We start from the raw sequence: 112,526 nt of genomic DNA on the forward strand, positions 1-112,526 counted from the left end.
TGCCCATGAGCCAGTGCCGGATCTCGATGCGGATGTTGAAGCGCTCGGGCGTTTCGTTGTGGTGCCAGAGAAAGGTCTTGCCGGGCGTGAAGACGCCGGGCAGCGGAATGCGCCAGCCGAACACCTCCCAGAAATAGCCGTCGCTCTGGAAATGCAGGCTGCCGTTCTCCACGCTCAGCACCAGCTTCATGCCGAGGCCCATGCCCACGTACTCCAGCACCTCGCCGCGCGCGCTCTCGCGCATGAAGCTGGTGAACTGGATCGGCTTGCGGCCGTGCAGGCGGTAGATGCGCTGCTTGTAGATGGCCGGGTCGTCGGGCTTGGCATAGACCTGGATCTCGACCGGGAAGTGGCTGTCGCTGTAAGGAATCAGCGCGCCCTGGATCAGCGGCTGCGTCAGGTGCCCCAGCAGCTTGCCGAAGCGCGAGCAGCGCAGCTCGCTCAACGCCCCCAGGTAATGCAGCGCCTTGCCCGGCGAAGGGTTCTTGTCGAAGCGCCGGCGGATGTCCGGGTGCAGGCCCTGCCAGGCGCTTCCGAGGATCTTCTTGAAGAGCTCGCCTTCGGAGGGAGGAGGCGCCAGCGGAACGCGCGCGACGGATGAATCGACCATCCGTCGATTCTGCCTCGGCAACCCCACGCCGGGCTCGTGGCGGCGGGCCATGGGACAATCCTGCGCTTCCCGCGTCTTCCTCCCTTTCCCATGCCTCCTTGGCACGGGCCCGTCCGGCCCTCAAGCACCATGCGCGCCTTCACGCTTTCCGATTTCGATTTCGACCTGCCACCCGAACTGGTGGCGCAACACCCGGCCTCCGAACGCACCTCCTCTCGTCTCCTCGACGGCACGGGAGACGCACCGGCCGACCGCATCTTCAAGGACCTGCCCTCGCTGCTGCGCGAGGGCGACCTCTTGGTCTTCAACGACACGCGCGTGGTCAAGGCCCGCCTCTTCGGCGAGAAGCCGACCGGCGGCAAGCTCGAGCTGCTGGTCGAGCGCGTGCTGCAGGGCCAGGAGGTGGTGGCGCACATGAAGGTCAGCAAGAAGCCGCCGTTGGGCACCACGCTGGAGATGGTCGGTGGCTTTCGCGCCACGCTGCTGGGCCGCTGGCCCGAGGAAGACGGCGCGCTGTTCCGCTTCGCCTTCGAGAGCGACACGGGCGAGAACCCCTACATGCTGATGGAGCGCTGCGGCCACGTGCCGCTGCCGCCCTACATCACCCACACCGACTCGGCCGACGACGAAAGCCGCTACCAGACCGTGTTCGCACGCGTGCCCGGCGCGGTGGCCGCGCCGACCGCGGCATTGCATTTCGACGAAGGCCTGCTGGCTGTACTCGAAGCGCGCGGCGTGCAGCGCGCCAACGTCACGCTGCATGTGGGCGCCGGCACCTTCCAGCCGGTGAAGACCGAGAACATCGCCGAGCACACGATGCACGCCGAGCGCTACGAAGTGCCCGAGGCCACGCAGCGCGCCATTGCCGAGTGCAAGGCGCGCGGCGGCCGTGTCGTTGCCGTGGGCACGACCACCGTGCGCACGCTCGAATCGTGGGCCAGGAGCGGCGAGGCCACGGGCGACACGCGCATCTTCATCACGCCGGGCTTCGCCTTCGCGCACGTCGATGTGCTGGTCACCAACTTCCATTTGCCCAAGAGCACGCTGATGATGCTGGTCTCGGCCTTCGCGGGCTACGAGCGGGTGATGGCGCTGTATGCCCACGCCATCGCGAACCACTACCGCTTCTTCAGCTATGGCGACGCCATGCTGCTGGCACGACAAAAAGATTGAAGACGACCACCATGCTGAACTTCGAACTCCTCAAGACCGACCCCGACAGCCACGCGCGCCGCGCCACGCTCACGCTCAACCACGGCAAGGTGCAGACGCCGATCTTCATGCCTGTGGGCACCTACGGCACCGTCAAGGGCGTGATGCCGCGCAGCCTGGAAGAGATGGGCGCGCAGATCATCCTGGGCAACACCTTCCACCTGTGGATGCGCCCGGGTCTCGACGTGATGCAGAGCTTCGGCGGGCTGCACCAGTTCGAGAAGTGGAGCAAGCCCATCCTCACCGACTCGGGCGGCTTCCAGGTGTGGTCGCTGGGCGCGATGCGCAAGATCAGCGAGGAGGGCGTGAAGTTCGCCTCGCCGGTCAATGGCGACAAGCTGTTCCTCACGCCCGAGGTCTCGATGCAGATCCAGACCACGCTGAACAGCGACATCGTGATGCAGTTCGACGAGTGCACGCCCTACGACACCAAGGGCCACATCACGACCGAGGCCGAGGCGCGCACCTCGATGGAGCTGAGCCTGCGCTGGGCCAAGCGCTGCCAGGCCGAGTTCGCTCGACTCGAGAACCCGAACGCCCTCTTCGGCATCGTGCAGGGCGGCATGTTCGAGAACCTGCGCGAGGAATCGCTGGCCGCGCTGGTCGACATGGACTTCCCCGGCTACGCCATCGGCGGCGTGAGCGTGGGCGAGCCCAAGGAAGAGATGCTGCACATCATGGGCCACACGCCGCACCGGCTGCCGGCCCACAAGCCGCGCTACCTGATGGGCGTGGGCACGCCCGAGGACCTGGTGCAGGGCGTGGCCGACGGCGTGGACATGTTCGACTGCGTGATGCCCACGCGCAATGCGCGCAACGGCACGATGTTCACCCGCTTCGGCGACCTGAAGATGCGCAACGCCCGCCACAAGAGCGACCCGCAGCCGGTGGACCCCAGCTGCACCTGCCATGCCTGCGCCGGGACCTCGGGCGTGTCGTGGAACGATGGCGGACGCGAAGGCTTCAGCCGCGCCTACCTGCACCACCTGGACCGCTGCGGCGAAATGCTCGGGCCGATGCTGTGCACCATCCACAGCCTGCACTACTACCTGAACCTGATGACCGAGATTCGTGCGGCGCTCGACGCGGGCACGTTCACGGAATTCCGCGCGCGGTTCAAGGCCGAGCGGGCGCGCGGCGTCTAGCCGGTCGCCTGTCCGCGCCTTACTTGGCGGCGCCCGGCGGCTTGATCGCGAGCGGCGTGGTGTACGGCTCGATGCGCAGCAGCTCGTTCTTGAACACCACGATCTGACGCAGCGGCGCCTGCACCAGCGCGCCGCCCTCACCGTGCTGCGAGGCGTATTGCCAGAGCGTGAGCTGCCCCTTCTCGGCCAGCATCGCGGCCAGGCGCTGCACGGGCGGCGTCGCGCCGGCGCCGAGCTGGGCCGACTCGATGCCGACGACGACGTCGTCGCGCGGCGAGACCACCTTGAACAGCAGCACCGGCGCCGCCGAGGCCTGCGCACGGACCTGCCGCGCCACGATGAAGGCGGGGAGAAGCGCGAAGCTGACGAGGGCTCGGCGGTGGAAGGAGTTCATGGCGGCAAGACTATCCACGCCGGGCCTTCCTGCCCACAGGCCGGAAGCCATACGCCAGGCGGAAGCCCGCGTTTCCCCCATGGCGGCTGCATCCGGTACGCTCGTGGCCTGTTTCCATCTTCATCGCCGTCGTCTTCATTCCCATGACCACAGCCACCCCAACCTCCCCCTACACCGCCCGCTATCCGTCGCTGGCCGGGCGCACCGTCTTCATCTCGGGCGGCGCCAGCGGCATCGGCGAATCGCTGGTGCGGGCTTTCCACGCACAGGGCGCGAAAGTCGGCTTCTGCGACCTCGACACGGCTGCCGGCACGGCGCTCGCCGCCGAGCTGCAGGGCGAGACGCCTGCGCTGTTCAGCGTCTGCGATGTGACCGACACGGCCGCGCTGGCCGCGACCATCGCTGGTGTGCGCGCCCGTTTCGGACCCATCGGCGTGCTGTTGAACAACGCGGCCAACGACCGGCGCCACGAGATGGCCGACGTGACCAGCGAAGACTTCGACCGCTTGGTGGCCGTCAACATCAAGCACCAGTTTTTCGCCGCACAGGCCGTGGCCGACGACATGCGCGCGCTGGGCGGCGGATCGATCGTCAACTTCGGCTCGATCAGCTGGCTCATGAAGGGCCGCGGCTACCCGGTCTACCAGGCCTGCAAGGCGGGCGTGATCGGCCTCACGCGCTCGCTGGCGCGCGACCTGGGCAAGCAGAACATCCGGGTCAACACGATCATGCCGGGCTGGGTGATGACCGAGCGGCAGATCAAGCTGTGGGTGAAGCCCGAATCCGCCGCGGAGATCGATGCGGCCCAATGCCTGCCGGGGCGCGTGATGGCCGAGGACATCGCGGCGATGGCGCTGTTCCTGGCGGCCGACGATTCGCGCATGTGCACCGCGCAGGACTACGTGGTGGATGCGGGCTGGACCTGAAGCCTTCGCCTTCCTTTCTCCTCTTCTTTGAGGCAGGAAGCAAAAAGCCCGGCATGGCCGGGCTTTTTTGTTGGCGTGGTCCGGGGACCGGATCAGTCGCGCAGTTCGGCTGGCAGCGTGCCGCCATTGGCTGCGATGCGGGTCATCACCTGCTTGTGCAGGCCGATGTTCCATTCGGCCGAACCCGGCTCGCCGTCGCTGTAGAGAATTTCGCTGGCCAGTTCCTTGCGCGCGGCGAGGCTGCTGTCCAGGCCCAGCAACTTGAGCAGGTCGACGATCGAGGTGCGCCAGTTCAGGGCGGCGGCACCAGGCATCGCGTCCAGGATGGCCGGCACGTCGCCCAGCGGGATCGAAGGCGGCGGTGCCGCAACGGCCGGTGCGCCCGGTGCAGCCGCCGGCGGTGCGGCGACGACTTCAGCGGCGTTGGCCGACGGAAAAATCTTGGAAAAAATCTTGCCGAAAAAGCTCATGGTAGGAGGTCCTCGTCGTGTGTGGTGGAGGCCGGGCGCCGCATGAAAGTGAACGCCGGCTGCGTGCGAAATGCAGCGCAGGCCAAGGTTCTAACACTTTGCGGCGACAGCTTCGTCAAAGTTGGCCACGCAGCGTGCGGAATACCCGCTTGCGGTGGAAAGATGCAGTGCCTCCGCGCCCCCTCAGGCTGGCGCTGTGGCGCCACCGGGCCCCGCATGCGCCGAGGTGCCGCAGGCGTGGCAGAACTTCGAAAACGCGCTCTTGCGCGCCTCGCACACGCCGCAGTGATCGAAGAGACCGATGCCGCAGTGCGGGCAGAAATCGATCTCGTCGTTCTTCAGGTCGACCGGCCGCTCGCACCCGGGGCACACGCCCTTGCCGAGCCGCGCGAGCGCGACGTCGTAGCTCAACTCTTCGCGGCGCACTTGGTCGGGCTGCTGCTCGGCGAGCTTCTGGCGCGCAAGGTAGGCGTTGAGCGCAACGATCGCGTAGCGCCCCACCAGCACCGTGAGCACGATCCCCACCACGTAGCGCACATAGCCCCCATAGCTCGGCAGGTACGGCACCAGCTCCACGAAGAACGCGAACAGCGCGAAGAAGATGAAGCCCCAGACAAAAGGCCAGTACGTGCTCTTGCGCTTCTTCGCGAACAGCCAGCCGGCCACGACCAGCAGCGGCAGCGTGAGCGCCAGGCGGTAGGCGAACACGCGCAGCTCGATGCGGCGGTACTCGGCATCGAGCTTCACCTGCGCATCGCGCTCCAGTTCCACGAGCGTCGTGCGGGCGCGCTGCTCGGCCTGGCGCGCATCGAGCATGATCTTCTGCTGTGCGTTGACCTGGCGCTGCACGGCGTCTTCCTTCTGCTTGAACGCGTCGAGCGCCTTGGTGCGCGCGATGAGCTCGGGGTCCTGGTCGGGTTGCGCGGTGGCGCGGCGGGTGGCGATCCAGTTGCCGAAGATCTCGCGCGCATTGGCGCTGGCCTGCTGCGCGGCGTTGAGCTGCAGGCGGATCTGGTCGAGGTCGCGCGCGGCCTGCAGCTCCGTGGCTTCGGAAGCCTTGATGGTGTCGCGCAGCGGCTCGGCCGCGCGCAGGTCGATGAAATCGTCGATCCCGCGCACGCGCTCGACCTGCGGCAGGTCGCCGACGACCGTGCTGCCCAGGCCGATCAGGAAGCTCGCGAACACCAGCGCCACGAGCCAGAGGCCGCGGCGGAACCACTTTTCGGAGAGGCGCAATGACTTGCTCATTTCGTTCTTTCTTAAGGAAGATTTTCGTTACTGCAGCTTGAACGCCACCGGCGCCGCACCCAACCCCGCGCGCGGCATCCACGCGAAGACCGAGTCGACCGTCACCGTCTCGATGCGGTCCGAGAACCGCTTCTCGTTCGGATGGTCGTCGAAGGCGATGTTGGCCGAGCTCACGCGGCCACCGAGGCGCGTGAGCGGGCCCACCTTGAGTGCGGTCGGCTCGTAGCCCTTGAACTGCATCCACGCCTGCGCCTGCGCGCGGCTGTTGATGGTGGCGGGCTCCATGGCGGCGGCCAGCGTCTCGACGGCCCACTGGTTCGACTGCTGGTACTTCTGACCCCAGGCATAGCTCACGATGCTGTAGGGCGCCACGTTGAGCCGCACGATGCGCGAAGGCGACTCGTTGAGTGCGGCCAGCAACTGCGTCTGCACCTGCGGTGTGGGCACGATCCAGGCGGCTTCGTAGCGCCACAGGTCGTCGAGGAAGAACTCACCCAGCCCCTGCCGGTAGACCGCGGCCACCGCGGTGCCGCACTGGTTGAGCTTGTGCACCACGCGCCACGGGCCCTCATCGGTCTTGTAGGCGATGCCCAGGTGCGAGTAGCGCAGGCCGTATTTGCTCAGGTCCTGCCCCGCACGCGCCAGCAGCACGACACGGGCGCCGCTCGCATCGAGTTGTTGCGAGGTGCGCTCGGCCAGTTGCATGCCCTTGAGGATGAGCTCCGGGCTCGGCCTGACCTGCTCGCAGGAGCGGCCGGCCTGCGCCTGCAGTGCCGCGAACGCAAGCAGGCACACCGCAAGCGCGCGCTTCATGACAGCCTCTCGTTGTGCAACAGCGCACGGCCGATGGCGTTCGGCACGAAGGCCAGCACCTCGCCCGCGGCGGAGAGCACAACGCCGCTGCCGATCACGCTGACCACCACGGCCGTGCCGACCGACGCGGCGGCGCCGTTGGCGGCGCGCCCCATCACCTTGACGCTGGCTCGTGCGCCATCCGACGCGCGTTCCAGCACATAGACGGTGCCGTCGGCCGAAGCCTCGACGGCCACCACGGCGAGCGTCGAGCCGCCCACCGACAGCGCCGCGGGCACCGCGACCACCGCCGTGGCGGAAGCCCCGACGACGGACGCCGCGCCGATGACCGAGGCGACGGGCAGCATCGAGAGCGCAACCGAAGCATCGCTCTGCGCCTGTGCATGAAGCGGAACCGCGACACCGGCGAACGCGGTGCAGACGGCGAGAGCAAGCGTGGCAATCGACTTTTTCATGACGTTCTTTCGTTGGTTGACGGTAGATGGAGAAACGGCGCTCATTCGGCCGAGGCGGAAGCAGCGGCTTCCTGGCGAGCGGCACGGCGGCCTTGCAGGCGGGCATCGATCAGGTCGGCTTCATGGCGGTCGCGCAGCGTCTTGGCCAGCGTGAAGACCGAGCTGATGAGAAACAGCCAGCTCACGCCCAGGAAGGCCTTGTACGCATCGTTGATCTCCATGCGCACGAGGCCCCAGCCGGTCAGGCCCATCGCGGTGAAGAAGCTGCCCCAGACCACGAGGCGCCACATCGGCACGTCGCGGCTGGCGGCGCCTTCGGCCTGTTGGCTGTCGCGAATGAACTTGGCCAGCATGAAGGCGGTGCTCAGGCAGAACACATAGCCCATCACCATGAACGCCCGGTCCAGCGTCTCGCCCGGCAGCCAGCTCAAGCCGGTGGCGCAGAGGAAGACGGCGACTGCGAACGACGCCCAGACCTGGAACTGCCAGGCCCGCGTGTCACGCTGGATCGAAACGGTGGTGGATGAGAAGGGTTGCATGAGTGCCTCGCGGCGTTGTGAAGGTGGGCGAATGATGGTTCGCCACCGCACCGCGGGACTCGAATGCTTCGACCAGTTGCGGTTTGAGCCGCCACCGGTATCTCAAGGGGATACTTTTCAGGCCGCCAGCAAGCCGCTCACGCGCCGTTGCAGCGCCTCGGGCTGCACCTCGACCGGCGGCACCGGCAGGCCGACGTTGAGGCCCACGCGGCTGTAGAAACCGCGGCGGAAGGGCTTGGCCATGGCCACCTGCTCGCCGCCGCGCAACTCGATGCGGCTGAAGTACGAGCCCCAGAGGTTGGTCAGCGCCATCGGGATCACCGGCGGCTCGATGCCTTCGGCGCGCGCGCTCTCGACGATCTTCATCACCCCGCCCTTGAAGGGCTGCAGCGTGCCGTCGCGCGTGATCGCTCCCTCGGGGAAGATCGCGAGCAGATCGCCCCCGCGCAGCACGGCGAGCGCCTTGGCAAAGGCCGCTTCGTAGGCCGCCGGATCTTCCTTCTGTGGCGCGATCGGGATCGCCTTGGCCAGCTTGAACAGCCAGCCGAGCACCGGCACCTTGAAGATGCGGTGGTCCATGATGAAGCGAATGGGCCGCGGGCTCGCCGCCATTAGCAGCACCGCATCGATGAAGCTCACGTGGTTGCACACCAGCACGGCCGCGCCCTCGGTGGGAATGTGCTCGTCGCCCCTGATGTCGAAGCGGTAGACAAAACGCGACAGCACCCAGGCCACGAAGCGCAGCAGGTACTCGGGCACCAGCATGAAGATGTAGAACGCCACCACCGCGTTGGCGATGCCGGTGAAGAGAAAGATCTGCGGAATCGTGAAGCCCGCGCCCAGCAGCGCGCCCGCAATGACCGAGCTGCCGATCATGAAGAGCGCATTGAGGATGTTGTTCGCCGCGATGATCCGTGCCCGGTGCGTGGGCTGGCTGCGCAGCTGGATCAGCGCGTACATCGGCACGCTGTAGAGCCCCGCGAAGAGCGAGAGCAGCGCCAGGTCGGCCATTACGCGCCAGTGCGCGGCCTGGTGCACGAAGGCGCCGAGGCCCATCTCGGCCACCTTCGGCAGCGCGCGCGAGGCGAAGTACAGGTCGATCGCGAACACGCTCATGCCGATCGCGCCCAGCGGCACGAGTCCGATTTCCACCTGCCGGCGGCTCAGCGTCTCACACAGGAGCGAACCGACGCCGATGCCGATGGAGAACACCACCAGCAGCAGCGAAGCCACCTGCTCGTCGCCGTGCAGCACTTCCTTGGCGAAGCTCGGAAACTGGCTGAGGAACACCGCGCCGAAGAACCACATCCACGAAATGCCCAGCAGCGAGCGGAACACCACCACGTTGCCGTGCGCGAGCTTGAGGTTGCGCCAGGTCTCGCTGAAGGGGTTCCAGTTGATGACCAGCCCCGGGTCGGTGGCTGGCGCCTGCGGAATGGCCTGCGCCACGCCCCGGCCGGCGAGCGCGAGCAGCACGCAGGCCACGGCCACGCTCGTGTGACCGATCTGCGGCACCGCCACCAGGAGGCCACCCGCCACCTGGCCCAGCAGGATGGCGACGAAGGTGCCCATCTCGACCATGCCATTGCCGCCGGTGAGCTCGCGCGAATCGAGCACCTGCGGCAGGTAGGCAAACTTGACCGGCCCGAACAGCGTGGAGTGCAACCCCATGAGGAACACGCAGCCCAGGAGCACCACCGCATTCGCCGTGACGAAACCCCAGGCCGCGATCAGCATGATCGCGATCTCCAGGTTCTTGACGAAGCGGATCATCTTCGTCTTGTCGAACTTGTCGGTGAGCTGCCCGGCCGTGGCCGAGAACAGCAGAAAGGGCAGGATGAACAGCGCCCCGATCGCCAGGCCTGCCATGGCCGGCGGCATCCAGCTCAACTGCAGCTGGTAGGTCACCATGACGGTGAAGGCGAACTTGAAGAGGTTGTCGTTCGCCGCGCCCGCGAACTGCGTCCAGAAGAAAGGCGCGAAGCGCCGCTGCTTGAGCAAGGCGAACTGGTTGGCGTGGGCGTTCGCTTCGTGAGGCGCCATGGGGGCGGCAGCAGCGGCGGGGGTTGTCATTCGAAGAATTCTCCTCAGGCCGTCAGGGCGGCTGCGTCGGGATTGTGCCGCAGCAGGTTCGCTTGCCAGCCCTTCTCCAGCGACCTGAGCGCCATCAGAACCGGCAGGCCCGCTAGCGCCGCCGTCAGGTGCTTGAGCGTGTGGCCGGAGACCAGATGCTGCGTCGCCTCGTAGATCTGCCGGTCGCCCATCTCGAAGACCTTGGCCAGTGCGTAGAAGAAGATCACCCAGCCCAGCTTGAGCCCCAGGGCGCCGCGCATCGGCCGGGCCATCGCCAGCACGAGCACCAGCGCCATGCCGCCGAACTGCACCAGCGCCCAGGGCATGACGTTGCCGGTTTCCTGCGACACCTCGGCCGCCAGCAGGCCCGCTGTCAGGATGAACCAGGCGGCCGGCCAGCCGGCGCGCTGGCTCACCCGTTCGCACACCGCGATGCCGATCAGCCCCGCGAACGCCACCGCCATGCCGGCGCGGTCCGCCGCGAGCCGGGGGGCGTCGGGCATCAGGTGATAGAAGGCCGAGCCGGCGGCGGTGGCGATCAGGCCGGCGAAGAAGAGCCAGGCGCAGTCCAGCGTGTTGTCCGGCGGATCGCTGGCGGGCGGCGCGAGCGGGAATTCGGCCAGCGCCTCCTGGTGCGAGCGGTCGATCCGGTTGAGGCGGTACAGCCCGAGGAAGCCGATGGCCACGAACGGCAGGTTGCTCAGCACGTCCATCGCGTTCGGCAGCCCGTGCCAGGCGCGGTTGTCCGCGAAGACCGAGGCGAACGCCACGTCGGCAGCCGGCAGCGCGGGGCCGAAGAAGGCGAGCAGCGTGAGCAGCGCGAAGGTGAAGAACAGGGCGCGTTCGCGGCGGCTGAAGGCGGGCAAGAGCATGGCGGTCCTCGGTGGATGGGTAACGAGCCGCGGAATTTAGTTGCCAGCCTCTCTGGAGGCATCGAGAATCGATACGAGGCACTATTTCACACCCAACGGTATCCTTTTCTAATACCCACCTCGCGCCCTGAACCCCTCATGAGCACCACCGTCGACCTCGTACTCGCCCTCAAGAACGAACTCAAGAACGCCCGCATGACCTACGCCGACCTGGCCCGGTCGCTCGACATGGCCGAATCCAGCGTCAAGCGGATGCTGGCCAAGAGCGACATGCCGCTGTCGCGCGTCGATGCCATCTGCCGGGCCCTGAAGATCGATTTCGCCGAACTGGCCCGGCGCGTGGCCGACGCCCAGCCGCTCCTGAAGGAACTCACGCACGAGCAGGAAAAGGCGGTGGTCAAGGACAAGAAGCTGCTCCTGGTGGCCATCAGCGTGCTGAGCCAGTGGACGCTGGAGCAGATCGTGGCGGCCTACCGCATCAGCGAGGCCGAGTGCATCGGCTGCCTCGCGCAGCTGGACCGCATCGGGATCATCGAGCTGCGTCCGCTCAACAGGTACCGCCTGAAGCTCGCCAAGACCTTCCGCTGGCGGCCGCACGGCCCGGTGATGGAGTTCTTCCGCGAGAACGTGGTGCTCGACTACTACCGCGGCGGCTTCGACGGCCCGGCCGAGGGCCTGCTGCTGGTGCACGGCTCGATCAGCCGCTCGCTGGCGCCGGCCTTCCTGGAGCGCCTGCAGCGCGTGGCGCAGGACTTTGCGCAGCAGCACCAGACCGACCAGAAGCTGTCGGCCAAGGACCGCGAGGGCTACACGCTGCTCTTGGGCATGCGCAATTGGGAGTTCGAGCTCTTCACCCGCCTGCGCCGCGCCTGAAGGTTCAGGGCTTGGCCGCTTCGAGGGCGTCGCGGGTCGCGCGGGCCGCGTTCTTGGCCGCATCCGCGAAGTCTTCGCCCGACGAGGCGTAAATGATCGCCCGCGACGAATTCACGATGATCGGCGCATCGGCCTTCCAGCCGGCGCGCACCGTGGCGACCGCATCGCCACCCTGGGCGCCGACGCCCGGGATCAGCAGCGGCACCGTCGGCGCGAGTTCGCGCACCCGCTCGATTTCCGCCGGGTAGGTCGCGCCCACCACCAGGCCGAGCTGGCCGTTGAGGTTCCACGGCCCTTGCGCCAGCTTCGCGACGTGCTCATAGAGGAAGGGCTGGCCCTCGATGTCCGCCAGCCGCTGGCCCTGCAGGTCGGCGCCCCCCGGGTTGCTGGTGCGGCACAACAGGAAGGCACCCTTGCCTTCGTGCTTGAGGTACGGCGCCACCGAGTCGAAGCCCATGAAGGGCGAGAGCGTCACCGCGTCGGCGCCGTAGCGCTCGAAGGCCTCGATGGCGTACTGCTCGGCGGTCGAGCCGATGTCGCCGCGCTTGGCATCCAGGATCACGGGCACGTGGGGCGCGTTGCGGCGCATGTGCTCCATGAGTTTCTCGAGCTGGGCTTCGGCGCGGTGCGCGGCGAAGTAGGCGATCTGCGGCTTGAAGGCGATGACCAGGTCGGCCGTCGCGTCGACGATGCGCGCGCAGAAGTCATAGATGCTGGCGGCATCGCCCTTGTATCCCCCGGGGAACCTGGCCGGCTCGGGATCGAGCCCCACGCAGAGCATCGAACCGTTTTTTTGCTGTGCGGCGGCCAGCTTGTCGAGAAAAGTCATGGGGGTCGATTTTAGGGACCCCATTCAGGCAGACCTAATTCGACGGCGTTTGCTGGTCGGCCGCGAGGCACAAATCGGCCCAGGCGCGCGCCTTGTCGGCAGGATTCCGCAGCAGGTACGCCGGGTGATAGGTCGCCACCACCGGCACGCCGTTGACCGGTGCCAGCGGCACCGCGCGGCCGCGCAGCTTGCCGAGCGGATCGCCGCTCTGCATCAGGCTTTGCGCGGCCAGCGGGCCCATCGCCAGCACGACGCTCGGCGCGAGCGCGGCGGCATGTTCCCCGAAGGCTTCGTCCATCTGGCGCGGGCTGCCGGGCTGGCCGGCCGCCACGCCGCGGTGCGTGCGCATCAGGTGCACGGGCGTCCTGCCGTCGTGCAGCTTCAGGGCGCGCAGCATGTTGTCGAGCAGCCGGCCGGCATCGCCGGAGAAAGGCTCGCCGTGGCGGCCGTCGGCCTCGGGGGGCATGTCGGCCACGACGAGCCAGCCGCCTTGCGGGGATTCCGGGGCTTCGGCGGCATCGGCGTAGAGGCGGCAGGGCGCTTCGACCAGCACGGCGGCGCCTTGCGTTGCGGGCGTCGTGGCAGGCCGGGCAACCGGGGCGGGAGCCACGGGCCTCGCAACGGGCGCGGGCGCTTGGGCGGCGACCGGCGCTTCTGCCACGTACCGCTCGGCGACCGGTTCCGGCGCTGCCGCAACCGCCTCCTCGACGACCGGCGCAGCCTCGATCACTTCAGGCATCGGCCACCAGACCTTCACCCCCATCTCGTCGAGCATCGCGCGCTGGCGCGCATCGAGCTTCAATGTCTGCACCGCATTCATTACTTCAGGGCTCCCCAGGCGGAGCCTGTTTCGTTCAAACGCAAACTCATCACGACCGCGTCTTCACGCTTGCCTTCGAACGCCGGGTAATAGCCCTTGCGCACGCCGACGCTGCGAAAACCCTGGCGCGCGTAGATCTCCAGCGCGCGCCGGTTGCTCTCGCGCACCTCGAGCCAGAGCCACTGCGCGCCCTCGGCGCGCGACCAGCCGGTGAGCGCCTCCAGCATCAGCGGCGCCCAGCCCTGTCGCTGGAAGGCCGGTGCCACGGTGATGTTGAGCAGGTGCACCTCGTCGACGCCCTTCATGGCGACGAAATAGCCGATGAGCGTCTCGCCCAGGCTGGTGACCGGCGAGGTCACGCCCTCGGCCAAGCCGGGCGCCAGCAGGCACTGGCAGTGATAGCCGACGGCCACCGAATCGGTGAAGTTCGCGCGCGTCCAGGGGTGGGTGTAGGCCGTCTGCTCGACCGCGCAGACAGCCTCGATCCGCTCGATGGTAAGCGGCTCGAGGCGGGCTTCGACGGGCTGGAGGACAGCGCTCATGCGGTGGTCGGTGGCGTAACGGCGGCAGCAGCAGCCGCCTTGATGGCAGCGCGCTCCTCGGTGGTTTGCGCCACTTTATCGCGAACATAGAGCGGCCAGGCCTGTGGCGCGGGAACGATCCGCCCGGCCGCGAGCAGCGCCGGAGCCAGTCGCAGCATCGCGGTGGCGGTGGGCAGCACCTCGTGGCGGGCGACGGCCGGCGCGAGGCGCGGGCCGTAGGCGGCGAAAGCATTGCCGGCGAGCGACCAGCCGACGGGCACTTCGAGCGCCTCGGGCGAGAGCAGCAGCGGCTCGTCGTCGCCACCGAGCGGGCCGGCAGCATCGAAGTCGTAGCGGGCGGCGTAGAGCTGGTCCATGCGCGCATCGAGCACGGCGACCACCTGACGGGCGCCGAAGGCGTGGCGTGCTTCCTCCGCGACGGCCAGCAGCGTGTCGACCGGCAGCAGCGGCACGTTGGCGCCGAAGGCCAGGCCCTGCGCCACCGAGCAGGCGGTGCGCAGACCCGTGAACGACCCCGGTCCGCGGCCGAAGACGATGGCATCGAGATCGGCCAGCGCCAGCCCGGCGTCGGCCAGCAATTGCTGGATCAGCGGCAGCAGCGTGGTCGAGGCCTGTGCGCCGCCTGCGCCGCTGTGTGCGAGCAGCTGCTCGCCGTTCTGCACGGCCACCGACAGGTGCTCGGTGCTGGTGTCGAAGGCGAGGAGGCGGGACGCAGTGGGCATCCCCCGATTATCGAGGGCGCCTCGAGGCCATGCCGGCGCGGGGATGTATCAGCCGGCACCCGGATCGTCGCTGCGCAGGATGGCGAGTCCGGCCTTGCGCAGCGGCGCCAGCGCCTTGGCGGGCGCGTCCGGCGATACCAGCAGGCTCGTTGCCGCGGTGACGGGGTTGATCACCCAGGCCGATGCCACGCCGAGCTTTTCGGACGAGGCGAGCACGACTGTCTCGGCCGAAGCGGCCATCAGCGCGCGCTTGATCTCGGCTTCCTCGATGTCGCCGGTGGTCAGCCCCGCCTCGGCGTGCACGCCGGCGACGCCCATGAAATAGGTGTCGGCGTGGACCCGTGCAATCGCGCCCATGGCCGCGGCGCCCACCGCCACCAGCGAATGCTTGAAGAGCCGCCCGCCGATCAGCACCACCTCCAGCTGCGTGTGCGAAACCAGCTCGATCGCCACCGAGGGGCTGTGCGTCACCACCGTCGCCTGCAGGTTCTTCGGCAGGTGGCGCGCGAGTTGCACGGCCGTGGTACCGCCGTCGATGAAGACCACCTGCCCGGGTTTCACCAGGCGCGCGGCGGCGCGACCGATGGCCACCTTCTCGTCGGGCGCGAGCTGCTGGCGGCTCGCGAAATCGGTGTCGGCCGGCGCAATGGGCAGCGCGCCGCCGTGCACGCGCTGCAACAGACCTTCGGCCGCCAGCTCGCGCAGGTCGCGGCGGATGGTGTCTTCGGAGAGCGCGAGTTCTTCGCTGAGCGACTTGGCGACGACGTTGCCGTCGCGCAGCAGGACCGAGAGGATGTGTTGCTTGCGCTGGCGGGTGAGCATCGGCCAATGGTAGCGGGCTTGCACGTTTTCTGCACGAATTTTCTTGTTATTGCACGAATCTACATCTATGCTCGCCGCCCATGACCCTCCAAGACCGCGTCCGGGTGCACGAAGTCACCCTCCTTTCCGACAACTGGTACACGCTCAAGACCACCCGCTTCGAGTGGCGGCGCAACGACGGCCAGTGGCAACGCATGGACCGCGAGACCTACGACCGCGGCAATGGCGCGACGCTCCTGCCCTACAACCTCGCGCAGCGCACGGTGCTCTTGACGCGTCAGTTCCGCTACCCGGCTTTCGTCAACGGCCACGACGACCTGCTCATCGAAGCGGCCGCAGGCCTGCTGGACAACGCGGCGCCCGAAGAGCGCATCCGAGCCGAGGTCGAGGAAGAACTCGGCTACCGGCTCGGCACGGTGCAGAAGATCTTCGAGAGCTTCATGAGCCCCGGTTCGGTGACCGAGAAGCTGCACTTCTTCATCGCACCCTACGAGCCGGCAATGCGCATCAGCAGCGGCGGCGGGCTGGCCGAGGAGGGCGAGGACATCGAGGTGCTTGAACTCGGCATCGACGAGGCGCTCGCGATGGTGGCCGACAGCCGCATCGCCGATGCCAAGACGGTGATGCTGCTGTATCACGCGAAGCTGCACGTCTTCGCCACGGTGTAGCGCCCGGGATAATGGCCGGATGCCTTTCGCCACCCGCCTGATTCCGCCCCTCCTCGTCTCCCTCGCTACGCTGGCCTCGGCCGGCGCCTTCGCCCAGCAGGCCCTTCCCACCGGCGTCGAAGCCGCCCTGGCGCGCGCCAAGGTGTCGCGCGAGACGGTGACGATGCTGGTGGTCGATGCGGACGGCACCCGCCCGCCGCGCCTGGCCTGGCGCTCGCAGGTGCCGGTGAACCCGGCGTCGATGATGAAGCTGGTCACCACCTACGCGGCGCTCGACCTGCTCGGCCCCGCCTACAGCTGGAACACGCCGGTGTACGTCGAGGGCACGGTGAACAACGGCGTGCTCGACGGCAACCTCTACATCAAGGGCCAGGGCGATCCGAAGCTGGTGCTCGAGCGCGTGTGGCTGATGCTGCGCCACGTGCAGGGCCTGGGCATCACCACGGTGAGCGGCGACATCGTGATCGACCGCAGCGCCTTCGAGAACACGGCCGAGAACGACCCGAGCGCCTTCGACGGCGAGCCGCTGCGGCCCTACAACGCGTCGCCCGACGCGCTCTTGATCAACTTCAAGTCGGTCAACATGACCTTCGCGCCCGACCGCGCCGGGCAGATCGCGCGCGTGAGCTACGAGCCGCCGCTCGCGAGCGTGGCGATGCCGGCCACCGTGCCGCTCGTGCCCGGCGAATGCGGCGACTGGCGCACTGCGCTCAAGACCGATTTCAGCGACGTCAATCGCATCCGCTTCAACGGCGGCTTCCCGGCCGCCTGCGGCGAGAAGAGCTGGGCCGTGGCGTACGGCGATCCGCGCACCTACGGCATGCGCGCGCTCGGCGGCATGTGGGCCGAGATGGGCGGGCGCGTCGGCGGCCAGATGCGCGAAGGCCGCGTGCCTGCGGGCCTCAAGCCGGCCTTCGAGTTCGGCTCGCCGCCGCTGGCCGAGGTGATCCGCGACATCAACAAGTACAGCAACAACGTGATGGCGCAGCAGGTGTTCCTCACCATCGGCCTCACGCAGAAGAACCGCGGCACCTTCGAGGCCTCTCGCAGCGCGCTGGGCCAGTGGTGGCGCGACCGCATCGGCACCGGCGAGGCACCGCCGGTGTTCGAGAACGGCTCGGGCCTGTCGCGCGACGAGCGCATCAGCGCCGCTGCGCTCGGCAAGATGCTGCAGGTGGCGTGGCGCTCGCCGGTGATGCCGGAGCTGATGTCCTCGCTGCCCGCCTCGGGCGTGGACGGCACGCTGAAGAAGCGGGCGCTGCGCTCGGGCGGTGCCGCGCACCTGAAGACCGGCACGCTGCGCGATGCCTCGGGCGTGGCCGGCTATGTGCACGGCGCGAGCGGGCGGCGCTATGTGCTGGTGGCCATCGCGAACGGCGAGAACGCGGGCGCCACGCGCGCCGCGTTCGACGCGCTGGTGGACTGGGCTGCGCAGGACAACTGACGGCATCCGCGGCCGCCCGTCATCGGCCGTGTACTGAAATCTTCTGCCCGGCAATGCCCGCTTGCGCACGGCCATGGCGCCGAACAGAATCGGACGGTCGTTCTATTCCAAACAGATCCATAAGGATCATCCAGCGCAGGAGACATGCCTTGACGAAGCCGCACCCCCCCTCTTCCAACCCGATGCGCAAGACAGCCGTCCTGACGGCCCTCACCGGCGCAACCCTGTTGCTGCTCGCCGCCTGTGGCGGCGGTGGTGACGGCGGCGGGGGTATCGGCGTGATCATTCCTCCCCCACCCGCGCCCGACAACGGCCGGGGCTCGGTGGTCACCAGCCCGCCGGAGCAGACGGCCAAGCTGTCGGCCGATCAGTTCAAGGCCAGCCTGCAGGCCAGCGACCAGGGCAAGGCGCTGCTGCAGGTGGCGGGCACGCCCAAGTGCGGCGTCGACCTGCGCTACCTCGAATACCGCACCGTCGGCGCGAAGAACGAAGCCACCAACGCCACCGCCGCGATCATGGTGCCCACCGGCGCCGACACGGCCTGCAGCGGCCAGCGGCCGGTGGTGCTCTATGCCCACGGCACCAACCCCGCCAAGAGCTACAACCTTGCCAAGTGGACCGACACCACACAGCCGGCTGCCGGCGAGGGCCTGATGGTCGCCGCGATGTTCGCGGCGCAGGGCTACATCGTGGTCGCGCCCAACTACGCGGGCTACGACAAGTCGACGCTGCCCTACCACCCGTACCTCAACGGCGACCAGCAGGGCAAGGACATGGTCGATGCGCTCACCGCGGCGCGCAAGACCTTCTCGGACATCGGCGCGAACGCCGCCGGCTCGCTGTTCATCACCGGCTACTCGCAGGGCGGCTACGTGGCGATGGCGGCGCACCGTGAGATGCAGGCCACGGGCAAGGCCGTGACGGCATCGGCGCCGCTGTCGGCGCCCTCGGCCATCAGCCTCTTGACCGACTACACCTACCAGGGCTGGCCGGCGCTGGGCGCGACGCTGTTCGTGCCGCTCCTGTCGACCAGCTGGCAGCAACAGTTCGGCAATGTCTACAACGCCACCAGCGATGTGTACGAAGCGCAGTACGCCACCGGCATCGACACCCTGCTGCCGAGCGCGACGCCGGGCACGCTGTTCTCCAGCGGCAAGCTGCCGCAGCTGGCGCTGTTCCCGGCGAACGCCACGCCGGGGCCGGTGAGCCCCGAGCTGTCGATCTTCTACGGCGCCAACAACCTCATCAAGCAGAGCTTCCTCACGCAGGCGGCCGGCGACATCCAGGCCACGCCCTGCCCCGGCAATGCGCTGCCGGCCACCCCGGCGTCGCTGGGCTCGGCCTCGCCGCTGGATTGCAGGCCGGCCACGGGCTTCCGCAAGGCGGCGCTGGCCAACGACCTGCGCAACTGGGTGCCGACCCGGCCGGTGCTGATGTGCGGCGGCGCCAACGACCCGACGGTGAACTTCGTCAGCACCCGCGCCACATCGGGCTATTTCCGCGCCAAGGGCGTGCCGGCCGCCTCGCTGGCGGTGGTGGACCTGGAAGATTCCGCAGCGATCGACGCCTACTCGGCCGCCCGTGCCGGCTTCGCGCAGGCCAAGGACCTCTTGGCGCAGAGCACGCCGGGCAGCGCAGCCGACAAGGCGCAGGCCGTACTGCTCGCCTACCACGGCACGCTGGCGCCACCGTTCTGCCTGGCATCGGCGCGCGGCTTCTTCCAGGGCGTGCTGGCTGCAGGGGGCTGATCAGGCGGCCGAGGCTCGTTGGAGCCGGTCGCGCACGCCTTCCCACTCGGGCGTGTCGGGCGGCGTCTCGACCCAGATCAGCTTGACGCCCTGTGCGTCGAACTCGCGCAGCACCGCGAAAAGCTGGTGCGCGCTGGCCGCCGCGTCGTCGGGCATGCGCCGTTGCAGCACGCGCTGCGAACGGCAGCGCAGGCTGGTACGCGACCAGACGGCGATGTGCGCGGCATTGGCGCCGAGCACGTCGAGTCCCGTCTGCAGCGCCTTGGCGTCCATCAGCCGCACCTTGGCGTTCGGCGCGTAATGCGCCTCGAGCGTGCCCGAGGCGCGCGGGTCGGGGGTTTCGAGCACATCGCGATCGCTGAGCTTTTCGCCGCAGGCCGCCTCGATCTGCGCGCGCGTGATGAGGCCGGGGCGCAGCAGCACGGGCGCGCCGCGGCTGCAGTCGACGATGGTCGACTCGATGCCGACTTCGCAGGCGCCGCCGTCGACGACCGGCACCGCATCGCCGAACTCCTCGTACACATGCTGGGCAGTGGTCGGGCTCACGCGGCCGAAGCGGTTGGCGCTTGGGCCCGCGACGCCCGGCACGCCTTGCTCGGCGCAGGCTTCGAGCAGCGCCTGGGCCACGGGGTGCGAGGGGCAGCGCAGGCCGATGGTGTCCTGCCCGCCCGCCGCGGCAGCGCCCACGCCGGGCTGGCGCGTGACGATCAGCGTGAGCGGGCCGGGCCAGAAGGCCTGCACCAGCTTTTGCGCAAAGAGCGGCAGCGGCTGGGCAAAGCGCGAGAGCGCCTCGGTGCCCTTCATGCCGGCCGCGATATGAACGATCAACGGATGGTCGGCGGGTCGCCCCTTGGCCTTGAAGATCCCGGCCACGGCCATGTCGCTGCTCGCGTCGGCGCCCAGGCCGTAGACGGTCTCGGTCGGGAACGCGACCAGCCCGCCCGCGCGCAGCACGCGCACGGCCTCGGCGATGGCCTCGGGGGATTGGCCGTCGAGGATCATGCGAGGCCGGTCACTTCCACCGGCGGCAGTCCCAGCAGCAGCGCGGCCTGCGAGGCGTTGGCGCGCACGCTCTCCAGCGTGGCGCCGGTGAGGGTCAGGTGGCCCATCTTGCGGCCGGGCCGCGGCTCGATCTTTCCGTAGAGGTGCAGGTGCACGCCCGGCAGCGCGAGCACGTCGCTCCAGCGCGGCGAGACCGGCTTTTCATCGCCCGAGGTGAACCACAGGTCGCCCAGCAGGTTCAGCATGATCGCGGGGCTGTGCTGGCGCGGTGCAGCCAGCGGCAGCCCGGCGAGCGTGCGCACCTGCAGCTCGAACTGCGACACGTCGCAGGCTTCCATCGTGTAGTGGCCGCTGTTGTGCGGTCGCGGGGCCATTTCGTTGACCACCAGCGAGCCGTCGGCCAGCGCGAAGAACTCGACGCACAGCACGCCCACGTAGCCCAGGCCGTTCGCGATGCTTTTCGCGGAATTGACCGCGCCCTGCGCCACCGTCTTGGGCATGTTCAGCGCATGCACCTCGGTGACGGCGAGGATGCCGTCGCGGTGCAGGTTGCGCTGGGGCGGAAAGTGCACGACCTGCCCGTCGCGGCCGCGCGCGAGGATCACCGAGCATTCGAATTCGAGCGGCAGCAACTTCTCGAGCACGCAGGGCACGCAGCCGGTGGCCTGCCAGGCCTCGACCAGCTCGGCGCGCGTCTTCACGCGCTGCTGGCCCTTGCCGTCGTAGCCCAGGCGGGCCGTCTTCAGGATGCCGGGCAGGAGGCGGTCTTCGACGGCGGCGAGCTGGGCTGCCGTCTCGATGGCCGCGTAGGGTGCACAGGGCACGCCGCAGCGGGTGAAGTGGGCCTTCTCGGCGATGCGGTCCTGCGCGATGGCGATGGCCGAGGCATTGGGCGACACCGGTCGCGCCACTGCCAGGTGCTCCAGCGAGGGCGCGGGCACGTTCTCGAACTCGGTCGTCACCGCGTCGGCCAGGCCGGCCAGGCGGGCGAGGCCGTCGACATCGGCGTAGTCGGTGTGGATGTGGTGGTGGCTCACCCGGCCGGCGGGGCTGTCGGCGTCGGGGTCGAGCACCGCGGTGAAGTAACCCATGCGCTGGGCGGCATGCGCGAACATGCGGCCGAGCTGGCCGCCCCCGAGCACGCCGAGCGTGGCGCCCGGGAGGATGGGCAGGTCACCGTTCTTGGTCACAGGGCACCTCCGCCTTGCGGCGAGAAAGGAGAAACCGCGGGGGCCTCGCCGGCGGGCGCCGGCGGCAGCGTCATGGCTTCGGCGGCGGCCGTCTGGGCCGTGCGGAAGGCGTCCAGCTTCGCGCGCAATGCCGGGTTGTTCACCGCCAGCATCGCCACCGCAAACAGCGCCGCGTTGGCCGCACCGGCATTGCCGATCGCAAAGGTGGCGACGGGCACGCCCTTGGGCATCTGCACGATGCTGTAGAGGGAATCGACGCCCTGCAGGTGGCGGCTGGCCACCGGCACGCCGAGCACCGGCACCGTGGTTTTCGAGGCCAACATGCCCGGCAGGTGGGCCGCGCCGCCCGCTCCCGCGATGATCGCGGTGAGCCCGCGCCCGGCGGCGCTTTCGGCGTACGCGAACAGTGCATCGGGCATCCGGTGGGCCGAGACCACCTTTGCTTCGTGCCCGATTCCGAATTGCTGGAGAATCTCGACCGCGTTGCGCATCGTCTCCCAATCGGAGCTCGAGCCCATCACTACACCGACCTGAATGGTTTCGTTCATGGTTTCAATTTTACGTTTCACCCCCAGTTGGTTCCGATGATCGACATCACTCTCGAAAATTTCCAGGCCGAACTGATCGAAGGCTCTGTCGCCACGCCGGTGCTGCTGGACATCTGGGCCGAATGGTGCGGCCCCTGCAAACAGCTCGGTCCGGTGCTCGAAAAGCTCGAGGTCGAGTACGCCGGCCGCTTCACGCTGGCCAAGCTGGACGCCGACAAGGTGCCGCAGATTTCGTCGCAACTCTCCGAAATGTTCGGCGTGCGCAGCATCCCGTTCTGCGTGATGTTCAAGGATGGCCAGCCGGTCGACGGCTTCGTCGGCGCCATTCCGGCCGAAAAGATCCGCGAATTCCTCGACAAGCACGTGCCGGGCGCCGACGAGGCCGAAGCCGCCTCGGAAGAAGCCGCCGCGCAGGAGGCGTTGGCTGAGGGCGATACCGAGGGCGCGCTCGAAAAACTGCAGCACGCCGTGGCCACCGACCCGGCCAACGACGACGCCCGCTTCGACTACATCAAGCTCTTGCTGCAGGAAGGCCGCGCCGACGACGCCAAGGTCGCCTTCGCCCCCGTGATCGCCAAGACCGGGCTGGTGCGCCGTTTCGACTCGCTGCAGCGCTGGATGGATGCCATCGATTTCGCAGCGCCCGTCACCGGCACCGCCCCTGCGATCGCCGAGTTCGACGCGAAGATCGCCACCAACAAGCGCGACTTCGACGCCCGTTTCGGCCGCGCCCGCCTCCTGATGGCCGCGCAGCGCTGGACCGACGCGATGGACGAGCTGCTCGACATCCTGATGCGCGACAAGACTTGGAGCGAAGACCTCGCCCGCAAGACCTACATCGCGATCCTCGACGTGATCGAGCCGCCGAAGGTGAAGGTGGCCGACGGGCAGATTCCGCCGGACGATCCGGTCGTGGCCACGTACCGCCGCCGGCTCAGCAGTGTGGTGCTGAGCTGAAAGCAGAAAAATGCGCAACTTGATGCGCATTGAATTCAAAAAGCGACCCAAGGGTCGCTTTTTTATTGCCTATTCATCCCTAGATAGATAGCATTGCTACTCAATTTAAAGAAAAAGCGCACGCCAATGCTCCAACTCACCGAAGAACTCGAAAAAGCCCGCAAGGCCGGCGGCCTGAGCCAGGAAGCGCTGGCCACCCAGGCGGGCCTCTCGCGCATGACGGTGCAGCGCATCGAAAGCGGCCAGATCGATCCGCGGCTCTCGACGCTGCTCGAAATGGCGCGCGTGCTGGGGCTCGAACTGATGCCCGTGCCCGCCACCCTGCGCCCGCAACTCGAAGATTTCGTGCGCTCGGGCGGCCGCCTACTCGGCCAGCCGGCGGGCGTGGGCGCGCCGCCGTCCATTGCGCAGAGCCTGGCTGACGAAAGCCGGTGAGCACCCGCGCCGCCTTCAACACCGGCATCCGCTACCTGCGGATGCATCTGCATGCGCCGGACGGCGGGCGGCGCGCCATCGGCTATCTCTCGCAGTACGGCGACATCCTGCGCGTGTCGTTCGACGAGGCGTACATCGCCGATCCCGGCCGGCCGACGCTTTCCCTCGCGTACCGCGGCGCAGACGAGGCCGCGACGCGCGCGATCCTGGCCTCGGCCCGCGACACCCGCGTCTCGCGCAGCGACGGCCACTGGCCGAGCTACTTCCAGAACCTGCTGCCCGAAGGCCACAACCGCGAGCGCCTCGCACAGCAGCGCGGCTGCGCCGCCGACGACGAATTCGAATTGCTGGCAGCCGCCGGCCACGACCTGATGGGCGCGCTCGAGGTCGAGCCGGTGCCGCCGGCCGAAGGCATTCCCGACACCGTGCGGCACTGGCACACCGCGCTCGGCCTGGACGTGCTGGAGCCCGGCTTCGTCGAGATGCCGGTGGAAGACGCCGCCGCCATCCCCGGCGTGGTGACCAAGTTTTCAGCAGTGCAGGACGGACGGCGCTACGTGGTGCGACGCCACGGGGCGGCGGGCTCCTTCATCCTCAAACTGCCGAGCACGCGGCATCCGGACCTGGTCGACAACGAATTCACCGGCTATCGCCTCTGCGGCGCGCTCGGCCTCGATTGCGCCGAAGCCAGCGTGATCGGCCGCGCCGACGCCGACCTGCCCGAGCAGGTGCGCTTTGAACAGATCCTGGCCGTGCGCCGCTTCGACCGCACCCCCGAAGGCGGGCGCATCCACATGGAAGAGTTCGCGCAGGTGCTGCAGTACGAGCCCCGGCAGAAATACGGCCGCGGACTCGCAGTCGACTGGCCCGCAATGCTGCGCGTGCTCGACCGCCTGTCGCCCAACCCGGTGGCCGACGTGCGCGAATGCGTGCGGCGCATCGTCGCCTTCATCCTGCTGGGCAACAGCGACGCGCACCTGAAGAACTGGGCGCTGCGCTACCCCGACGGCGTGGCGCCGGTGCTCGCGCCGCTCTATGACCCGGTGTGCGTGGCCGCCTTCTTCGAGGACGTGCCGGCCGGCGACTACGGCGTGAACCGGGCGATCGACGCCAAGCTGCGCACCTTCGACTGGCCAGCACTCGACGCCCTGCTGCGCTCGGCGGGCCTGCTGCGCCCGGCGCGGCTCATGGCCATCGCCCGCGACACGGTGCGCCAGGCGCAGGCCGAATGGCCCGCACTGCTTGCCCAAGACGGCACGCCCGCCAGCGTGCGGCGCTGCGTCGAGGCCCGATTGGCGGGCGGCGTGGCGCTGGCGACATTGGCGAGCTAAGCCACGTCGCATACGATGGCGCCCGAATCAACTTGTTGCAGATGCAAAAGGAAAGACTGGCCATGCGTTCCTTCGCCCGCCACATTGCGCTCCCCGTTCTTGCAACGGCCGCGCTGCTGACCACCTTGACCGGCTGCGGAAGCGGCATCAGCCTGGACGAACCCATCGAAGGCCCGGTGTGGCGCCTCGCACAACTCGGCGACGAACCCATTGCGCCGGGCGGCGAGGCACAGATCCAGTTCGACCGCAGCAGCGGGCGCGTCAGCGGTTCGGGCGGATGCAACCGCGTGTCGGGCACTTTCACGCGCAGCGGCATCACGCTGAAGATCGGGCAACTGGCTTCCACGCGCATGGCCTGCGCCGACCCGGTGCGCGGCGCCAACGAGGCGCAGTTCCTCTCGGCGCTGCAGAGCACGACGAGCTACAGCCTCGCGCCGGGGCGGCTGGCGCTGCTGGACGCCGGTGGGCGGACGGTGGCGACGTTGAGGTCAGGGAACCGCTGAAGGCGGCCGCCGCCGGGCCGCCCCAAGGCGGGCCGCGCCTCCCCCTCGGGGGGTGGCGAATCACACGCAGCGAAGCGAAGTGAAAAGCCGGGGGGCTCTACAAATCAGCCCGTGAGGCGCTCCAGCGCCTCGCGGTACTTGGCCGCAGTCTTCTCGATCACTTCCGCCGGCAGGCGCGGCGCCGGCGGCGTCTTGTCCCAGGGCTTGCCGTTGATCTTCGTGGCCTCGAGCCAGTCGCGCACGAACTGCTTGTCGTAGCTCGGCGGATTGGTGCCGGCGGCCAGCGCGGCCTCGTAGCCTTCGACGGGCCAGTAGCGCGAGCTGTCGGGCGTGAGCACTTCGTCCATCAGCACCAGCGTGCCGGCTTCGTCCAGGCCGAACTCGAACTTGGTGTCGGCAATGATCATTCCCTTGGTGAGGGCGATCTGCGCGGCGGTTTCGTAGATCGCGATGCTGGTCTCGCGGATCTGCTGCGCCAGCTTGGGGCCGACGATCTCGACCACGCGCTCGTAGCTGATGTTCTCGTCATGCTCGCCGGCCGCGGCCTTGGCGGCGGGCGTGAAGATCGGGCGCGGCAGCTTGCTCGCGTTGGTCAGGCCCTCGGGCAGCGGCACGCCGCAGACCGAACGCGATTCCTGGTATTCCTTCCATCCGCTGCCAGCCAGGTAGCCGCGCACCACGGCCTCGACCGGGATCGGCTTCAGGCGCTTGACCAGCATCGAGCGTTGCGTGACCTGCGGCACCTCTTCGGCGGTGACCACGCTCTCGGGCGCGTCGCCGGTCAGGTGGTTGGGACAGAGCTGGCCGAGCCGCTCGAACCACCACAGCGCCATCTGCGTGAGGATCTCGCCCTTGCCGGGAATCGGCTCGCCCATGATCACGTCGAAGGCGCTCAACCGGTCGCTCGCGACCATCAGGATGCGGTCTTCGCCGACGGCGTAGTTGTCGCGCACCTTGCCGCGCGCAAGCAGGGGCAGGCTCTGGATGGAGGAGGTGTGGACGGTGGTCATGGGGAACAGGGAGGTGCTGTGGGGGAAAACGGGTGACGGGAAAGCGGATTGTGCGCGCAGAAAAAAGCCACCGCGAACGGTGGCCTTCGAATCGCGGGGAAGTTTTTAGACGACTTCCTGGGCCAGTTCGCCCTTGGCGTACTTGGCGGCCACGACCTGCAGCGTGTCGCCCTTGATCTTGGCGCCCTGGCCTTCGCAGCCGAACTCGATGTAGCGCTGCTTGCAGATCAGCTTGGCGGCTTCGCGCGCGGGCTTGAGCCATTCGCGGGCGTCGAACTTCTCGGGGTTCTCGGCCAGGAACTTGCGCACCGCGCCTGTCATGGCCAGGCGGATGTCGGTGTCGATGTTGATCTTGCGCACGCCGTGCTTGATGGCTTCCTGGATTTCCTTGACGGGCACGCCGTAGGTTTCCTTCATGTTGCCGCCGTACTGGCGAATGATCGCCAGCAGTTCCTGCGGCACGCTCGAGGAGCCGTGCATCACCAGGTGGGTGTTGGGAATGCGGCGGTGGATTTCCTTGATGCGGTCGATCGCCAGGATGTCGCCGGTGGGCTCGCGGGTGAACTTGTAGGCGCCGTGGCTGGTGCCGATGGCGATGGCCAGCGCGTCGATCTGGGTGCGCTTGACGAAGTCGGCGGCCTGCTCAGGGTCGGTGAGCAATTGCTCGCGCGTCATGGTGTCGTCGGTGCCGTGGCCGTCTTCCTTGTCGCCCTTCATGGTCTCGAGCGAACCGAGGCAGCCGAGCTCGCCTTCGACGGTCACGCCCAGGCGGTGGGCCATGTCGGACACCTTCTTGGTGACGTCCACGTTGTAGTCGTAGCTGGCGATGGTCTTGCCATCGGCTTCGAGCGAGCCGTCCATCATGACCGAGCTGAAGCCCAGGTCGATGGCGCCCTTGCAGACGTCGGGGTTCTGGCCGTGATCCTGGTGCATGACCAGCGGGATGTTCGGGTACTGCTCGATCGCCGCCTGGATCAGGTGCTTGATGAAGGCTTCGCCGGCGTATTTGCGGGCGCCTGCGCTGGCTTGCAGGATGACGGGGGCGCCGGTTTCCTTGGCGGCCTCCATCACGGCCTGGACCTGTTCGAGATTGTTGACGTTGAAGGCCGGAATGCCGTAGCCATTGGCTGCGGCGTGGTCCAGCAGTTCGCGCATCGAGACGAGTGCCATGGGGAAATACCTCGCGGGAATTAGGGGAAAAAGAAGGCTGAAAGACGAGAAAAACTGCCCTAATTCTACCGAGCCCCCTTGTGGGACAGGACTGACGCCAACCCGAGGAAGTCCATGACCGGCGGCAGCACCGGGCCGCCCAGCCACTGCACCGGCTTGCCGAACGCGCCGATCAACGTGATGTGGCTGAGGTTGTCGAACAGCTGCACCTGCACCGGAACCCCGGCGGCGCGCAACGCCGCGGCCATCTGGCCGGTGTTGCGGTCGGGGTAGACGAGGTTGTCCTTGGCCGCCGCCATGAGCAGCGCGCGGGGCGACGCGGCGCTCGCATGCGCGAGCGGCTGCGAGTCGCGCGGCGTGTTTGGCCAGTTGAAGGCGGCCTGTGCCTGCGGGTCGCCGATGGGCAGGAAGTCGTAGGGGCCGGCCAGGCCGATCCAGCCGGCGAGCTGCTTCGGGCTGGCACCGAGTTCGCCGAGCCAGCGATCGTCCAGCGCCACCATCGCGGCGTTGTAGCCGCCCGAGCTGTGGCCCATCACGTAGACCTGTTTCGGGTCGGCGCCGAGCTGCGCGGCGTTGTCTAGCGCCCATTTGACGGCCAGCGCGCTGTCGCGCACGAAGACCGGGTAGGTGAAGGCTGGCGAGAGGCCGTAGTCGGGAATCACGACCACCGCGCCGCGGGCGGCCAGCGCCTCGCCGACGAACTTGTAGCTCGCGCGGTCGCCGCTCGTCCACGTGCCGCCGAAGAAGAACACCACCAGCGGGCGCGCGCCACTGGCCGGCCGGGTGGCGGGCAGCGGCTGGTAAACGTCGAGCTGTTGCCGCAGTGCGGCGCCATAGGCGATGCCACCCTGGAATTGGTAGGTGTCTCCCGGCACCAGCCCATTGAGCACCTTGATCGGCGAGCAGGCCGACAACACCGCTGCTGCGGCGACGGTGAAGGCGGTGGTGATGGCGCTGCGGCGCCGGCGAAGTGACGCGAAAGTGGGGAAGCTCATCGCCACAGTACGCACGCGAGCCGGCAGCGGTTTCGTCAGATCGGAAGCTGCGTGGTCGACAGCACCTGCTTCAAGACCATGAAGGTCCGGATCTGCCGGACGCCGGGCAGGTACAGCAACTGCTCTGCGTGCAGGCGGTTGAAGCTGTCGTTGTCCCGGGTCCGCACGAGCATGAAATAGTCGAATTCGCCCGAGACCACGTGGCATTCGAGGCAGCCCGAGACCTTCTGCGCGGCCTTCTCGAAATCGGAAAACGAGTCGGGTGTGGAGCGGTCGAGCACCACGCCGATCATCACCAGCATGCCGACCTCCAGCGCGTCCGGATCGAGCAGCGCCACGATGCCCTTGATGAAGCCCGCTTCCTTCAGGCGTTCGACGCGACGCAGGCAGGCCGGCGCGCTGAGATTGACCTTGGCGGCCAGCGCGACGTTCGACACGGAGGCGTCGCGCTGCAGTGCGCGCAGGATGGCGCGGTCGGTGCGATCCAGCTCCATCGTGGAACGCAACTTTGTTGTGCTCATTAGAATTTCCTTGAACTGAAGATTATCTTTTTCCGAATCTTGCCTTCTTTTTTTCATCAATTGTCTTGAACTTCACAAGCACGTTGCGTGCCGTTCTTTCTACGATTGCTAGCTTCAACCCACCTCGGAGCCGCGTCGATGAATCTGAAGAAATTTCCCCGCCACGCCTTGACCTTCGGCCCCACGCCGATCCATCCGCTCAAGCGCCTGAGCGCGCACCTGGGCGGCAAGGTCGAGCTCTATGCCAAGCGCGAGGACTGCAACAGCGGCTTGGCCTTCGGCGGCAACAAGACCCGCAAGCTCGAATACCTGATCCCCGAGGCGCTCGAAGGCGGCTACGACACGCTGGTGTCCATCGGCGGCATCCAGTCGAACCAGACGCGCCAGGTCGCGGCGGTGGCGGCGCACCTGGGCCTCAAGTGCGTGCTGGTGCAGGAGAACTGGGTGAACTATTCCGACGCGGTGTACGACCGGGTCGGCAACATCGAGATGTCGCGCATCATGGGCGCCGACGTGCGCCTCGACGCCGCGGGCTTCGACATCGGCATCCGCAAGAGCTGGGAAGACGCGATGGAAAGCGTGCGCCAGGCCGGCGGCAAGCCTTTTCCGATTCCGGCGGGTTGCTCCGAGCATCCGAGGGGCGGCCTGGGCTTCGTGGCCTTCGCCGAAGAAGTGCGCCAGCAGGAAGCCGAACTCGGCTTCAAATTCGACTACGTCGTGGTCTGCGCCGTGACCGGCAGCACGCAGGCCGGCATGGTGGTCGGCTTCGCAGCCGACGGCCGCGCCGACCGCGTGATCGGCATCGACGCCTCGGCCAAGCCGCAGCAGACCTTCGACCAGATTCTACGCATCGCGAAGAACACGGCCGAGCTGGTCGAGCTGGGCCGCGACATCACAGAGAAAGACGTGGTGCTGGACCGCCGCTTCGGCGGGCCGGAATACGGGCTGCCGAACGAAGGCACGCTGGAGGCAATTCGCCTCTGCGCGCGCTTCGAAGGCATGCTGACCGACCCCGTGTACGAGGGCAAGTCGATGCACGGGATGATCGAGAAGGTGCGGCTCGGTGAATTCCCGGCCGGATCGAAGGTGCTGTACGCGCACCTGGGCGGTGTGCCCGCCCTGAACGCCTACAGCTTCCTCTTCAGGAACGGCTGATCAGCTCGCGCGGCAGATCTTCAGCATGTTGGTGCCGCCAGGGGCACCCATCGGCTCGCCGCAGGTGATCGCGTAGACGTCGCCGCTCTGCACGATGCCGCGCTTCTTCAGGTGGTTCTCGGCCTGCTGCAGCGCGGTGTCGCGGTCGCTTTCCGAATCCATCAAGAGCGGGCGCACGTTGCGGTACAGCGCGAGCTTGCGCTGCGTGGCAAGGCGCGAGGTCAACGCGTACATCGGGATGTGCGCGCGGTGGCGGCTCATCCACAGGATGGTGGAGCCCGATTCGGTCAGCGCCACGATGGCCTTCGCACCCAGGTGGTGGGCGGTGAAGAGGGCGCCCATGGCGATCGACTGGTCGATGCGGCTGTAGGCCTTGCCGCTGAAATCGGCGTCGAGCGTCTTGTCTTCCGCGGCTTCGGCGGCTTCGCAGATGCGGCTCATCTCCTGCACGGTCTCGAGCGGGTAGCGGCCCGAGGCGGTTTCGGCAGAAAGCATCACGGCATCGGTGCCGTCGAGCACGGCGTTGGCCACGTCGCTCACTTCGGCACGGGTGGGCACGGGATTGGTGATCATCGACTCCATCATCTGCGTCGCGGTGATCACCACCTTGTCCATGTCGCGCGCCATGCGGATCATCTTTTTCTGCAGCGCGGGCACGGCGGCATTGCCGACTTCAACGGCCAGGTCGCCGCGGGCGACCATGATGCCGTCGCTGGCGCGCAGGATCTCTTCGAGCTTCGGAATGGCTTCGGCGCGCTCGATCTTGGCGATCATGCCGGGCTTGTGGCCGTACTCGGCCGCCGCCACGTTGCACAGCTGGCGGGCCATTTCCATGTCGGTGGCGTTCTTCGGAAAGCTCACGGCCACGTAGTCGGCCTGGAAGCTCATCGCGGTCTTGATGTCTTCCATGTCCTTGGCGGTCAGCGCGGGGGCGGTGAGGCCGCCGCCCTGCTTGTTGATGCCCTTGTTGTTCGAGAGCTCGCCGCCCAGCTTGACGGTGGTGTAGACCGCTTCGCCCTTGACGCCGTCGACCGTCAGCACGATCAGGCCGTCGTTCAGGAGCAGCTTGTCGCCGGGCTTCACGTCGCGCGGCAGGTCCTTGTAGTCCAGGCCCACGGCGTCGATGTCGCCGGGCTCGGTGCGCGAGGCGTCGAGCACGAACTTGGCACCCGCTTCAAGCAGCACCTTGCCCTGCGCGAACCGGCCGACGCGGATCTTCGGACCCTGCAGGTCGGCCATGATGGCCACTTCGCGGCCCGCCTTGCGGGCGGCTTCGCGCACCATGGTGGCGCGGTCGATGTGGTCCTGCGCGGTGCCGTGGCTGAAGTTCAGGCGCACCACGCTGACCTTGGCCAGGATCATCTTTTCCAGCAGTTCGGGGGTGCTGGACGCCGGGCCGAGGGTGGCGACGATCTTGGTGGCGTGGCGGGGGATGCGATCCGTGCTCATGAAATGTGTCTCCGTTTTGTATTCGCTACTGTATACACTTTGTGTGTCTGACGGAAGTCATCCTCACGAGATTCCCCGCCGCCGAGGTCAACCGGCCGCGCGCTTGCTCAGGATTTCGAAGGCCGGCAGGGTCTTGCCCTCCAGCACTTCGAGGAAGGCGCCGCCGCCGGTCGAGATGTAGCCGACCTGCTTTTCGATGCCGTACTTGGCGATGGCCGCGAGCGTGTCTCCGCCGCCGGCGATCGAGAACGCGCTGCTCTCGGCGATCGCCTGCGCGATGGCTTTGGTGCCGCCGGCGAACGCATCAAACTCGAACACGCCGACCGGACCGTTCCAGACGATGGTGCCGGCTTCGCGCAGTTGCGCCGCAAGAATCGCGGCGGTCTTGGGGCCGATGTCCAGGATCAGGTCGTCGTCGGCCACGTCGTTCGCGTCCTTGACGGTGGCGGGCGCATCGGCCGCGAAGGTCTTGGCCGTGACCACGTCCACGGGAATCGGCACGTCGGCGCCGCGCGTGCGCATGGCGTCGATCACCGCCTTGGCCTGGTCGACCAGGTCGGCCTCGGCCAGCGACTTGCCGATCGAAAGGCCCGCGGCCAGCATGAAGGTGTTGGCGATGCCGCCGCCCACGATCAGCTGATCGACGTTGGCCGACAGGCTCTTGAGGATGGTGAGCTTGGTGCTGACCTTGGAGCCCGCCACGATGGCCACCAGCGGCCGCTTGGGCTGGGCCAGCGCCTTGGTGATGGCGTCGATTTCGGCCGCAAGCAGCGGGCCGGCCGCGGCAATCTTCGCGAATTGCGCGATGCCGTAGGTGGTGGCCTCGGCGCGGTGGGCGGTGCCGAAGGCGTCGTTCACGTAGATGTCGGTGAGCGCTGCGAGCTTGCGGGCGAGCGCCTCGTCGTTCTTCTTCTCGCCCTTGTTGACGCGGCAGTTCTCCAGCAGGACGACCTGGCCGGGCTTGACGTCAACGCCGTCGACCCAGTTGGCGACCAACGGTACATCGCGGCCGAGCAGTTCGCCCAGGCGCTTGGCCACGGGGGCGAGCGAGTCTTCGGGTTTGAACTCACCCTCGGTCGGGCGACCCAGGTGCGAAGTGACCATCACGGCCGCGCCGGCGTCGAGCGCCAGCTGGATGCAGGGCACCGAGGCGCGGATGCGCGTGTCTTCGGTGATGTTGCCTTGGTCGTCCTGCGGCACGTTGAGATCGGCGCGGATGAAGACGCGCTGGCCGGCGGCCTTGCCCTGCGCGCAGAGGTCGGTGAATCGAATGACGTTCATGGGTCTCTGGAGATAGTGGAAAACAGGTCGTCTTGCATTGTAGGTATCGCCCCACGGCCGCTCTATGCGCCTCTTGCAGCGCTCCGATGCTTTTCAACCCTTCGGCTGCGCCTTGGCGAAACGCTCCAGGATCTCGACGAAGCTCGCCGCGGCCGGCGAGAGCGCGCGCCGCGCCGCGCTGTAGACGCACACCTCGCGATGGAAGTCGGGCGACTCGAGCCGCACCATCTGCAGCCCGTGGGCGCGCACCAGCGGCGCGGAATAGGTCGGGCACACGGTGAGCCCCAGCCCCGCGGCCACCATGCCGAGCGCGGTGGTCATGTACGACACCTCCTGGGTGCCGGGGCGCAGCATGAGTTCGCGATCCGCCGGGACCAACTCGGGCAGCACGCGCTGGCGGAAGTCGCGCGTGGGCGCGATGAAGGTGTACGGGCCGAGCTCGTGCCAGCGCACCTTGCGGCGCCTGGCGAAAGCGTGGTCGGGCGGGCAGATCAGCCAATGGCGGTCGCGCAGCAGCGTGCGGCGCTCGATGGCGCCATCGACCGCCACGTCTTGCCCCACGGCGAGTTCGACATCACCGGCCATCACGCCGGCCAGCAGGTGCTCGGGCAGCGTGTCGGCCAGGCGCACGTCGACATCGGGGTACGCCTCGCGATAGAGCGCGATCACGCGCGGCATCAACGTGCAGGCCATGAGTTGCGGCGCCGCAAGACGTAGCAAGCCTTTCTTCTTGTCACGCAGATCGGTCACGCCGGCCACTGCGGTCGTCAGGTCGCCGAGCAGGCGATGCACCGAGGGCAGGAACTCGCGCCCCGCCTCCGAGAGCTGCACGCGCCGCGTGTGGCGGTCGAGCAATTGCACGCCCATCTCGCGTTCGAGCTCGCGCACCAGCACGCTGAGCGCCGACTGCGTGAGATGCAGTTGCCGCGCCGCGGCGGTGAAGCTGCCGACCTCGGCGACGGCGGCGAAGGCGCGCAATTGGCGCAGCGTCAGATTCATACGGCTATTTCATCAATCGATGAATTAATTTCGATTGCATCATAAGACGCGGCATCGCCCAATCACGGCTCACAGGAACCCAGCCATGCCGACGACGACTGCCCCACCCATCCGCGGACTGCACCACTTCGCCTGGCGCTGCCGCGACAGCGAGGAAACCCGCCGCTTCTACGAAGACCTGCTGGGCCTGCCGCTCGCGCACATCATCCAGAGCGACCATGTGCCGAGCACCGGCGAGTACTGCCCCTACGTGCACATCTTTTTCCAGATGCGCGACGGCTCGTACATCGCCTTCTTCGACCTGGGCGACGACACCGCCGCGCTGCCCTCACCCAACACGCCTGCGTGGGTGAACCACATCGCGCTGCGCGTCGATTCGGTGGACGACCTGCTGGCCGCCAAGGCGCGGCTCGAAGGCGCGGGCGTCGAGGTGCTGGGGGTGACCGACCACCACATCATCGAATCGATCTACTTCTTCGATCCGAACGGCATTCGCCTGGAGCTGACGACACCGACCGTGCCGCAAGCGGAGATGGATGCGCATGCGCGGCACGCGCGTGCGGACCTCGACGCGTGGACTTTGCACAAGGCCGCGCTCCGTGCAGCAAAGGGCGCGTCGCATGTCTGAGCTGCAGCTCGCCGTCATCGACGTGAAGCCCGGCGCTGCGATGGAAAGCCAGTCGGGACTGCAGCTGCTGCGCCCGCGCATCTACGGCGCCTTCCGTGCGCCGACAGGCCCGAAGAAGATCGCGGCCATCGTGATGCACCCGACCAGCAACTTCATGGGCCACTACCTGATCGGCCCGCTGGCCGAGCGCGGCATCTGCTGCATGGGGCTGAACTCGCGCTTCGTGGGCAACGACACGGTGCTGCTGATGGAGCGCGCGATTCAAGACCTGGGCGCCGGCGTGCAGTACCTGCGCGCGGCCGGCTACGAGAAGGTGTTCCTCGTCGGCAACTCCGGCGGCGCGGCGCTCGCGGCCTTCTACCAGGCGCAGGCCGAGCAACTTACCGCCACGCACCTGCCCGACGGTGACCCGACGCACCTGCACCCGAGCGACCTGCCGCCGGTGGACGGCATCGCGCTGTGCGCCGCCCACCTGGGCCGCACGCGGCTGATGCGCGACTGGATCGACCCTTCGGTCATGGACGAGCACGACCCGCTCTCGGTAGACCCCGACCTCGACATGTACGACCCGCGCCATCGCGTGCCCTACGACGCCGAATTCCTCGCGCGCTTCAACGCGGCGCAGAAGGCGCGGCTGGATCGCATCGAGCAGTGGTGCATCGACCGCCTCGCGCTGCTGCGCAACACGCCGGGCGCACCGCGCGACCAGACCTTCATCGTCTACCGCACGCACGCCGATCCGCGCTGCGTCGATTTGTCGCTCGACGCAAACGACCGCCTCCCCGGCAGCGTGTGGGGCGACGCGCGCCAGGTGAACTACTCGGCGAACGCGATGGGCCGCACAACGTCGCTGACCGCGTTCCTCTCGCAATGGTCGTCGCGCTCGCAGGCGGACGGTCCAGCCAACCTCGCGCGCACCACGGTGCCCAAGCTGCTGCTGACCTACACGGGCGATCAGTCGACTTTCCCGAGCACGCGCAATGCGTGGATGGCCGCAGGCGGCGCGCGCATCCGCAACGTCGACATCGTGGGCGGCAACCACTACCTCGCGGGGCAGCCCGAGTTGATTCCGAAAGCGGCAGACGCCATCGCCGAATTCGCCCACGCGCTGTAGCGCGCTGTGGAAAGCACTGCGTTACCAGCCCAGCCGGAGGTGCAGCGGCAGATACACCGCCATGCCCGCCAGCATCGTGCCAAGCACGCCGCGCCGCCAGAAGTAGTAGGCGCCGCCGACCACGGCCGCGTAAAGGCGCGCATCGTGCAGCGTGGTGATCAGGTGGCCCTGCGTCATCACGATCTCGGGCGCGATCACGCCGGCCAGCGCGGCGGCCGGCGCGTAGTGCAGCGCGCGGTGCGCCCAGTCGGGCAGGCCCCAGGGCCGGTCGAGAATGAAGAAGAAGCAGCGCGTGAGCACCGTGACCAGGGCCAGGCCGGCGATGACGCCCAGCGTCCAGAGATCGGTGCCCCTCACTTGTCGTCCTCCGCATCGGGGTCGAGTCCGAACTGCTTCTCGAGCCAGAAGCACAGCAGCACCGCGGCGCCGATGGCCACGACGATGTTGAGCTTGAGCGGCAGCGCATAGGCCGCGACCGCGGTGGCGCCGGCGATCAGCGCGGCCAGGATGCGCAACGGCGTCGTCGCCATCGAGCAGACGATCGCCACCAGGCTCAGCACGCCGGCAAAGCCCAGGCCCCAGGTCTGCGGAATGAGGTTGGCGAGCGCGATGCCCAGGAGGCTCATGCCCATCCACGAGCACCAGGTCACGAAGTAGTTGCCGGTGAGGTAGGCCTCCTGCGATTGCTGCTCGGCAACGGTCACGGGCGGTGCCGGGTACTGGCGGGTGAAGAGCGCATAGCTCAGGTCCGCCGTCAGGTACCCATGCGTCATGCGGCGCCAGCGCGGCATGTGCATGAGGTAGGGCCGCAAATGCAGGCTGAAGACCACGAAGCGCAGGTTGACGCAGAAGCCGGTCGCCAGGATCACCCACGCCGGCGCGCCCGCGAACAGCAGCGGAATGGCCGCGAGCTGCGAACTGCCGGCATAGACGAACAAGGTCATGGCCACCGCCTCGACCACGCTCATGTTCGACTTGACCATGGCCACGCCGGTCATCAGGCCCCAGGCGCCGATGCCCAGCGCGGCCGATGACATGTCGCGGATGCCCTGCCGGAATTCGGGGCGCTGGCGGATGGCTGCCGAAAGAAACATCAGCCGAACACCTGCCCGGGCTTCAGGTCGAAGCCGCGCAGGAAATCGGCCACGGACAGGCGCTTGCCGCCCGGACGCTGGAGCTCGGTGAGCATCACGCCAGTGTCTCCGGCGGCCACCGCGACGCCGGTGTCGCTGACGGCCAGGATCGTGCCGGGCGCGGCCGGCGCGCCAGCGGGCACCGCATGCGCGGTCCAGAGCTTGATGGTCTCGCCGTCGAGCGGACTGTTGGCGCCGGGGAACGGATCGAAGGCCCGGATGCGCCGCACGATGGCGTCGGCGGGCTGGGTCCAGTCGATCTGCGCCTCGTGCTTCTCGACCTTGTTGGCATAGGTGACGCCTTCGGCCGGCTGCGGCGTGCGATGGAGGGTGCCGATGTTCGCCAGGGCCTCGACGATCATCCGGCCGCCCAGTTCGGCCAGCCGGTCGTGCAGGCGGGCGGTGTTGTCGGTGCCGATGTCCACGGCTTCGCGCAGCAGCATGTCGCCGGTGTCCAGGCCCGCGTCCATCTGCATGATGGTGATGCCGGTTTCTGCATCACCGGCCTCGATGGCGCGGTGGATCGGCGCGGCGCCGCGCCAGCGGGGCAGGAGGCTCGCGTGGATGTTCAGGCAGCCGTGCTTCGGCAGGTCGAGCACCCACTGCGGCAGGATGAGTCCGTAGGCGGCGACCACCATCACATCGGGCTGGGCCTGTTCGAGCGCATCGCGACCGGTGGTGGCTTCGTCCGGGTACTTGCCATCGAGGCGGAGGCTGCGCGGCTGCGCGACCGGCCAGCTGTTGGCAACCGCGAACTGCTTGACGGGGGAAGCCTGCAGCTTCATGCCGCGGCCGGCGGGCCGGTCGGGCTGGCTCAGCACCAGCACGATGTCATGGCCGGCGGCGGCAATGGCCTCCAGGGCGACGCGCGCGAACTCGGGCGTGCCCGCAAAAGCGACCTTGAGCCGGCTCAATCCCGGATCCGTTCGTATTCGAGGTCATCCCCCGTGTGATAGCGACGGACCACGCCGGTGGGGTCTATATAGATATAGAGCATGCGGCGCTCATTCACGGCCTTGTAGCGCCAGGTCCAGACGACGCCGTCGAAGGAACTGACGCGGTCGATCTGGTAAGGCCGGCCATAGAAGGCCATGACGTCGTTCTGCCGCCACTCGTTGACCTTGATGTCGTAGCCGAAGCGCGCCTCGCTGAGCACCTGGGTTGCCGAGACGACCTTGCCCGACGCGTCCACGTCGATGTCGGTGACCTCGAAGCCGGCCGGCATGCGCGAATACTGGAGGCGCTCGCCGCCGTTGTTGAGCGGGTAGCGGCCGGTGGGCGCGCCCAGGCGCTGCAGGGTTTCGGCGACGGTGGTGCCGGGCTGGATGCGGGTGGGATCGTTGGCGCAGCCGGCGACCGCTGCGAGAACCGCCAATGCCGCGAGGGAGCCAAGGCCGCGCAAGGTCATGAGATTCATCAGGCCCGTTCGCGCATTTCTTCACGCTGCTGCTTGAGCAGCTTGCTCTTGATGCGGTTGCGCTTGAGAGGGGAAAGGTATTCGACGAACACCTTGCCCAGCAGGTGGTCGAGTTCGTGCTGGATGCACACGGCCAGGAGGCCGTCGGCCTCGATGGTGCGCATCTCGCCGTTCTCGTCGAGCGCCTGGACCTTGACCGAGGTGGAACGCATCACGCCGTCGTAGATGCCCGGCACCGAGAGGCAGCCCTCTTCATTGAGCACCTTCTCGTCGCTCGCCCAGGTGATTTCGGGGTTGATCAGCACGATCGGCTTGTTGCGCTCTTCGGACACATCGATGACGACGAGCCGCTCGTGCACATCGACCTGGGTGGCGGCCAGGCCGATGCCTTCGGCGTCGTACATGGTCTCCAGCATGTCGGCAACCAGGGCCTTGATGCGTGCATCGACGCCCTGCACCGGCTTGGCCACCGTGTGCAGGCGCTTGTCCGGGTAACTCAGAATGATTCGTTTGGCCATGAAATCGGGAGGAAGTTGTGGCTATTTTCGCCAATTCCGCGACGCAAGGCCGCCTCCGGACCCGAAAACGTTGCCCTCTCAAGGGCTTCGGGCGCAGAATTCGTAGCAAATTGTGAGATTCGTATGCGCAACGATACGTCGTGCGCTCACCCATCCAGACATGAAAAAGCTCAGATCCACCGAACGCCAGCGCCCCAATTTCCTCGCCACGCTGACCGCCCTGGCGGTAATCGGCAGTTGCGGCGCCACCACGGCCTGGGCTCAAAACTACCCCGTCACGCCGCAGCAGCGCGCCACGGCCCAGCAGACCGCCCAGGCGGGCGTTCCGCTGAGCGAGTTGTCGCCCAAGGCGCCCGACGAGTACACGGTCAAGCCCGGCGACACGCTCTGGGCCATTTCCCGCCTCTACCTGCTGCGCCCCTGGCGCTGGCCGGAGCTGTGGGGCATGAACATCAACGAGATCGCCAACCCCCACCGTATCTACCCCGGCCAGGTTCTCTATCTGGACAAGTCCGGCGGCCGGGCGCGCCTGACCACCCGCCGCGGCGGTGTGAGCGGCGACGGCGGCACCATCAAGCTGTCACCCCGCACCCGTTTCGATTCGCTGGCCGGCATGGCATTGCCCACGCTCAACCCCAGCCTGATCGAGCCCTTCCTCAGCGAACCGATCGTGGTGGACGCCAACACGCTCGAAAGCGCGCCGCGCATCGTTGCCGGCAACGACAGCCGCGTGCTGCTGTCGCGCGGTGACCGGGCCTACGCCCGCGGCAACCCCGAGTCGCCGCTGGTCGAAGTGCCGGGCCCGGTCCAGAACTTCCGCATCTTCCGCAACGCCACGCCGCTCAAGGACCCGGGCACGGGGGAAATCCTCGGCTACGAGGCGCAGTACCTGGGCAAGGCCCAGCTGCAGCGCGGCGAATCGACCACCATCGAGACGGTCGAGGACAAGGACATCATCACGGTCGTTCCCGCCAGCATCGACATCGTGGCGTCGCGCGAGGAAATGCGCGCCGGCGACCGCCTGCTGCCCGAACCGCCGCGGCAGCTGCTGAGCTACGCACCCCGCGCGCCCTCGACCCAGGTCGACGGCCGGATCATCTCGGTCTACGGCAACGCGGTGCAGTTCGCGGCGCAGAACCAGGTGGTCGCCATCAACAAGGGCACGCGCGACGGCATCGACAGCGGCCATGTGCTGGCCATTTTGAAGAACGGCGAAACCATCCTCGACCGCACCGGCGCGCGCAAGGAAACCATCAAGCTGCCGAACGAGCGCATCGGCCTCCTGATGGTGTTCCGCACTTTCGAAAAGGTGTCCTACGCGCTGGTGCTCGAGATCAACGACACCCCGAAGGCGGGCGACTACCTCGTCAACCCCTGATCGGCTTTTCGGCGCCCACGTCCTCGCCAGTACCCGTTTGGAACGCGCAGAACTCGCAGGCTGGCTGCGGCTTTCACTGACGCCGGGCATCGGCGACGGCGCCGCGCGCAAGCTGCTCGCGGCCTTCGGCCTGCCCGAAGGGGTTTTCGCGCAGGGCGATGCCGCGTTGCGGCAGGTCGTCAGCACCGCGCAGGCCGAGGCGCTTCAACAGGCGCCCCACGGCCTGCAGGCAGCGATCGACCAGACCTGGCAGTGGCTGCAAACGGCCGAGGGCAATGGCGTCACCCGCCGCCTCGTCACGCTCGGCGATGCCGGCTACCCGGCGTCGCTGCTCGAAATGGCCGACCCGCCGCTGATGCTCTACGTGCTCGGCGCCGCGGACTTCGACCTGACACAGTTGCAGAACAGCATCGCCGTCGTCGGCAGCCGCAATCCGACGCCGCAAGGCGCCACCAACGCGCGCAGCTTTGCCCGGGCGTTGGGCGACGCGGGTCTGCCCGTGATCTCGGGCCTCGCACTGGGCGTCGACGGCGCAGCGCACCAGGGCGCGCTCGATGCCGCCGGCGATGCGCTACGGCTCGCCACGGTGGCCGTGGTCGGCACCGGCCTGGACCGCGTGTACCCCGCGCGCCACCGCGACCTCGCGCACCGCATCACCCTGCAGGGGCTGATCGTGAGCGAGCTTCCGCTCGGCACACCGCCCCTCACGCAGAATTTTCCGAAACGCAACCGGCTCATCGCGGGGCTGGCACGCGGCACGCTGGTCGTCGAGGCGGCATTGGCGTCGGGTTCGCTGATCACCGCGCGGCTCACCTCGGAGCAGGGCAAGGAGGTGTTCGCCATTCCGGGCTCGATCCACTCGCCGCAATCGCGCGGCTGCCATGCGCTGATCCGCCAGGGCGCCAAGCTGGTCGAATCGGTGGCCGACATCCTCGAAGAGCTGCCGCCGCTGCGCACGAACGGCGCAGCAAACGCGACACCCTCGAGAGGCCATGCAGCCAACGACACATCCGCCTCCGAGGACCCGCTGCTCGACGCACTCGGCTTCGAGCCCGTGAGCCTCGATGCCCTCAGCGCACGCACCGGCTGGAGCGCAGCGGCGCTGCAGGCCAGGATGCTCGAGCTCGAGTTGGACGGGCACATTTCACGCCTGCCTGGCGGCCTGTTCCAACGAATGGCATCCACCTAGCCTGCCTTGCACATTCGTGGGCTATATTGGGCTCATGTTCGAAGTGCTTGTTTTTGTCTACGAAAACTATTGGCGCGGCGATGCCTGCCCCGAACCCGAACAACTGGGCCGCAAGCTCAGTGCCCACGGTTTCGAGGCAGACGAGATCCGCGATGCCCTTCACTGGCTCGACGGCCTGAGCCTCGCAACGCAGGGCATGCAGCTGGAGCTCGATGCCGACGACGAGGCCACCGCCACTGTCACCTTCCGCGGCACGCCCGAAGCCTCGTTGCCCCAATCGGACGACGCCATGCGCGTCTACTCCCAGGCCGAGCAGGAGCACCTGGGTGCCGAATGCCTCGGCTTCATCCGCTTTCTCGAATCGTCGAACGTCCTGCCGTGTGGATTGCGCGAAATCGTGATCGAACGCGCGATGGCGGCCCCGGGCGATCCGGTGGCGCTCGACGAGCTCAAGATCATCGTGCTGATGGTCCACTGGAGCACCGGCATCGAGCCCGATGCATTGGTGCTCGACGAGCTCTGCGAAAGCCGCGAAGGCCGTATTGCGCACTGAGCCTGCCGCGTCAGCAGGCTAGTTCAGCAACCGCTCCGGATTCGCATCGAGCTTCGCCAACGCCTCGCGCGTGGCGCGCACCGTGAGCGTCTCTTCCTCGGCCGGCACCAGGAGGCCCGCCTGCAGATACGTCGCCAATCGCCCCGCCTGGATCAGGAAGCTGCGGCCGTCCGCCGTAGCGAACAGGTGCAGTTGCTTGCGATCGCTGCGCCAGACAAACTGCACCTGGCTCACGCGGTCGTTGTGATCCAGCATGAACCAGTTGCCCACCTGCAGCTCGTGCGCCCAGGCCAGCATGTCCTCGGGCACCTGCACGCCCGCGGCATCGGGCACCACCTCGATCGAGGCAGCATCCACGCCGAGCAGCAGTTCGATGCTGTGGGCATCGAGCGGCAGGTCGGCGGTGCCGCCGATGTCGCTCACGAAATCTTCCAGGTGCGCGAGGCGCTCGGCCATGGCTTCGATCTTGGCCTGCGGAATCGCCTCGGTCTTCGAGAGGAACGCATCGGACAGCGTGGCGCCGATGGTCTTGATGTGCGCCTCCTGCGGCTCGTCGACGATGCCCAGGAGCGCCATGCCCTGGCGCAGGCGCTGCAGCAGCTGCGGCAGGTCCTGGATGACGCGGGCGCGGTCGGTGCGGTTGGGCTTGGCGCTCGCGGCCCAGACCAGCTCGGAGGCCACGCGCTTCAACATCACCGTCTGCTCGCCCTGTGCGCCATAGCGCAGCGCGGCGATCGCCAGCACCTCGGCCCAGACCTTGAACAGGAACTCGCGGATCTCGTCGCGCACCGGCATGTCGTTGAGCATCTTGCGCAACTCGATGGTGTACTGGATCGCCATCGTTTCCTTCTGCTCGACCTGCTGCGCCACGCTCATCACGCGCTGCGTGGTGTCGCTCTGCGTGAGATAGCGGTTAAGAAAGGCGACGAACTCGTCGAACACCAGCTTGAACACGCGCTGGCCGGTCTCGGGGTATTGCTCGATCACCTGCACCACGCGACGGATCTCGCCTTCGAGCGCGCTGCCGGTGATGGCGGCCGCGTCGAAGCCCATCACGCAGGAGCCCATGCGGTCGATCAGCATGCGCGCGGGGTGCTGCAGCGTGCCGAAGAACTCGGGCTCGGCGATGGCCACGCGCAGCACCGGCATCTGCAGCCGCGCGAACCACACGCGCGCCGAGAAGGGAATCCGCTCTTCCGCAAGGATGGCCTGGAACATGAGCGCGACGATCTCGACCGTGGCCTTGTCGGCCGTGGTGGGCGCGCGCTTCTTGAGTTCGGTGCTGCGCCGGCGCAGATCGACCGCCGTCTGCTGGATGACCGTGGCCTGCTCGCCCGATGCGTCCATGTACTGCGTGGCCGCCATGCGATAGGCCACCTCGGCTTCGGCGATGGCGCCGGCAAAGGTCCTGGAGAACTGCCGCGGGGCGGTGTTGCCGCCGCTGCCTGCGGGGCCGGTCGTGCGGCCTGCCGGCGTGGTGGCAGGCGCAGCGGTGGTCGAGTTCTGCGCGCCGACGTTGGTGTCGCCGCCGATCCGCGCCGTGACGAATCGCTTGAGACTCAACAGCGCGGTCTGGGCGCGCTGCCGCGCGATCGTCAACGGCGAGCCGCCGATCGTCGACGAGGCGGTGGGCATCGGCACGGAGGCCTGCGGTTGCGACTGCTGCGGCTGTTGTTGCGAATACTGCTGCGCCTGTGCGCCGTAGGCGGGACGCAGCGGCTGGCCGCCGCCCTCCGTCATCGGCGCGGTCGCCGACGCGGGCGCGCCCGCAAAGGAGGTGTTGAAGCCGGCACTGTTGCCGGCACCCGCGGCATTGCCGGTGCGCCGCACGAAGCTCTTGAGGTCGATCTCCTGCATCACGCCGTTGGCGATCAGGTAGGCATTGGCGCTCTCGTAGGCCTTGACGATCACATCGATCAGTTGCTGCTGCACCGTGTCCTGCACCCGGGCCCAGAGCTCACGGCTCAAGCCCGCGGCGAGCCACTGTTCCACCAGCAGCCTGGCCAGCGTCTCGGGCTTGAGCACGTCCTTCGAATCGAGTTCGTTCGTTCCTTCGAGGTGCTGGATGCGCAGGCGCAGGTCGCTCAGCTCGAAGCTCGCCTTGTCGTGGATCACCTGCGCGAGGCGCGAGGCGAGGATGTTGGTCTCGACCACTTCGTCGCCGATCAGCTCGAGCCGCAGCGCCGTGGGAAAGGTCGTCAGTCCGCCGGTCGGCGCAGCGGCACCAAGGGCCTTGCGCCAGCTCGTCTGCGAGAGCGTGACCCATTGCGTGGCCTGGCCCTGGAACGCCACGAAATCGTCGCGGTGCTCCTGCATGGCGCGGGCGTTGCTCACTTCCGAAGCCAGCTGCGTCAGCCGGTCACGGATCGCGCGGGCCAACGGAACGATGGCCCCTTCCGTGGCCAATACGAAACGCTCACGCGTCTCGCGTGCGAGCTGCAGGGAAGAGGCGGACCGCGCAATGCTCATTGAAGGATCGGGAAGGCCAGGGGGAACTGTTCGTCAGCAACAACCGCGAGCTTGCATCGGGAAGCGCCACCGCACAAGTGTGGACAGTGCCCGGCGTTGCATGCGAACAGCGGTGCGGCCCTGCCGCCCGCTTTGTTGAACCCTGAAGTATCCGTCAGACGACGGCGCCGGCGTTCGGATCGTCCTCGGCGTCGCCTTCGCGCTTGGTCGGCGGGCCACCGCCCTTGATCAGGTCTTCGCGCTTCACGCCCAGCCACATCGCGATGGCCGCTGCCACGAAACACGAGGAGTAGATGCCGAAGCAGATGCCGATGGTCAGCGCCAGGGCGAAGTAGTGCAGCGTCGGGCCGCCGAAGAAGAACATCGACAGCACCACCAGCTGCGTGGAGCCGTGGGTGATGATCGTGCGGCTGATGGTCGAGGTGATCGCGCTGTCGATGACTTCGGCCGTTGTCATCTTGCGGTAGCGGCGGAAGTTCTCGCGCACCCGGTCGAAGATCACGACCGATTCATTCACCGAGTAGCCCAGCACCGCCAGCACCGCCGCAAGCACCGCCAGCGAGAACTCCCACTGGAAGAAGGCGAAGAAGCCCAGGATGATCACCACGTCATGCAGGTTGGCCAGCACGGTAGCCAGCGCAAACTTCCATTCGAAGCGAAACGCCAGGTAGATCATGATGCCCACGACCACCATGGCGAGCGCCTTCAGGCCGTTGCTGGTGAGCTCGTCGCCCACCTGCGGGCCGACGAACTCGTTGCTGCGCAGTTCCACCGTCGGCTCGATGGCCTTCAGGGCGCCCATCACCTGGTCGCTCTGCTGGGTCGAGGTCATGCCCTTGGCCACCGGCAGGCGGATCTGCACCGCGGTGCCGAAGCTCTGCACCTGCACCTCCTGGTAGCCCAGCTTGGCGACGACTTCGCGCACCTTGCCGACGTCGGCCGATTGCTTGTAGGCCACTTCCATCACCGTGCCGCCGGTGAACTCCACCGACAGGTGCAGCCCGCGGTGGAACAGGAAGAACACGGCCAGCGCGAAGGTGACGAAGGAAACGATGTTCAGCACCAGCGCGTGGCGCATGAACGGAATGGTCTTGTGAATCCGGAAGAATTCCATGGCGGTCTCTTATTTGGTTTCGGCCATGACCGCGGCATCGGTGCCATCGGTCTTTGGACGCCAGACCGTGCCGATCGACACGCTCTTGAGCTTCTTCTTCTGTCCGTACCAGAAGTTCACCAGACCGCGCGAGAAGAACACGGCCGAGAACATCGAGGTGACGATGCCGATGCAGTGCACCACCGCGAAGCCGCGCACCGGACCCGAGCCGAAGGCCAGCAGTGCGATGCCCGCGATCAGCGTGGTCACGTTGGAGTCAAGAATGGTGCCCCAGGCGCGCTCGTAGCCCGCATGGATCGCCGCCTGCGGCGACGCCCCGTTGCGCAACTCTTCGCGCACGCGCTCGTTGATCAGCACGTTGGAGTCGATGGCTACGCCGATGGCCAGCGCCATGGCGGCAATGCCGGGCAGCGTGAGCGTGGCCTGCAGGATCGAGAGAATCGCCACCAGCAGCATCAGGTTGACCGCCAGCGCGATCGACGAGAACACGCCGAACAGCGCGTAGTAGAGGCACATGAACACCATGATCGCGGCGAAGCCGTACATCACGCTGTCGAAGCCCTTCTTGATGTTCTCGGCGCCCTGCGTCGGGCCGATGGTGCGTTCCTGGATGATTTCCATCGGCGCGGCCAGCGAGCCGGCGCGCAGCAGCAGCGCGAGGTCGTTGGCTTCGGCCACGGTCATCGAGCCCGACACCTGGAAGCGGTTGCCCAGTTCGCCGTTGATCGACGGGGCGGTGAGCACTTCGCCCTTGCCCTTCTCGAAGATCAGCATGGCCATGCGCTTCTTGTAGTTCTCGATGCTGACCTGCCGCATGATGCTGCCGCCCTTCGAGTCCATGGTCAGGTCGACCTTGGGCTGGTTGGTCTGCTGTTCGAATCCGGGCTGCGCATCGGTGAGGTTCTCGCCGGTGACCAGCACCTGCTTCTTCACGATCACGGCGCGGCCGGAGCGGTCGAGGAACTTCTCGGAGCCGAACGGCACCGGCCCCGTGCCCTGTTCGGCGGCGCGGCCTTCGGCGCTTTCGTCCACCAGGCGCATCTCGAGCGTGGCGGTGCGGCCGATGATGGTCTTGGCCTGGGCCGGGTCCTGCATGCCGGGCAGCTGCACGACGATGCGGTCGATACCCTGCTGCTGGATCACCGGTTCGGCCACGCCGAGTTCGTTGATCCGGTTGTGCAGCGTGGTCACGTTCTGCTTGAGCGCCGCGTCCTGGAAGCGGCGCGCGGCTTCGGGCTTGATGCTCGCCACTATGCGCGACTCGGTGCCCTGCTGGCTCTCGACGGTGCTCAGGTCGGGCATCTGGTCCTGGATGAGGCGCCGGGCGATGTCGAGGCTGGCGGCATCGCGCAGCGTGATCTCGACGGTCTGGCCGTTGCGGTTCACCGCACTGCCGCGCACCTTCTTGTCGCGCAGCGCCGAGCGGATGTCGCCGGCGAAGGACTCGGCCTTCTTGTCCAGCACGCCGCGCATGTCCACCTGCAGCAGGAAGTCGACCCCGCCGCGCAGATCGAGCCCCAGATACATCGGGAAGGCATGCAGCGCCGTCAGCCAATGCGGCGAGCGCGACACGAGGTTCAGCGCCACCACATAGGAGGCTTCGTCTGCGTTCGGCACCAGGGCCTGCTGCAGCGCGTCGCGCGCCTTGATCTGGTCGTCGGTGGTGACGAAGCGCGCCCGCACGGCGGTCGGCTCGAGCGTCAGCAGGTCGGGCGCGAGGCCCGCCGCCTTGAGCACGCCTTCGACCCGGGCCTGCGTCGACGCATCGATCTTGACGGTGGACTTGGCCGCCGACACCTGCACCGCAGGCGACTCGCCGAAGAAATTGGGCAGGGCGTAAATGAGCCCCACGAGCAGCACGATCACGATGATCGTGTACTTCCAGACCGGGTAACGGTTCATGAGAAAGCGCTTTTCAAGAAACGGGACACGGCGTGAATTGGGGCCCTGCGCCGCAAAGCGCAAGGATCAGCTCACGCCTTTATTTGACGGCGCCCTTGGGCAGGACCTGCACCACGGCGCTGCGCTGGATCTTGATCTCGATGCCGTTGGCGATCTCGAGGCCGAGGTATTGGTCGCCCAGCGAGGTGATCTTGCCGAGCACGCCGCCGGCCGTTGCGACTTCGTCACCCTTGGCCAGGGCTTCGATCATGGCGCGGGCTTCCTTCTGGCGCTTCATTTGCGGGCGGATCATGACGAAATACAGCACCACGAACATCAGCACCAGGGGCAGCATGCTGCCGAGCGAGGACAACATGTCGCCGCCGCCGGCGGCTGCGGGCGCGGTCTGGGCGAAAGCAGAGGAAATGAACAAGAGAGTCTCCAGCAGAGGGAAGAGAAGAAAACGAGAGGAGCGCGGGCCGGGCCTGCCATTCCATCTCTGAGCGGTCACGGGAAAAACCGGCCGCAAATCAAAGCTCGGCGGGGCTTGGCCACCGCACAGCACCGGGCATTGTATTCGGGGCACGGCGCCGTTTTACCGGCTTATCCGGCGCGCTGGGGAGGGCTTTCCGGGTATCCGGCCCGGCCGTTCTTTGCTACGTTTTGAATAGCAAAGAGCGCCCGGCGGGCGCTCTTCGACGGCTGGAACGGCTTGAAAAATCAGGCCGCCGCGCGCTGCCCCTTCGGGTTGCGCCACTTGGCCATCAGCTCGCTCCAGCGGGTGCGGGCCGCCACGAGGTTGCGATCCTTCACATGCCCGTAGCCGCGGATCTGCTCGGGCAGGCTCGCGATCTCCAGCGCCAGCGCGTGGTTGTCGGCGCGCAGGGCGGCGATCACCTCGTCGATGCTCGCGCGGTACTCGGCGATCAGCGCGCGTTCGGTCCTGCGTTCTTCAGTGCGGCCGAAGATGTCGAGCGCCGTGCCGCGCAGGCCCTTGAGCTTTGCGAGGAAGCGGAAGCCCGTGAGCATCCAGGGGCCGAACTTCTGCTTCTGCAGCTGGCCCTTGGCGTTCTTCTTGGCAACGATCGGCGGGGCGAGGTGGTAGTTGAGCTTGTAGTCGCCTTCGAACATGCCTTCGACACGGTCGAGGAACGAACGGTCCGTGTGCAGGCGCGCCACTTCGTATTCGTCCTTGTACGCCATCAGCTTGAACAGGTAGCGCGCCACCGTTTCGGTGAGCGCCGTCTTGCCGACCAGCGACGATTCCGACTGCTGCACCTTGGCGACGAACTGCTTGTATTCCTCGGCGTAGGCAGCGTTCTGGTAGCCGGTCAGGAACTCGGCGCGGCGTGCCACCAGGCTCTCGACGGTCTCGCGCTTCTTGAACTCGATGACCTGGCCCGGGCGCACGCGCTTTTGCAACTCCTCGGGGCGAACCGCGGCCTGGCGGCCCCATTCGAACGCGGTCTTGTTGTTCTCGATGGCCACGGCGTTGAGCTCGATGGCGCGCATCAGCGACTCGTGCGCCAGCGGAATCCAACCCTTCTGCCAAGCGTAGCCCAGGATCATCGGATTGACGTAGATGCTGTCGCCCATCAGCGTGGTCGCGGCCGCATCGGCGTCGAAGGTGCCGATGCCGTCGATGCCCACGGCGCGCGCGATCTCGGCGGCACAGGCATCTTCGGGGTTCTGCCAGTTGGCGTTGCGCACGAAGGCGGCCGTCGGCGAGCTGTGGCTGTTGAGCGCCACGTGCGTGCGCCCTTCGCGCATGCGCGCCATGGTCTCGCCGTTGACCGTGACCAGCGGATCGCAGGCCAGGATCAGGTCGGCCGCCGCGGTGCCCACGCGCGTGGTGCGAATGTCGTCCTGCGTGTCGCCGATGAGCACGTGGCTCCAGGTGGCACCGCCCTTTTGCGCCAGGCCCGCCGCGTCCTGCGTGACGATGCCCTTGGCCTCGATGTGCGCGGCCATGCCGAGCAACTGGCCGATGGTGATGACGCCGGTGCCGCCGACGCCCGCCACCACCACGCCCCAGACCTTGCCGCCCGCCAGCGACGGAATCGCGGGCTCGGGCAAGAGGCCGAACTCGGCCGGCGTGGCGCCCTTGTTCTTGCTCTTCTTCTTGAGCTGGCCGCCCTCGACGGTCACGAAGCTCGGGCAGAAGCCCTTCAGGCAGCTCATGTCCTTGTTGCAGCTGCTCTGGTTGATGGTGCGCTTGCGGCCGAACTCGGTTTCCAGCGGCTCCACGGAGAGGCAGTTGCTCTGCACGCTGCAGTCGCCGCAGCCTTCGCAGACCAGCTCGTTGATGACCACGCGCTTGGCCGGATCGACGGCCGTGCCCCGCTTGCGGCGGCGGCGCTTCTCGGTCGCGCAGGTCTGGTCATAGATGATGGCCGTGGTGCCGGCCATCGCGCGGAACTCGCGCTGGATCTCGTCGAGCAGGTCGCGGTGCTTCACCTGCACGTGGTCGCCCGGAATCGAGACGCCCTCGTACTTCTCGGGCTCGTCGGTGACGATCACGACCTTCTTCGCACCCTCGGCATGCAGGCTCTCTGCAATCTGCAACACCGAATGGCCTTCGGGCCGTTCGCCGACCTGCTGGCCGCCGGTCATCGCGACCGCGTCGTTGTAGAGGATCTTGTAGGTGATGTTCACGCCGGCCGCGATGCTCTGGCGAATCGCGAGCAGGCCGCTGTGGAAATACGTGCCGTCGCCCAGGTTCGCGAAGATGTGCTGGTCGGTCGTGAAGGGCTGCTGGCCTACCCACGGCACGCCCTCGCCGCCCATCTGCGTGAAGCCGATGGTGGAGCGGTCCATCCAGGTCGCCATGAAGTGGCAGCCGATGCCGCCCATCGCGCGCGAACCTTCGGGCACCACGGTGCTGGTGTTGTGCGGGCAGCCCGAGCAGAACCACGGCTGGCGCGTGGCGTCGGCCACGCTGGTGGAGGCCTGCTGCACCACCATCGAACGCTCCTTGGCTTCGAGGATGGCGAGTTGCGCGTCGATGCGTGCGGTCATGTCGGCGCCGGCCGCGGCCAGCAGGCCGGTCTTCTTGAGGCGCAGCGCGATCGCCTTGGCGATCATCGCGGGGTTCAGGTCGGCGTTGGCGCGCAGCAGCGTGTGCGAGGTCGGATTCGGCACCGACCATTCACCGCCGGAGTAGCCCTCGGCCGCATGCACCTCGCCCTCGTCGAACTTGCCGACCACGTTGGGCCGCACGTCCGAGCGCCAGTTGTAGAGCTCTTCCTTGAGCTGGTATTCGATGACCTGGCGCTTTTCTTCGACCACCAGGATTTCCTGCAGGCCGGTGGCGAATTCGCGCGTGAGCTGTGCCTCCAGCGGCCACACCACGCCCACCTTGTGCAGGCGGATGCCGAGCTGGCGGCAGGCCGCGTCATCGAGCCCCAGGTCGAGCAGCGCCTGGCGCGTGTCGTTGAAGGCCTTGCCGCTGGCCATGATGCCGAAGCGATCGTTCGGGCCTTGAATCACGTTGTGGTTCAGGCGGTTGGCGCGGATGTAGGCGAGCGCGGCATACCACTTGTAGTGCATGAGCCGGGCTTCCTGCTCCAGCGCATGGTCGGGCCAGCGGATGTGCAGGCCGCCGGGCGGCATCTCGAAGTCCGTGGGGATGACGATCTCGACGCGCTCCGGATCGATCATCGCCGTGGCGCTCGACTCGACGATCTCCTGGATCGTCTTCATGCCCGACCACACGCCCGAGAAGCGGCTCAGCGCAAAGGCGTGGATGCCCAGGTCCAGGATTTCCTGCACGCTGGTCGGAAAGAACACCGGCGTGCCGCAGGCCTTGAAGATGTGATCGCTCTGGTGCGCGGCGGTGGAGCTCTTGGAGATGTGGTCGTCGCCGGCCACCGCGATCACGCCGCCGAATTCGGTGGTGCCCGCCATGTTGGCGTGCTTGAAGACATCGGAGCAGCGGTCCACGCCCGGGCCCTTGCCGTACCAGATGCCGAAGACGCCGTCGAACTTGTTGGTGCCAGCGGGCGAAAAGCCCAGTTGCTGCGTGCCCCACAACGCGGTGGCCGCGAGTTCTTCGTTCACGCCCGGCTGGAAGACGATGTTCTGTTCCTTCAGGAACTTGCTGGCCTTCCACAGCGCCTGGTCGTAGCCGCCGAGCGGGGAGCCGCGGTAGCCGCTGATGAAGCCGGCGGTGTTCTTGCCGGCCTGCTTGTCGCGCAGTTGCTGAAGCATGGGCAGCTTCACGAGGGCCTGGACGCCGCTCATGAAGGCGCGCCCATAGTCGAGGGAGTATTTGTCGTCGAGCGTGACGGTTTCTAGCGCGCGGCGAATGTGCTCGGGCAGCGGGGCGTTCATGTTGTCTGTCTCCGTATTGGCAGGGCCTTGTGGGCCTGGCTGGATTGGCTGTGGGTCTGTGCCCGGTAGGGCGCGAGCCCATGATCACGCAAAGTGTATGCCGGGGTCCGCGACAGGTGTTTGCGTTCTTTGCCCCGAAAAACGCGCTTCCAGAAAGAATCTTGCTTAACATCGACATCCATGGAAAGCATTGACAAGTTCGACCTCGCAATCCTGCAAGAACTGCAGGCCGACGGCCGCCTCACGAACGCCGAGCTTGCGCAGCGCGTCGGGCTCTCGGCGGCGCCCTGCTGGCGGCGGGTGCGGGCGCTGGAGGAGGCGGGTTTCATCAAGGGCTACCGCGCCGAGATCGACCGCCACAAGATCGGGCTGGGCGTGCTCGCTTTCGTGCGCGTGGACACCGAGCGCGTCACCAACGAAGCCACGCGCAAGCTGGAAGACGCGATCCGCAAGATGCCCGAGGTGGTGGCCTGCCACTACATCAGCGGCACCGGCACCTTCGAGCTGCAGGTGGTGGCGCAGGACCTGAACGGTTTTTCGACCTTCGCGCGGCAGCACCTGATGAACCTGCCGAACGTGAAGGACCTGCACACGAGCTTCTCGCTGGGCGAGGTGAAGGCGAGCAGCGCGTTGCCGCTGGGGCACCTGGCGAAGTAGCGGCGCAGCCTCGGTCCAGCCCATGACTTTTGCCCGCTCCGCGCGGGTTTTGTGCGAGCCCTGCATGCAGGGGTGACCATTGTTGGCATTGCGAAATCGGTGAGCCGACAAGACTGTGGAGACCCGGCCGGGACAGGCCCGGCCTTCCACTTTCTTCTTCATGGTTCGCATGATCCTCAGCCCACTCTTTCTGCCTGCGCGGTCCTCGCAATCCGAAGCGGCCTGGCTCGACGCCGCGATGGCGCAGCCGACCTCCCGGCTCTCGAGCACCAATGCCCCCGAGGGCTCGTTTCCCCTCAGCCTCCGGCTGGCCTGGCACAACGGCATCCACATCCAGGCGCCGCAGGCGGCGGGCGCGTACCTGCCGGTGCGCGCCATCGCCGACGGGACCGTCGTCTTCGTGCATCCGCCGACTGCGCCCAACAACGACATCAACCATGCGCTGAACTACAACCCTTTCCACGGCGGGACGCCCAGCGCGGCCTGGACCAGCGATGGCTTCGTCGTCATGGAGCACAAGGGCGAGATTGGGGCGGCGGGCGCGATGGCCACCGAGTTCGCCTACTACAGCGCCTGCATGCACCTGGGCAGCCTTGCCAACCACGCAAGGGCGCGGCGACCGCTGAAGGCCGGGGACTTCGTCTACCGCAAGGAAGCACTGGGCACGCCGGGACAGATCTACGGTCACGACGGGCAGATTCATTTCGAGATCTGCTGCGACGAGGCGAACCTCGAGAAACTCACCACCCGCAAGCGGGACTGGGCCGATCCGCTGGCGCCCCAGCCACCGACGGCCAACGGTCGTACCGACGCCCTTTTCGGAAGCCTTTACATCTACCTGCCTGCGGGCACGCCGACGCGCGCGAGCCAGCCGACCAGCCACCTGCGTTCGGCAACCCACACGGGCGGCGCAGCGAGCGCCGCCACGGACCATTTCCTGCCCGACACCTTGCACGCCACGCAGTGGGTGCAGATCACTTATGAGCACGGCAGCGCGATCCTGAGCAGCTGCGACAGGCTGGGCGCGCCGATTGGCCAGCCGCGCAACGACAGCCGCTACGACTACATCTCCACCGCAGCCCGCCCCGGCGCTTCGCAGAGCTTCGAATACGACCTGTCCGCCGTTGCCAATGACCGACACGGCTCCCTGGACGCCGCCACCCAGGCCACGAGCAGCCCGAGCGGCTGGTACGAGCTCCTGCGCTTCGGCCGCAACCTGGGACCCGACGCGCTACCCGCCAACGCGGCCCACTGGCGAAAGGTCGCCACCCCGGAGGGTGTGCTCTGGGTCGATCTCAATGCGCCCGGCACCTTCAAGTTCAGCGATGCCGATTTCCTTGCGATCGCGGGCTGGAACTGCTTCGACGACGACCCGACCCAGACCGACCAGCGTTGCGATTCGCTGCGCATGAAGACGCTGATCCGCGATCCGGACAGAACCAACGAGCGGCGCATGGAGCGGGCGCAACTGGCGCGGCGATTGGGAGAACCCGAGGTGCGCCACAAGCTGCGCCGTGCGATCTGCAAGTTTCCGAGCGAGTGGGACCAGAAGGATGTCGAGAAACGGTACGGCTGGCTGGAGACGGAGGATTTCAAGTCAACGGACGATGACGCGACGGGGGCGCAGAAGTGGGAGCGGTTTGTGACGCACGCGAAGGCGGTCACGTTTCTGGAATTACCGGAGGCTTTTCTGAAGGCTGATTGGCGGTTTCATCCGAGGGAATTCGTGGGGTATCTGAGGAAATGTGGGTGGTTGAGTCGCGAGGAGATGAGGCAAATTTATGAGCGCCCATCTGACGAGCCCCCAGTATTTCCCGCGATAGAAAAATATCAATTGGCTTTCAATCGAATGACACAAAAATATCTTCTGAATACTCAAAAAAGGCTACCCCATATTCTTGGCCAAGGTGCAACCGAATCGAATTTTCTACGAACGATGCAAGAGACGGCCATGATTGGCATCGCCGTCAACGGCGAAGTGCATGGAAATTCTGGCATCGACCGTCAGTCGGCAGTTGACGAAAGCCGATTTGGACATTGGTGGGGCTTGAATCCAAATGAACGAGTCGATTGGTACGGGTCGAAAAAATACAATAGCAAAGGTGGGTTGATTTCTAGCTCCTATAACTGGCGGATGGGAAATCTCGGAGATCCGGACGCGCAAAAATTTCGCGGAAGAGGATTCAAACAATTGACGGGCAGAGACAACTATGTTCAGTATTGGGTCTATCGAGGATGGCTGGCCACTTCCAGTTTTGACAAACATTGGTGGAGCGACCCACAGTACATGGCTAAAAATGCCAGGGGGATGCGCAAAACTCCGGGAATTGTCGATAACCCTGAAATCGTTGGCGCCCAGCCCTATAACTGTATGGATGCTGGAGGCTGGTACATGGTTTTTCAGCGTTCCGCTGTTATTCGAGAAATCGACAGCGATTTGGATCATCTGGCTATCAGCATTCACGATCAGTCTCAGGAGACCCGGACATCCAAGGCGGTTACGCGTGCCATCAATGGGGGTGAAATAGGCTGGAACAAGCGTTTGGAAAACACCAGGACTGCCAAGAAAATTCTTCTCGACGACTGAAAGCCAAGATGATTAAAAAAATCGCTCTCGCCATCCTGCTTTTCCCGGCACTCTCAATATGCTTTTCACAAGAAATTTCGGCATTAAAGACCAGCAATCAAACCTTGATTCTCAAAAAAAGAGGCGAGTCGCTGAACTGCACAAGCAAAACATCGTTCGAAAGCTTCCGGTACTCAGGCGATCATCGCTTTTTGCTTTTTGATTATTTTGATGAACAGCTAAAAGCGCCCTTTTTTCTGGGATTCGTTAAGCTATCGGATGCGTATGATCGATGCAGCAAGAATGCCAAAATAAAAATCACGCGTGAGCCAGCAGGCAACAACATCCTGGACATCAGTGAAGCAGGGAACATTTATCTGACTTATCAAGAAGATATGTACGGCATCGGCGGTAGTGCATTGCACCCTCGAACATACGTCGCAGTCAAAAGCTTGAACACGTCAAAGGAAATACTCTTCCCTTTCAGTGTCAAAAAACGAGATTCCGAGCGATTGATAATGAAAAAATTGGAGCTTATCGGCGGCCCAAATATTATTGACATAACGAAAATCCCGGATAAGGTCCACATAATTTCCAAGGATGGAAAATACATCGTGCCCCTTGGAGCTTCATGCAGCGTGGAAAATTTCCACATGGGTATTTGGAACGTTGAAACGAGAAAGGAAATTTCGGCAAAAGAAATCGACGATCTGATCCGAAAAGGCGTTCGGTGCAAGGACATGTTCGGCTGACCTCTCTTCGCGGTATGCGAGCATCCCCTCCCCAACACAAGAAGAGGGAGCCGCATGAATCTCGACCCCAGCCGCCGCGCACTGGGCCATCTGCAACAAGTCCGCCTGCTCACCGACGCCGAACACGCGGCCGCCACCAACGATCCGGAGTTGCCCAACGCCCTGTTTCGCACACCGGCCGAAGCCCTCGCCTGGGTCATCGCTCGCGAGCTCATTCCGCAAGCGCAACTTGCCGACCTCCCCGCCCGCGCCGCCGCGGGCCAGGAGAACGAAGCCCAGGCCATCGTTTCCGGAGCCACCGACCTCATCAGCGGCGAACTCCCCCTGCCGCCCTGGGCGCAGCTCCACATCCGCCTGCTGGACCGCCGCGTGCACGACGGCGTCAGCGCCAACGCGCTCGACCAGTTGCTGGCCCTGCAGTTGATCGACGCGACGCAGCACGCGCACAGCCTCTCGATGCTCCCCACCCACGAGGAAGCCTGGGCCGCACCCGACTCGCTGCCCGCCACGCTCGCCTGGACGGTGCTCCGGTCGGGCGCGCTGAGTGAGGACGAATTGAAGGCGCTCGCCGGCCGCACGGCGCATGAGGACATCGTCGCGGACGCGATTGCCCGCGTGTCCGGCGCGCGGACGGAGATGCGAACGACGAAGACCACGACGACGTTCTCCGTCGATTCGATGGACTTCACCACCTCGTCGTCTTCGTCGACGTCTTCCTTGCCGTCCATGCCGTTCCCGGTGCCACCGTCTTCCGGCTCACAGACGCGGACGTTCACCTGGACATCGTCCTCGGCTTCAGGGCCGGCCCCGAGCGGCTGGAAGAAAAAGATAGTCGGCGTCGTCGTGGTCGCGCTGATTGCGCTCTACCTCCTCTTCGGTCGCTGAAGCGGAAAGAAGCCGGATCAGCGCCGCTCGCCGCGGCTCGCCTCGCGCGTCGCGCGGAACTCCGACCCTTGTCCCCATTCGGGCCAACGCTTGCTGTTCGCCAGCGTCTCGCCCACGCGATAAAGCAGCGGCAGATCGTGCGCCATGCCGGTGAAGGACCAGTCGGCGCGCCATTCGTCGGCGGGCTGGTGGTAGCGCTCGGCGGTGTAGGCCTTGGCGGACGCTTCGCCGGCGGCGAGGCCGCCCTCCACCCAATCGTTGCCTGAAGCGAACGACAGTGCCGGCACGCCGCGCTTGGCGAACGAGAAGTGATCGGAGCGGAAGAAATAGCCGGCCTCGGGATGCGGGTCCGGCGCGTAGGCGAGGCCGAAGCCCTTGGCCTGCTCGACCAGCAGGTCCTGCAGCTGTGACACGGCACTGCCCGAGGTGCTGAAGTTGCGCGCCGGGCCTTCGGGGCTCAACGCGTCCATGTTGATCACGGCCACGGTCTTCGCCAGCGGATACAGCGGCTTGGCGCCATAGAACTCGGAGCCCAGCAGGCCGCGCTCCTCGGCGGTCACGGCCAGGAAGACGACGGAACGCTCGGGCTTCTTCGGCGCGCTGGCGAAGGCACGGCCCATCTCGATGAGCGCAGCAAGGCCGGTGCCGTTGTCCACCGCGCCGTTGTAGATCCTGTCGCCCTTGGCATCGGGCGCGCCCACGCCCAGGTGGTCCCAGTGGGCGCTGTAGATCACCGTCTCGCCGGGGCGCCGGCGCCCCTCGACGCGGCCGACCACGTTCTTCGAAACGATCACCTGCCGGTCGATCGCGTACTCGGCCGTGAGGCTCGCGTCCTTCAGCACCTGGGGCTGGAACTCGCGCGTCTGCGCGAGCTTCTTCTGCGCCTCGAAGTCCAGGCCCGCGCGGCGCAGCAGCTCGACCGCCACGTCGCGCTGGATCCAGGCTTCCAGCTTCGGATGCACGGCTGCGGGCTGGTCGCGCTCGATATCGAGCATGGTCGCGGTGTTGGAGTTCTTCACCGTGGCCCAGCCGTAGGCGGCGGGCGCGGTCTCGTGCACGATCAGCACGCCCAGGGCGCCGCGGCGCGCGGCCTCCTCGAACTTGTAGGTCCAGCGGCCGTAATAGGTCATGGCCTTGCCGCCGAAGTCGCCGCTGCCGGTTTCGAAATCGGGGTCGTTCACCAGCACGACGGCGATCTTGCCCTTGAGGTCCACGCCCTTGTAGTCGTCCCAGCGCCGCTCGGGCGCGCTCACGCCGTAGCCCACGAAGACCAGCGGCGCCTGCTGGATGGAGACCGCGGTCGAGCCGTCGAGCGCGGCGCGCACCGCGATCTGCTCGCCCTGCACCAACGCATCGCGCTGCGTACCCACCTGGAGCGCGAACTGCGGCGTGCCGCGGAATTCGGTCTTCACCAGCGGCACCGACTGCGTCCAGCCGCGCTTGCCGCCTTCGAGGTCGCCGCCGGGCACGAGGCCCGCGGCCTTGAACTGGGCGACGAGGTAGTCGACCGTCTTGGCCTCCGCCGGCGTGGCGGGTGCACGGCCTTCGAAGTCGTCGCCCGAGATGGTCTTCACGATCTGCGACAGGCGCTGCGGATCGAAGCGCGGCGCCGGGTCGGCGGCCAGCGCACCTGTGGCGCTCCATGCAAGGCCAACGCCGCAAACAAGACGAGAAAGGGCACGCCGCTGGATCATGCAAGGCTCCTGAATGGGGATGCTCCGGATGCTAGTCAGCCAGCGGCCGTCACCGACGTATGCCCCCGGCCTCTCCCGGAGAACCTTAGTTGGCCTGCACAGCCAGACAAGCGAACCAAAGGGGCATCCGATAGCGCCAGCCTAAAATCCTCGCCCACCACCTGCCGCCTTCCGCGGATCGAAGAGGACCCTCGAATGAACCCCATCCGCCGCGCCCTGACCCTGGGCCTCGCAGCCGCCACGCTCGCCTTCGGCGCCCAGGCCCAGAACCGCGAACTCACCGTCGCCTCCAGCGCCACCTACGCCCCCTTCGCCTTCGAGAACAAGGACAAGCAGATCGTCGGCTTCGACATCGACATCATCAACGCCATCGCCAAGCAGCAGGGCCTGAAGATCAAGGTCGTCAACACGCCGTTCACCGGCATCTTCGGCGCGCTGAACAACGGCGACGTCGACCTGGTGATCTCGGGCGTGACCATCAACGACAAGCGCAAGCAGAGCTACGACTTCACGCCGCCCTACTTCGCGGCCCGCCAGCTGATCGCGCTCCCGAAGAACAGCACGGTCGCTTCGCTGAAAGACCTGGCCGGCAAGAAGATCGCGGTGGTGAGCGCCTCCACCGCCGACGACATCGCCTCGCGCGAGTTCGGCAAGACCAGCCCCAACATCCGCCGCTTCGAGAGCACGCCGCTCATCATTTCCGAGCTGGCCGGCGGCGGCGTGGATGCGGCCATGGGCGACAACGGCGTCATTGCCTACCGCGTGGCGCAGCATGCCGACCTGAAGACGCTGGACGACAAATCGTTTCCCGAAGAGGGCTTCGGCATCGTGGTGAAGAAGGGCGACAAGGCGCTGCTGGACAAGCTCAGCGCGGGCTTGGCGGCCATTCGCGCGGACGGCAGCTACGTCACGATCTACAAGAAGTGGTTCAACAAGGACCCGAACGTGCGCTGAGCCGCACGGCACCTGTGACCCGATCACGGCCGCCCTCGAAGCGGCCGTTTGTTTTTTCAGAGTGATGACGCGAAGGCGATGAATATGGAACAACCGATCCTGCTGTTTGGATGGTTCCGCTGGGACATCCTGGTCGAATACAAGGACCTGTTCTGGCAAGGCGCGTGGATGACGCTGCGCATGACGGTGGTGTGCGTGCTGCTGGGTTCGAGCTGGGGCCTGTGCCTCGCGCTCGCGCGCCTGGCGCAGCCGCGCCAGGCGCCGTGGACCTGGGTCGCGCGCTTCTTCTTGCGCTGGCCGGCCACGGTGTACGTGAGCTTCTTCCGGGGCACGCCGCTGTTCGTGCAGATCCTCTTGATCCACTTCGCGGTGATGCCGGTGTTCATCCATCCGACGAGTGGCATCCTGATCGACGGCGAACTCGCGCGCACCTTGAAGCAGGAGCACGGTGCGCTCATCTCGGGCGTGGTGGCGCTCACGCTCAACTCGGCGGCGTACATCTCGGAGGTGTTCCGCGCGGGCATCCAGTCGATCTCGCGCGGGCAGTTCGATGCGGGGCGCTCGATCGGTTTCTCGCCCGCGCAGGTGATGCGCTACGTGGTGCTGCCGCAGGCCTTCCGCCGCATGCTGCCGCCGCTGGGCAACAACGCGATCGCGCTCTTGAAAGATACGTCGCTGGTCTCCGCCATCGGCCTCGCGGAGCTGGCCTATGCGGCGCGCACCGTGGCCGGCGCGTATGCACGCTACTGGGAGCCGTACCTCGCGATCTCGGTCATCTACTGGGTGATGACGCTGGTGCTGACCACGATGCTGCGCAGGCTCGAACACCGCCTCGCACGCAGCGATCGCGGTTGAAGCAAAAAAACCGCGCGCCACAATAGCGCCACATGCCACCCATAACGACCGAAGAGACACCCCTTCCGCCCACGCGGCCGCAACCCTCGAAGTTCGCGGCCCTCGAGCCCCTGAAGCTCCCCGTGTTCCGCATGCTGTGGAGCACCTGGCTCATCGCCAACATCTGCATGTGGATGAACGATGTGGCCGCGGCGTGGATGATGACCTCGCTGACCACCTCGCCGATCTGGGTCGCGCTGGTGCAGTCGGCCTCCACGCTGCCCGTCTTCCTGCTGGGCCTTCCGAGCGGCGCACTGGCCGACATCCTCGACCGCCGGCGCTGGCTGGTGGCCACGCAGTTCTGGCTGGCCGGCACGGCCATCGTGCTGTGCGCGGCGCTGGCGCTCGATGTGATGACCGCGCCGCTGCTGCTCGCGCTCACCTTCGCCAACGGCATCGGCCTCGCGCTGCGCTGGCCAGTGTTCTCGGCCATCGTGCCCGAGCTGGTGCCGCGCCCGCAGCTGCCGGCGGCGCTGGGCCTGAACGGCATCGCGATGAACGCCTCGCGCATCATCGGCCCGCTCACGGCCGGCATGCTGATCGCGAGCGCGGGGACCATCTGGGTGTTCGCGCTCAACGCGGTGCTGTCGGTGGCCTCGGGCTTCGTGGTGCTGCGCTGGCGGCGCGAGCACACGCCCAATCCGCTGGGCCGCGAGAAGCTCATCAGCGCGATGCGCGTGGGCGTGCAGTTCGTGCGGCAGTCGCAGCGCATGCGTGCGGTGCTCACGCGCATCTCGATCTTCTTCTTTCACTCGACGGCGCTGCTCGCATTGCTGCCGCTGCTCGCGCGCAACCTGAAAGGTGGCGATGCGGGCACCTTCACGCTGCTGCTGGCCGCGATGGGCATGGGCGCGATCATCGCGGTGCTGTTCCTGCCGCGGCTGCGCCAGGCGCTCGGGCGCGACCAGCTGGTGCTGCGCGGCACGCTGCTGCAGTCGGGCGCCACGGCGGTGATGGCCTTCGCGCCCAACGCGTGGGTGGCGGTGCCGGCGATGTTCTTCGGCGGCATGGCGTGGATCACGGTGGCCAATTCGCTCTCGGTGTCGGCGCAGCTCGCGCTGCCCGACTGGGTCCGGGCGCGCGGCATGTCGATGTACCAGATGGCCATCATGGGCGCGAGCGCGATCGGCGCGGCCATCTGGGGCCAGGTGGCAACCATGACGGCACTGAACCTGAGCCTCGCGGTGGCCGCCGTGAGCGGCACGCTGCTGATGCTTCTGGCCCTGCGCTTCGTGACCGACGTGACCGGCGAGGACGACACCAGCCCTGCCGAAGCCGGCTGGGCCGCCGGCCCGCCGGCCGAGGCACCGCAGGAAGAAGGCCGCGTGGTGATCACGGTCGAATACCTGATCGAGCCGGCGCGCGCCGCGGCCTTCCACATCGTCATGCAACAGACGCGCCGCGCGCGCCTGAGCCAGGGCGCCATCGGCTGGGAGCTGCTGCACGACATTGCGCAGCCCAGCCGCTACGTGGAGCAGATCGTCGACGAGTCGTGGACCGACCACCTGCGCCGATTCAACCGCGCGACGGCCAGCGACATGGCGCTGCGGGAGCGGCGGCTGGCGTTTCACATCGGCGAGACGCAGCCGGTGGTCACGCGGTACATCGTGCGGCGCTGAGGGCGCCTGGATTCATCCAGGTCGTCTGATTTGCCGCTCGGGCAGACCGATTGCCTCAGATGTGCGGGTAAGTGCTGAGCCACTTTTTTTGACCGATCGGATGATTTAGGCCATCATCGCGCCGTCTCGTCACGAGGTATGCCCCGATGAATCCGCCCAAACTGCGCAGCCGCTTCTGGTCCGACCTGACCAGCGAAGAGTTCTCCCGCCTCGACCGCGAACGGCTCATCGCCGTGCTGCCGGTGGGCGCCACCGAGCAGCACGGCCCGCATCTGCCGATGTCGACCGACACCGCCACCATCGACGGCATGGTGCGCGCCACGCTCCCGCACCTGCCCGACGATCTGCCGGTGCTCTTTCTCCCCACCGTGCCCTACGGCAAGAGCAACGAGCATTCGCGCTACCCGGGCACGCTCACCGTGTCGGCCAACACGCTGATCTCGCTGTGGAAGGACATCGGCGCCTGCGTCGCCAAGGCCGGCGTGCGCAAGCTGGTGCTCTACAACAGCCATGGCGGCCAGATGAGCGTGATGGACATCGTGGCACGCGACCTGCGCGAGGAGCACGACATGATGGTCGTCGCCGCCAACTGGTACACGCTGGGCCTGCCCGAGGGCCTGTTCACCGCGCACGAGGGCAAGCACGGCATCCACGCGGGCGATCTCGAAAGCTCGGTGATGCTGCACCTCACGCCCGACTACGTGCGCCGCGACCAGTTCCAGAACTTCAGCTCGATGACCGAGCAACTGGCCGCCGAGAACAAGTTCCTCTCGATCACGCCCAGCGGCAAGCTCGGCTGGCAGATGCACGACATCAACCCCTCGGGCGCGGCCGGCGATGCCACGCGCGCCACGGCCGAGAAAGGCGCGGCGGTGCTCGACCATGTGGGCCGGCGCTTCGTCGAATTGCTGCATGAGGTGGACCGCTTTCCCCTGTCTCGCCTCGCCAACGAACCCGCCTGGCGCTAGGCTCGCGCACACCATGGAAAGCACCACGCCATCCACCCCGCCGCTGGTCAGCCTGCGCCACGTCAGCAAGCGTTTCGCCAACGGCACGCTCGCGCTGCAAGGCATGACGCTCGACATTGGCGAGCATGACTTCATCAGCTTCCTTGGCCCCTCGGGCTGCGGCAAGAGCACGGCGCTCCGACTCATCGCGGGCCTCACCCGGCTCAGTTCGGGCGAGATGCACTGGTCCGGCGCCAACACCGGCAAGACACAGAGCGACCGCGACCTGGGCTTCGTGTTCCAGGAACCCACGCTCATGCCCTGGGCCAAGGTGTTCGACAACGTGTGGCTGCCGCTCAAGCTGGCCGGCCAGAGCCGCGATGCGGCCGCGCCAGTCGTGCAGCAGGTGCTGGAGATGGTCGGCCTCTCGCGCTTTGCCGACGTGTACCCGCGCGAACTCTCGGGCGGCATGAAGATGCGGGTGTCGATCGCGCGTGCGCTGGTCACGCACCCGCGCCTCCTGCTGATGGACGAGCCCTTCGCCGCGCTGGATGAAATGACGCGCATCAAGCTCAACAACGACCTGCTCGCGATCTGGCGCGAGCACCGCTTCTCGGTGGTGTTCGTCACGCACAGCGTGTACGAATCGGTGTATCTGTCGAACCGCATCGTGGTGATGGCCGCGCGCCCGGGCCGCGTGATCGACGAGATCCGCATCGACGAGCCCTATCCGCGCGGCGAAGAGTTCCGCACATCGAGCCGCTACAACGCGCACTGCACCGCAGTGTCGCAATCCCTGCACGGAGCCCTGCATGGCGTCGACATCGATCACTGAACCCGTGGCCCTCGCGGAGGTGGACACGGCACCGTCCGAAGCCTCGCTGCGCGCACACGAAGACAGGCTGCGCCGACGCGAATCGCTGCTGCGCATCGTCGTGCCCGCGGCCATCGTCGTGCTGCTGCTGCTCATCTGGGAATGGACGGTGCGCGCCAACAACATTCCGCACTACATCCTGCCCGCGCCCTCGCTGATCCTGAAGACGCTGTTCGACAACTGGGACACGCTCTCCAGTGCGCTGTGGTTCACGGTGAAGCTCACGCTGCTCGCACTGCTGGCGGCCATCGTCGGCGGCGTGCTGCTGGCGATCGCGTTCGCGCTCTTCAAGTGGGTGGAGATCGGCCTGTTCCCGATCGCGGTGATCCTGCAGGTGACGCCGATCATCGCGATCGCGCCGCTGATCCTGATCTACGTGTCGAGCACCACCGCGGCGCTCTTGCTGTGCGCGTGGATCGTGGCGTTCTTCCCGATCCTGTCGAACACCGTCATCGGCCTCAAGAGCGCCGACAGCAACCTGCGCGACCTGTTCCAGCTCTACAAGGCCTCGCCCTGGCAGACCTTCCGCTACCTGCTCGCGCCGAGTGCGCTGCCGTACTTCATGGCGGGGCTGAAGATCGCTGGCGGGCTGAGCCTGATCGGCGCGGTGGTGGCGGAGTTCACCGCGGGCACGGCGGGCAAGGAAACGGGGTTGGCCTCGCGCATCCTCGAATCAAGCTTCCGTACCGAGATCCCGATGATGTTCGCGGCGCTGTTGCTGGTGTCGTTGCTGGGCATCGTGATCTTCATCGTGTTCGCCGCGTTGTCGCGCATGGTGCTCGGCCACTGGCACGAGAGCGAGATGCGTCGTGAAAGGTAATTGGCTCGCCCCCAGGCTGCGCGCACTTCGTGTCGCTTCTCCAACCCCCTACCGGGGGCAACACCTGCGGCCCGGCAAAGCCGGTTCCGCGGTGTTCGCTCGAAAAGAGTTCCTCTGGACAGAGCCCCGATGAATTCCGAACGCCCTTTCCCCACAGGCATCGACTGGGACGCCGTGCGCGAAGACCTGCGCGGGCTCAACCTCGTTACCGCGCCGAGCCAACGCAAGCAGCTTTCCAAAGACTTCTACTGGTACAGCCCCATCCTCACCGAGCAGCTCGCCGGCTGCGTGGCCGACCTCGTGGTGAAGGTCAGCACCGAGGACGACGTGCGGCAGGCGGCAGCGGTCGCGGCGAAGTGGAAGCTGCCGCTCACCGTGCGCGCAGGCGGCACCGGCAACTACGGCCAGTGCGTGCCGCTCGAAGGCGGCATCGTGCTCGACGTGACGCAGATGTGCCGCGTGCTCGACATCCAGGACGGCCGCATGCGCGTGGAAGCCGGCGCGCGCATGCACGACATCGACCTCGCCGCGCGCGAGACCGGGCAGGCACTGCGCATGTGGCCCTCGACCTGGCATGTGGCCAGCATCGGCGGCTTCATCGCGGGCGGCTTCGGCGGTATCGGGTCGTTTCGCCACGGCATCCTGCGCGACCCCGGCAACCTGCTGCGCGCGCGCGTGATGACGGTGGAGCGCGAGCCGCGCGTCATCGAATTGCAGGGTGACGAGATACAGCAGGTGCACCACGCGTACGGCACCAACGGTGTGATCCTCGACGTCGAGGTCGCCCTGAGTCCGACCGTCGAATGGGTGCACTGCACGGTGCTCTTCGAGACGTACCGTGGCGCGCTCGACTTCGGCATCGCTGCGCAGGCGCCGACGCTCGACATCTTTTTGCTGTCCACGGTCGAGGCTCGCTTCTCGCCCTACTACACGGCGATGCGCGACCGCTTTCCGATCGACCGGCATGCGGTGTTCACCATGGTCTCGCCCGAGTCGATGGCCGAGTTCCGCGCGCTGGCCGATGCGCAGGGCGGCACGATCTCCGTCGCAGGCACCGAGGCCGAGCTACTCGCCGACGGCCTGCCGCCGGCCTACGAGTGCGCGTTCAACCACACGACGCTACAGGCGCTCAAAGCCGACCGTGGCTGGACCTATCTGCAGGTCGCCTATGCGCAGCCCTTCGATCCTTCGGTGGTCGAGCGCCACCTGCAGATCTTTGGCGACGACGTGCTCCAACACCAGGACTTCGCGCGCGCCAACGGCGAGTGCGGCACCTTCGGCATCCTGCTCGTGCGCTGGAAGGGCGAGGCGCACCAGTACGAGGTGATCCGCGAGATCGAGTCGCAGGGCGGATGCCAGATTTTCAACCCGCATGTCTTCACCATCGAAGACGGCGGCATGAAGACCATCGACACGCAGCAGATCGAGTTCAAGAAGCGCAGCGACCCGATGGGTTTGATGAACCCCGGAAAAACACGCGGCTGGCACCCCGACATGGCCGTCGAGCGCTGAAAAGATTTAGTCTCCGCATCCCGTACTTTCCAAAACCTCCACAGGAGTCCGTCCCCATGCGCATCCCCGCTTTCCGCACCCGCCCGCTGGCCCTCGCCCTGGCATTGACCGCCGCCGCCTTCGCCGCGCAGGCGCAGGAAAAAGTGGTGTTCGCCACCAACTGGAAGGCGCAGGCCGGCCACGGCGGCTTCTACCAGGCGCTGGTGGACGGCACCTACAAGAAGTACGGCCTCGATGTGGACATCCAGCAGGGCGGCCCGATGGTCAACAACCGGCCGATGCTGCCGGCCGGCAAGGTCGATTTCCTCATGACCGGCAACCTGCTGCAGTCCTTCGACAACGTGAAGAACGGCGTGCCCACCGTGGTGGTCGCGGCCTTCTTCCAGAAGGACCCGCAGGCCATGTTTGCGCACCCGGGCCAGGGCTTCGACACCTTCAAGGACATGACCAAGGCGCCCGTGGCCTTCATCGGCAAGGACGGTCAGTTCAGCTTCTGGCAGTGGATGAAGTCCGAGCACGGCTTCAAGGATTCGCAGCTCAAGCCCTACACCTTCAACGTCGGTCCGTTCCTGGCGGACAAGAAGTCCATCCAGCAGGGCTATGCGATTTCGGAGCCCCTGTCGATCAAGGCGCAGGCCGGCTTCGATCCGGTGGTGCAGCTCCTGGCCGACAACGGTTTCTCGACCTACTCGACCACCATCGAGACGCGTGCCGACCTCATCAAGACAAAGCCCGAGACGGTGCGCAAGTTCGTCGAGGCCTCGATCATCGGCTGGAACAACTACCTCTATGGCGACAACAAGGCCGCCAACGAGATGATCGCCAAGATCAACCCCGACTCGCCCGTGGCCGCCTCGCAAGGCTCCATCGAACTGATGAAGAAGATGGGCATCGTGGACAGCGGCGAATCGCTCACCAAGGGCATCGGCGCGATGGACGAGGCCCGCGTGAAGGACTTCTACGACAAGATGGTCAAGGCCGGTCTCTACAAGACGGGCGAGGTCGATCTCTCGAAGGTCGTGACCACGCAGTTCGTGAACAAGGGTGTCGGTGTCGACGTTCGCAAGAAGCTCACCGGCAAGTAATCCGCAGCTAAAGTTTTTCCCGTGGGTCGCGCGGGGCTTGCGCCGGGGTCAGATGCCGGCGCCTGGGTTGCCATAAGGCACCGCGCGGCCTTGATCCCTTGGGCTCTGACCCCGTCTCGCCGACAGGCGAACCGGCCCTCCACATGAAAACGCTCGTCGTCCACTGCCATCCGAACCCTGACAGCTTCAACCACGCGCTCTACCGCACCGCGCTCGAAGCGCTCGAACACCGGCATACCGTCCGGGCCATCGACCTCTACGCCGAGGGCTTCGATCCGACGCTCACCCGCGAAGAGCGCATCGCCTACATCGACAACCCCGACCTCATCCGCGAACGTGTGAAACCACATGTCGAAGCGCTGCTGTGGGCCGAGCACCTGGTGTTCGTGTTCCCCATCTGGTTCTACGGGCCGCCGTCCATGCTCAAGGGCTGGCTGGAGCGGGTCTGGCTCCCGGGCGTGGCCTTCCTGCCGGCCGAGCGCAAGGGCCAGCTCACGAAGTCGGGCATGCGCCACATCCGGCGGCTCACGGTGGTGACCACGGGCGGCTCGCCGCGCTGGTTCCTGAAAGTGATCGGCGACCCCTGCCGGCGACTTTTCACGCGGGGGCTCCGCGCGCTGTTCGCATGGCGCTGCAAGGTGACGTGGCTGCAGCTGCACGACATGAACGCCGTCACCGAGCGCGACCGCACGCATTTCATCGAGCGCGTTTCGCGCAAGCTGCAGAACATCTAGAGAGCCGAGAGAGAAAGACAACCACCATGAGCCTCGAACGCACGCTGACCGTCCGCGTCGAACGCATCTCGCGCGAGACGCCGGAGATTCTGGCCTTCGAGCTGGCGCATCCGTGGGGGCGCGCACTGCCGGGGTACGAGGCCGGGGCGCACATCGATGTGCACATGCCGGGCGGGTTCTCGCGGCAGTACTCGCTCGCACGGGCTCCGTCGAACGCGCCGTCTTATGTGATCGGCGTGAAGCGCGAGCTTGCGAGCCGTGGCGGATCGGCCTCGATGCACGAGCGCGTGCGCGAGGGCGACCTGATCGCGATCAGCACGCCGCGCAACACCTTTCCGCTGCGCGAAGAAGCCAGGCATCACCTGTTGATGGCCGGCGGCATCGGCATGACGCCGCTGCTCGCGATGGCGCAGGCGCTCGCGGCGCGCGGTGCGTCGTTCACGCTGTGCGTGTTCGCGCGCAGCGAAGAGCACCTGGCATTTGCCGATGCGCTGCGAGACCCTGCGCTCGCACCCCATCTGCGGCTTCACCTCGACCAGGGCGATGCATCGCAACGCATCGACCTGCAAGCGCTGCTGGCCGAGCGCGCGCCGGACACGCACCTCTACGTCTGCGGCCCCGGCGGCTTCATGAAGGCGGTGCGCGATGCGGCTGCACATTGGCCCGAAGACGCGCTGCACACCGAGTACTTCGCCGCGCCGACCGATGCCAACACCACCACCGGCCTGCCCTTCACGCTGAAGCTCGCGCAGCGCGGCATCACGGTGCCGGTCGCGGCCGACCAGACGGCTGTCGATGCGCTGCATGAAGTGGGCATCGACATTCCCGTGTCGTGCCAGCAGGGCCTGTGCGGCACCTGCGTGGTCGACGGCGACGGCGAAGGCGCGGAGCACCGCGACTTCTGCCTCACGGGCACCGAGCGGCGCAGCAAGGTGGCGCTGTGCTGCTCGCGCGCCAAGGGCCTCGAACTGGTGCTGCAGCTGTGAGCATGGAAGAGAAAGAAATCGAGAGCGAAAGCGAAGCCCCGGCCACGCGCGGCCGGTCGCGCAAGTACACGCAGGTGCTCGGCGTCATCTACCAGGCAGCCATCGAGGTGTTTGCGAGCGAGGGCCTGGCCGGCGCAACGACGCAGGCCATCGCCGACAAGGCCGGGCTCTCGAAGGCGCAGCTGCACTACTACATCGACAGCAAGGAAGCGCTCTACCGGCTGGTGCTGCAGGACATCCTGAACGACTGGATCGTGGTGTTCGGCTTCAGCGACGAGGCCTTCGGCCCGCGCAAGGTGCTCAGCGACCTGATCCATCGCAAGATGGTGTTCTCGTTCCAGCACCCGCTGCGCTCGCGCATCTTCACCGCCGAGATGATGCGCGGCGCGCCGGTGCTCAACACGATGATGGACACGAGCAAGGCGCGCACCGACCAGGCCGCCGCCGTGATCCAGAACTGGATGAACCAGGGCCTGATGGACAAGGCCGACCCGATGCTGGTGCTGTTCCACATCTGGGCGGTGACGCAGTTTTATGCGGACCATGCGACGCAGGCCGCGTACTTCCGCAACACCGCGCAGGACGGCGACGACAAGGACCGGCGCTACCTGATCGAGCAGGTGACGGATTTCCTGCTCAAGGGCGCAGGCGTCAAGTAAGTCCCGCTACGGCTTCTTCGCGAAACACCGCGGGACCGGCTTTGCCGGACCGCAGGTGTTGCCCCCGGTAGGGGGAAGGAGAAGCGACACGAAGTGCGCGAAGCCTGGGGGCGAGCTTATTTCGGCAGGTACATCGTCGCTTCCACCTCGACCAGCACCTCATCGCCCGGCAGGAAGCGCGACACCTCGACCACCGTGCTCACCGGCGGCTCGCCCGGATAGAAGAGCCCGCGCACGCGGTTGTAGAACGCGTAGTGCGGCAGGTGGCGGAAGTACTGCACCAGCTTGACCACATCGTCCATCGTGCCGCCATGCTCGGCCGCGATCTGGCGGATGCGCTCCAGCACGAACCAGCTCTGCGCGACGATGGCCGCCTCGAACACATCGACCGACATCTGGCCCGTGGCGTAGCCCACGCCCTGCAATGCGGTGCGGGCTTCCTCGGGGATGTCGTCATAACCCGCGACGGCGCGGCGCTTGGCCGGATCGACCGCGACCACGCCGCTCATGAAGACGAAATCGCCGACGCGTTTGGCGGCGGCGTAGTTGGCCATTGGCTTGCCCATGCTCATTGTGTTTTCTCCAGAATTCGACCGCTGCGGATCACCGTGCGCTGCCGCCCGCTCGGGCCGATGAACTCATGCTCGTCGGTCGCCGCGAGCAGCACCAGGTCCGCGGGGCAGCCCGGTGCGATGCGACCGTCCCACGCGAGGCCGAGCGCCTTCGCGGGGCTGACGGTGATCGCATCGAGCCAATCGCTCGCGGGCGCGAGGTGCGCCATCTGCACGCCGAGGCCGAAGGTCTCCACGAGGTCGTAACTGCCGTAAGGATAGAAGGCGTCCTGCACATTGTCCGTGGCCAGGCTCGCACGCAAGCCCCGTGCCGCCGCCTCGTGGATGCGCGTGATGCCGCGCGGCACGGGCGTACGGTCCCACGCGCCTTGCAGGTAGAGGTTGGTGGTCGGCAACGCGACGATGTGGATTCCGGCACCGGCGCAGAGCGCGAGCGTTTCGTTGGCGACGGCGTCGTCCTGCATCGAGAGCGAGCAGCAGTGGCCGCAGACGACGCCCTGCTTGAAATCGCGCGCACGCACCAACTGGGCGATGCTGCGCAGGCCCGTGGCTTCGGCATCGAGCCCTTCGTCGACATGGAAGTCGAGGCCGAGGCCGTGCTGCTGCGCGAGATCGAACACCCGGCCCAGCTTGTGGACGATGCCTTCGTTGCGGTAGACGAATGCACCGAGCACGCCGCCCGCACGCTTCACTTCAGCGGCGATGCGTTCGCCGGCTGCGAGGTCCGAGAACACGTCGAGCGGGGTAAGCGAGACGAACTGCAGTTCGATGCGGCCGCGCCATTCCTCACGCAGTGCTTCGAACACGGCCAGCGCAGCCGGCGCCTCGGGCTGCACCCAGTCGATGTGCGTGCGCAGCGCGCGCGTACCCGATTGCCATGCGTCGTGCAGCGCGCGCTCCATGCGCGGGCGCAGTGTTTCGGCGGTCCAGCCGGCGCGGTGCTTCTCCATGCGCTCGATGGCCGCGAAGAGGTTGCCCTCTGCCGCGCCCACTTCCTGCACCGTGTAGTTCTTGTCGATGTGCGCGTGCGCTTCGACCAACGCGCTCAGCAGCGTGCCGCGCGCCGGCGTCTGCGAGGCGCTGGGCACGATGGCCGCGACCTTGTCGCCATCGAGCGTGACGTCGAAGACCTGCGCGTCGGCCGCCGCGAAGCCACGCAGCGGTGCCGGAATGCGCAGGGCCTCCAGCTTCATGCGCGTTGCTGCAGTGCGCGCAGCCAGCCCAGGCCCGCGGAAGTGCCGCCGGGCTCCGAGCCGCGCTTCGGTCGATACTCGCAACCGACCCAGCCTTGCCAGCCGCTCTGCTTCGAGACCTCGTCGATCACATCGAACAGGTAGGCGTAGTTCTGCTCACCGATATCTGGCTCGTGGCGCTCGGGCACGCCGGCGATCTGCAGATGGCCGACGCGGCCGGTGGGCAGGTACTTGCGGATCTTCATCGCCACGTCGCCTTCGACGATCTGGCAGTGGTACAGGTCCATCTGCACCTTGAGGTTCGGTGCGCCGACGGTCTCGACGATCTCGTGTGCATCGTCCTGCCGATTCAGGAAGAAGCCGGGGATGTCGCGCGTGTTGATCGGCTCGATCAGCACGTCCCGGCCGGCCTTCGCGGCCTCTTCTGCCGCAAAGCGCAGGTTGTCGAGGTACACGGGCCGCACGGCATCGCGCTGCAGGTCTTGCGGCACGAGGCCGGCCATGACGTGGATGCGCGGGCAGTCGAGCGCCACGGCGTAGTCGATGGCTTTCGCGATGCCTTCGCGGAACTCGGCGTCGCGGCCTGGCAGGCACGCGAGGCCGCGCTCGCCGCCGTCCCAGTTGCCGGGCGGGCCGTTGAAGAGCACCTGCTGCAGGCCGTTGTGCTTCAGGCGCGCGACGATGTCTTCTTTCGAGAAGGCATAGGGAAAGAGGTACTCGACGGCCTTGAAGCCGTCTTTGGCGGCGGCGTCAAAGCGGTCGAGGAAGTCGAGCTCCGGATAGAGCATCGAGAGGTTGGCTGCGAATTGGGGCATGGGTTGTTTCTACTACCAGCGCGCACCGAAGGTGGTGCGCAGTTCATCGATCTGATCGGCATCCAGCGGCGCGGGCCTTGTGGCGCCGGTGAGCATCTGGAGCCTGGCGGTTTCTTCCAGTTCCTCGAGCACCGCCATCGCGGCGGCCGGCGTCTCGTGCCACACGTTGGGGCCGAGGCGTTCGAGCATCACGGCGCGAAGGGGCGTGCCCGCGGTGCCGAAGCGTTCGATGGCTTGCGCCACCTTCTCCACCGCTTCCGGCGCGCCGGGGCGGTGGTACGGAATGAGCGGCACATGGCCGACTTTCATCACGAAGTAGGGCGTGAGTGCAGGGAGCAGTTCGTCGCCCGGCGCATTCAGCGTGAGCGCCACGCAATGCGTGCTGTGCGTGTGGATCACACAGGCTATCTGCGCATCGAACTTGCGCGCGGCGGCGTAGATGCGCGTGTGCAGCGCGATGGTCTTGCTGGCGCGGTCGCCGCCGGTCTGCTTGCCATCCGCATCGAGCCGTGCGAGCCGCGCCGGATCGAGAAAGCCAAGGCACGCATCGGTCGGCGTGATGAGGAAGCCATCGTCCAGCCGCACACTGATGTTGCCCGCCGTCGCATGCACATAGCCGCGCTCGAACAGGCTGCGGCCGACCCGGCAGATTTCTTCGCGCGCTTGGTTCTCGGTCATGCCAGCACTGTAAAGGCCTTGGTGAAGAAATCGTCCCCACCGAAGTTGCCGGACTTGAGCGCGATGTGCACGCCCGCGCCCGGCGCCGCCTCGGCGCGCGCATGGCACCACGGCACGCCGGGGTCGATCTGCGGGCCGATCTGCATCTGCGCGATGCCCAGCGCCTGCACGCACGCGCCCGAAGTCTCGCCGCCCGCAACGACCAGCTGGCGCACGCCCAGGTCCACCAGGCCGCGCGCAATGGCGGCGATGGTGCGCTCGACCATCGCGCCGGCTTCCTCCACACCGAGCTTGCCCTGCACCGACTTCACGGCGCCGGCCTCGGCAGTGGAATAGACCAGCACCGGTTGCTTGCCGACGAGCGGCGCCGCCCAAGCCAGCGCTTCGGCCGCGACATCGATACCCGCCGCGATGCGCAGCGGATCGACCGCCAGCGCCGCACCGCCGCGCTGGATGAAGTCGAGCACCTGCCGGTTGGTGGCAAGCGAGCAGCTGCCCGACACCACGGCACGCAACCCGCTCGCTGCCGGCAATGCGCTGGCTTGCGAAGAAGGCGAGAGCCCGAAGTTGGCGGGCAGCCCGATGGCCACGCCCGAACCTGCAGTGACCAGCGGCATCTTCGCGATCGCGGGGCCGAGGCGCAGCAGGTCATCGTTCGACACCGCATCGACGATGGCGATCGAGATGCCCTCGCTCTTCAACTGCGCGATGCGCTCGGTGATCGCCGCATCGCCGCGCGCCACCACCGTGTGATCGATGAGCCCCACCTTGTGCGCGCACTGCGCCTGCAGCACGCGCACGAGGTTGGGGTCCGTCATCGGCGTGAGCGGATGGTTCTGCATGCCGCTCTCGTTGAGCAGCACATCGCCCGCGAACAGGTAGCCCTTGAACACGGTGCGCTTGTTGTCGGGAAAGGCTGGTGTGGCGATGGTGAAGTCGCACTTGAGCGCCTCCATCAACGCCTCGGTGACGGGGCCGATGTTGCCCTGCGCCGTGCTGTCGAAGGTCGAGCAGTACTTGAAGTAGATCTGCTGCGCACCCTGCGCCTGCAGCCAGCGCAACGCATCGAGCGATTGCGCGATGGCCTCGGCCGGCGCGATGGTGCGCGACTTGAGCGCGACCACGACCGCATCGACGTCCGCGTCGAGCGGCGTGGCCGGCACGCCAATGGCCTGCACCACGCGCATGCCGGCGCGCACGAGGTTGTTGGCGAGGTCGGTCGCGCCGGTGAAATCGTCGGCGATGCAGCCGAGCACGAGCTTGCCCATGGATCAGTCCTTGGTAGCGACAGGCAGTTTCACCGCCTGCGGGTTCTCGCGCACGTAGTCGCGCAGGATGGCGTCGAAGCTCGCATCGGCCTTCAGGCCCAGCGCCTCGGCGCGCGCGGCGTGGATGCGGCTCGGCCAGCTGGTGACGATCTTGGCGACCTGCGCGTCGGGCGTCCAGTCGATCAAACCCGTGGCGTCCTTGCCGGCGATGCGTTCGAGCGCATCGGCCATCTCGCGCACTGTCGTGGTCAATGCGGGCAGGTTGATGGCGGTGCGTGCCCCCCATTCGGCCGCGCTCGCGGTGGCCGCGCGCACGATGCCCGCGACGGTGTTGCCGGGCGATGCCAGCGCGACCGGTGTTTCCGGCGCGACGGGGCAACGTGCACGCTCGCCGGCCAGCGGCTCGCGCAGCATGCCGCTCAGGAAGCTGGAGGCCGCGCCGTTCGGGCGGCCCGGTCGCACCGACACCGTCATGAGCCGCACGTTGCGCCCCTGCACGAAGCCCTTGCGCGTGAAGTCGGCCACGAGCTGTTCGCCGATGAACTTCTGGATGCCGTAGCTGTTCTGCGGCGTCGGCAGCGTGGTGTCCTCGATCACCGCGGGCAGGCGCTGCTCGGGCGAATCGCCGAACACCGCGACCGAGCTGGAGAACACGAACACCGGCGCATGGCCCGCGCGGCGGCAGGCGTCGAGCAGGGCGCGGGTGGTGTCGAGGTTGCTGCGCATGCCGAGGTCGAAATCGGCTTCGCATTCGCCGCTCACTGCCGCGGCGAGGTGGAAGACGGCATCGGTGTCGGCCAGCGGCAATGCGCCGTTGGCGGCCTGCTCGTAGAGGTCGCCCTGCACGAACTGGATGCGGGCATCGGCTGCGAGGTCGGCGGGCGGCGGCACGCGGTCGGCCAGCGTGATGCGCGCGATGTCTTTGGCTGCGCCGCCAGCCAATGCGAGCGGGCCGCCCGCGAGCAGCGTGCGCGCGAGCCGTGCGCCGAGAAAGCCGCAGCCGCCGGTGATGAGGATGTTCATGGTGTCGTCTTGTCTTTGCGAGTTCGTTCAGGAAATGGCGGGCAGGAAGCGCAGCAACGCATCGGCAACCGCCTCGGGCGCTTCGCGCTGCGGGAAATGACCCACGCCGTCGAGCAGTTCGCGGCGGTACGGGCCGCTGAAGAAACGCTCCTTGCCGGCCGAGGTGTCGGGATGATTGCAGCTGTCGGCCGCGCCGTGCAACACGAGCGTGGGCACGGGCAGCACCGGCGCGGGGTTGAGCACGGCATCGTCGACGGCATAGCGCGGATCGCCGGGCGTGAAGCCCCAGCGGTGGCGGTACGAATGCACCACCACCTTCGCCCAGTCGTCGCCTTCGAAGGCGGCGGCGGTGGCCTCGAACTCGGCGGGTTCGTACCAGCCCTCAGGCGCCCAGGTGTTCCACATCGTTCGCGTGAAGGCGATGCGGTCGTCGTGCACCGTGCGTTCGCCGCGCGGCGTGGCCATGTACCAGTGGTACCAGTAGTTGCGCGCCTGTTCGAGCGCCATCGGCTGGTCGGGGGCGTTGGTGCCGTAGCCGACCGACATCAGCACCAGCGCGCGCGCCACCTCGGGCCGGAGGCCGCAGGCATTGGCGACCGCACGGGCACCCCAGTCGTGGCCGACGAGCGCAGGCTTGTCGAGGCCGAGCGCATCGATGAAGTCGAGCAGGTCGCGGCCCAGCGCAGAGAGCTGGCCGCTGCGCGGCGTGTCGTCAAGCAGGAAGCGCGTGGGCGCGAAGCCGCGCAGCGCGGGGGCGAGCACGCGCCAACCGGCCGCGGCGAGCTTCGGCGCCACGCCGTGCCAGCAGCGCGGGCTGTCGGGCCAGCCGTGCATCAGCACGACGGTCGCGGTGCCGCCGGGGTTCCATTCTTCATAGCCGATGCGCAGCAGTGGGGTGTCGACGGTCTTGATGTCGCTCATGAGGCTTTTCCTTTCGCGGCCGGTAGTTCGATGCCCGGGAAGATCTTGATGACCGCACTGTCATCCTCGCGCGCAAAGCCCGCGGTCGATGCCTGCATGAACATCTGGTGCGCGGTGGACGACAGCGGCAGCGGAAACTTGCTCGCGCGCGCCACGTCGAGCACGAGCCCCAGGTCCTTCACGAAGATGTCGACGGCCGACAGCGGCGTGTAGTCGCCCGCGAGCACATGCGCCATGCGGTTCTCGAACATCCAGCTGTTGCCTGCGCTGTGCGTGATGACTTCGTAGAGCGCATCGGGGTCCACGCCTTCGCGCAGGCCCAGCGCCATCGCCTCGGCGGCTGCGGCGATGTGCACGCCGGCCAGCAGCTGGTTGATGACCTTCACTTTGCTGCCCGCGCCGGCCGAGTCGCCCAGGCGGTAGACCTTCGCGGCCATCGCGTCGAGCATGCCGCCGGCCTTGGCATAAGCGGCGGGCGTGCCAGCAGTCATCATCGTCATCTGGCCGCTCGCGGCCTTGGCGGCGCCGCCGGAGATCGGCGCGTCGAGGTACAGGATGCCCTGCGCCGCGAGGCGCGCTTCGAGCGCGACGGACCAGTTCGGATCGACGGTCGAGCACATCACGAAGAGGCTGCCGGGCCTCATCGACGCTGCACAACCGGGCGTGGTGCCGTCGCCGAACAGCACCGACTCGGTCTGCGCCGCATTGACGACCACGCTGACCACGATGTCGCACTGCGCACCGAGCGCGGCGAGCGAGTCGCAGGCCGTGCCGCCATCGCGCGCGAAGACTTCGGCGACGCCGGGGCGCACGTCGAACACATGCGGTGCATGGCCCGCGCGGCGCAGCGATTGCGCCATGCCGCTGCCCATGGCGCCGAGGCCCACGAGACCGACGACGGGGGTGTTGCTGGGGATGTCTGTCATGGTGTCGTTTCTCCGATCAGCGGTTGACGAGTTGCTTGGGTGTGAGCCACACGCCGATGGCCCCGAGCACCAGCGCGGCGGCCAGCACGTACATGCCGATCTGCGTGCTGCCGGTGAGGTCCTTGAGGTAGCCGATGAGGTAGGGGCTCACGAAGCCCGCGAGGTTCCCCACCGAATTGATGGCCGCGATGCCGGCCGCTGCGGCCGTGCCCGAGAGGAAAGCCGTGGGCAGCGACCAGAAAAGCGGCGCACAGGTCAGCACACCCGCCGCAGCGAGCGAGAGGAACGCGAGCGAGACGGCCGTGTTCTGCGTGTACGAGGCGGCCACGGTGAAGCCCACGGCGCCCATCATCGCGGGCACGATCAGGTGCCAGCGGCGCTCCTGGCGGCGGTCGGCGCTGCGGCCGAAGAGGTTCATCGCGACGATCGCGCAGACGAACGGAATCGCGCTCAGCAAGCCGATGTTGAAGTTGCCCTGCACGCCCGTCGCCTTTACCAGCGTGGGCAGCCAGAAAGTCAGCGCGTACTGGCCCATGACGAAGGCGAAGTAGATGAGCGCCATCCACCACACGCGCGCATCGCGGAACACCGCGGCCACCGAGTGCGGGCCCTTGGCGCCGTGCGCCTGGTCGCGCTCGACCTCGCGCTGGAGCAAGGCCTTTTCCTCGGGCGAAAGCCAGCGGGCCTGCTGGATGCCGTTGTCCAGGTAGAAGAGAACCATCACGCCCACGAGCACCGCGGGAATGGCCTCGATGACGAACATCCACTGCCAGCCGTGCATCGACGAGACGCCATGGAACGCATCCATGATCCAGCCCGAGAGCGGATTGCCGAAGATGCCCGCCACCGGGATCGCCGACATGAAGACCGCGATGATCCGCGCGCGCCGGTGCGAGGGGTACCAGTGGGTGAGGTAGAGGATCACGCCGGGATAGAAGCCCGCCTCGGCCACGCCGAGCAGGAACCGCAGGATGTAGAAGCTGGTGGGCGTCTCCACGAACACGAAGCATGCGGAGAGGATGCCCCAGGTGATCATGATTCGCGCGATCCACATGCGCGCGCCCACGCGGTTGAGCAGCAGGTTGCTCGGCACTTCGAAGAGAAAGTAGCCGAGGAAGAAGATGCCCGCGCCCAGGCCGAACACCGTTTCGCTGAAGCCCAGGTCCTGCCCCATCTGCAGCTTGGCGAAGCCGACGTTCACGCGGTCGAGGTACGCGACCACGTAGCAGAGCATCAGGAAGGGAACGAGGCGCCAGAAGACCTTGGAATACGCGCGCTTCTCGAGCGCGGTGTCGGGCGGCAGGCCGGCCATGGCCGAAGGCGCGCCGGCCTGGAGGGTTGGAGTCATGGAGGGAGTCCGCTTGCTTTGGATGAGAAAAGCGAGGTCGTCCCGTCGCCATGCAGCGCGGCCGCCTCTTGATTTGTCAGGTCATCATACAAATTTGAGACAAGTTGCCCGACCCGGGTAAACCCGCAGAAAACACTTCGTTTCCTTCTTACTGGCCCGCAGGCCAGCCTTCGACCAGCGGCCGCGCGAGCTGCGCGCCTTCCTGCTGCCAGAAGGCCGGATCGGCCTGCTCGATGCGGCGGATCGCGTTGTCCATGTGCGACTTGGCGGCCTCGCGGGCGCGCAATGCATCGCCGGCCTCGATGGCTTCGACGATCTGCGCATGCTCCTGCGCGACTTCGCGCGCGAAGTCCGCGCGGCGCGCCTCGTTGGCGCGTGTGACGCGCGTGGCGCCGTGCAGGAACTGCCGCAGATACTGCAGCGTGCCGATCAGGAACGGATTGCGCGCAGCCTCGGCGATGGCGCGATGAAAGCGCACGTCTTCGTCGGCACCGTTGCCGCCGGCCGCCACTGCGGCATGCAGCGCGTCGATGGCATCGCGGATGCGTTGCACGTCTTCAGGGGTACGGCGCTCGGCCGCGAGCGCGGCCACTTCCGCTTCGAGTGCGCGGCGCAGCTCGACCATCTGGATCACCGCTTCGCGCGAGGCGACATGCGGCATCTCGAAGCGCAGCGGCTCGACGCCGGCAGCGCGCACATACACGCCGCTGCCCTGGCGCGAATCCACGAGCCCCAGCGACTTGAGCCGAGAGACCGCCTCACGCACCACGGTGCGGCTCACGCCGAACTGCTCGGCGAGCACCGCCTCGGTCGGCAGCCGGTCGCCTTCGGACAGGCGCCCGCTGCGCACCTCGGCCGCGAGCGCATCGGCCACCTGGTCGGCCAGGCGGACGGTGGGGGTGAGGGATTGGAAGCGGGCGGTCATATGAACCGCGCGACTCTAACGCAGGCCTGCGCGTGCGGCACGCTGCGATGCATGCCTGGCGGCTTGAAAGATGCGCTGCATCTGCACATCGCGGTTGCCGGAAATGCGAGTACGTGACGCCTCTCCTGTCCGCGAAAGGCCTCTGTGCGTGGCGTGCCGCGCGTTTCAGGAATGCGAGTAGACCAATGCGAGCCTGCGCTCGTATTCTTTCGGCACACCGAATCATTCAACGAACGATGTGACTGGAGATCGAACGCATGGAAAACCAATTCAAAGGCCGTCCTCATTTCCGCGAGGCAGGCACCGCCTGAATACGCCGATGCTGTACACGACTGCTCTGATGATCCACACCGGTGCGACGCTCGCGGCACTGCTGTCGTTCATGGCCGGCGAACTGCTTTTTGCCATGGCCCGCAGAGGCCAATGGCGGCCCGCGAGGATGGCACTGCGCGCCGGCCGCTCCGCGCACCTGCTGCTCAACCTGGGGGTGCTCGCCGGCATCGTTCTGGTGTTTCTCGGCGGCTGGCCGCTGTGGACACCGTGGCTGCTTGCGGCATTCGCCGTCATCGCGATTGCCGTGGCGGTGCGACACGGATTCGTCGCGCCCTGGGAGTTGCGGGTCGAATCGGCGCTCCACGGCGAGGCTCCGGGTGCGCAGATCGGGGCGTTCGCCCGCGAGAAGTCCGCCCTTGTTGCGCGCGTGGGCGTGATCGCCCTCTTCGGCGTCGTCGCGGCCCTGATGACGATGAAGCCGAGCTTCCCGCTTCTGTTCGGTGGCTGATCCCGGCACCCGTGCGGGCCTCGCGCGCTAGCATGAGCGACGGCTCGCATTTTTCATTCGTCTTCAGGAACGCCGACATGCCACGCAAGGTCATCACCAGGCCCAGGAAGCACGCCACGCAGGAGCGCTCGAGAGTGACCGTCGATGCGCTGATCGAAGCGACGGCCCGCATCCTGGTGAAGGAAGGATTCGACAAGGCCAGCACCAACCGGATCGCAGAAGCGGCGGGCGTCAGCGTCGGCTCGCTCTACCAGTACTTTCCGAGCAAGGAGGCGCTCGTGGCCGCCGTCATCGAACGCCACAACGCGGAGATCGCGCAACTCGTCCGCGGTGCCATGGTGGAGGTCGCCTCGCAGCCGGTGGCCAAGGCGGTGCGCAGGCTCGTTGCCGTGGCCATCGAGGCGCACCGCATCGATCCCAAGCTGCATCGCGCCCTCGCGGAGCAGATCCCGCACACGGGCCGCTTCGAGAACGCGGTGGGCCTGGTTCGCGAGACCCACGCCTTCTTCGTGGGCTATCTCCAAGCCCATCGCGATGAGCTTCGCGTGACCGACCTCGAACTCGCAGCCTTCATGTGCGTGACGTCCATCGAAGCGCTGGCGCACACCGCGGTGCTGCACCGCGCCGAGATGCTGTCGGACAAGGCACTGAAGAAGCTCGCCGACGAGACCACGCGCTTCGTGGTCGGCTATCTTCAATAGGCGTGCGCCCGGGAGGGCTCGGCTTCGAAAAAGTCCGTGATGCCATCCCGGCTCGGCGTGATGTCCCTCAGCTGCAGAAGGGCCCCGGCATTGCCCCGGTGGTAGCTGCCGTGCAGGCACACATGCAGGATGATTTCGCCCCGCGTCATGCGCGCAGGCTTTCCGCTGGTGAAGATGAAGTCGATCGGTTCGTCGGCATCGGTGGCCGCGAGGCTGTCCACGTAGGCGACATACCAGTCGTTGACCTCCCGGGTGCCGCTCGCCAGCGCCGCGATCTCCGGCAACGCTTCGGAGCGTGCCGCTCGGAACGTGTGGGGGAGCCCTTGCAAGTGGTGCTGGAAGATCCGGTCGACCGCATGCATGTGATCGAGGACGCGGCGCATGAGGAAGGCGTCCTGCGGACTCAATTTCCCGAGATTCCGGTCCGCGGCTTCATAGAGGCCGTGATCGGCCCAGCGCTTCATGGCGACCAGCTGCGCGTAGGGATGCGCTGCGCTGGTAGTCGCGAGCATGCACTGTGTGGATGCGATTTTCTCAACGCTCATGGTTACTCCTGTTCGGTTGCTTCGTCAGGAAAATAATATGAGTGGAGGCTCGCGTTCGATACTCGCATTCGAGTCGGGCCCGCGCGCCCTCTCCTAACCGAGAGAACGCGGCGCTCGTCTTTTCACAACTCGCATTCAGTTCGAAAAGAAGTCCGCAACCGACGCGCCAGAGGCGCGTCGGAATTCACGAAGCGGGGCCGAGCGCGTAACGTGCGGCCCGCGCGATGCTCGCCGCATCCACGCGGAAGAAGGCGCGCAGCGCGGCGCGCGTGTCGCTGCGGCCGAAGCCGTCGGTGCCGAGCGTGAGGTAGCGGCGGCCTTCGGGGAGGAAGGCGCGCACGCTCTCGGGCACGCTGCGCACGTAGTCGGTGGCGGCAATGATCGGGGCCTTGCCAGCACCGAGTTGCTGCGCGATGAACGGCACGTCGGCTTCTTCACCGGCGATGGCGCGCTGCTCGCTCGCCAAGCCGTCGCGTGCGAGTTCGCTCCAGCTCGTGACGCTGAACACCTCGGCCTCGATGCCCTCGTCGGCCAGCAACTGCGCGGCCTTGACGACCTCGGTGAGGATCGCGCCCGAGCCCATCAGCGTGACCTTCTTCTTCGCTTTTCCAGAAGCCGGCGCATACGTGCCGAAGCGATAGCACCCGCGCAGGATGTCGCCTTCCGCACCCGCGGGCACATCGGGCTGCGCGTAGTTCTCGTTCATGAGCGTGACGTAATAGAAAACGTCCTTCTGCTCGACCATCATTTCGCGGATGCCCGCATCGACGATCACCGCCATCTCGCCCGCATAGGCCGGGTCGTAGGCCTTGCAGTTCGGGATGGTCGCGGCCACGAGGTGGCTGCTGCCGTCCTGGTGCTGCAGGCCTTCGCCGCCGAGCGTGGTGCGGCCGGAGGTGGCACCGAGCAGGAAGCCGCGCGCACGCTGGTCGGCTGCGGCCCAAATGGCATCGCCCACGCGCTGGAAGCCGAACATCGAGTAGTAGATGTAGAAGGGCAGCATCGCGAGGCCATGCACGCTGTAGCTGGTGGCCGCGGCCGTCCAGCTCGCGATGGCGCCGGCTTCGCTGATGCCCTCTTCGAGGATCTGCCCGTCGGTGGCTTCGCGGTAGCTCAGCACCGAGCCGATGTCTTCGGGCGCATAGCGCTGGCCCACGCTCGAATAGATGCCCACCTGCTTGAAGAGATTCGCCATGCCGAAGGTGCGCGCCTCGTCGGCCACGATGGGCACGATGCGCGGGCCGAGCGCCTTGTCCTTCATGAGGTTGCCCAGCATGCGGACGAACGCCATGGTGGTGCTCATCTCCTTGCCGGCCGCGGCGGTGGCGAACTGCGCGTAGCTCGCGATGTCGGGCTTGGGCACCACGTCGCAGGCGGTCTCGCGGCGCGGCATGGCGCCGCCGAGCGCTTCGCGGTGCTGGCGCAGATAACGCATCTCGGCGCTGTCTTCGGCCGGGCGATAGAAGTCCATCGCGGTGGCCTGCGCATCGGTGAGCGGCAGGTTGAAGCGGTCGCGGAATTCGATGAGGTCCACGTCGCCCATCTTCTTGTGCGAGTGCGTGGTCATCTTGCCCTGCGCGGCGCTGCCCATGCCGTAGCCCTTCTTGGTGTGGGCGAGGATCACGGTGGGCTGGCCCTTGTGCTTGGCGGCTGCGGCATACGCGGCGTGGATCTTCACGAGGTCGTGGCCGCCGCGCTTCAGGCGATCGATCTGCTCGTCGGTCATGCCTTCGGCCAGGCGCGCGAGCTCGGGGTTCTGGCCGAAGAAGTTGTCGCGGTTGAAGCGGCCGTCCTTCGCGGCGAAGGTCTGCATCTGGCCGTCGACGGTGTTGGCGAACACGCGGGCCAATGCGCCACTCACGTCCTGCGCGAAGAGGCCGTCCCAGTCGCTGCCCCACACGAGCTTGACGACGTTCCAGCCCGCGCCGGCGAAGAGCTTCTCGAGCTCGTCGATGATGCGGCCGTTGCCGCGCACCGGGCCATCGAGGCGCTGCAGGTTGCAGTTGACGACCCACACGAGGTTGTCGAGCTTCTCGCGCGCGGCGAGCGTCAACGCGCTCATCGATTCGGGCTCGTCCATCTCGCCGTCGCCGAACACGCCCCAGACCTTGCGGCCTTCGCAGTTCAGGAGGTTGCGGTGCGTGAGGTAGCGCATGAAACGCGCGTGGTAGATCGAGCTGATGGGGCCGATGCCCATCGAACCGGTGGGGAACTGCCAGAAGTCCGGCATCAGGTACGGATGCGGATAGCTGCTCAGGCCCCGCGCGCCGCTGCCTTCCGTGAAGGCCGGCGCGGTGAGTTCCTGGCGATAGTGCTTCAGGTCTTCCTCGCTCAAGCGGCCTTCGAGGAACGCCCGCGCATAGACGCCGGGCGCGCTGTGCGGCTGGAAGAACACGAGGTCGCCGCGGTGCTGCTCGCTGCGCGCATGGAAGAAGTGGTTGAAGCCGGTCTCGAACAGGTCGGCGGCGCTCGCGTAGCTCGCGATGTGGCCGCCGAGTTCGCCATACGCCTGGTTGGCCTTGGCCACCATCGCGAGCGCGTTCCAGCGCATCAGCGAAGCCAGGCGCTCTTCCACCGCGAGGTCACCCGGGAACGGCGGCTGGTCTTCGGCGGCGATGGTGTTGACGTAAGGCGTCGCAAGCTCGGGCTGCCAGCCGATGCGCTGCTGCCGCGCCACGCGGGCCAGCTCGACCAGCATCTGGCGCGCGCGCTGCGGGCCATGCGTTTGCGCGAGTGCCAGGAAGGCGTCGCGCCATTCGGCGGTCTCCGCGGGATCGGGGTCGTGCGACATCGGGCTGTCGAGCAGCAGGGCGCGCATCTGGTCGGCTGAAATCGGGGCGTTCATGACGGCACTTTAAGCCGACATGCGGAAAATTAGCTACCGGCGCCGGCAAGTCCACGCTGTCGTCGCAGCATAAAATTCCGCCACCTCTTGATTTCGAAGCATTTCATGCAACTCGATGCCATCGACCTGCGCATTCTCGACGAGCTGCAGCGCGACGGCGCGCTGTCGAACGTGGAACTGGCGCGCCGCGTCCACCTCTCGCCTTCGCCGTGCCTGGCGCGCGTGAAGGTGCTCGAAGCGAACGGCGTGATCGACCGCTATGTGGCGCTCGCGAACGCGAAGGCGCTGGGCCTCGGGCTCAACGTGTTCATCTCGATCAGCTTGACGACGCAGAGCAAGCAGTCGCTCGCCGACTTCGAGCAGCGCATCGCCGAGCACGACGAGGTGATGGAGTGCTACCTGATGACCGGCGACAGCGACTACCTGATCCGCATCGCCGTGGCCGACATGGCGGCACTGGAGCGATTCATCATGGAGCAGCTCACGCCGATTCCGGGGATCGAGAAGATCCGCTCGAGCTTTGCGCTCAAGCAGGTCAGATACAAGACGGCGCTGCCGTTGCCGGCAGCGCCATCCTGAATCCCGATCAGCCGAAAGGCTTGATTACTTCTTGAGCTTCGGCTGGATCGGGTCGGCCGTGAGGTAGCCGACCACGGCGCTGAAGCCCTGGTTGTAGTTGGTCTTGATCAGCGGACCGACCGCATCCTTCACGCCCTGCACCGTCGTGCCGATGAACTCGCCCGGGTGCTGGAAGTTGCTCATGATGTACGTCCAGCCATTGATCTCGTCCACCGCGTGCAGGCCCGTGCACTCGGCGCCGGCCGGGGTCGACAGGATGCGGCTGAGCTTCTTCGTGTCGACGTTGTAGGCCCACAGGAAGTTGTTCACGTGGTTGCCACTGTCTTCGCCGATGAAGAGGGTGCGCATCTTTTCCGAGAACTTGATGTTGTCGGGGCTGGCGATCTTGTCGGGGTTGGCGGTGTTGCCCAGCGCATCGGCGGCGATGTCTTCACCCACGATCAGCGCCTTGGTCGAGAAGGGCACCCAGTCGCTGTTGATCGCGGTGCCGCCGGTGTCCTGCTTGCCGCCGGCCATCGAATGGGCCATCACGCCGCCGGCCTTGAGCAGCTTGTCGAGCGAGACGTTCATCTCGGCGCGCCAGGCCTTGCCGTTCTTGACCATGGAGTCCTGGATGTTGGCCAGCGCCGAGTAGGCGACCTTGTCCTTGGCGTTGACGGTCGTGCCTTCCATCTTGGTGAAGGCCATGCTGGCGCCCACGAGGTTGGCGTAGCGGTGCGTTTCGAGGAATGCTGCGGCCTTCTCCATGCCGGGCACGAGCTTCACCCACTGCGCGACGCCGTCGGCAAAGATCTTCGTGTAGCTCGCATCGGCCGGGTCGGCGAACTTCACATCCATGATGTCGGTCGGCGCGATCGTGTTGGCCAGCGCCTCGATCTCGGCGCTGGTGGCGTGGCCCAGCTTGATCCAGGTCAGGTCGGCGCCGGCGGCGGCCGGGTCGATCGAAAAGCCGGTGCCGACCTTGGCGACGTACAGCGTGCCGGCGGAGAGGTCCTTCTCCTTGTCGGCCACGAACATGAAGAGGCCGCCATTGGTGTAGTCGTCGCCCATGAGCGCGGTGCGGTTGTCGGGCATGACCTGGATCAGCTCGTGCGAGATGCGGCCGAGGCAATAGTGCTTCTTCACGCTGCCGGTGCCGTCGGGATTCACGGTGACTTCGGGCAGGTGGCCGTAGTGGTAGGCCTTGGCCGCGGTCTCGCTGCCGAACACGTTCTTGCTGTAGGCCTTGAACTGCGCGTTGGTCGAGGCAGTGAAGGCATCGGGTTCGTACTCTTCGCTCGAGAGGTGCGTGCCCCAGGGCGAGAGGCTCGCGCCGCAGGTGATCCAGAGGCCATGGGCGCTGGACATGTCGACGTTGTGGTACTTCACCAGGCTCAGCTTGCCGGTGGCCTGGTCCTGGTCGAGCGTGAGCACGGCGATGGGCGAGGGCAGTTGGCCGTAGGTGCTGACACCGGCCTTGTTCTTCGTCGTGTATTCGAACTGGACGACCGCGAATACCGGCTTGCCCTTGACGCCGGGCACGCTGGCGTTGGGCACGGTCAGCAGCGAGCTGCCGTCGGGTGCATCGGAGAAGAACTGGCGTTCCTCGCCGGCGACCGAGGCGTCGATGATCGGCTTGTTGTTGATGTCGACATAGCCGCCCGCGAGGACCTTGCCGCCCTTGCCGTCGGACACCAGGTCGCCGGTCAGGAAGAAGGGCTGGTAGGCCAGCCTGTATTCGGTGGAACTGCCGTTGTCGAACGACACCTTGAGCGTGGAGCCGACCGTGGTCGTGGCCATGGCGGCGGCATCCGCGAGCGACGGTGCGGCCATGCCGCCGAACTCGGCCGAGACGAAGTTGGCGGCGGGCGCCGGTGCCGGTGGGGGCGCGGGCGGCAACACGATGGGCGGGAATGCCTGGCCGCCACCACCACCGCCGCCGCAGGCGGTAAGGAAGGCAAGGCCGCCGAGCGGCAGCATCGGTGCGGCACCGAGCAATTTGAGGGCGTGACGGCGCGAGGCGCCGGACTGCGCCTTGGAATCGGACATGGAATTTCTCCCGAGTTATCGTGGGTGTTGCGGGTGGATGACCGTGCAGCCTCTCCGCTACCGGTCAGGCGTGAACCTTAGTTATCCACTGTGACGACGGCGTGCATCGCTCATGACAAAACGATGACGCCGCACGCACGCGAACACGACGACAGCCGCGTGTCGTCGTCCACATTCGGGAGCCGCACGCGTGGACCGGCGAGGTCGGTCCACGGTGCCGGACTCACTTCAGAGGCCGATCAGGCCGCCGTCGTTCTTCGTGATCACCACCGTCGCCGAGCGCGGACGGGCATTGCCGCCTTCGGGCCAGTGGCTGCCGAACTTCGTCGGGTCGGAGATGTTCGCAGCCGCCGTGGTTTCACCCGGATGCTGGATGTTGACGAACAGCGCACGGCCGTCGCCCGATTCGGCGATGCCGGTGATTTCGCAGTCCTTCGGGCCGACCAGGAAACGGCGCAGGCCGTCGGTGCCGGGTGCCTTGCCGACGAAGGTGGCCTGCGTGGCGGTGGCGCCGCCGTCGACGTTGGTGATGGTCTTCGCCGCGCCGTCGCCGACCTTGCCGGGCAGGGCCGCGAGCATCATGCAGTTGGTCACGTCGGTGTACTTGCCGTCGTCGGTCTGGAGCCACAGCAGGCCGGGCGCGGCTTCGCTGAACCACAGGCCGTCGGGGCTGGAGAAGTCGTTGTCCGCGGCCAGATTCGACAGGTTCACGTCGGCCGATGCCGTCGAGCGCGCGCCGAAGAGGTACACGTCCCACTTGAAGCTCACGGCAGCCGGGTCGCCGCCCGCGTCGGCAAAACGCACGATGTGGCCGTTCGGGTTGCCCTTCTGCGCGGTCTGTGCCACGCCCTTCGGGTCGTTGTAGTAACGCGGATTGGCCGCGTCGGTGCCATTGACACCATTGATCGTGCGGGCCGCGTTGTTCGTGAGCGTGAGGTACACCTCGCCGTTCTTCGGGTTCACGGACGTCCACTCGGGGCGATCCATCTTGGTGGCGCCGGCCGCGTCGGCCGCAAGGCGCGCATTGATCACGACATCGGCCGCATCCGCGAAAGCGTAGGTGGCGTTGCCGGCGGTAATGCCGTTGACGCCCAGTTTCAGCTCGAGCCAGTTGCCCGTGCCGTCGGCGTTGAACCTGGCGACGTAGAGCTTGCCGTCGTCCATGTACTTGTCGCCGGCCGCGATGCCGCCGCCGATGTCGGCCGCGTCCCAGGCCTTGGTGGAGACGAACTTGTAGAGGTACTCGTTCTGCGAGTCGTCGCCCATGTACCAGACCAGCGGCTTGCCGACCACGACCGGGCCGAGGCAGGCGCCTTCATGGCCGAAGCGGCCGAGCGCGGTGCGCTTCTTGGGCGTGCTGGCGGGCGTGAAGGGGTCGATTTCGACGACCCAGCCGTAGGTGTTGGAACCGTTGCGGTAGTCGTCGGTGGCGGTGGCGCCCAGCGCTTCCGTATTCCAGCGGCCGTACAGGTTGTCGGCGGTGTCGGGCGTGACGGTGGCCCAGAGTTCGCGGCCGTTGCTGGCGACGCCGTAGCGGCCGAAGGAAACCAATTCCTTGGCGGTGCGCTTGGCATCGTCGGTGGCCTTGACGCGGCGGAAGTAACCGGCCCAGTTCTCTTCGCAGGTCAGGTACGTGCCCCAGGGCGTGGTGCCGTTGGCGCAGTTGTTGAGCGTGCCGCGGGTCTTGCTGCCGTCGGTCGAGTACTTGGTCTTCAGGTAGTCGGTCTTGGCGGCCGGGCCCGAGAAGGCCATCTCGGTCAGCGTGTGCACGCGGCGGTTGAGGCTCGAGTCCTGCTTGTAGCTCCAGGCGTTGCCGGTCTTGTTGACCTCGATCACGCTCACGCCGTGCAGGTAGAACTCGCGCAGCACTTCGTCGGCAACGGTCCGGGCACCGCCCACCACCGTCTGGCCGGTGGGATGCAGGAACAGCGGCGTGATGGCTTCGTGGTTCATCACGAGCAGACCGCGCGACGCACCGACCGGGTCCCACTTGTTCGACGCATTGATGCCGAAGTAGGTCATGCCGTCGTGGTGGTCGCCGGCGCGGCGGTCATAGGTGGCCGGTGCGTCGGTGCCGTCGTTGGCATAGGCGGGCACGCCGGCAGCGATCGGGTCTCCCAGGCGATAGAGCACGCTGGCGGTGTAGCCGGCGGGCACGCTCACCACGTCGTCCAGGCTCTTGGCCACGGCATTGAAGTTGAGCTTGAGCGGGGCTGCGCCGGGCGCAGGTGCCGGCGCGGGGGCCGGCGCGGGTGCGGGCGGCAGGATCGGGAAGTTGGTGCCGCCACCACCGCCGCCGCCGCAGGCTTGCAGCAGCGCCGTGCCGGCGGTGCCCACGCCCAGGCCGAACAGGCTGCGCCGGCTCAGGCGCGATGCGATCAGGTCGGAGAACGAGGGGTTGGCGGTGGGATTGGTGCCGATATCGTCGAGATCGATCCCAGATTCGTCGGAACGGGTATTTGCGGTCATGCGCAATTTCTTTCGTGGGTTGAAGAAGAAGACAACCCGCGAAGCTAGGCACTTCGTATGACACTCCCGTGAATTGATCAGGTTCCCGTCAGGTTGAATGTGGCTCGCCCCCAGGCTCCGCGCACTTCGTGTCGCTTCTCCTTCCCCCTACCGGGGGCAACACCGGCGGCCCGGCAAAGCCGGTTCCGCGGTGTTTCTGGAAGGGATCGAGCGCTGCCGCGCGCTCTCTGCTCAGGGAGCGGGGAGCTGCCTTGGCCACAGGGCCCACAGGCGCAACGGCTGGTTCACGCTCGCAGCCAGCCGTCCCGCTTCGGGACCGGTGCCTGCGAAGTAGTCGGCGCGCACCGCGCCGAGGATCGCGCTGCCAGTGTCCTGCGCCACCACCAGCTTCTGCAGTTGCGCCGCCGGCCCGCTCGAGGCGAGCCACACCGGCGTGCCGTAGGGAATGCTCTCGCGGTCGACCGCGATCGAGCGGCCCGCCGTGAGCGGCACGCCCTGCGCGCCGCGCGGGCCGAAGGCGGCATCGACCTCGCTCATCGTTTCCTCGCGGAAGAACACGTAGCGCGGATTGCTCCACAGGAGCTGCGGCACGCGCTGCGGGTTCTGCACGGCCCAGGCCTTGGTGTCGTCGGGCCACTTGCCGACCTTGCTCACGCCCTGGCTCATGAGCCACTGCTGCACGCTGCGGTAGGGCTGCTCGTTGGTGGCCGCGAAGGCCACGCGCACAGTGTGCTGGTAGCCGTTGGCCTCGGTAATGCGCAGGCGCCCCGAGCCCTGGATGTGCAGCATCAGCGCGTCGATGGGGTCGGCCATCCACGCGATCTCGCGGCCGCGCAGCGCGGCCTGGGCTTCGGGCAGGGTCTCGATTTCCTGACGCGTGTACCAGGGGCGCTTGGGCACCAGCCCTTCCGGCGCCTGGTAGAGCGGCACGTTGAAGGCGGCGCTGGGCACGCGGGAGGCTTCGTACACCGGCTCGTAGTAGCTGGTGAGCTTGCCTTCGCTCTGGCCCGCGAGCGATTCGACGCGATAGGGCTGCAGCCGGTCGGTCATCCACTGGCGCTGCTCCTCGGGAGTGGCGATGGCCAGCTGGCGCACGTCGCGGCACAGCGGCGCGAAGGCGGCGTTGGGGCGCGAGCAGTTGGCCAGGAGCGCGATCCAGGCTTCGTGCAACGGGTCTTCGCTGAAACCCGGCAGCTCCGCCCAGCCGACGGGCACCCAGCGGCTCTTGGGGTGCGCGAGCGATCCGGTCAGCGGTCCGAGCTCGCGCGGCGGGGTGGCGGAAGGTCGGGTGGGTGCGTCGGGCACGCGGGGGCCGACGGAACAGCCGGCGAGCGTTGCTACGATCACAAGCCCGACCAGCCACTGGAGTCCATTTCTCATGGGTTTGATTCTGCTTGAAGCCCTCGCCGCAGGACTCGTGTTCATCTTGATCATCTGGTGGACCATGTTTTCCGGCCGCAGCAAGGGTGAATTGCACGACGACACCGAGCCCGAGGCCGACCGCGCGCCTGACGATGGGCGTCCGCCGCCGAAACCGTGAATTGCTCGTGTAGCCCAGTGCCGCGCACCGGTGTCGGAGAAGCGCCTGATCGCTATTACTTTAGTAGCAATCATCGTAACATTCATGCGCAATACCGAAGGTTTTCTTATTTTCCGTAGGGCCTTGAACCCGTACCATCGCGTACCCTCCCCAGCGCTAAGCTGTGCCCCGCTTGATCAAACATCGAAAGGGATCGCCATGAAAAAATTCGTACTCGCCACCTGCGCTACCGCCATCGTCCTGTCCGGCTGCGCCGGCGGCATGACCGACACCCAACGCAACACCGGCATCGGCGCCGGCATCGGCGCACTGGGCGGCGCCGCCATCGGCTCGGCCACCGGCGGCAACCGCGGTGCCATCGGCACGGGCGCGGTGGTCGGCGCGGCAGCCGGCGCGCTCGGCGGCTACCTGTGGTCGCAGCGCATGGAAAACCAGAAGCGCCAGATGGAAGCCGCCACCCAGGGCACCGGCGTGGCCGTGACCCAGACGCAGAATAACGAGCTGAAGCTGGCCATTCCGAGCGACGTGTCGTTCGACGTGGGCCGCGCCAACATCAAGCCGAACTTCGCACCGGTGCTCGACCAGTTCGCCAGCGGCCTGCGCAACAACCCGAATGCCGAGGTGCGCATCATCGGCCACACCGACAGCACCGGCTCGGACGCCATCAACAACCCGCTGTCGGTCGACCGTGCCGCCAGCACGCGCGACTATCTCGTGGCACGCGGCGTGAACGCGGCGGCCTTCCGCATCGAAGGCCGCGGTTCGCACGAGCCGGTGGCCGACAACAACTCCGATGCCGGCCGCGCGCAGAACCGCCGCGTCGAAATCTACGTGGGTGAGCGCGGCCCGCGCGGCTAAGCAGCCACCCAGCGGGAAACCGGCCGCAACGAACGGCCGGTTCCCGCCATCTTTTTTTTGGTCCATAAGAGGGAAAACTCATGAGGAAGCTTCTTGTCTCGGGTGCAGCAGCAGCGGCTGCGGTGATGTTCATTGCAGGCTGCGCTTCGCAGTCCGCACCGCCGCCGGCACCCGCACCGGCTGCACAGCCGGCACCGCCCGCCAACAGCTGGACCGCGCGCCTGGCCGCACTGAAGGCCGACCTGGAAGCCTCGACCAAGGGCACGGGCGTGGTGATCGAGCAGACCGCCGACAACCAGCTGCATGTGGTCATTCCGAATGAACTCTCGTTCGACACCGGCCGCGCCAACGTCAAGCGCAACCTCGCGCAGGTGCTCGACAAGGTCGCCGACGGCTTGAAGACCGCCACCGCCGCCAGCGTGCGCGTGGTCGGCCACACCGACAACACGGGCAGCGAAGAAGGCAACGAGCGCCTCTCGGTGAGCCGCGCCGACAGCGTGCGCAACCACCTGGTGGGCCGCGGCGTGTCGACCACCGCGGTCACGACCGACGGCCGGGGCTCGCGCGAACCGCTGGCCGACAACGGCACCGCCGCTGGCCGCGCCCAGAACCGCCGCGTCGAAATCTTCGTCGCGGAAAAAGCCTGACCTTCTAAAGGTCCCGAAGTCGGTTCGCCAACTCGACGGCCGACTTCACTTCCATCTTCTCGAACACACGCGCCCGGTGGACCTCCACCGTGCGCACGCTGATCGCCAGCTGATCGGCGATCAGCTTGTTCGGCAGTCCCTCGACCACGAGCCGCATCACGTCGCGCTCACGATCGGTCAGTTCGGCGATGCGTCCGGCAAGGCTGTGGCGCACGCGCTGCACATCCAGCGCCCGCAGCGATGCACCGAGCGCCTGCTCGATGCGGTCGACCAGCGCGTTGTCCGAGAACGGCTTCTCGCAGAAATCGAAGGCGCCGCGCTTGACCGCATCGACGGCCGTCGGCACGTCCGCATGGCCGGTGAGGAAGATCACTGGCATCGCGTCCAGCAGGCCGCGCTCGGCCAGGCGGTCGAACAGCACGAGCCCGCTGGTGCCGGGCATCCGCACGTCGAGCAGCAGGCAACGCGGCTGATCGGGCAGCGGACCCTGTGCAAGCAACTGCTCGAAAGCCTCGGCGCTGCCGAAATGCTCGCTCGCCAGGCGCCGCGAGCGCAGCAGCCAGGCCAGCGCCTCGCGCACGCTGGCGTCGTCGTCGACGATATAGATGAGTCCATCGATCAGCGGTTGCATATCAACAATTCCAGGAAGAGCGAAGGCCGGGAGGGCGTCATGTGCTCGGCAGGGTGAATCGGAATACGGTGCCGCGCGGCCGGTTGGGCTCGTGCATGAGCGCGCCGCCGTGCTGCTCCACCACCGTGCGGCACAGGCTCAGGCCCAGCCCCATGCCGTCGGCGCGCGTGGTGAAGAAGGGCGTGAAGAGCCGCTCGGCCACATCGTCGCTGATGCCGCAGCCCAGGTCGGCCACCGAGAACTCGAGCCAGCGGCGAGCGTCGTCGGCGGTGGTGCTTCCGCCCACCGCCACGGCGCGCGCCACGCGCAGCCGCAGCACGCGGCTGCCGATGTTGTCGGGGCTGTCCATCGCCTGCATCGCATTGCGCGCGAGGTTGAGCAGCACCTGCTCGACCAGCGTGCGGTCACACATGGCCGCGGGCAGCCGGTCTTCGAGCACCACCTCGATGATCACGCCGAGCTTGCGCGCCTGCAGCCGCACCAGCGGCAGCACCGCATCGATCAGAGCCTGCGGTGCGACGGCCTCGCGCGTGCGGTCGCGCCGGCGCACGAAGTCGTGCACGCTGCGGATCACCTGGCCCGCGCGGTCGGCCTGCTCGGCGATGCGCCTGACGGCCATTGCGACTTCGCCCTGGTCGCCCTTGGCATGAGGCCCGAGCAGGTTGAGCGAGCCGCTGGCATAACTCGCGATCGCAGCCAGCGGCTGCGTGAGTTCGTGACTGAGGAGCGACGCCATCTCGCCGACCGTCGCGAGCCGCGCGCTGGCCTGCAAGCGCTCCTGGCTGGCGCGCGAAAGCTCTTCGATGCGGCGCTGCTCGCTCACGTCGATGAACGCGCTCATCCAGCCGGTCTGCACGCGGTGCGCGTTGATGAGCGGCGCCTCGAAGATCAGCACCGGAAAGCGCGTGCCGTCCTTGCGCATGAAGACCGATTCGAAACCCTCGCGCGGCGGCATGCCGCCGGCCAGCCGCCGCGCCTGGCGCTGCTGGTATTCGTGCGCCAGTTCGGTGGGCCAATAGGGTGCTTCGGGCGCATCGGCGCTGTCGGCCATGAGCTCCTCGGGGGTGAAGCCCACCATCTCGCAGAAGGCCGGGTTCACGTAGGTGATGCGCCCCTGCAGGTCGCGTGCACGCAGGCCCGTGATGACCGAGTCTTCCATCGCCTTGCGGAACGCGAGCGCATCGGCCAGGTCGCGCTCGGCGCGAAGGCGCCGCCGCGTGTCGCGCGCGAGCAGCACCAGCACCGACACCAGCGCGATAGAGATCGCGGTGACCAGCGCGGTGAGCATGTTCGGGAACAAGTCGGGTGCGGCGCGCCAGCCGTCCACGCGCAGCATCAGCGCAGCGCCCGGCAGGTCGATCAGCTGCTGCGAGGTGAAGACGCGCGTGCCGACGCGGCGCGAGCTGCCCAGCGCCACCAGCCGCGTGCCGTCGGTCTCGGTGAACGCCACTTCCTGCCCGCGCGTGAGCGTGGGGCCGACCAGTTCGATGAGCGCATCGCGCAGCGAATAGCTCGCAACGAGGAAGCCGCCACCATCGATCGGCACGCAGAACTCCATCACCTCGACACCGCCACCACCGGCAATCGGCACGTAGTGGCTCGGCGAGTACGCGCCCGCGCCGAGCTTGCGGGCGGCCGCGCAGGCCAGCGTCACGTCGGACTGCTCGGGGCCGCGGCTCGCCTCGTCCAGGAGGCGCATGCGGTAGGGCGTGTTGATCGCCTCGAGGGGGCGCAGCGCAGCATCGCGCCATTCGAGCCTGAGCCACTCGCGGTGCTCGCGCAGCAGGGCCGCAGCGGCCTCGTTCCATTGCGAGCGATCCGTGCCCCGCGTCTGCGTGGCGCGCAGGCTCTGCGCATTGCGCTGGAAGCCGCTGCGCAGGTCGGAGACGGCGTCGGCGGTGTCGCGGTCGAGTTGGGCCTGCACCTGCTCGACCTCGTGCCGCCCCGCAAGCCACACCACCGTGACCAGGAGCACCGACACCAGCACCGCGAGCAGCAGCCACAGAAACCAGCGCTGCCACAGCGAGCGCAGGCGCCCGTACGCGGAACGCGCCCACCGCGGCGGTGCGACGGTCAACGCATCGGACATCGCTAGAGAACGCAGTGCGACAAGACGGGCAGCTGCGTGCGCGTACGCTCGATCTGCTTTGCATCGATGTCGAACAGCACCACGCCTTCGTCGCTGGCCTGCTGCGCTACCACCGTGCCCCAGGGGTCGATGACGAGCGACTGGCCCCAGGTCTGGCGGCCGTTCTCGTGCGTGCCGCCCTGCGCGGGCGCCACCACCCACGCGAGGTTCTCGATGGCGCGGGCGCGCAGGAGCACCTCCCAGTGGGCGGCGCCGGTGGTGCGGGTGAAGGCGCTGGGCACCAGCAGCAGATCGGCGCCCTGTCTGGCGAGCGCACGGTAGAGCTCGGGAAAGCGCAGGTCATAGCAGACGCTCATGCCGATGCGCCAGCTGTGGCCGTCGCGCGAGGGCAAGTCGAACACGACGGGTTTGGCGCCCGGCGCGATGACGCGGCGCTCGTCATAGCGCTCGGTGCCGTTGTCGAAGAAGAAGAGATGGATCTTGTCGTAGCGCGCCACGCACCGGCCATCGGGCGCAAAGGCCAGCGAGCTGTTGAAGACGTGCTCGGCATCGGTGCTCTCGATGGGCAGCGTGCCACCCACGATCCACAGGCCGAACTCGCGCGCCGCATCGGCCAGGAAGCCCTGCACCGTGCCCGCGCCGGCCGTCTCGCGCAGGCCCAGCTTGTCGGTGTCGCGCGCGCCCATCATGCAGAAATACTCGGGCAGCACCGCGAGCTCGGCGCCCGCCGCGGCGGCCTGGGCGAGCAGGTCGTGGGCGCGCGCGAGGTTGGCTTCGCGGGCGATGGCCGACACCATCTGGATGGCTGCGACTTTCATTGCGTGGTCTCCGTTTTCTTGCCTTCTTCCGCGGCCGCGGAGCCGGTCCGGCCCGGTGACCCCGGCAATCCGGGAAGGCTCGGCAGTTGCAGCGAGCGCGGCACCTTGGCTATTTTGGGGTCGGCCCAGGTGCCTTCGATGTGGAACTCCTGCGTGGCGGCGGCGGCGAGCGGCTTGCTCAGCACCCACTGCGCGAGGAAGGTGCCCAGGCCAATGGCCGGATTGATGGCGGTGGCCACCAGCGCGGCGGTGCCGGCATTGATCTCGGGCACCACCACCACGCGCAGGTTCTGCGTCTCGCGCACGATGTCGGCCGAGCCGTCCATGAGCGCCGCGGCGTTGACGCCCTTCATCTGCAGGTTGTTGGTGCTCGCGATGCCTTTGTCGATCTTGGCGTTGCCGCGGATGAAGTCGAAGGCAAAGCCCTCGCTGAACACGTCGCGGAAGTCCAGCGTGAGGCGGCGCGGCAGAGCCTGCAGGCTCAGAACGCCGAGCAGCTTGGCCAGCCCCGGGTCGGCCTTGAGGAACTGGCCCGATTCCACGTCGACCTGCAACTGGCCGCCCAGGCTCGGATAGTCGAGCGAGAACGGCGAGCCGCGCCAGTTGACATCGCCTTCGAGCCGCCCCTTGCCGCGCCGCAGCACGCCGGGCATGCCAAAGCGCGCGAGCAGGTCGCCGGCATCGGCGATGTCCAGCTTGAAGGTCATCGCGGTGCGGCGCTGACCCGCGGCGGCACCGGGGATGGCTGCCCAGGTGCCCTTGGCCGCGAAGCTCGCCTCGGGCATGGTGAAGGTCAGCTTGTTGAGCAGCCACTCGCGGCCCGCGCCGCCGCGGTTGACCGCATCGATCTCGGCACGGCCCAGGCGCTTGCCTAGCAGTTCGAAGTCATCGATCACGATGTCCAGGGCGGGCAGCGTGCCCGGCTGCTCGTCGAGCAGGGCCTCGACCTGGGTCGCCTCGGCCGGCGCGATCTTCAGGCGCGCGAGCCGCGCGTAGAGCCGGCCGGCCTGCGTGTGGCGGTACTCGGCATAGCCGCTCAGTTCGGTGGCGTCGATGTTGGCGCGCCAGAGCGCGCCCTCGCGCGTACCGCCCAACACCACGTTGTGCAGGGTGCGGCCGGCAATGCCCAGTTGCTGCGCGCGCACCGCGATGCGCGTGGGCACGTAGGCCTGCGCGGCGTCTTCGCCGGCGCCGGGGGTTTCGCTCGGGGTGCTGCTCGCGGCGGCGCCCAGGAGGGCGTCCCACGCGGCGATGTCGAGCTTGGCCACGTTGACGTTCGCGAACACGCCCTTGTCGGGCAGGCTCGCGGTCTCGCCGGCCGAGAGGCCGACGCCGATGCTGCCGCGCAGCACGCGCGCCTCGGCGCCCGAGATGTCGCGAACGAACTCCACCGCGCCGACGCGGCCCAGCTCCAGCGAGAGCTGGTCCTGCGTGGCGACGGTGACGCCGCCCTGGCGAGTTTCACGCGCCAGCACCTTCTTCTCGATGCGCAGCGGCATCGGCTCCTCGGCGGTCTTCACGAGCGGGGTCGGCAGTTGCAGCGCAAGGCCTTGCAGGCTGCTGGTGAGAGACAGTTCCGAAGCGCCGTCGCGCACCGAGAACGTCGCCGCGAACGGCGTGCTGCCGGTGGCCTTGCCGGCAAGGCGCGCGAGCCATTCGGCCTCGCGCGCACCGCGCAGGCCCTCGGCGGTGGCGGTGCCCTGCGCCTTCAGCGTGACCTCGCGGTTGGGTCCCGCGAAACGGCCCTTGCCTTCGATGCGGATGTCGCCGCCGAGCAGCCTGGCCTGCACGCCGGCCAGCGAAAAACCGGTCTCGGTGAAGTTCAGCGTGCCCTTGGCGTGGGTGAGCGAGGGCGCCTCGGGCACGAACTGCAGTTCGTTGTCGGCCAGCGCGACGCTGGCCTGCACCTTGGCGCTGTCCATCGCCGCGAGCGGCAGCTCCAGGTGCAGCTTGTAGTCGGCCGAGCCGGTGGCGCGCGCGGTGCGCATGATCTCCCCCGTCTCGCCGGCCAGCGGTGCGCCCACGCGCAGCACCTCGCCGAGCGGACCCTTGGCCTGCACATCGACGCGCAGCACCTGCGCATGGTGCGACAGCTCGGGAATCTGCGCCTCGCCCTTGGTCACCTCGACACCGGTGGCGCCGACCAGGCGACCGCGCGCATTGCGCACCAGCATGCTGTCGCGCTCGAACACCAGTTCGCCCGAGAGGCCGGTCAGTGCCGGCCACACCGGGGCGGGCGCTGCGCTGCGCGACGACGTGGCTGCGAGCGAAGGCGGCACATAGGCGTAGTTGACATCCGCCACCTTGGCCGCGATGCGGAAGTCGCCCAGCTTCGGGTCCTTGAACGGCATGTCGTGCAGGTCGCCGCGCACGCGGAAATCGACGATGCTGGCGGTGCCCTTGGTGACGGCATCACGCACGTAGTCGCGCGTGTGCTGGGGAATGTCGAGCGGCAGGTAGCGAAACACGCGCGTGCCGTCGGCGCGGGTGAGCTTGCCCTGCAGGTCGAGCACGCCGGGAAAACGGCCCTTGCTGCTGGAGACGGCTGGATCGCTGGTGCGCCATGTCGCCTCGGCATCGCCTTCGGCATCGGTGTTGGCGAAGCGCAGCTTGGAGACCTGCACCTGCGCGTTGCCGTTGTCGAGCTTCCACTGGAGCTGGGTGGCGAGCCGGTCGATGGGGATGACGGGCTCTTCGAACACGCCGGGGAATTCGAGCGTGCCCTGCGCGATGGCCAGCGTGGCCGTGCCACCGGCCTGGGTCGCGTCGAAGTCGACGGTGGCACCGCTCAGACCGGGCGTGCCGGGGTGGGCGCGAGGAGGCGTGGCGGCTGCCGTTGCCGCGGTGGACGTCGCAGACGCAGGCGGCGGCGTTGCCGGTGCCGGCTGCGAGGCCACGCGCAGGCCGCTCACGCGGCCGCGCGCCTGGTACTTGTCGGGCGCGCCCAGCGAGCCCTGCCAGCTCAGGTCGATGTGCTCCACCAACCCGCGCGGCGCATAGCTGTCGAGCACGCGGTGCGTGGCTTCGCCGAGCGGCAGGCGATCGGCGATGAGCGCGAGCGCGGCCAGGTCGAGCCGGTCGGCACGCAACGCGCCCTTCTCCGGCGTGCGACCCTTGGCCGGCGTGTGCTGCAGCCAGAGGTTGCCGCCGGGCCAGCGCATGCCGTCGGAGGTGTCGAACTGCAGCGCGGTGGTCGAGAACTCGAGGGTGTCCTTGTCCAACTGGCCTGCCAGGCGCCCGGTGACCGAGCGCAGCACCAGCGGCTGCAGCCCCTTGCCGAGCGAAGCATCGACGCGGTCGAGCCCCAGGTCGGCGGCGCCGCCCACGAGCTGGCCGTCTTCCACGTCGGCCCAGAGGCGCACCGCGCCGTTGCCTTCGCGGATGCGCGCATCGAGCGAGACGTACTGGCCCAGGCGGGTGACGTCGATATAGGGCAGGTCGGCGTAGATCTGGCCGTCCCAGGTCTGCCAGCGGCCGGTGCGCACCGACAGCAGCGGCTGGCGGAACTGCCCCCGCAGCGTGAAGCGCTGGCCCCAGCCGGCCGGCGGCGTGGCGTCGAGCCGCAGGCCGTGGCGGCGGCCACCGTTGCGCGCCACGAAGCGGACGTCGGTCAAGAGGATCGGTTCGGCCTGGCGCTGCTCGTCGGTCCAGCGCACGGTACCGCCTTCGATGACCAGTTCGCGCTGCGCGAAAAACCAGTCGGCGGCGCGGGTCTCTCCGGTCGTGTCGGTGTCCATGTGCAATCCAGCCACATGGAGTTTTCCCTGAGCATCGCGGCGCACATCGAGCTCTGGACCCTCGATGTAGAGCTGCTCGAAATTGAGGCGCCAGAGCGATCGCGGCGACACGCTGGCCACCACGCGCACGAGGCGAAGGGCCTCGCGCTTGTCCGCATCCTGCAGCACCACGTCGCGCAGTTCGAAGGCGGGGAAAAGCCCCTCGGGGCGGGCGGTGATAGACCCGATGCGCACCGGCACGCCGATGGCCTTGCTAGCCTGTGCCTCCAGTGCGCCGCGAAAATCACCGATTCGCGGCACAATCCACGCGTGTAGGACAACGACTGACAGCGCCAGCAGCAGCCATGCAGCGATCAGCAAACCCAACAGCCAGCGCGCCGTCACAGCGGTGATTTTGAGCAGACGTGAAGGGGTAGACGCCGTGTCGTTCATTGAGGATCGCGCTGTGTCGGGAATTATGACCGCCAGCATTCAGAGGGGTTCCACGGAAACCGATAGCAGTGTGAACCAGTTGCCAGCCACTTCGACGCCGACCGTACAGGTCGCGTTCTCTTCCTACTCCCGTTTCGTCCAGCGCCTTCGTCGCAGGTATGCGGCCGAGCTTGCATTGCTTCCCCCGGGCGAGCCGCGGCGCGAATCGATGGCCGTGGCCTTCGAGGCATTGCGCCAGCGCGGTGATGCGGTGGGCGATGCCTTGCGCATTGTCAGGCAGCTGGTTATGGAGCGGCTGGTCACGCTCGATTGCGACCAGCAGGCGTCTCTCGCTGTAGTGACCACCGCGGTCACCGAGCTCGCGGAATTCGCGCTCGACATCGCCTGCGCCGATGCCTGCCACGAACTCGACGCGGTGCATGGCGCGCCGCTCGGCCCCGATGGGCAGCGCGCGCAGCTCTGGGTGATCGGCATGGGCAAGCTCGGCGCACGCGAGCTCAACGTGTCGAGCGACATCGACCTCATCTACCTGTACGACCTGGACGGCGAGACCCGAGGCGACGCCGACGGGCGCGGGCGCGGGCGCCTCGCGAACCAAGAGTACTTCTCGCGCGCCGTCAAGCGCATCTACGCGCTGGTGGGCGACACCACCGAGCACGGCTTCGTGTTCCGCGTCGACTTGGCGCTGCGGCCCAACGGCAACTCGGGGCCGAGCGTGGTCTCGCTCGATGCGCTCGAAGAATATTTCCAGGTGCAGGGCCGCGAATGGGAACGCTTCGCCTGGCTGAAGAGCCGGGTGGTGGCGCCGCGCGACGTCGTGCTCGGCGGCCACGCGCAGGGCCTGCGCGGTGCGGTGCTGCCCTTCGTGTTCCGCCGTTACCTCGACTACAGCGTGTTCGATTCGCTGCGCACGCTGCACCGGCAGATCCGCGAGCAATCGGCACGCCGCAGCGCAGGCCGACCCGAGCGCGCGAACGACGTCAAGCTCTCGCGTGGCGGCATCCGCGAAATCGAATTCACGGTACAGCTCCTGCAGGTGGTGCGCGGCGGGCAGTTCCCCGAGCTGCGCACGCGGCCCACGCTCGATGCGCTGCAGCGCCTGGCACGCGCCAACCTCATGCCACAGGAAACCGCCGATGCGCTGGCGCTGGCCTACGAGTTCCTGCGCCGCGTGGAGCACCGCATCCAGTACCTGGACGACCAGCAGACCCACGTGCTGCCGGTGGCCGACGACGACCTGCGCTGGATCGCGCAGTCGATGGGCTACGCCGACTGCTGCCCCTTCCTCGCGCAGCTCGACACGCATCGCGAGTTCGTCGCGCAGGAGTTCGACAAGCTGCTCGGCGGCGAGAAGCCCTGCAACGGCAAGTGCAACGGCAAGAAGGCCGCGGCCCCTGCCGACCTGGCGGACCTGCTGGACGACCTGCCGCCCGTCTTTGCCGAGCGCATCCGCGACTGGTGCGAAACGCCGCGCGTGCTCGCCCTGCGCGAAGAAACGCGGGGGCGGCTGCGCCAGCTGGTGCAGCGCACCGGCCAGTGGCTGAAGGAGCCCGACGGCGACGGCCCGGGACAGACACCGCGCCATGTCGATGCCGCGATGCGCTGGGCCGACTGGATCGAGCCGCTGATGCGCCGCGAAAGCTACCTCGCGCTGCTGGTCGAACGGCCCGCGGTGCAGGAGCGCCTGCTGCGCCTCCTGGGCGCCGCGAAATGGCCCGCGCGCTACCTGATGCAGCACCCGGGCGTGATCGACGAGCTCGCGAGCGACGAGATGCTGTCGGGCCGCTTCGTGGCCGACGAATTCGAGCGCGAGCTGGAGGCACGCCACGCCTCGCTCACCCGCACCGGCGAGGCCGACGAAGAGCGCCTCCTGAACCTGCTGCGCCATGCCCATCACGCCGAGGTGTTCCGCACGCTGGCACGCGACGTGGACGGCCGCATCACCGTCGAGCAGGTGGCCGACGACCTGAGCGCGCTGGCCGACACCACGCTGCGCGTGACCGCCCGCTGGTGCTGGCCGCATGTGCGCAACCGCCACCGCGAGGTGGCGCAGTTCGCGATCATCGGCTACGGCAAGCTGGGCGGCAAAGAGCTGGGCTACGGCAGCGACCTGGACATCGTGTTCGTCTACGACGATGACGACGAGCGCGCCGGCGAGGTCTATGCGGCCTATGTGCGCAAGCTGATCAACTGGCTCACGGTGAAGACGCGCGAGGGCGACCTGTTCGAGATCGACACGGCGCTCCGACCCAACGGCAACTCTGGCCTGCTCACCACCAGCTTCGAGGCCTACGAGAAGTACCAGCTCGGCCGCGGCAGCAACACCGCGTGGACCTGGGAGCACCAGGCCATGACGCGCGCGCGCTTCGTGCTCGGCAGTGCCGACCATGGCGCCGAACTGGGCGTGCGTTTCGATCAGGTGCGCGAGGCCGTGCTGGTGTCGCCGCGCGACCGCGAGGCGCTCAAGGCCGAGATCATCGCCATGCGCGACAAGCTGCGCGGCGCGCGGCCGGTGAAGGCCGACCGCTTCGACGTGAAGCACAGCCCCGGCGGCATGGTCGATGCCGAGTTCGCGGTGCAGTTCCTCGTGCTGTCGTGCTCGGGCGAACACCCCGAGCTGATTCCGAACGTGGGCAACATCGCGCTGCTGCTGCGCGCCGAACTGGCCGGGCTGCTGCCCGAAGGCATCGGCCGCAGCGCGGCGCGGGCGTATCGCGAGCTGCGCCGCGTGCAGCATCGCGCGCGCCTGAACGAAGAGCCGACACAAGTCACCCCGCCTGCACTGGCCGCGGAACGCGACGCCATGCTGGCACTCTGGAAGGCGGTATTTGGCTGACGGATCCCGCGCCCATACGACCACCGCGCTGGCTGCGTGCGCGGTTGCCGTCGCCGTCTTCCTCGCCGGTTGCGCGAGCGGTCCGCGCAGCGGTGGCGGCGTAGCCAGCGGCCGCGACGGCCCGGGCACGAACATCCCCTCGGACCTGGACCGCGTGCCCGACGCCGAGCCCCGCATCGAATCCATCCGCAGCAGCGGCGGCACCAGCAAGCCCTACACGGTGCTGGGCCGGGGCTACCAGCCGATCACCGACGACCGGCCGTTCCGGGAGTCGGGCCTGGCCTCGTGGTACGGCCGCAAATTCCACGCCGCATCGACCTCCAGCGGCGAGCCCTACGACATGTATGCGATGACGGCCGCGCACAAGACGCTGCCGCTGCCGAGCTACGTGCGGGTGCGCAATCCGGCCAACGGACGCGAGGTGATCGTGCGGGTGAACGACCGCGGGCCCTTTGTCGACGGGCGTGTCATCGACCTGAGCTACACGGCCGCGCTCAAGCTCGACCTGCTGCGTGGCGTCGCGCCGGTGGAGATCGAGCGGATCACGAACGAGGACATCCGCACGGGGGCATGGCGACGGGATTCGGGGACCGCGTATGCAGCAGCCTCGCCGGCTCCGCGCGCAACGGCTGCGTCGGTGCCGGTGCCCTCGGCCTGGGTGGCGCCGGTGGCGATGAATGCGCCAGCGGCTTCCACGATGCCTGTCGCACCGCAAACACCGGTGACGGCGATGACACCTGTCGAGCAGCAGCCCGTGGCGCAGGCCGTCGAAGCAGACGTCCCACCGCCACCGCGTCAGCCGATCGTGGTCACCAACCTCGCGCCGATGGCACCGCTCGACTTACCCGCAAGGCCGCCGTCGGCAGCTTCGGCGGCCGCGCCGTCTGCGGCCGCAGTGGCTGGCTTCTGGGTGCAGCTCGGCGCCTTCCGCGAACGCGACGGTGCGGAGAGCCTGCTGAGCCAGGCTGCACGCGGATTGCCTTCGCTGGCGCCGCAACTGCGCGTGTTCAGTGAAGCCGGCACGCATCGCCTGCAGGCCGGGCCATTCGCTTCGCGCAACGCAGCCGGCGAAGCCGTCACGCAGTTGCGCGAGAGCCTGCGCATCGCGCCGATGGTGATCGAGCGCCGCTGAGGAAGCTCAGTCCAACGCCTTCACGGCGACGGGCACACGCATGCCGACGTTGATGCGGTTCCAGGTGTTGATCTGCGCGACCGCCACAGTGAGCTCGGCGATCTCGACGTCGCTGAACTGCGCCTTCAAGGCTTCGAACTCGGCGTCGCGTTCGTCGTGGTGATCGGCCAGCCGCGTGAGCGATTCGGCCCAAGCCAGCGCTGCGCGTTCGCGCTCGTTGAAGAAGCTCACTTCGCGCCAGGTGGCCAGGCTGTTGATGCGCTGCCAACCTTCGCCTTGCTTGCGCAGGTCGCGCACGTGCATGTCGAGGCAATAGGCGCAGCCGTTGATCTGCGAGACGCGCGCGAAAACGAAGTCGAGCGTCGTCTTGCCGACGGTGCTCGCATCGATGCTGGCGCTGACGCCCAGGATGGCTTCGAAGGTCTTGGGGATGGTCTTGAACCAGTTCAGGCGGGGGGTCGTGTTCATGAGAAGGCTCCAGTGGATCGGTTGAAGAAAAATCTGCTTCCTACCCACTGAAGACGGGCCAGCCATCGGCCCTGTGACACGCCGCGCGAACTATTTCGAGGCGAAGCGCTGCGCGATGCGGGCGAGCTTGTCGGGGTTGCGCTGCACGCGGATGCGCGCGATGCGGTCGTCCTCGATCTCGAAGGTCTGCGCGGATTCGAGTTCGCCGTCGACGAAGCGCAGGAGGCCGGGCTCGCCGTTGATCTCCACCAGCTCCATGCGCACCACCGGGCCCAAGCGGCGCCAGAGCGAGAAGTAGAGCTGCGCGAGGCGCTGGTTGCCGGTCAGGACCTTGCTGAACGACTGCACCTTGCCGCCGCCGTCGCCGATGAGTTCGACCTCTTCGGTCATCAGCGCCTTCAGGTCGTGCATGCTGCCGCGCGCGGCGGCGTCGGCAAAAGCGCGCAGCAGGCGCTGGTGGGTTTCGCGCGAGACCTGGTAGCGCGGGCGTGCGTCCTGCACCTGTGCCTTGGCGCGGTGCACCAGCTGGCGGCAGGCCGCTTCGCTCTTGCCGAGCGTGAGCGCCACTTCGTCGTAGTCGGCATCGAACACCTCGCGCATCAGGAAGGCGGCGCGTGCCTCGGGGGCCAGGCGTTCGAGCACGGCGAGGAAGGCGACGGAGATGTTGTCGGCGCGCTCGAGCGATTCCTCGGGGGTGTCGGGCGACTCGGTCAACGTCGGCTCGGGCATCCAGGCGCCAATGTAATGCTCGCGCTGGACCTTGGCGGCGCGCAGCCGGTCGATCGACAGCCGCGTGACGACGGTCACGAGCCAGGCTTCGGCGCTGTCGAAACTGGCCTTGTCGGCTTCATGCCAGCGCAGCCAGGCGTCCTGCACCACCTCTTCGGCCTCCGCAACGGAGCCGAGCATGCGGTAGGCGATGCCCTGGAGGCGGCGACGGTGGCTGTCGAAGGTGAGGGTCGGGTCGTCCATGCCCGATTAGACGTTCGGCGCCCGCGGGTTGTGACACCGCTCGCCCAAAAAAATCGCCCCGGGGGTGCGGGGCGAAGTTCTTGTTTGTTTATGCGCCCTGGTACTCGGGCTTGGGGCCGAGCGTGGCGGCGACTTCCTTGCGATAGCGGTTCAGCTCCTGCACGGTCTTGAAGCTGCGGTTCATCAAGAGGCTCAGGTTGTGCAGGATGCGCTCGCCGACCTTGGTTTCCCAGACGGCATCGAACTTGATCTGCTTGTCGAGCCAGTGCTCAAGCCAGTCGGGATCGGGCATGCGGCTCTGGATGGTGTCGTTGGGGAACAGCGCCTTGTTCACATGCAGGTTGGTCGGGTGCAGGGCCTGTGCCGTGCGGCGGGCGCTGGCCATCAGGACGCCGACCTTGGTGAACGCGGCACGGGCCTCGTCGCCGAACTTCTCGAGCGCACGCTTCATGTAGCGCAGGTACGCGCCGCCGTGGCGGGCTTCGTCCTGGCTCAGCGTGGTGTAGATGTGCTTGATGACCGGCTCGGTGTGCCACTGGGCGGCGCGGCGGTACCAGTGGTTCAGGCGGATCTCGCCGCAGAAATGCAGCATGAGGGTCTCGAGCGGGGGGGCCGGGTCGAAATCGAAGCGCACTTCGTGCAGTTCGGCTTCGGTGGGCGCGTGCTTGGGGCTGAAGCGCTTGAGGTACTCCATCAGCACCAGGGAGTGCTTCTGCTCCTCGAAGAACCAGATCGACATGAAAGCGGAAAAATCGCTATCGTGGCGGTTGTCGCGCAGGAACATCTCGGTGGCCGGCAACGCCGCCCACTCGGTGATGGCATTCATCTTGATGGTCTGGGCCTGCTCTTCCGTCAGCAAGGAAGCATCGAACGACTGCCAGGGAATGTCCTTGTCCATGTCCCAGCGGACGGATTCGAGTTGTCTGAAGAGTTCCGGATAGAGCATCAAAGTCTTTCTATGGCCGCCGATTTTAGTCGGCCCGTTTGGCGCGCCCATGACAGACGCGCGATGATGCGGATACGTGCGCCGTGGCGGCACGGATGCACACCCCCCTTTTTGAACCAGGAGCCCGCCATGCGAACCCTTTTCTTATTGTCGACGCTCTGGCGCTGCACACCGGCGGTTTCCCTCGTGGCGGCGCTGTTTACGGCGCTTCCGGCGAGCGCCCAGACACCACCTCTCGCACCCGCTCCGGCAGAGGCTGCCGGATGCCCCGCGATCCTTCAACACACCTTCCCGCGACTGCAGGACGAAAAGCCCCAGACTTTGTGCCAGTACTCCGGCAAGGTGGTCCTGGTGGTCAATACGGCGAGCTTCTGCGGCTTCACGCCGCAATACAAGGGCCTGGAAGCACTGGACCTGAAATACCGCAACCGCGGGCTGGTGGTTCTGGGCTTCCCGTCGAACGATTTCTCCCAGGAGTCGGGCTCCAACAAGGAAATCGCCGACTTCTGCGAGAGCACCTTCGGGGTGAAGTTTCCGATGTTCGCCAAGTCGTCGGTGCGCGGAACGGACGCCAATCCGCTGTTCAAACAGCTCGCCCAGGCCTCCGGCACCACGCCGAAATGGAATTTCTACAAGTACCTGATCGGGCGCGATGGCAAGGTCGTGCAGGCTTGGTCGAGCATGACGGCGCCGGACGAGAACGGCTTCGTGAACGTCATCGAGAAGCAACTCGGGACAAATTAAGACTGACCAGTTCACAAAAAAACGAATCGGTAATATTATTTACCGATGCGTCCACTCAATCGTGAACTGAGCGTCACAAACGTTTACCACTGCACCGGGAACCGGGCCCCGGGAGCCGCGCTCATAATTTGCGTGGGTGGCCAAAACCCACCGGTTTTCATGTTGCGAGGTCTTCCAGGCGCTTGCCGTCTGGTCGAAATCCCGAGGCGATTCTTCTCCTCCTCCCTCCCTCCCTCCTTCGCGTCGGGGCGCCTCGCAGCATTTTTATATTCCCGCCGGAATCGGGGCTCGCGATGACGCGGCCCCTTCGAGTCGCCATCATCGGCGCCGGCATCTCGGGACTGGCTGCAGCGCATGCCCTTCGCGATGCGGCCCGCATCACCCTCTTCGAAGCCAGTGACTACTTTGGCGGCCACGCCCACACGGCAACGATCGAGCTTCCACGCTCCGCCACCGACAACACCCCGGTCGCCCACGGCGTCGACACCGGCTTCCTGGTCTACAACGACCGCACCTACCCGAACCTGATCCGCCTCTTCGCCGAGCTCGGTGTCGAGACGGCGTTGTCCGAGATGTCGTTCTCGGTCCAGGCCACCCGCGACAACGGCGGCCGGCTCGAGTGGAGCGGCAACAACCTCTCCACCGTCTTCGCCCAGCGGCGCAACCTCGCCGACCCGCGCTTCCTCGGCATGCTGGCCGACCTCTTGCGCTTCAACCGCCTGACCACGCGCATCGCCCAGGCCGGCACGGAAGGCGAACTGGCCCAGCCCCTCGGCCAATTTCTGGATGCCCACCGCTTCGGCGCCGCCTTCCGCGACTGGTACTTCCTGCCGATGATGGGCTGCATCTGGAGTTGCTCGACCGCGCAGATGCTCGCGTTCCCGGTCGCGACCATGATCCGCTTCTGCCACAACCACGGGCTGATCCAGATCGCCAACCGGCCCCAGTGGCGCACGGTCCGCGGCGGCTCGCGCCAGTACGTCGAAAAGATCGTCGCGGGTCTGGAGGACAAGCGCCTGCGCACCCCCGTGCGTCGCATCACCCGCGCCGACGGCGGCGTGCTCGTCGCCACCGACACCGGCACCGAACGCTTCGACCACGCGATCCTGGCCACCCATTCCGACCAATCACTTGCCATGCTGGCCGATGCCAGCCCCGCCGAATCGGCCGTGCTCGGCGCGATCCGATACCAGCCGAACCACGCCGTGCTCCACACCGACGCCTCGGTGCTGCCGCAACGTCGATCGGCCTGGGCCGCATGGAACTACGAGCGCGCGGCGGCCAGCGAGCGCGAATCGGGCCGGGTCTGCCTGCACTACCTCCTGAACAAGCTTCAGCCGCTGCCGTGGGAGCAACCGGTGATCGTTTCGTTGAATCCGGCGCGCGAGATCCCGCGTAGTCAGGTCATGGCCGAATACGACTACGACCACCCGGTGCTCGACCTTGCCGCGATCCGCGCGCAAGCCGAGGTTTCCGCCCTGCAAGGCCAGCGCAACACCTGGTTCGCCGGCGCGTGGATGGGCTATGGCTTCCACGAAGACGGCCTGAAGGCCGGCCTGGCTGCGGCCGCCGGCCTGCGGGCGACAAGGTCTGCGGCATGACCCAGGAGCGCCCGCTCCCGCTGATGGGCTTCGGCGAGGTGCGCCATGCGCGCCTGCGCCCGGCGCGCAACGCCTTCGTCTACCCGACCTATTTCCTGATGCTGCCGATGCGCAGCCTGCGCGCCAACGGCAGCGACGCGCTTGCGCTCAACCGGCGGGCGGCCCTCTCCTTCCACGACGTCGACCATGGCGACGGCCGCACGCCTGCGCAGGGCGGCGCCTTGGCCTGGCTCGACGACCTGCTGGCCGCCCACCGGATCCACGATGCGACCGGCGAGGCCTGGCTGCACTGCTATCCGCGCGTGTTCGGCTACACCTTCAAGCCGGTGAGCTTCTGGTACTGCCACACAGCCGAAGGCGCGCTGCGCGCCATCGTGGTCGAGGTCAACAACACCTTCGGCGAGCGCCACTGCTACCTGCTGGACCACCCGGTCTACGGCATGGAGCTCAAGGCCACTAAAGCCTTTCACGTCTCGCCGTTCTGCCAGGTCAGCGGCGACTACCGCTTCCGCTTCTTCGTCGATGCCGAATTCGCCCACACGGTGGTGCGCATCGACCACGACGACGCCGACGGCCCCCTGCTGCAGACCAGCGTGAGCGGCGAACTCGGTCCGCTCACCGCGGCCAGCGTGCGGCGTGCGCTCTGGCGCTATCCCGCCATGACCTTCGGGCTCATCGCGCGCATCCACTGGCAGGCCGCGAAGCTCTGGCTCAAGCGCGTTCCCTTCGTCGCCAAGCCCGCGCCGCCCCGCCATTTCGTGTCCAGCGACCATCCGCACCAGCCGCAGGCGAACCCATGACCCCGACCACCACCGCCCCCCAGGTTTCGCGCTTTTCACTGCCGCAGGACGCCCCCGGCGCCGCGCGCACGGTGCTGGGCCTGTTGCAACGCCTCGCCCACGGCTCGCTCACCGTGCGGCTGCCCGACGATTCGGTGCGGCACTTCGGCGCCGCGCCCGGCAGCAGCAGCCTCACGGCCTCGCTCACGCTGCGCAACTGGGAGGTCTGCAAGGCCGCGCTCAAGTCGGGCGACATCGGCTTTGCCGAGAGCTACATCGCGGGCGACTGGACCACGCCGAACCTGGTCGAGCTGATCAAGGTGTTCATTGCCAATCGCCGCGCGATCGAGGACGTGGTCTACGGCAGCTGGTTCGGCCGCCTCGTGTACCGCGTGCGGCACCTGATGCACCGCAACAGCAAGGCCGGCAGCTCGCGCAACATCCATGCGCACTACGACCTGGGCAATGCCTTCTACAAGCTCTGGCTCGACGAGACGATGAACTATTCGTCGGCCTGGTTCGAAGGCAATCTCGACAAGCCGATGCCCGACGCCCAGCGCGCCAAGGTGCGGCGTGCGCTCGAGCTGGCCGGCGTGAAGCCCGGCGACCGCGTGCTCGAGATCGGCTGCGGCTGGGGCGCGCTGGCCGAGATGGCGGCCTTCGATTTCGGCGCCTCGGTCACGGGCGTGACGCTCTCCACCGAACAGCTCGCCTTTGCCCGCCAGCGCACCGTGGGCCTTTCCGCCGACCTGCGCCTGCAGGACTACCGCGACATCGACGACGCGCCGTTCGACGCCGTCTGCTCCATCGAGATGGTCGAGGCCGTGGGCCGCGAATACTGGCCGACCTACTTCCAGAGCGTGAGCCGGCTCTTGAAGCCCGGTGGCCGCGCCTGCGTGCAGAGCATCGTGATCGACGACCAGCTCTTCGACCGCTACATCGACTCGACCGACTTCATCCAGCAGTACATCTTCCCCGGCGGCTGCCTGCCCTGCCCGCGCGAGTTCCGGCGCGAGGCCGAGGCCGCGGGGCTTGCGGTGGTGGACGAGTTCGCCTTCGGCGCCGACTACGCCGAGACGCTGCGCCGCTGGCGCGAGCATTTCCTCGCGCAGCGCGGGCAGATCCTGCAGCTGGGCTTCGACGAGCGCTTCATGCGCATCTGGGAGTTCTACCTCGCCTACTGCGAGGCGGCGTTCTCGCAGGCCAACATCGACGTGGTCCAGTACACGCTGCAAAAGCGCTAGAGACGGCGCGGCCCTTCGTGTCCTCTTTCGGCCCTCTCGACGGCGTGCGCTACGGGCTGCTCGGCCTGCCGCTCGCCTTCGTCGCGCTGCCGCTCTATGTGCTGCTGCCCAACCACTACGCTCGCGCGTTCGGCGTGCCGCTCGCCACGCTGGGTGCGGTGCTGCTGGGCGCGCGGCTGCTCGATGCGCTGATCGATCCGCTGCTCGGGCGGCTCAGCGACCGGCTGCATGCGCGTTCGGCGCAGGCCGTTCTGGGCTTCGGCGCTGTCGCCGCGGGTGTCCTGCTGCTGGGCTTCGGGCTGCTCTTCTTTCCGCAATTGCTGGTCGACCCGGCGCGCCATGGCGCGCTGCTCGTGATCGCCGCCGTGCTGCTCGCGCTGACCTACGCCGGCTACAGCATGCTGAGCATCGCGCACCAGTCGTGGGGCGCGATGCTGGGCGGCGACGCGCTGCAGCGCAGCCGCATCGTGGGCTGGCGCGAAGGCATGGGACTGCTCGGCGTGGTGCTGGCATCGGTCACGCCGACGCTGGCGGGACTGCCCGCGACGGTCGCGCTGTTCGGCGTGATGCTGGTGGCGGGATGGGTCTTCTGGACGCAGGCACCACGGCCGACGCGCGCCGCCGCGTCGCACACGGCAGCCGACCTGCGGCTGCCGCTGCGCCGTGCGCCGTTTCGCCGCCTGCTTGCGGTGTTCATCCTCAACGGCATCGCGAGCGCGGTGCCGGCCACGCTGGTGCTGTTCTTCGTGCAGGACCGGCTGCGCGCGCCCGCCGCGATGGAGCCCGCGTTTCTCGGTCTCTACTTCGTGGTCGCTGCCGCATCGATTCCCGTGTGGCTGCGCATCGTGCGCCGCTGGGGGCTCGCGCGCAGTTGGCTCGGCGGCATGTGCATGTCGGTGGCGGTGTTCGCATGGGCCGGCGCAATGGGTGCGGGCGACGCGATGCCTTTTCTCGTCGTCTGCGCGCTGTCGGGTTTCGCGATCGGCTCGGACCTGGTGCTGCCGAGCGCATTGCTGGCCGGAATCATTGCCGAGGCCGGCGACCAGCCGCATGCCGGCGCGTACTTCGGCTGGTGGAATTTCGCGACCAAGCTGAACCTCGCGCTGGCCGCCGGCCTCGCGTTGCCGTTGCTCGGGCTGGCCGGCTACGTGCCCGGCGCGCGCGATGCGTCGGCGCTGCAGGCGCTGTCGCTCGCCTACTGTCTCCTGCCCTGCGTGCTCAAGGTGGCGGCGGGTGCGACGCTGTGGGCGCTGGTGATTCGATCGCCCGCGCCCGCATCGCCCCGGCCGCTTCCGGCGAAAGCTGCGCAGTGAAGCCCTTCAACCCGCCGCTCGCCGACTGGCGGGGCAAGACCGCGTGGATCGTCGGCGCCTCCTCGGGCATTGGGCGCGCGACGGCGCTGGCGCTGCTCGAAGGCGGCGCGCGGATCGCGGTGTCGGCGCGCAACGGCGAAGCGCTCGAGGAACTCGCGGCGTTGCACAACGATGCCGCGCTGCCGCCGCGCGTGATCGTGCTGCCGCTCGATGTGCGCGATGCCGCCGCGGTCGCCGCCGCGTATGCGCAGCTGCAGGCGATGGCCGGCACCGTCGATCTGGTGCTCTTCAACGCCGCCACGTATGGCGTGCTGCGCGCCGATGCCTTCGCGCTCGACGAAATGCTCGCGCACCAGCAGGTCAACTACGTCGGCGCATTGAACGTGCTGGCCGCCGTGCTGCCCGGCTTCGTGGCGCGCGGCGCGGGCCACATATCGCTCACCGCGAGCGTCGCGGGCTTTCGCGGACTGCCCAAGAGCCTGGCCTACGGCCCGACCAAGGCCGCGCTGACCCACCTAGCAGAAGTGCTCTACATCGACCTGCATGCGCGAGGGATCGGCGTGAGCGTGATCCAGCCAGGCTTCGTGACCACGGCGCTCACGGCGAAGAACGACTTCGCGATGCCGGCGCTGATCACGCCCGCACAGGCGGCCCAGGCCATGCTCGACGGCTGGCGCCGCGGCGCGTTCGAGATCCACTTTCCGCGGCGCTTCACGTTCTGGATGAAGCTGATGCGGCTGCTGCCGTACCGGCTCTACTTTCCGGCCGTTGCCAGGTTCACCGGGCTCTGAAAAAGAAAAAGGCGCCCCGTGGCGCCTTTGTTCGGGGGTGTCCCGTCTCAGGGCTTCGTGTCGATGAAGCTCGGGCGGAGCATGAGCTTGTCATAGAGCTTGGCCAGATTGCCGTGCTCGCCGCGCCAGTCGATGTCGGGAAAGCGCAAGTTCAGCCAGCCCAGCGTGCAGCCCACAGCGATGTCCGACAGGCTCA

At 67.3% G+C, this 112,526-nt stretch carries 104 protein-coding genes (2 of these 104 cut by a window edge); 46 read left to right on the forward strand and 58 right to left on the reverse strand.

All coding sequences use genetic code 11. The features are described 5' to 3' along the window. Positions 1-610, reverse strand: partial view of a DUF4166 domain-containing protein gene (locus ACSFA7_RS09815; RefSeq protein ID WP_435499559.1) — the 5' portion only. The gene continues 62 nt to the left of window position 1, outside the view; the window shows 610 of its 672 coding nt (coding positions 1-610); it begins with the start codon at positions 608-610; its stop codon lies beyond the left edge, outside the window. Positions 611-739: 129 nt separating this feature from the next. On the opposite strand from ACSFA7_RS09815, the gene queA reads away from it, so the two are divergent. Both queA and tgt read left to right on the forward strand, forming a co-directional pair. After that, positions 740-1,783, forward strand: a complete 1,044-nt coding sequence (gene queA / locus ACSFA7_RS09820; RefSeq protein ID WP_435499188.1) for a tRNA preQ1(34) S-adenosylmethionine ribosyltransferase-isomerase QueA — start codon at positions 740-742, stop codon at positions 1,781-1,783. A gap of 11 nt (positions 1,784-1,794) precedes the next feature. Beyond that, positions 1,795-2,967 (forward strand): tRNA guanosine(34) transglycosylase Tgt, encoded by a 1,173-nt coding sequence (tgt, locus tag ACSFA7_RS09825; protein WP_435499560.1) that lies wholly within the window; start codon positions 1,795-1,797, stop codon positions 2,965-2,967. 19 nt (positions 2,968-2,986) lie between these two features. On the opposite strand, the gene ACSFA7_RS09830 is transcribed toward tgt, so the two are convergent. Then, positions 2,987-3,361: a hypothetical protein gene (locus tag ACSFA7_RS09830; protein WP_435499189.1), complete on the reverse strand. Its 375-nt coding sequence runs from the start codon at positions 3,359-3,361 to the stop codon at positions 2,987-2,989. A gap of 143 nt (positions 3,362-3,504) precedes the next feature. On the opposite strand from ACSFA7_RS09830, the gene ACSFA7_RS09835 reads away from it, so the two are divergent. After that, positions 3,505-4,287, forward strand: a complete 783-nt coding sequence (locus tag ACSFA7_RS09835; RefSeq protein ID WP_435499190.1) for an SDR family NAD(P)-dependent oxidoreductase — start codon at positions 3,505-3,507, stop codon at positions 4,285-4,287. 92 nt (positions 4,288-4,379) lie between these two features. On the opposite strand, the gene ACSFA7_RS09840 is transcribed toward ACSFA7_RS09835, so the two are convergent. The 7 genes from ACSFA7_RS09840 to ACSFA7_RS09870 all read right to left on the reverse strand — a co-directional run bounded on the left by ACSFA7_RS09840 (position 4,380) and on the right by ACSFA7_RS09870 (position 10,757). Next, entirely contained in the window at positions 4,380-4,757 is a 378-nt protein-coding gene (locus ACSFA7_RS09840) for a DUF3597 domain-containing protein (protein ID WP_280809115.1), read from the reverse strand. A gap of 183 nt (positions 4,758-4,940) precedes the next feature. Continuing rightward, a complete protein-coding gene (locus tag ACSFA7_RS09845; RefSeq protein ID WP_435499191.1) occupies positions 4,941-6,005 on the reverse strand; it encodes a serine endopeptidase in 1,065 nt (354 codons plus the stop codon). A gap of 27 nt (positions 6,006-6,032) precedes the next feature. Further along, positions 6,033-6,818, reverse strand: coding sequence for a DUF2145 domain-containing protein (locus ACSFA7_RS09850; RefSeq protein WP_435499192.1), 786 nt, complete (start codon positions 6,816-6,818; stop codon positions 6,033-6,035). Beyond that, positions 6,815-7,273 (reverse strand): hypothetical protein, encoded by a 459-nt coding sequence (locus ACSFA7_RS09855; RefSeq protein WP_435499193.1) that lies wholly within the window; start codon positions 7,271-7,273, stop codon positions 6,815-6,817. The genes ACSFA7_RS09850 and ACSFA7_RS09855 overlap by 4 nt, the downstream gene beginning before the upstream one ends. Positions 7,274-7,314: 41 nt before the next feature. Then, complete coding sequence (locus tag ACSFA7_RS09860; RefSeq protein ID WP_435499194.1) at positions 7,315-7,812, reverse strand: YiaA/YiaB family inner membrane protein; 498 nt, start codon at positions 7,810-7,812, stop codon at positions 7,315-7,317. 117 nt (positions 7,813-7,929) lie between these two features. Beyond that, entirely contained in the window at positions 7,930-9,885 is a 1,956-nt protein-coding gene (locus ACSFA7_RS09865) for an MFS transporter (RefSeq protein ID WP_435499195.1), read from the reverse strand. Positions 9,886-9,899: 14 nt separating this feature from the next. Then, on the reverse strand, positions 9,900-10,757 hold the full coding sequence (locus tag ACSFA7_RS09870) for a hypothetical protein (protein ID WP_435499196.1): 858 nt from the start codon (positions 10,755-10,757) through the stop codon (positions 9,900-9,902). A 138-nt stretch (positions 10,758-10,895) separates the two neighbouring features. Between ACSFA7_RS09870 and ACSFA7_RS09875 the strand changes: the two genes are divergently transcribed. Continuing rightward, positions 10,896-11,630 (forward strand): helix-turn-helix domain-containing protein, encoded by a 735-nt coding sequence (locus tag ACSFA7_RS09875; protein ID WP_176661327.1) that lies wholly within the window; start codon positions 10,896-10,898, stop codon positions 11,628-11,630. A 4-nt stretch (positions 11,631-11,634) separates the two neighbouring features. On the opposite strand, the gene pyrF is transcribed toward ACSFA7_RS09875, so the two are convergent. The 5 genes from pyrF to ACSFA7_RS09900 are packed head-to-tail and all read right to left on the reverse strand — an operon-like array spanning position 11,635 to position 15,365. Continuing rightward, positions 11,635-12,459, reverse strand: coding sequence for an orotidine-5'-phosphate decarboxylase (gene pyrF / locus ACSFA7_RS09880; RefSeq protein WP_176661326.1), 825 nt, complete (start codon positions 12,457-12,459; stop codon positions 11,635-11,637). Between the two features lie 34 nt (positions 12,460-12,493). After that, positions 12,494-13,279, reverse strand: a complete 786-nt coding sequence (locus tag ACSFA7_RS09885; protein ID WP_435499197.1) for a uracil-DNA glycosylase family protein — start codon at positions 13,277-13,279, stop codon at positions 12,494-12,496. Beyond that, positions 13,279-13,821, reverse strand: coding sequence for a ribosomal protein S18-alanine N-acetyltransferase (gene rimI, locus ACSFA7_RS09890; protein ID WP_435499198.1), 543 nt, complete (start codon positions 13,819-13,821; stop codon positions 13,279-13,281). Before rimI ends, ACSFA7_RS09885 begins: the two co-directional genes overlap by 1 nt. Then, positions 13,818-14,543: a tRNA (adenosine(37)-N6)-threonylcarbamoyltransferase complex dimerization subunit type 1 TsaB gene (gene tsaB, locus ACSFA7_RS09895; protein ID WP_435499199.1), complete on the reverse strand. Its 726-nt coding sequence runs from the start codon at positions 14,541-14,543 to the stop codon at positions 13,818-13,820. Before tsaB ends, rimI begins: the two co-directional genes overlap by 4 nt. Before the next feature lie 48 nt (positions 14,544-14,591). Next, a complete protein-coding gene (locus ACSFA7_RS09900; protein WP_435499561.1) occupies positions 14,592-15,365 on the reverse strand; it encodes a DeoR/GlpR family DNA-binding transcription regulator in 774 nt (257 codons plus the stop codon). A gap of 80 nt (positions 15,366-15,445) precedes the next feature. Here ACSFA7_RS09900 and ACSFA7_RS09905 point away from each other — a divergent pair, with 80 nt between their 5' ends. The 3 genes from ACSFA7_RS09905 to ACSFA7_RS09915 all read left to right on the forward strand — a co-directional run bounded on the left by ACSFA7_RS09905 (position 15,446) and on the right by ACSFA7_RS09915 (position 19,225). After that, complete coding sequence (locus tag ACSFA7_RS09905; RefSeq protein WP_435499200.1) at positions 15,446-16,033, forward strand: NUDIX hydrolase; 588 nt, start codon at positions 15,446-15,448, stop codon at positions 16,031-16,033. 19 nt (positions 16,034-16,052) lie between these two features. Next, complete coding sequence (gene dacB / locus ACSFA7_RS09910; protein WP_435499201.1) at positions 16,053-17,477, forward strand: D-alanyl-D-alanine carboxypeptidase/D-alanyl-D-alanine endopeptidase; 1,425 nt, start codon at positions 16,053-16,055, stop codon at positions 17,475-17,477. A gap of 182 nt (positions 17,478-17,659) precedes the next feature. After that, the gene (locus ACSFA7_RS09915; protein ID WP_435499202.1) at positions 17,660-19,225 is read left to right on the forward strand and encodes an alpha/beta hydrolase family protein; all 1,566 of its coding nucleotides are present in this window, start codon (positions 17,660-17,662) and stop codon (positions 19,223-19,225) included. Here the strand turns inward: ACSFA7_RS09915 and ACSFA7_RS09920 are convergent, their stop codons facing one another. The 3 genes from ACSFA7_RS09920 to purE are packed head-to-tail and all read right to left on the reverse strand — an operon-like array spanning position 19,226 to position 21,965. After that, entirely contained in the window at positions 19,226-20,227 is a 1,002-nt protein-coding gene (locus ACSFA7_RS09920; RefSeq protein WP_435499203.1) for an L-threonylcarbamoyladenylate synthase, read from the reverse strand. Then, on the reverse strand, positions 20,224-21,417 hold the full coding sequence (locus ACSFA7_RS09925; protein ID WP_435499204.1) for a 5-(carboxyamino)imidazole ribonucleotide synthase: 1,194 nt from the start codon (positions 21,415-21,417) through the stop codon (positions 20,224-20,226). The genes ACSFA7_RS09920 and ACSFA7_RS09925 overlap by 4 nt, the downstream gene beginning before the upstream one ends. Then, the gene (purE, locus tag ACSFA7_RS09930) at positions 21,414-21,965 is read right to left on the reverse strand and encodes a 5-(carboxyamino)imidazole ribonucleotide mutase (protein ID WP_206176169.1); all 552 of its coding nucleotides are present in this window, start codon (positions 21,963-21,965) and stop codon (positions 21,414-21,416) included. The genes ACSFA7_RS09925 and purE overlap by 4 nt, the downstream gene beginning before the upstream one ends. A gap of 36 nt (positions 21,966-22,001) precedes the next feature. Here purE and ACSFA7_RS09935 point away from each other — a divergent pair, with 36 nt between their 5' ends. The 4 genes from ACSFA7_RS09935 to ACSFA7_RS09950 all read left to right on the forward strand — a co-directional run bounded on the left by ACSFA7_RS09935 (position 22,002) and on the right by ACSFA7_RS09950 (position 25,191). Further along, the gene (locus tag ACSFA7_RS09935; RefSeq protein ID WP_435499205.1) at positions 22,002-22,922 is read left to right on the forward strand and encodes a tetratricopeptide repeat protein; all 921 of its coding nucleotides are present in this window, start codon (positions 22,002-22,004) and stop codon (positions 22,920-22,922) included. Between the two features lie 126 nt (positions 22,923-23,048). Continuing rightward, positions 23,049-23,357 carry a helix-turn-helix domain-containing protein gene (locus ACSFA7_RS09940; RefSeq protein ID WP_013544157.1) on the forward strand — a complete coding sequence of 103 codons (309 nt, stop codon included), beginning with the start codon at positions 23,049-23,051 and terminating at the stop codon, positions 23,355-23,357. A 41-nt stretch (positions 23,358-23,398) separates the two neighbouring features. Then, positions 23,399-24,688 (forward strand): type II toxin-antitoxin system HipA family toxin, encoded by a 1,290-nt coding sequence (locus ACSFA7_RS09945; protein WP_435499562.1) that lies wholly within the window; start codon positions 23,399-23,401, stop codon positions 24,686-24,688. A gap of 62 nt (positions 24,689-24,750) precedes the next feature. Further along, positions 24,751-25,191: an META domain-containing protein gene (locus tag ACSFA7_RS09950; protein WP_435499206.1), complete on the forward strand. Its 441-nt coding sequence runs from the start codon at positions 24,751-24,753 to the stop codon at positions 25,189-25,191. Between the two features lie 104 nt (positions 25,192-25,295). Here ACSFA7_RS09950 and ACSFA7_RS09955 read toward each other — a convergent pair whose 3' ends face one another. The 4 genes from ACSFA7_RS09955 to ACSFA7_RS09970 form a co-directional block, all read right to left on the reverse strand. After that, positions 25,296-26,201 carry a phosphoribosylaminoimidazolesuccinocarboxamide synthase gene (locus tag ACSFA7_RS09955; RefSeq protein ID WP_257863244.1) on the reverse strand — a complete coding sequence of 302 codons (906 nt, stop codon included), beginning with the start codon at positions 26,199-26,201 and terminating at the stop codon, positions 25,296-25,298. A 105-nt stretch (positions 26,202-26,306) separates the two neighbouring features. Beyond that, on the reverse strand, positions 26,307-27,371 hold the full coding sequence (gene fba / locus ACSFA7_RS09960) for a class II fructose-bisphosphate aldolase (RefSeq protein ID WP_013544161.1): 1,065 nt from the start codon (positions 27,369-27,371) through the stop codon (positions 26,307-26,309). Between the two features lie 65 nt (positions 27,372-27,436). Next, positions 27,437-28,366, reverse strand: coding sequence for an alpha/beta hydrolase (locus tag ACSFA7_RS09965; RefSeq protein ID WP_435499207.1), 930 nt, complete (start codon positions 28,364-28,366; stop codon positions 27,437-27,439). A gap of 35 nt (positions 28,367-28,401) precedes the next feature. Further along, positions 28,402-28,887 (reverse strand): Lrp/AsnC family transcriptional regulator, encoded by a 486-nt coding sequence (locus ACSFA7_RS09970; protein WP_435499208.1) that lies wholly within the window; start codon positions 28,885-28,887, stop codon positions 28,402-28,404. Positions 28,888-29,025: 138 nt separating this feature from the next. Here ACSFA7_RS09970 and ACSFA7_RS09975 point away from each other — a divergent pair, with 138 nt between their 5' ends. Further along, entirely contained in the window at positions 29,026-30,042 is a 1,017-nt protein-coding gene (locus ACSFA7_RS09975) for a 1-aminocyclopropane-1-carboxylate deaminase (RefSeq protein WP_206176175.1), read from the forward strand. Here ACSFA7_RS09975 and pyk read toward each other — a convergent pair whose 3' ends face one another. From pyk to ACSFA7_RS09990, 3 genes are all read right to left on the reverse strand, one after another. Then, entirely contained in the window at positions 30,043-31,491 is a 1,449-nt protein-coding gene (pyk, locus tag ACSFA7_RS09980) for a pyruvate kinase (RefSeq protein ID WP_435499209.1), read from the reverse strand. Positions 31,492-31,578: 87 nt separating this feature from the next. Further along, the gene (locus ACSFA7_RS09985) at positions 31,579-32,772 is read right to left on the reverse strand and encodes a phosphoglycerate kinase (protein ID WP_435499210.1); all 1,194 of its coding nucleotides are present in this window, start codon (positions 32,770-32,772) and stop codon (positions 31,579-31,581) included. A gap of 93 nt (positions 32,773-32,865) precedes the next feature. Then, positions 32,866-33,771, reverse strand: a complete 906-nt coding sequence (locus tag ACSFA7_RS09990; RefSeq protein ID WP_435499211.1) for a LysR family transcriptional regulator — start codon at positions 33,769-33,771, stop codon at positions 32,866-32,868. An 85-nt stretch (positions 33,772-33,856) separates the two neighbouring features. Here ACSFA7_RS09990 and ACSFA7_RS09995 point away from each other — a divergent pair, with 85 nt between their 5' ends. Together ACSFA7_RS09995 and ACSFA7_RS10000 are read left to right on the forward strand one after the other, a co-directional pair. Continuing rightward, complete coding sequence (locus ACSFA7_RS09995; RefSeq protein WP_435499212.1) at positions 33,857-34,399, forward strand: VOC family protein; 543 nt, start codon at positions 33,857-33,859, stop codon at positions 34,397-34,399. Further along, a complete protein-coding gene (locus ACSFA7_RS10000; RefSeq protein WP_435499213.1) occupies positions 34,392-35,513 on the forward strand; it encodes an alpha/beta hydrolase family protein in 1,122 nt (373 codons plus the stop codon). Before ACSFA7_RS09995 ends, ACSFA7_RS10000 begins: the two co-directional genes overlap by 8 nt. Positions 35,514-35,534: 21 nt before the next feature. Here ACSFA7_RS10000 and ACSFA7_RS10005 read toward each other — a convergent pair whose 3' ends face one another. Genes ACSFA7_RS10005 through def form a run of 5 tightly spaced genes read right to left on the reverse strand, consistent with a single transcriptional unit; the run spans position 35,535 to position 38,581 of the window. Continuing rightward, on the reverse strand, positions 35,535-35,870 hold the full coding sequence (locus tag ACSFA7_RS10005; protein WP_435499214.1) for an AzlD domain-containing protein: 336 nt from the start codon (positions 35,868-35,870) through the stop codon (positions 35,535-35,537). After that, a complete protein-coding gene (locus tag ACSFA7_RS10010) occupies positions 35,867-36,607 on the reverse strand; it encodes an AzlC family ABC transporter permease (RefSeq protein ID WP_435499215.1) in 741 nt (246 codons plus the stop codon). The genes ACSFA7_RS10005 and ACSFA7_RS10010 overlap by 4 nt, the downstream gene beginning before the upstream one ends. Beyond that, positions 36,607-37,560 carry a methionyl-tRNA formyltransferase gene (fmt, locus tag ACSFA7_RS10015; RefSeq protein ID WP_435499216.1) on the reverse strand — a complete coding sequence of 318 codons (954 nt, stop codon included), beginning with the start codon at positions 37,558-37,560 and terminating at the stop codon, positions 36,607-36,609. Before fmt ends, ACSFA7_RS10010 begins: the two co-directional genes overlap by 1 nt. Then, a complete protein-coding gene (locus ACSFA7_RS10020; protein ID WP_435499217.1) occupies positions 37,557-38,063 on the reverse strand; it encodes a hypothetical protein in 507 nt (168 codons plus the stop codon). The genes fmt and ACSFA7_RS10020 overlap by 4 nt, the downstream gene beginning before the upstream one ends. Continuing rightward, a complete protein-coding gene (gene def / locus ACSFA7_RS10025; protein ID WP_435499218.1) occupies positions 38,063-38,581 on the reverse strand; it encodes a peptide deformylase in 519 nt (172 codons plus the stop codon). Before def ends, ACSFA7_RS10020 begins: the two co-directional genes overlap by 1 nt. Positions 38,582-38,741: 160 nt before the next feature. Between def and ACSFA7_RS10030 the strand changes: the two genes are divergently transcribed. From ACSFA7_RS10030 to ACSFA7_RS10040, 3 genes are read left to right on the forward strand one after another with little or no spacing between them, the layout of a single operon-like run. Then, positions 38,742-39,959 (forward strand): LysM peptidoglycan-binding domain-containing protein, encoded by a 1,218-nt coding sequence (locus ACSFA7_RS10030; protein WP_435499219.1) that lies wholly within the window; start codon positions 38,742-38,744, stop codon positions 39,957-39,959. Between the two features lie 37 nt (positions 39,960-39,996). After that, the gene (gene dprA / locus ACSFA7_RS10035; protein WP_435499220.1) at positions 39,997-41,148 is read left to right on the forward strand and encodes a DNA-processing protein DprA; all 1,152 of its coding nucleotides are present in this window, start codon (positions 39,997-39,999) and stop codon (positions 41,146-41,148) included. Between the two features lie 34 nt (positions 41,149-41,182). Continuing rightward, positions 41,183-41,701, forward strand: coding sequence for a Smg family protein (locus ACSFA7_RS10040; RefSeq protein WP_435499221.1), 519 nt, complete (start codon positions 41,183-41,185; stop codon positions 41,699-41,701). An 18-nt stretch (positions 41,702-41,719) separates the two neighbouring features. On the opposite strand, the gene ACSFA7_RS10045 is transcribed toward ACSFA7_RS10040, so the two are convergent. The 5 genes from ACSFA7_RS10045 to ACSFA7_RS10065 all read right to left on the reverse strand — a co-directional run bounded on the left by ACSFA7_RS10045 (position 41,720) and on the right by ACSFA7_RS10065 (position 51,497). Beyond that, positions 41,720-44,170, reverse strand: a complete 2,451-nt coding sequence (locus tag ACSFA7_RS10045) for a DUF1631 family protein (protein ID WP_435499222.1) — start codon at positions 44,168-44,170, stop codon at positions 41,720-41,722. A gap of 154 nt (positions 44,171-44,324) precedes the next feature. Beyond that, the gene (gene secF, locus ACSFA7_RS10050) at positions 44,325-45,284 is read right to left on the reverse strand and encodes a protein translocase subunit SecF (RefSeq protein ID WP_435499223.1); all 960 of its coding nucleotides are present in this window, start codon (positions 45,282-45,284) and stop codon (positions 44,325-44,327) included. A 9-nt stretch (positions 45,285-45,293) separates the two neighbouring features. After that, a complete protein-coding gene (gene secD / locus ACSFA7_RS10055) occupies positions 45,294-47,186 on the reverse strand; it encodes a protein translocase subunit SecD (protein WP_435499224.1) in 1,893 nt (630 codons plus the stop codon). A 79-nt stretch (positions 47,187-47,265) separates the two neighbouring features. Further along, positions 47,266-47,598 (reverse strand): preprotein translocase subunit YajC, encoded by a 333-nt coding sequence (yajC, locus tag ACSFA7_RS10060; protein WP_013544185.1) that lies wholly within the window; start codon positions 47,596-47,598, stop codon positions 47,266-47,268. Positions 47,599-47,885: 287 nt separating this feature from the next. After that, the gene (locus tag ACSFA7_RS10065; RefSeq protein ID WP_435499225.1) at positions 47,886-51,497 is read right to left on the reverse strand and encodes an indolepyruvate ferredoxin oxidoreductase family protein; all 3,612 of its coding nucleotides are present in this window, start codon (positions 51,495-51,497) and stop codon (positions 47,886-47,888) included. A gap of 180 nt (positions 51,498-51,677) precedes the next feature. Between ACSFA7_RS10065 and ACSFA7_RS10070 the strand changes: the two genes are divergently transcribed. The 4 genes from ACSFA7_RS10070 (at position 51,678) to ACSFA7_RS10085 (ending at position 56,357) form a co-directional block, all read left to right on the forward strand. After that, a complete protein-coding gene (locus ACSFA7_RS10070; protein ID WP_435499226.1) occupies positions 51,678-52,154 on the forward strand; it encodes an Lrp/AsnC family transcriptional regulator in 477 nt (158 codons plus the stop codon). Positions 52,155-52,314: 160 nt separating this feature from the next. Next, complete coding sequence (locus ACSFA7_RS10075; RefSeq protein ID WP_435499227.1) at positions 52,315-54,741, forward strand: hypothetical protein; 2,427 nt, start codon at positions 52,315-52,317, stop codon at positions 54,739-54,741. An 8-nt stretch (positions 54,742-54,749) separates the two neighbouring features. Beyond that, positions 54,750-55,472, forward strand: a complete 723-nt coding sequence (locus ACSFA7_RS10080) for a hypothetical protein (RefSeq protein ID WP_435499228.1) — start codon at positions 54,750-54,752, stop codon at positions 55,470-55,472. A 54-nt stretch (positions 55,473-55,526) separates the two neighbouring features. Further along, positions 55,527-56,357: a hypothetical protein gene (locus tag ACSFA7_RS10085; protein WP_435499229.1), complete on the forward strand. Its 831-nt coding sequence runs from the start codon at positions 55,527-55,529 to the stop codon at positions 56,355-56,357. Between the two features lie 17 nt (positions 56,358-56,374). Here the strand turns inward: ACSFA7_RS10085 and ACSFA7_RS10090 are convergent, their stop codons facing one another. Continuing rightward, positions 56,375-58,051 (reverse strand): M28 family metallopeptidase, encoded by a 1,677-nt coding sequence (locus ACSFA7_RS10090; RefSeq protein ID WP_435499230.1) that lies wholly within the window; start codon positions 58,049-58,051, stop codon positions 56,375-56,377. A gap of 195 nt (positions 58,052-58,246) precedes the next feature. Between ACSFA7_RS10090 and ACSFA7_RS10095 the strand changes: the two genes are divergently transcribed. From ACSFA7_RS10095 to ACSFA7_RS10145, 11 genes are all read left to right on the forward strand, one after another. Next, positions 58,247-59,005 carry a basic amino acid ABC transporter substrate-binding protein gene (locus ACSFA7_RS10095; RefSeq protein WP_435499231.1) on the forward strand — a complete coding sequence of 253 codons (759 nt, stop codon included), beginning with the start codon at positions 58,247-58,249 and terminating at the stop codon, positions 59,003-59,005. A gap of 84 nt (positions 59,006-59,089) precedes the next feature. After that, positions 59,090-59,860 carry an amino acid ABC transporter permease gene (locus tag ACSFA7_RS10100; protein WP_435499232.1) on the forward strand — a complete coding sequence of 257 codons (771 nt, stop codon included), beginning with the start codon at positions 59,090-59,092 and terminating at the stop codon, positions 59,858-59,860. 32 nt (positions 59,861-59,892) lie between these two features. After that, entirely contained in the window at positions 59,893-61,518 is a 1,626-nt protein-coding gene (locus ACSFA7_RS10105; protein WP_435499233.1) for an MFS transporter, read from the forward strand. A 146-nt stretch (positions 61,519-61,664) separates the two neighbouring features. Beyond that, the gene (locus tag ACSFA7_RS10110) at positions 61,665-62,486 is read left to right on the forward strand and encodes a creatininase family protein (RefSeq protein ID WP_435499234.1); all 822 of its coding nucleotides are present in this window, start codon (positions 61,665-61,667) and stop codon (positions 62,484-62,486) included. Between the two features lie 13 nt (positions 62,487-62,499). After that, the gene (locus ACSFA7_RS10115) at positions 62,500-63,300 is read left to right on the forward strand and encodes an ABC transporter ATP-binding protein (RefSeq protein WP_206176200.1); all 801 of its coding nucleotides are present in this window, start codon (positions 62,500-62,502) and stop codon (positions 63,298-63,300) included. Beyond that, positions 63,278-64,159, forward strand: coding sequence for an ABC transporter permease (locus ACSFA7_RS10120; protein ID WP_435499235.1), 882 nt, complete (start codon positions 63,278-63,280; stop codon positions 64,157-64,159). The genes ACSFA7_RS10115 and ACSFA7_RS10120 overlap by 23 nt, the downstream gene beginning before the upstream one ends. A gap of 129 nt (positions 64,160-64,288) precedes the next feature. Then, positions 64,289-65,671, forward strand: coding sequence for an FAD-binding oxidoreductase (locus ACSFA7_RS10125; protein ID WP_435499236.1), 1,383 nt, complete (start codon positions 64,289-64,291; stop codon positions 65,669-65,671). A gap of 56 nt (positions 65,672-65,727) precedes the next feature. After that, complete coding sequence (locus ACSFA7_RS10130; RefSeq protein ID WP_435499237.1) at positions 65,728-66,756, forward strand: ABC transporter substrate-binding protein; 1,029 nt, start codon at positions 65,728-65,730, stop codon at positions 66,754-66,756. Between the two features lie 143 nt (positions 66,757-66,899). Beyond that, positions 66,900-67,490 (forward strand): NAD(P)H-dependent oxidoreductase, encoded by a 591-nt coding sequence (locus ACSFA7_RS10135; RefSeq protein ID WP_435499238.1) that lies wholly within the window; start codon positions 66,900-66,902, stop codon positions 67,488-67,490. A gap of 26 nt (positions 67,491-67,516) precedes the next feature. Further along, positions 67,517-68,476 (forward strand): PDR/VanB family oxidoreductase, encoded by a 960-nt coding sequence (locus tag ACSFA7_RS10140; protein WP_435499239.1) that lies wholly within the window; start codon positions 67,517-67,519, stop codon positions 68,474-68,476. Between the two features lie 2 nt (positions 68,477-68,478). After that, positions 68,479-69,135, forward strand: a complete 657-nt coding sequence (locus tag ACSFA7_RS10145) for a TetR family transcriptional regulator C-terminal domain-containing protein (protein ID WP_435499240.1) — start codon at positions 68,479-68,481, stop codon at positions 69,133-69,135. Between the two features lie 116 nt (positions 69,136-69,251). Here ACSFA7_RS10145 and ACSFA7_RS10150 read toward each other — a convergent pair whose 3' ends face one another. The 10 genes from ACSFA7_RS10150 to ACSFA7_RS10195 all read right to left on the reverse strand — a co-directional run bounded on the left by ACSFA7_RS10150 (position 69,252) and on the right by ACSFA7_RS10195 (position 78,804). After that, complete coding sequence (locus ACSFA7_RS10150) at positions 69,252-69,707, reverse strand: RidA family protein (protein WP_306881201.1); 456 nt, start codon at positions 69,705-69,707, stop codon at positions 69,252-69,254. After that, positions 69,704-70,900 (reverse strand): amidohydrolase family protein, encoded by a 1,197-nt coding sequence (locus tag ACSFA7_RS10155; protein ID WP_435499241.1) that lies wholly within the window; start codon positions 70,898-70,900, stop codon positions 69,704-69,706. Before ACSFA7_RS10155 ends, ACSFA7_RS10150 begins: the two co-directional genes overlap by 4 nt. Continuing rightward, positions 70,897-71,715, reverse strand: coding sequence for a 2-oxo-tetronate isomerase (gene otnI, locus ACSFA7_RS10160; RefSeq protein ID WP_435499242.1), 819 nt, complete (start codon positions 71,713-71,715; stop codon positions 70,897-70,899). Before otnI ends, ACSFA7_RS10155 begins: the two co-directional genes overlap by 4 nt. Positions 71,716-71,727: 12 nt before the next feature. Next, the gene (locus tag ACSFA7_RS10165) at positions 71,728-72,393 is read right to left on the reverse strand and encodes a class II aldolase/adducin family protein (RefSeq protein ID WP_435499243.1); all 666 of its coding nucleotides are present in this window, start codon (positions 72,391-72,393) and stop codon (positions 71,728-71,730) included. Then, positions 72,390-73,661, reverse strand: coding sequence for a 3-oxo-tetronate kinase (gene otnK / locus ACSFA7_RS10170; protein ID WP_435499244.1), 1,272 nt, complete (start codon positions 73,659-73,661; stop codon positions 72,390-72,392). Before otnK ends, ACSFA7_RS10165 begins: the two co-directional genes overlap by 4 nt. A gap of 3 nt (positions 73,662-73,664) precedes the next feature. After that, on the reverse strand, positions 73,665-74,684 hold the full coding sequence (gene denD / locus ACSFA7_RS10175; protein ID WP_435499245.1) for a D-erythronate dehydrogenase: 1,020 nt from the start codon (positions 74,682-74,684) through the stop codon (positions 73,665-73,667). Positions 74,685-74,711: 27 nt separating this feature from the next. Beyond that, the gene (locus tag ACSFA7_RS10180) at positions 74,712-75,605 is read right to left on the reverse strand and encodes an alpha/beta fold hydrolase (RefSeq protein WP_435499246.1); all 894 of its coding nucleotides are present in this window, start codon (positions 75,603-75,605) and stop codon (positions 74,712-74,714) included. Further along, on the reverse strand, positions 75,602-76,531 hold the full coding sequence (gene ltnD, locus ACSFA7_RS10185; protein ID WP_435499247.1) for an L-threonate dehydrogenase: 930 nt from the start codon (positions 76,529-76,531) through the stop codon (positions 75,602-75,604). Before ltnD ends, ACSFA7_RS10180 begins: the two co-directional genes overlap by 4 nt. A gap of 16 nt (positions 76,532-76,547) precedes the next feature. Next, a complete protein-coding gene (locus ACSFA7_RS10190; RefSeq protein ID WP_206176215.1) occupies positions 76,548-77,879 on the reverse strand; it encodes an MFS transporter in 1,332 nt (443 codons plus the stop codon). Between the two features lie 148 nt (positions 77,880-78,027). Beyond that, positions 78,028-78,804 (reverse strand): FadR/GntR family transcriptional regulator, encoded by a 777-nt coding sequence (locus ACSFA7_RS10195; protein WP_435499248.1) that lies wholly within the window; start codon positions 78,802-78,804, stop codon positions 78,028-78,030. Positions 78,805-79,123: 319 nt separating this feature from the next. On the opposite strand from ACSFA7_RS10195, the gene ACSFA7_RS10200 reads away from it, so the two are divergent. Beyond that, positions 79,124-79,585: a hypothetical protein gene (locus ACSFA7_RS10200; RefSeq protein WP_435499249.1), complete on the forward strand. Its 462-nt coding sequence runs from the start codon at positions 79,124-79,126 to the stop codon at positions 79,583-79,585. 77 nt (positions 79,586-79,662) lie between these two features. Continuing rightward, positions 79,663-80,286, forward strand: coding sequence for a TetR/AcrR family transcriptional regulator (locus tag ACSFA7_RS10205; RefSeq protein WP_435499250.1), 624 nt, complete (start codon positions 79,663-79,665; stop codon positions 80,284-80,286). Here the strand turns inward: ACSFA7_RS10205 and ACSFA7_RS10210 are convergent. Then, a complete protein-coding gene (locus ACSFA7_RS10210; protein WP_435499251.1) occupies positions 80,280-80,831 on the reverse strand; it encodes a DinB family protein in 552 nt (183 codons plus the stop codon). The genes ACSFA7_RS10205 and ACSFA7_RS10210 overlap by 7 nt on opposite strands. Before the next feature lie 184 nt (positions 80,832-81,015). After that, positions 81,016-83,676: an alpha-ketoglutarate dehydrogenase gene (gene mdeB, locus ACSFA7_RS10215; protein ID WP_435499252.1), complete on the reverse strand. Its 2,661-nt coding sequence runs from the start codon at positions 83,674-83,676 to the stop codon at positions 81,016-81,018. Between the two features lie 105 nt (positions 83,677-83,781). Between mdeB and ACSFA7_RS10220 the strand changes: the two genes are divergently transcribed. Beyond that, positions 83,782-84,255 (forward strand): Lrp/AsnC family transcriptional regulator, encoded by a 474-nt coding sequence (locus ACSFA7_RS10220; protein ID WP_257863193.1) that lies wholly within the window; start codon positions 83,782-83,784, stop codon positions 84,253-84,255. Between the two features lie 24 nt (positions 84,256-84,279). Here the strand turns inward: ACSFA7_RS10220 and ACSFA7_RS10225 are convergent, their stop codons facing one another. The 3 genes from ACSFA7_RS10225 to mltA all read right to left on the reverse strand — a co-directional run bounded on the left by ACSFA7_RS10225 (position 84,280) and on the right by mltA (position 90,132). Further along, entirely contained in the window at positions 84,280-86,283 is a 2,004-nt protein-coding gene (locus ACSFA7_RS10225) for a PhoX family protein (protein ID WP_435499253.1), read from the reverse strand. Between the two features lie 228 nt (positions 86,284-86,511). After that, positions 86,512-88,752, reverse strand: coding sequence for a PhoX family protein (locus tag ACSFA7_RS10230; RefSeq protein ID WP_435499254.1), 2,241 nt, complete (start codon positions 88,750-88,752; stop codon positions 86,512-86,514). Between the two features lie 231 nt (positions 88,753-88,983). After that, positions 88,984-90,132, reverse strand: coding sequence for a murein transglycosylase A (mltA, locus tag ACSFA7_RS10235; RefSeq protein ID WP_435499255.1), 1,149 nt, complete (start codon positions 90,130-90,132; stop codon positions 88,984-88,986). Here mltA and ACSFA7_RS10240 point away from each other — a divergent pair. The 3 genes from ACSFA7_RS10240 (at position 90,131) to ACSFA7_RS10250 (ending at position 91,797) form a co-directional block, all read left to right on the forward strand. Next, on the forward strand, positions 90,131-90,292 hold the full coding sequence (locus ACSFA7_RS10240; RefSeq protein ID WP_257863189.1) for a hypothetical protein: 162 nt from the start codon (positions 90,131-90,133) through the stop codon (positions 90,290-90,292). The genes mltA and ACSFA7_RS10240 overlap by 2 nt on opposite strands. Before the next feature lie 198 nt (positions 90,293-90,490). After that, positions 90,491-91,150 (forward strand): YiaD family glycine zipper/OmpA-like lipoprotein, encoded by a 660-nt coding sequence (locus ACSFA7_RS10245; protein ID WP_013544214.1) that lies wholly within the window; start codon positions 90,491-90,493, stop codon positions 91,148-91,150. Between the two features lie 80 nt (positions 91,151-91,230). Next, positions 91,231-91,797: an OmpA family protein gene (locus ACSFA7_RS10250; RefSeq protein WP_435499256.1), complete on the forward strand. Its 567-nt coding sequence runs from the start codon at positions 91,231-91,233 to the stop codon at positions 91,795-91,797. A 4-nt stretch (positions 91,798-91,801) separates the two neighbouring features. On the opposite strand, the gene ACSFA7_RS10255 is transcribed toward ACSFA7_RS10250, so the two are convergent. The 4 genes from ACSFA7_RS10255 to ACSFA7_RS10270 are packed head-to-tail and all read right to left on the reverse strand — an operon-like array spanning position 91,802 to position 99,504. Beyond that, positions 91,802-92,428, reverse strand: coding sequence for a response regulator transcription factor (locus ACSFA7_RS10255; RefSeq protein ID WP_435499257.1), 627 nt, complete (start codon positions 92,426-92,428; stop codon positions 91,802-91,804). 37 nt (positions 92,429-92,465) lie between these two features. Next, positions 92,466-94,517 carry a two-component system sensor histidine kinase NtrB gene (locus ACSFA7_RS10260; protein ID WP_435499258.1) on the reverse strand — a complete coding sequence of 684 codons (2,052 nt, stop codon included), beginning with the start codon at positions 94,515-94,517 and terminating at the stop codon, positions 92,466-92,468. Positions 94,518-94,519: 2 nt separating this feature from the next. Beyond that, positions 94,520-95,335 carry a carbon-nitrogen hydrolase family protein gene (locus ACSFA7_RS10265; RefSeq protein ID WP_435499259.1) on the reverse strand — a complete coding sequence of 272 codons (816 nt, stop codon included), beginning with the start codon at positions 95,333-95,335 and terminating at the stop codon, positions 94,520-94,522. After that, a complete protein-coding gene (locus ACSFA7_RS10270; RefSeq protein WP_435499260.1) occupies positions 95,332-99,504 on the reverse strand; it encodes a YhdP family protein in 4,173 nt (1,390 codons plus the stop codon). The genes ACSFA7_RS10265 and ACSFA7_RS10270 overlap by 4 nt, the downstream gene beginning before the upstream one ends. A gap of 25 nt (positions 99,505-99,529) precedes the next feature. On the opposite strand from ACSFA7_RS10270, the gene glnE reads away from it, so the two are divergent. Both glnE and ACSFA7_RS10280 read left to right on the forward strand, forming a co-directional pair. After that, positions 99,530-102,340, forward strand: a complete 2,811-nt coding sequence (glnE, locus tag ACSFA7_RS10275; protein ID WP_435499261.1) for a bifunctional [glutamate--ammonia ligase]-adenylyl-L-tyrosine phosphorylase/[glutamate--ammonia-ligase] adenylyltransferase — start codon at positions 99,530-99,532, stop codon at positions 102,338-102,340. Then, entirely contained in the window at positions 102,333-103,472 is a 1,140-nt protein-coding gene (locus ACSFA7_RS10280; protein WP_435499262.1) for a septal ring lytic transglycosylase RlpA family protein, read from the forward strand. The genes glnE and ACSFA7_RS10280 overlap by 8 nt, the downstream gene beginning before the upstream one ends. Positions 103,473-103,478: 6 nt before the next feature. On the opposite strand, the gene ACSFA7_RS10285 is transcribed toward ACSFA7_RS10280, so the two are convergent. From ACSFA7_RS10285 to ACSFA7_RS10295, 3 genes are all read right to left on the reverse strand, one after another. Then, positions 103,479-103,940 carry a carboxymuconolactone decarboxylase family protein gene (locus ACSFA7_RS10285; protein ID WP_435499263.1) on the reverse strand — a complete coding sequence of 154 codons (462 nt, stop codon included), beginning with the start codon at positions 103,938-103,940 and terminating at the stop codon, positions 103,479-103,481. A 90-nt stretch (positions 103,941-104,030) separates the two neighbouring features. Beyond that, on the reverse strand, positions 104,031-104,912 hold the full coding sequence (locus ACSFA7_RS10290) for an RNA polymerase sigma-70 factor (protein ID WP_435499264.1): 882 nt from the start codon (positions 104,910-104,912) through the stop codon (positions 104,031-104,033). Between the two features lie 88 nt (positions 104,913-105,000). Next, on the reverse strand, positions 105,001-105,858 hold the full coding sequence (locus ACSFA7_RS10295; RefSeq protein WP_041943094.1) for a ferritin family protein: 858 nt from the start codon (positions 105,856-105,858) through the stop codon (positions 105,001-105,003). Positions 105,859-105,987: 129 nt separating this feature from the next. Between ACSFA7_RS10295 and ACSFA7_RS10300 the strand changes: the two genes are divergently transcribed. The 6 genes from ACSFA7_RS10300 (at position 105,988) to ACSFA7_RS10325 (ending at position 112,330) form a co-directional block, all read left to right on the forward strand. Continuing rightward, complete coding sequence (locus tag ACSFA7_RS10300) at positions 105,988-106,602, forward strand: glutathione peroxidase (RefSeq protein ID WP_435499265.1); 615 nt, start codon at positions 105,988-105,990, stop codon at positions 106,600-106,602. A 293-nt stretch (positions 106,603-106,895) separates the two neighbouring features. Continuing rightward, positions 106,896-108,203 carry an NAD(P)/FAD-dependent oxidoreductase gene (locus ACSFA7_RS10305; RefSeq protein WP_435499266.1) on the forward strand — a complete coding sequence of 436 codons (1,308 nt, stop codon included), beginning with the start codon at positions 106,896-106,898 and terminating at the stop codon, positions 108,201-108,203. Further along, entirely contained in the window at positions 108,200-109,003 is an 804-nt protein-coding gene (locus ACSFA7_RS10310) for a DUF1365 domain-containing protein (protein ID WP_435499267.1), read from the forward strand. The genes ACSFA7_RS10305 and ACSFA7_RS10310 overlap by 4 nt, the downstream gene beginning before the upstream one ends. Beyond that, a complete protein-coding gene (locus tag ACSFA7_RS10315) occupies positions 109,000-110,226 on the forward strand; it encodes a class I SAM-dependent methyltransferase (RefSeq protein WP_435499268.1) in 1,227 nt (408 codons plus the stop codon). Before ACSFA7_RS10310 ends, ACSFA7_RS10315 begins: the two co-directional genes overlap by 4 nt. Before the next feature lie 17 nt (positions 110,227-110,243). Next, entirely contained in the window at positions 110,244-111,539 is a 1,296-nt protein-coding gene (locus ACSFA7_RS10320; protein WP_435499269.1) for an MFS transporter, read from the forward strand. Then, entirely contained in the window at positions 111,536-112,330 is a 795-nt protein-coding gene (locus tag ACSFA7_RS10325; protein WP_435499270.1) for an SDR family NAD(P)-dependent oxidoreductase, read from the forward strand. The genes ACSFA7_RS10320 and ACSFA7_RS10325 overlap by 4 nt, the downstream gene beginning before the upstream one ends. 47 nt (positions 112,331-112,377) lie before the next feature. On the opposite strand, the gene ACSFA7_RS10330 is transcribed toward ACSFA7_RS10325, so the two are convergent. Beyond that, positions 112,378-112,526, reverse strand: the 3' portion of a protein-coding gene (locus tag ACSFA7_RS10330) for a glutathione S-transferase N-terminal domain-containing protein (RefSeq protein WP_435499271.1). The gene runs 463 nt beyond the window's last position; only the last 149 of its 612 coding nucleotides appear in the window; the start codon falls outside the window, past its right edge; its stop codon occupies positions 112,378-112,380.

The sequence above is a fragment of the Variovorax trehalosi genome (genome assembly GCF_051216415.1).
Lineage (GTDB): Bacteria > Pseudomonadota > Gammaproteobacteria > Burkholderiales > Burkholderiaceae_C > Variovorax.

Coding starts and splice junctions, on each gene's coding strand:
- ACSFA7_RS10210 (WP_435499251.1), bottom strand. CDS start 80,831: ATGAGCGTTGAGAAAATCGCATCCACACAGTGCATGCTCGCGACTACC.
- ACSFA7_RS09975 (WP_206176175.1), top strand. CDS start 29,026: ATGAATCTGAAGAAATTTCCCCGCCACGCCTTGACCTTCGGCCCCACG.
- denD (WP_435499245.1), bottom strand. CDS start 74,684: ATGAACATCCTCATCACCGGCGGCTGCGGCTTTCTCGGCGCACGGCTC.
- mdeB (WP_435499252.1), bottom strand. CDS start 83,676: ATGAACGCCCCGATTTCAGCCGACCAGATGCGCGCCCTGCTGCTCGAC.
- ACSFA7_RS10255 (WP_435499257.1), bottom strand. CDS start 92,428: ATGCAACCGCTGATCGATGGACTCATCTATATCGTCGACGACGACGCC.
- queA (WP_435499188.1), top strand. CDS start 740: ATGCGCGCCTTCACGCTTTCCGATTTCGATTTCGACCTGCCACCCGAA.
- secF (WP_435499223.1), bottom strand. CDS start 45,284: ATGGAATTCTTCCGGATTCACAAGACCATTCCGTTCATGCGCCACGCG.
- ACSFA7_RS10250 (WP_435499256.1), top strand. CDS start 91,231: ATGAGGAAGCTTCTTGTCTCGGGTGCAGCAGCAGCGGCTGCGGTGATG.
- ACSFA7_RS10270 (WP_435499260.1), bottom strand. CDS start 99,504: ATGAACGACACGGCGTCTACCCCTTCACGTCTGCTCAAAATCACCGCT.
- ACSFA7_RS10230 (WP_435499254.1), bottom strand. CDS start 88,752: ATGACCGCAAATACCCGTTCCGACGAATCTGGGATCGATCTCGACGAT.
- purE (WP_206176169.1), bottom strand. CDS start 21,965: ATGAACGAAACCATTCAGGTCGGTGTAGTGATGGGCTCGAGCTCCGAT.
- ACSFA7_RS09945 (WP_435499562.1), top strand. CDS start 23,399: ATGCATCTGCATGCGCCGGACGGCGGGCGGCGCGCCATCGGCTATCTC.
- ACSFA7_RS10305 (WP_435499266.1), top strand. CDS start 106,896: ATGACGCGGCCCCTTCGAGTCGCCATCATCGGCGCCGGCATCTCGGGA.
- ACSFA7_RS10145 (WP_435499240.1), top strand. CDS start 68,479: ATGGAAGAGAAAGAAATCGAGAGCGAAAGCGAAGCCCCGGCCACGCGC.
- secD (WP_435499224.1), bottom strand. CDS start 47,186: ATGAACCGTTACCCGGTCTGGAAGTACACGATCATCGTGATCGTGCTG.
- ACSFA7_RS09900 (WP_435499561.1), bottom strand. CDS start 15,365: ATGCTCACCCGCCAGCGCAAGCAACACATCCTCTCGGTCCTGCTGCGC.
- pyk (WP_435499209.1), bottom strand. CDS start 31,491: ATGAGCACGGATCGCATCCCCCGCCACGCCACCAAGATCGTCGCCACC.
- otnK (WP_435499244.1), bottom strand. CDS start 73,661: ATGGGCAAGCTCGTGCTCGGCTGCATCGCCGACGATTTCACCGGCGCG.
- ACSFA7_RS09955 (WP_257863244.1), bottom strand. CDS start 26,201: ATGACCACCGTCCACACCTCCTCCATCCAGAGCCTGCCCCTGCTTGCG.
- ACSFA7_RS10310 (WP_435499267.1), top strand. CDS start 108,200: ATGACCCAGGAGCGCCCGCTCCCGCTGATGGGCTTCGGCGAGGTGCGC.
- ACSFA7_RS09985 (WP_435499210.1), bottom strand. CDS start 32,772: ATGAACGTCATTCGATTCACCGACCTCTGCGCGCAGGGCAAGGCCGCC.
- ACSFA7_RS10120 (WP_435499235.1), top strand. CDS start 63,278: ATGGCGTCGACATCGATCACTGAACCCGTGGCCCTCGCGGAGGTGGAC.
- ACSFA7_RS10105 (WP_435499233.1), top strand. CDS start 59,893: ATGCCACCCATAACGACCGAAGAGACACCCCTTCCGCCCACGCGGCCG.
- tsaB (WP_435499199.1), bottom strand. CDS start 14,543: ATGCCCACTGCGTCCCGCCTCCTCGCCTTCGACACCAGCACCGAGCAC.
- ACSFA7_RS09840 (WP_280809115.1), bottom strand. CDS start 4,757: ATGAGCTTTTTCGGCAAGATTTTTTCCAAGATTTTTCCGTCGGCCAAC.
- ACSFA7_RS10240 (WP_257863189.1), top strand. CDS start 90,131: ATGGGTTTGATTCTGCTTGAAGCCCTCGCCGCAGGACTCGTGTTCATC.
- fba (WP_013544161.1), bottom strand. CDS start 27,371: ATGGCACTCGTCTCGATGCGCGAACTGCTGGACCACGCCGCAGCCAAT.
- ACSFA7_RS10110 (WP_435499234.1), top strand. CDS start 61,665: ATGAATCCGCCCAAACTGCGCAGCCGCTTCTGGTCCGACCTGACCAGC.
- dacB (WP_435499201.1), top strand. CDS start 16,053: ATGCCTTTCGCCACCCGCCTGATTCCGCCCCTCCTCGTCTCCCTCGCT.
- ACSFA7_RS09940 (WP_013544157.1), top strand. CDS start 23,049: ATGCTCCAACTCACCGAAGAACTCGAAAAAGCCCGCAAGGCCGGCGGC.
- tgt (WP_435499560.1), top strand. CDS start 1,795: ATGCTGAACTTCGAACTCCTCAAGACCGACCCCGACAGCCACGCGCGC.
- ACSFA7_RS09835 (WP_435499190.1), top strand. CDS start 3,505: ATGACCACAGCCACCCCAACCTCCCCCTACACCGCCCGCTATCCGTCG.
- ACSFA7_RS10095 (WP_435499231.1), top strand. CDS start 58,247: ATGAACCCCATCCGCCGCGCCCTGACCCTGGGCCTCGCAGCCGCCACG.
- ACSFA7_RS10150 (WP_306881201.1), bottom strand. CDS start 69,707: ATGAGCATGGGCAAGCCAATGGCCAACTACGCCGCCGCCAAACGCGTC.
- glnE (WP_435499261.1), top strand. CDS start 99,530: ATGACCGCCAGCATTCAGAGGGGTTCCACGGAAACCGATAGCAGTGTG.
- ACSFA7_RS09885 (WP_435499197.1), bottom strand. CDS start 13,279: ATGAATGCGGTGCAGACATTGAAGCTCGATGCGCGCCAGCGCGCGATG.
- mltA (WP_435499255.1), bottom strand. CDS start 90,132: ATGAGAAATGGACTCCAGTGGCTGGTCGGGCTTGTGATCGTAGCAACG.
- ACSFA7_RS09950 (WP_435499206.1), top strand. CDS start 24,751: ATGCGTTCCTTCGCCCGCCACATTGCGCTCCCCGTTCTTGCAACGGCC.
- ACSFA7_RS10100 (WP_435499232.1), top strand. CDS start 59,090: ATGGAACAACCGATCCTGCTGTTTGGATGGTTCCGCTGGGACATCCTG.
- ACSFA7_RS10165 (WP_435499243.1), bottom strand. CDS start 72,393: ATGACCGAGAACCAAGCGCGCGAAGAAATCTGCCGGGTCGGCCGCAGC.
- ACSFA7_RS09905 (WP_435499200.1), top strand. CDS start 15,446: ATGACCCTCCAAGACCGCGTCCGGGTGCACGAAGTCACCCTCCTTTCC.
- ACSFA7_RS10180 (WP_435499246.1), bottom strand. CDS start 75,605: ATGAGCGACATCAAGACCGTCGACACCCCACTGCTGCGCATCGGCTAT.
- ACSFA7_RS10020 (WP_435499217.1), bottom strand. CDS start 38,063: ATGAATCTCATGACCTTGCGCGGCCTTGGCTCCCTCGCGGCATTGGCG.
- ACSFA7_RS09860 (WP_435499194.1), bottom strand. CDS start 7,812: ATGCAACCCTTCTCATCCACCACCGTTTCGATCCAGCGTGACACGCGG.
- ACSFA7_RS09995 (WP_435499212.1), top strand. CDS start 33,857: ATGCCGACGACGACTGCCCCACCCATCCGCGGACTGCACCACTTCGCC.
- ACSFA7_RS10140 (WP_435499239.1), top strand. CDS start 67,517: ATGAGCCTCGAACGCACGCTGACCGTCCGCGTCGAACGCATCTCGCGC.
- ACSFA7_RS09830 (WP_435499189.1), bottom strand. CDS start 3,361: ATGAACTCCTTCCACCGCCGAGCCCTCGTCAGCTTCGCGCTTCTCCCC.
- ACSFA7_RS09965 (WP_435499207.1), bottom strand. CDS start 28,366: ATGAGCTTCCCCACTTTCGCGTCACTTCGCCGGCGCCGCAGCGCCATC.
- ACSFA7_RS10155 (WP_435499241.1), bottom strand. CDS start 70,900: ATGAAGCTGGAGGCCCTGCGCATTCCGGCACCGCTGCGTGGCTTCGCG.
- rimI (WP_435499198.1), bottom strand. CDS start 13,821: ATGAGCGCTGTCCTCCAGCCCGTCGAAGCCCGCCTCGAGCCGCTTACC.
- ACSFA7_RS10070 (WP_435499226.1), top strand. CDS start 51,678: ATGGAAAGCATTGACAAGTTCGACCTCGCAATCCTGCAAGAACTGCAG.
- ACSFA7_RS10190 (WP_206176215.1), bottom strand. CDS start 77,879: ATGACTCCAACCCTCCAGGCCGGCGCGCCTTCGGCCATGGCCGGCCTG.
- ACSFA7_RS10115 (WP_206176200.1), top strand. CDS start 62,500: ATGGAAAGCACCACGCCATCCACCCCGCCGCTGGTCAGCCTGCGCCAC.
- ACSFA7_RS10195 (WP_435499248.1), bottom strand. CDS start 78,804: ATGACCGCCCGCTTCCAATCCCTCACCCCCACCGTCCGCCTGGCCGAC.
- ACSFA7_RS10245 (WP_013544214.1), top strand. CDS start 90,491: ATGAAAAAATTCGTACTCGCCACCTGCGCTACCGCCATCGTCCTGTCC.
- ACSFA7_RS10285 (WP_435499263.1), bottom strand. CDS start 103,940: ATGAACACGACCCCCCGCCTGAACTGGTTCAAGACCATCCCCAAGACC.
- ACSFA7_RS10065 (WP_435499225.1), bottom strand. CDS start 51,497: ATGAACGCCCCGCTGCCCGAGCACATTCGCCGCGCGCTAGAAACCGTC.
- ACSFA7_RS10200 (WP_435499249.1), top strand. CDS start 79,124: ATGCTGTACACGACTGCTCTGATGATCCACACCGGTGCGACGCTCGCG.
- ACSFA7_RS10030 (WP_435499219.1), top strand. CDS start 38,742: ATGAAAAAGCTCAGATCCACCGAACGCCAGCGCCCCAATTTCCTCGCC.
- ACSFA7_RS09915 (WP_435499202.1), top strand. CDS start 17,660: ATGCGCAAGACAGCCGTCCTGACGGCCCTCACCGGCGCAACCCTGTTG.
- ACSFA7_RS09855 (WP_435499193.1), bottom strand. CDS start 7,273: ATGAAAAAGTCGATTGCCACGCTTGCTCTCGCCGTCTGCACCGCGTTC.
- ACSFA7_RS09845 (WP_435499191.1), bottom strand. CDS start 6,005: ATGAGCAAGTCATTGCGCCTCTCCGAAAAGTGGTTCCGCCGCGGCCTC.
- ACSFA7_RS10045 (WP_435499222.1), bottom strand. CDS start 44,170: ATGAGCATTGCGCGGTCCGCCTCTTCCCTGCAGCTCGCACGCGAGACG.
- def (WP_435499218.1), bottom strand. CDS start 38,581: ATGGCCAAACGAATCATTCTGAGTTACCCGGACAAGCGCCTGCACACG.
- ACSFA7_RS10295 (WP_041943094.1), bottom strand. CDS start 105,858: ATGCTCTATCCGGAACTCTTCAGACAACTCGAATCCGTCCGCTGGGAC.
- ACSFA7_RS10000 (WP_435499213.1), top strand. CDS start 34,392: ATGTCTGAGCTGCAGCTCGCCGTCATCGACGTGAAGCCCGGCGCTGCG.
- ACSFA7_RS10205 (WP_435499250.1), top strand. CDS start 79,663: ATGCCACGCAAGGTCATCACCAGGCCCAGGAAGCACGCCACGCAGGAG.
- otnI (WP_435499242.1), bottom strand. CDS start 71,715: ATGCCCCAATTCGCAGCCAACCTCTCGATGCTCTATCCGGAGCTCGAC.
- pyrF (WP_176661326.1), bottom strand. CDS start 12,459: ATGACTTTTCTCGACAAGCTGGCCGCCGCACAGCAAAAAAACGGTTCG.
- ACSFA7_RS10090 (WP_435499230.1), bottom strand. CDS start 58,051: ATGATCCAGCGGCGTGCCCTTTCTCGTCTTGTTTGCGGCGTTGGCCTT.
- ACSFA7_RS10260 (WP_435499258.1), bottom strand. CDS start 94,517: ATGTCCGATGCGTTGACCGTCGCACCGCCGCGGTGGGCGCGTTCCGCG.
- ACSFA7_RS09935 (WP_435499205.1), top strand. CDS start 22,002: ATGATCGACATCACTCTCGAAAATTTCCAGGCCGAACTGATCGAAGGC.
- ACSFA7_RS10040 (WP_435499221.1), top strand. CDS start 41,183: ATGTTCGAAGTGCTTGTTTTTGTCTACGAAAACTATTGGCGCGGCGAT.
- ltnD (WP_435499247.1), bottom strand. CDS start 76,531: ATGACAGACATCCCCAGCAACACCCCCGTCGTCGGTCTCGTGGGCCTC.
- ACSFA7_RS09920 (WP_435499203.1), bottom strand. CDS start 20,227: ATGATCCTCGACGGCCAATCCCCCGAGGCCATCGCCGAGGCCGTGCGC.
- ACSFA7_RS10085 (WP_435499229.1), top strand. CDS start 55,527: ATGAATCTCGACCCCAGCCGCCGCGCACTGGGCCATCTGCAACAAGTC.
- ACSFA7_RS10080 (WP_435499228.1), top strand. CDS start 54,750: ATGATTAAAAAAATCGCTCTCGCCATCCTGCTTTTCCCGGCACTCTCA.
- ACSFA7_RS10135 (WP_435499238.1), top strand. CDS start 66,900: ATGAAAACGCTCGTCGTCCACTGCCATCCGAACCCTGACAGCTTCAAC.
- ACSFA7_RS10220 (WP_257863193.1), top strand. CDS start 83,782: ATGCAACTCGATGCCATCGACCTGCGCATTCTCGACGAGCTGCAGCGC.
- ACSFA7_RS10130 (WP_435499237.1), top strand. CDS start 65,728: ATGCGCATCCCCGCTTTCCGCACCCGCCCGCTGGCCCTCGCCCTGGCA.
- ACSFA7_RS10315 (WP_435499268.1), top strand. CDS start 109,000: ATGACCCCGACCACCACCGCCCCCCAGGTTTCGCGCTTTTCACTGCCG.
- ACSFA7_RS10265 (WP_435499259.1), bottom strand. CDS start 95,335: ATGAAAGTCGCAGCCATCCAGATGGTGTCGGCCATCGCCCGCGAAGCC.
- ACSFA7_RS10125 (WP_435499236.1), top strand. CDS start 64,289: ATGAATTCCGAACGCCCTTTCCCCACAGGCATCGACTGGGACGCCGTG.
- ACSFA7_RS09990 (WP_435499211.1), bottom strand. CDS start 33,771: ATGAATCTGACGCTGCGCCAATTGCGCGCCTTCGCCGCCGTCGCCGAG.
- ACSFA7_RS09865 (WP_435499195.1), bottom strand. CDS start 9,885: ATGACAACCCCCGCCGCTGCTGCCGCCCCCATGGCGCCTCACGAAGCG.
- ACSFA7_RS10075 (WP_435499227.1), top strand. CDS start 52,315: ATGGTTCGCATGATCCTCAGCCCACTCTTTCTGCCTGCGCGGTCCTCG.
- ACSFA7_RS09875 (WP_176661327.1), top strand. CDS start 10,896: ATGAGCACCACCGTCGACCTCGTACTCGCCCTCAAGAACGAACTCAAG.
- ACSFA7_RS10010 (WP_435499215.1), bottom strand. CDS start 36,607: ATGTTTCTTTCGGCAGCCATCCGCCAGCGCCCCGAATTCCGGCAGGGC.
- ACSFA7_RS10290 (WP_435499264.1), bottom strand. CDS start 104,912: ATGGACGACCCGACCCTCACCTTCGACAGCCACCGTCGCCGCCTCCAG.
- ACSFA7_RS09850 (WP_435499192.1), bottom strand. CDS start 6,818: ATGAAGCGCGCGCTTGCGGTGTGCCTGCTTGCGTTCGCGGCACTGCAG.
- ACSFA7_RS09870 (WP_435499196.1), bottom strand. CDS start 10,757: ATGCTCTTGCCCGCCTTCAGCCGCCGCGAACGCGCCCTGTTCTTCACC.
- ACSFA7_RS10300 (WP_435499265.1), top strand. CDS start 105,988: ATGCGAACCCTTTTCTTATTGTCGACGCTCTGGCGCTGCACACCGGCG.
- ACSFA7_RS10225 (WP_435499253.1), bottom strand. CDS start 86,283: ATGTCCGATTCCAAGGCGCAGTCCGGCGCCTCGCGCCGTCACGCCCTC.
- ACSFA7_RS09970 (WP_435499208.1), bottom strand. CDS start 28,887: ATGAGCACAACAAAGTTGCGTTCCACGATGGAGCTGGATCGCACCGAC.